This window comes from Novosphingobium olei (genome assembly GCF_012927405.1).
GTDB classification, from domain to species: domain Bacteria; phylum Pseudomonadota; class Alphaproteobacteria; order Sphingomonadales; family Sphingomonadaceae; genus Novosphingobium; species Novosphingobium olei.
The window spans coordinates 387,018-472,665 of the sequence record NZ_JABBGM010000003.1 but is presented as its reverse complement, the minus strand read 5'-3'; the positions used below and the strand labels follow the sequence as shown (position 1 = coordinate 472,665).

Sequence of the window (85,648 nt, the reverse complement as noted above, 5' to 3'; positions counted from 1 at the left end):
CGATCAGCCTCGACACCACCGGGAAGGTGGGCGGGAATTAATCGGAATGGGGGGGCGGGATCAGGTCGGAATCCCGGGCGGGAATTCCTCGGAATGGCGGGCGGTATCATTTCGGAATCCGCAGCGATCTGCGTTCCCTTGACCGGGTGGATCGCGGGACGCTTCGGTTCGGTGCGCACCTTCGTCGTCAGCATGGTCGGCTTCGGCATTCTTTCCTTCTTGTGCGGTATTTCAATCACAATGGGGATGCTGGTTGCATGCCGGATCGGCCAGGGGATCTTCGGCGCGTTCCTGATGCCCTTGTCGCAGACGCTGCTCCTGAAGGTCTTTCCGCCGGAAAAGCGCAACATGGCTTTGGGCATGTGGGCTGTCACACTGTTGATGGGGCCAGCTCTTGGCCCGATGATCGGAGGCTACCTTACCGAGAACTACAGCTGGCATTGGATATTCCTGATCAACGTGCCCGTTGCGATCCTTTGTATTGGCGTGGGTATCGTGTTGCTGAAGCCCGTCGAAACCGATCGGCAGACCCAGCCCATCGATTTCATCGGACTCGCCCTGCTGGTCCTTTGGGTGGGTTGCCTGCAACTCGTGCTGGACCTTGGCCGCAACCATGACTGGTTCGCCGATCCGATGATCGTCGCGCTATCGATCACCTCCTTTGTCTGTCTTCTGCTCTTCGTTATCTGGGAGCTAGGCGAAGATCACCCGATTGTCGATTTGCGGGTGTTCAGACACCGGGGGTTCAGCGTCAGCCTGACAGTGCTGTCGCTCGCATTTGCTGGCTATTTCGCGGGTTTTGTCATTGTCCCCCAGTGGCAACAGGCCTGGCTCGGATTCCCGGCGACTTCAGCGGGATTGTCGTCATCTTTCTCCGCCACCGGCGCACTGTTTACAGCGCCACTGGCGGCCTTCTTGATGAGTCGCCTCGACCCCCGCCTGTTGGTCTCGGGCGGTATCGCCTGGATTGCGGCGACGACGCTCGTCCGAACGACCTGGACGACGGACGCCGATTTCTGGACTCTCAGCATTCTGCAGTTGGTTCAGGGCTTGGGGGTGACCTTCATGATGCTTCCGCTCATGTCGCTCACCCTCAACACCGTCGATGACAATGAAGTGGCGTCGGCTGCCGGCCTTCAGAGCTTTATGCGGACCATCGCAACGGCGGTAGCGACCTCGATAACGCTCTCCTACTGGGCCGACACGCAGCGCCTGGCGCGGAGCGATGCCGTCGGAGCGATGCAACCGGAAGCCGTGCAGGATAGCTTGACCGGACTCGGGTTTCCGCCCGATCAGGTGCGGCAGATTCTCAGCAACATGGTCGATCTCGAAGCGACAACCCTGGCGCTCATCCATACCTTCTGGGCCACCAGCGCCATCCTGCTCTTCGCCGCCGCTCTCATCTGGCTCGCTCCACGCCCGACTAGATCGGGCGGGATGCCGCTGGGGCACTGATCCAGTGCGCGGCTGCAATGTCTTCCGTTCCAGGGTCGTCACCAGAGCCGACAGAAGACTCCCCCTTGGCAGAGCCGAAAGCGCTGCGTTCCAACTACGCCAATCGTGCAAGAGCGCGATGTCGATTGTATCAAGGCAAGCAACCGTCAATTTGGAGACTTTCGCGACCCTGTCCTGCTAACGTAGAGAGTCTGCATGCTTGGCCATTATGCGGCTTCTGATTGCAGTTCGCACACCCAACCGGTTACTGATGGGCCGTAGTCGTAGATTTCCATTGCGTAGTTAGTCGTCGGCTTGTCGGCTGGATTGACAGTAGTAAAGGGGCGCGCCTAAATTGGGTTTCGCGCAACCCCATCTGCACAGCACGCCATCGAAAGGCGTGACGTGAAGCGTTTCATAATTTTTGCAGCCACCGCTGTGCTCGGGCTTCAGTCCCATGCACGTGAAGTGGCCGTCGAGGACTTCTCCCAGCTTAGGCTGAAAGACGGCAATGCAGCTGATCCAAGCCCCTTAGAGCTTCCCCCCGAGCCAGTTGCAGACGTGGCCAGTGTCCCCCATCAGCACCAATGGCACAGATTTGACGTTGTGATTTAAGGAGTGTTGGGGCTTCGTCGTAGTGACGAAGGAACGAATCTATGGACGCCTCCCGCGCAAGGTGGATTTTTGATGTTGCTGCGGCATTGGATGCGTGAATCTATCCGGCCTATCGATTGAAGCGGGTTTGCTCCTGGCCATGATGGGAATCCGCGCGGTTCAGTGCCTTCTAAGATGAGCGGCCTCGAAGGCCATCGTTCCTTACAGGCTGTGAAGCGGCGGTCCGTGCCGTTACACCATCAAGTCTTCACCTCGCATTTGAAGACATTCGTGATCCTGCTCAGCGCTGAGCAGGATCACGCGATCTTGTAGCTCTCTCCGCTGCGCAATATTGCCCATGCCATGCGAGCCGTCTTGTTCGCCATGGCGACGAGCGTTTTGTTGTGCCCAGCTCGGGATAGCAGATCCTGCGCCCAGTTTGATCGCCGGTCCTCGTGCTTGCTGATCCTCAGCAATGCCGATCGAGCCCCGTGTATGAGTTGCCGCCGAAGGTAGTGGTTGGCTCTGCTGCCGATGCCGCCAAGCCTTGGCTTGCCGCCCGTCGTGTATTGTCGCGGAACCAGACCGATCCAGGCAGAGAGGGCTCTGCCCGATTTGAAGTGTCGGCCATCGTCGATCGCGGCCACCAAGGAGGTCGCGACGATCGGTCCAACGCCAGGCAGCGTTGTCAGGCGCTTGCAACGCTCGTCAGTGCGGCAGATCTTGACCAGCATGTCATCGAGAGCCGACACTCTGGCATCAAGGTCGCGATACTCTTCGACGAGTTGCCGAAACAGGAGCTTGGCCAAGTCCGAGAGTTCGGCGGTCTCAATCATCCTGTCGATCTGCAAGCGGAACGGGACGCTCCAGCGGGCATGACGATGCCATACTCGGCCAAAAGCCCGCGCGTATGGTTGATCAAAGCGGTCCGCTGGACGACCAGCCTGTCGCGTGTTCGATGCAGGGCTTGAAGATCCTGCTGCTCGACGCTCTTCAGCGGCACGAACCGCATAGTTGGTCTGGTTGCCGCTTCGAAAATGGCTTCCGCATCAACTGCGTCGTTCTTCGATCCCTTCACGAACGGCTTCACAAACCGCGGATGGATGAGCCGCACGTCGTGCCCCAGCGCCTCGAAGGTGCGCCCCCAGTGGTGCGAGCTGGCGCAAGCTTCCATCGCGACCAGTTGTGGACGTAATCTGCTCACCGCGTCGACGAGCTTGGCCCGTCCAACCTTGCGCGAAACCACTTCTCCATCATCGCTTATCCCATAAATGTGGAAGGACTGCTTACCCAAATCGATCGCCAGCATGTGCATGTGATGAACTCCTCTGCTCCATTCTTGCTGCAATCTTTTTGGCTCGAATGCGGGAGGCGTCCATCCCATAAGATGAAGTCCCAACACTCCTTGAAAAAATCGCCGGTAAAGGCTCCTGCTGAGCGGGTCGTGAAGGACATTCGGCGGCAGACCCGTCGCCATTTCTCGGCCGAAGACAAGATCCGCATCGTGCTCGATGGGCTGCGCGGCGAGGACAGCATTGCTGAGCTGTGCCGCAAGGAAGGCATCGCGCAGAGCTTGTATTACACCTGTGACGTGACCCCCAACTTTCATCCAGTTGCGATTAAAGCCTCGGCATCGTTGTTGCGCGGTTGCGCGGGTGAAGCAAGGGGCTGCGTAGCGTAGCCTCCGGCTATGCGGAGCGCAGCAGCCCCTTGCTTTTTGAGGTCGGCGGCGAAGGCCGCCGGGGTGGCGTATCCGAGTGAGGAGTGCGGTCGGTCGGTGTTGTAATCGTCGGCCCATGCAGTGATCTTCTCGCGGGCATGGGCCAGCGAAGTGAACAGTGTCTCATTGAGCAGCTCGTCGCGCATCCGCCCGTTAAAGCTCTCGACGAACGCGTTCTGGGTCGGCTTGCCCGGCGTCGTGTAATGCCATTCGACCTTGGCATCGCCGCACCATTCGAGCACCGCGTTCGAGGTCAGCTCGGTTCCGTTGTCGCTGACGATCATACCGGGCTTGCCCCGCACCGCGATCAGCTCGGCCAGTTCGCGCACCACCCGCTTGCCCGAGATCGAGGTGTCGGGAACCGCCGCCAGGCACTCGCGCGTCACATCATCGACGACGTTGAGCACCCGGGACCGGCGACCGGTGATCATCTGATCATGCACGAAGTCCAGGCTCCAGCGCTGGTTGGGTAGCGCCGAAACGGGAGCTGGCACCCGTGCACCAACCGCGCGTTTGCGCCCTTTGCGTCGCCGCACGGTCAAGCCTTCCTCGCGGTACAGCCGCTGGGTCTTCTTGCGGTTGATCGTCAGCCCCTCGCGCCGCAGCAGGATGTGCAACCGCCGATACCCGAACCGGCGGCGTTGATGCGCCAGTTCCCGCAGCTTCTCGCGCAAAGCACCATCATCGCGCCGCGACTGGTAGCGAATGACTGTCCGGTCCGCATCGATGACCCTGCACGCCCGCCGCTCGCTGACATCAAGCAGGGCCTGAAGATGCGCGACCGCTTCCCGCTTGGCGGCAGGCGTTACCATTTTTTTGCCAGCAGATCCTTCAGACCCGCGTTGTCCAGCATCGCGTCGGCAAGCAGACGCTTGAGCCGCCCGTTCTCGTCCTCGAGCGCCCGCAGCCGCTTCGCCTCCGACACCTCAAGGCCGCCATACTTGGCCTTCCAGTTGTATAGCGTCGCTTCCGACACGCCATGCTTGCGGGCCAGGTCAGCCGTCTTCGCGCCTGCCTCTGCCTCACGCAGAACCCCGATAATCTGCTCTTCTGTAAATCGTAGTCGCTTCATCTGTCCGTTCCTTCTCTCAAGGGCCGGACTCTAATCAATCTTGGAGGGAAATCAGGGGGTCACGTCACCCTGGGTCCCCGACAGTGACATTTCTATTTAGCGGAGACCGTTCGGTATGATAATATTTCATATGATAAAATGGATTTCGGCTCAATTCGTCCGCAAAACCAATGTTGAGCGATCTAGATGTGTGGGTCTGAGTGTGGGTCCATTGCGCTTTTGAAACATTTTATCAGAGCAATATCAATACTATATGACAGATTCAGGGCGGACACCCTCTCCGCCAAGCCCCCTTTCCGTCAACATCCGCTAAGCTCCAAAACCCCCGGAAATCATGCGTTTTCGCGCGTCATGATGTCTGCTGCGTTCTCTGTTTGTTCAGATGTATCCAGGGCAGAGTTTGGGGAGGACTGTGGGGATTCTGTTTAGGCGGACGCTATGGGAAATCTAACTGCACTCAAAATACGAAGTCTCCAGAAGCCGGGTCGGTACTCTGACGGCGGGGGGCTCATCCTTGACTACAGTGGACCGGGCAAGGGCAGCTGGACCCTGCGAATCCAAGTTGCGGGCAAGCGACGGGACATTGGCCTTGGCTCACTGGAGTTCATGTCGCTGAGCCAAGCGCGCGATGCAGCCGGCGAAATGCGAAAGCAGGCAAAGGCAGGGCTGGATCCGCTCATCGAGCGCAGAAAGGCACAGCGGAAGGTGCCGACATTCGAAGCAGCTGAGTAGCCCCTAGTTTTCTAGACGCCTTCCGCTTTCAAAATCTGCCGCCGTTCGAACTCGGCGGGCGACAGCATCCCGTTCCTGACTTGCTTGCGCACCGGGTTGTAGAACATCTCGACGTAATCGAACACGTCCTGCCGGGCTTCCTTGCGGGTTATGTAGGTGCGGCGGCGGATGCGCTCACGCTTGAGCAACGAGAAGAAGCTCTCGGCCACAGCGTTGTCGTGGCAGTTACCACGTCGGCTCATCGAGTGTTCAAGATTGTGAGCCCGGATGAAGGCAGCCCAGTCCATGCTGGTGAACTGCGAGCCCTGGTCCGAATGGACCAACACCCGCTGCTTCGGCTTGCGCCGCCATACCGCCATGTGCAGCGCCTGCAGCACGACATCGGTGGTCTGTCGGCTCTGCATCGACCAGCCTACCACGCGGCGCGAGTAGAGATCGATCACGACCGCCAGATAGGCAAAGCCTTCCAGGGTGCGGATGTAGGTAATGTCTGTCACCCAGGCCCGATCTGGCGTCGCTACATCGAACTGGCGATCCAGAGTGTTGTCGACCGCCAGGGAAGGTTTGCCGCCATAGCTGCCAGGCCGACGCTTGTAGCCAACCTGGGCCCTGATACCCGCGAGCCTGGTCAACCGCGCAACGCGGTTGGGGCAGCAGGTCTCGCCGTGATCCAGAAGGTCATCGTGCAGCTTGCGGTAGCCATAGACCTTGCCGCTGTCGTTCCAGGCTTTGCGGATCAGATCGGTCTGCCGGGCATCTTCCCGAGCCCGCTGGCTCAGCGGGCTCTTCTGCCATGCATAGAAACCACTGGGCTGGATGCGCAGGCACCGACACATCGCCCGAACCCTGAACTGGTGACGATGCTCGGCAATGAACGCGTATCTCACTTTGCATCCCTGGCGAAATACGCGGTGGCTTTTTTTAGGATGTCGCGCTCCTCGGTCACCCGGGCCAGCTCGCGCTTCAACTGGCGGATCTCGGCATCCTTGCTGGCTTCGCCGGACACCACCTTCGCAAGCTGACGCTTCCAGGCATACAGCGAGTGCTGGCTGACGCCGAGCCGCTGCGAGACCTCGGCTACAGGATATCCGCGTTCGGTGATCTGGGCCACCGCATCACGCTTGAACTCATCACTGAAATTGGGCTTCCCCATCATCGCCTCCTGTCCTCAAAATTAGGATCGAAGGCGTCCAGAAATCTAGGGGCTACTCAAGCCGCCCGGTGCGTGTTTGACGAACACAAGGCAACGTGGAGGAACGGAAAGCATCAGGTCCAGTGGCTCAAAAGCCTAGAAACATATGCCTTCCCCCTCATTGGCAACTTGTCGGTGTCAGACATCGATGGTCCGCTTATTCGCGACGTGCTCCTCAAGATCTGGCTCTCCAAGCCCGAAACAGCCAGGCGAGTTCGCCAGCGGATCGGGGCCGTCCTCGACTGGGCTTACGCCGAGGGGCACCGGTCTTCCGAAGCTCCCATGAGGTCCTTGTCGCGCGGGTTACCCAAGCAACCCCGCAAGGGGCGGCATTTCGCAGCCATGCCTTATGCGGAAGTGCCAAACTTCCTTGCAAAGCTTAGGCGACGCAGCACCGTAAGCAGGCTGGCTCTGGAGTTTCTCATCCTGACTGCATGCCGCTCGGGTGAGGTGAGGGGCGCCGAGTGGTCGGAATTCGATTTCAGCAAGAAGCTCTGGTCGATCCCGGCAGAGCGCATGAAGGCGGGGGCTATGCATCAGGTGCCGCTTTCAGCTGAGGCGTTGGACGTCCTAAAGCGCGTCAAAAGCTACAAGGTCGAAACCTGCGACCTTGTATTTCCTGGTCAGAAGTCCCGGAAGCCAATGTCCGACATGACCCTGTTGGCGATCCTCAGGAAAATGGATCTGGACTTCACGGTGCACGGGTTTTGCTCGGCGTTTCGTGACTGGGCTGCCGAGAATGCGTCATATCCGGGCGAAGTCGCTGAGGCTGCTCTCGCGCACACCGTGTCAAACAAAGTCGAAGCTGCTTATCGGCGGACGAAGTTTCTTGGAAAGCGCCGGGGCCTCATGAGTGAATGGGCGCAGCATTGTCTCGACTGACAAGAGGCGCAAGAGCGTGTCACTTTTGTGGCCCAATCCAATCGGCGCGCAGGCGGTCGAGCCCCGCCACAGTGCCCTCGACTACCACCGACTGTCCCGAGGATGCGTCACGCAAGTCGTCGGTCTCTATGATCCAGATTTGATTTTCAGGGGTGGTCAGCATCAACCCCCGCGAGCCGATGCTCAGGATCCCAGAGACGCGGATACGCATTTCGTTACCTACGACGCGGGGACTGCCATTGCGCCGGCCAAGGGATTTGCACCCGGAGGTAAGATGGCATTGTGCTTCTAAGTCCTTGAGGGGGCTAGCAGCCTGTTGGTCTCAGTGCTGCCGCCAGATGCCTGTTGTTCAGCTTGTCAATCGGCTGGATGCTCATAACCTCACTGGCTGTCCTGACGGTCAGTTGCTGAGCTCGTCCCAAGTGAACAAGCACGCGCCGGATGTATCGCGATGTTTCAGAACTACGCAAAATTGACCCGTGCTTCTAGACTGCACCGGACCTGCATTATACGCGGCCAGACCCAGATCCAGCGCACCGAACTTGTTGATCATTTGCCTCAGATAGGCGCCTGCAGCCCACAGGTTCGTGCGCCCCTCGTAACGGTTGACAACTACGAGGCCGCGCGCGGTTTCGGGCGAGAATGTTGCGGATCACCTCGTCGCTGGCAGCACCGGCATCGAGCGCCTCGCGGATTGCCGTCTCGACCGCGTCCCGGCCATCGGTCAGAACGGCCACCAGCACCCGGACGAAGCGCCGATCAGCCTCATCGCCGCTGCCCAAATTGCGGCGCAGCCGCGCCAGTGCCGGTGGCAGGTCCCAGCCCTGGAAGGTCGCACCGTTGCGCAAGGCGCCGGTCTTGTTGGCCAGCACTGGTAGATAGTGCCAGGGATCGCAGATCGTCCGGTCACGACCGAGGTGTCGGGCATGTTCGGCAACGACCTCGTCACCGAGGCGCACAACGATCCGGTCGGCATAGGCGCGGACCTGGACAGCCCGCCGCGCGGCCTTGGCCATGACCAGGAAGCGGCGGTTGAACACACCTTCCTTGCCGACGAAGACCGCGGATACGGCGGTCTTCATGTTATTTTAGATCCCGCGCAGCGGAATCCCGCCGAAGAAAGCGAAGCCCCGGGCATCGGCAGCGAGCACCATCTCCTGCGTCTCGCGGGGATAGGCCCGGACATACACTGCCCGCGACGCGCACAACCGCATGTGCGCCACCTTCACCCGTATCGGCTTGCCAGCGATCTCCACGTCCTCGTGGCTCCAGTCGAACTGGTAGGCCTCACCGGGCTGGAACAGCAGCGGGATGAAGGCTGGGGCGACGTCACCTGCATCCTTGCCCTGCGCTTCCGCCCAGCGCCGGGCGTAGCTCCGGACTGCATCGTAGGAGCCCTCGAACCGCTCGCACTGCAGCAGATCGTCGATCCGGGTCATGCGCAGCCGGTCGCGCCGGTGCAGGGCCTCGTTCTCCGTCAGAAGCGTATCAAGGCACTCCTGGAATGGACGGTGCGATGGTATTCGAACGCCCCCTCCGGCGCCCGGATCGCCTTGCGCACTACCTTGCGAGACAACTGCAGATCCGCGCAATCGCCTTTATCGCCTTCCCGTTCACGTGCTCGCGCCGGATCCGAACAATTGTCTCCACCACCAACATCCGGATCTCACCACCTGGAAAACCAGGCGGCCCGCTGCACCGTCGTAATGAGGGCGCCCTTTTGCACGCCGGTCCGCACCACAAGCCATTTTTTTATGCGAACTGGCGGCCGCTCGAGGGCCTGAGCATTCTGCCAAGCGTAGATATCGCCTCGGATCGTCTGACGAGCACCACTGCCGCGACGCCGGTCTATTATGAGACAGGCCCCCATGTGCTGGCAAATCTGCGCGTCGACTATGCGCTGACGAGCGGCATCGAGCTGGGTGCTGGTGTGCGCAACCTGTTCCATCACAACTACGCGCTGACGGATGGCTTTCCTGAGCCAGGGTGGAGCCTTGATCAGCGCACGGGCGAAGTTCTGACTCTTGTAAAGCCTGGACGGGTTGAGATTGCGGCGGAGGAAAGGTGCGATGCCGCCGTGAGGGACCCTTGAACGCTCGGCGTCATTCAAATAGTCCAGCCGTAGACAACTCGGCCCTGTACTGAAGTTTCGATCGCGAATGGCTGCGGTGACGTGAGGTCATCGAATTCGGCAAGCTCGAACTCAAAATGCACCTATACTCCGCCTTGTGAATCACCTGAGCTGCCGCTTCTCGAGTTTTCGCGCCAAGGTACGCCGGTGCATGCCAAGGCGCCTTGCAGTCTCTGAAATGTTGAAATCGCATTCTGCCAGGGTAGTGTGGATGTATTCCCACTCCACCGTCTTGATCGAGCTCTTGCGCCCGTCGATTGGCACGTTGGCATCGCCGGTAGCACGACCGAAAGCCTCCTCGATGTCGTCGGTATTGGCGGGCTTGGCGAGATAGTGGGCCGCGCCGAGCTTGATCGCCTCCACTGCGGTGGCAATGCTGGCAAAGCCAGTGAGCACGACGATACGGGTTTGCGGATCACGAGCGTGAATCATCTCGACGCAAGGCAGGCCCGAAACCGTTCCCAGCTTGAGATCAACCACCGCGAACTCAAAATCATGAGAATCGAGCAGCGCAACCAATCGGTCGGGGCTGTCCGCATGTTGGACCGCGTAGCCGCGCCGTTCGAACGAGCGGGACAGCGTACGGGCAAACGCAGGATCGTCCTCGACGATAATGAGGCTGGGGGATGTGCCATCTCCGGTCACACGGCCACACTCCGTCCAAAGGCGAGCGAAGCCACAGGTATCGACATGCGCACCAGCGCACCGCCATCGGCAGGATTGCAGACCTCGACCTTACCGCCGAGCTTGCGCAACACGTTGACCACGAGGAACAGGCCAAGCCCGCCCCCGGCACGGCCCTTCGTGGACGAGTAGGGCCGCCCGAAAGCCTCCAGCATTTCCGGGGCGAAGCCGGGGCCACGATCGCGGACTGAAATGACCGCCTGCCCGGCTTCCACCACAGCAGAGAGCATGACGAAGTGGGGCGAGACTTCGAGCGCATTAGCGATCACATTGCCGATCACCTGGCGGAGCGCCGGGTCCGAGACGATATCGACGTCATCACCTCCGATGCGGTCCTCAAGGAGGACAGTCCCGTCACTTCGCGCGTCCCATTCCTCCGCGATGGTCTGGACGAACTGGCGCAACGTGGTCACCTCGGGTCTCTCGCCGCGCGCCTCGCCGGCGGATTGGAGGATGCCCGTGACGATGGTCTTGCACCGCTGGACTTCGGTCGTCATGTCCTCGACTTCATCCAGAAGCTCAGGGCTCCGGGCAAGCGCCGGATGGCGGCGCCAGTCTCCTAGCAGGACCGAGATCGTGGCAAGCGGGGTGCCGAGTTCATGCGCTGCACCCGAGGCGAGCAAGCCCATGCGCACGATATGATGCTCCTCCGCGGCCTGCTGGCGAAGTGCAGCCAGCGCCGCATCACTCTGCCGCCGATTGCGATCGATGCGGATCACGAAGAACATCAGCAGCGCGGCAATCAGGAGGAAACACACAAGGTTGCCGAACAGAAACAGCGGCATTGGTGTTTCGGAATAGGGCGCGGGCAGGTCGAGGGGGCGATAGTTGAAGGTCAGGCCCGCATAGGCGGCGGCGGAGACGGCCGCGACGATCCAGCTCCAACCGGGTGGCAGAAGGATGGCGCCGATCACGATCTGGAGCAGAAACAGGAAGGCGAAGGGGTTGGTAGTGCCGCCGCTGAACCAGAGCTGCCAGGCGAGCGATCCGACATCGAGCATCAGGGCAGCCAGCAGCTCGAGATGGCTATACCCCTCGCGCTCACGGCCCATGATCCAAGTGGCAAGGTTGACCAGTGCCAGCAGCACCGGCACAGCCACCAACTGCGGCATTGGGAGCCGCACCCCAAGCAGGTCGACCGCACCCCAGATCGTCACCAACTGGCCGACTACCGCCATCCAGCGCAACTGGACAAGCAGTGCCATGTTGCGCCCGCTCGCGGGGGGAAAGAGGAGGGCATTCGGGCTCATCTTGGCTTGCGCCATAGCACGAATGCGCCACTAGCGGACAGGATGGCCAACGCGGCCCAAGTCAGCGCATAGGACAGGTGGTTGTTCGGAAAGCTGACCACAGTGAGGCCAGCAATCGGCGCGTAGGGAGCAGCAGGGCTTTCGCTGAAGGCATCGACGAACAGCCGAGGATCGGCGCGCTGATGCCGGGCGGCGGCAATTGTGGCGATGTCGCGCGAATACCAGCGGTCCTCGGCCGGGCGATTAGCGCGCAGAAAGCCGCCGCCCGGTTCGCTCACGCGCAGCAACCCGATGACGGTGACCGGACCGGTGGGCGTCTGCCGCCGAACGGTGTCGATCCGGGTGCCTAGGGGCATGAATCCGCGATTGACGTAAGCAATACCGCCAGCAGTCTGCAGCGGGGCCAGTACCCAATATCCACTACCGCGCGTGGAGGCGCCGGAGACTAGCACTGTGCCGGATAAGCGATAGCGCCCCGAAACAATGACGCGACGGTATTCGAATGGGGCGGGATCAGAGGCCGCCACCCGTTCAAGTGGGAGCGGCGTGGCTCGCATCCCGGCATCAACGCGGGAGATTAACGCTTCCTTCCAATGCAGGCGCTGCACCTGCCAGACGGCCAGCGCCGCGAATGCCGCTGCCAGCACCAGCAGCACGGCGCACGGGACAACTGGCTTACGCCCAGCGCCCGCCGCCCCGCTGACTGTCACGGCATGTCCGCCATGCTGTGGCTCATCGGCATCATGTTCGTGTTGAGGTGGTGCATGACCCAGAGCGAGCCGGAGAGCACGATCAGCACCAGCACCGCCGTAAACAGCAGCGCCAGAAGGTTCCAGCCACCTTCGGACTTCGCGTTCATATGCAGGAAGAAGATCATGTGGACGACGATCTGAACCGCCGCAAAAATCACCACGATCCCGCCGGTCAGGCCCTTGTCGGCCAGCGGCTGGGTGATGACCAGCCAGAACGGGATGGCGGTGAGCACGACCGAAAGGGCGAAACCGATCGCGTAATCGCGCATCGTGCCATGGGCCGCACCATCATCGGCTCCATGAGTGTCGTGTGCAGCGCTCATCGCAGCATTCCCAGCAGATAGACGAAGGTGAAGACGCCGATCCACACGACGTCAAGAAAGTGCCAGAACAGGCTGAGGCACATCAGCCGCCGCTGGTTGGCCGCGACCAGTCCGCGCTGACCGACCTGCACCACCAGCACGCCGAGCCAGACAAGACCGAAGGTGACGTGCAGCCCGTGCGTGCCGACCAGCGTGAAGAACGATGATAGGAACGCGCTGCGCTGAGGGGTAGCGCCTTCGCGGATCAGGTGCGCAAATTCATAGAGTTCGATCGACAGGAAGGCTGCGCCGAACAGGCCGGTGACGAGCAGCCAGCCCTGCACTGCCTTCACGTTGCCGCCCTGCATCGCCAGCATGGCAAAACCATAAGTGATCGAGGAGAACAGCAGCATCGCAGTGTTGAGTGCGACCAGCGGTAGGTCGAACAGGTCCTTCGGGCCGGGGCCTGCCGCATAGTTGCCGCCGAGCACGCCGAACGCCGCGAACAGCATGGCAAAGATCAGGCAGTCGCTCATCAGGTAGATCCAGAAGCCGAGCAGCGTACTGCCGCCTTCGGGATGATCGTGTTCGTGCAGGTCGTACCAGCTAGCCGTGTCTGCCGATGCTGGGGTGGGATGGGCGCTCATGCCGCTGCTCCTGCCAAGGCGAGTTCGCGGCTGCGCGCGGCCTCGGTCTCGATCACGGTTTCGACAGGGATGTGGAAATCGCGTCGGTAGTTAAAGGTGTGGGCAATCGCGGTGAAGAGCAGCGCCGCAAAGCCGACCGCTGCAAGCCACCAGATATGCCAGATCAGCGCGAAGCCGCAGATTGCACTGAGGCCCGAGAGGATCACGCCCGCGCCGGTGTTGCGCGGCATATGAATCGGGCGAAAGCCAACCGCCGGCCGGGCAACTCCTGCGCGCTTCATCGCGGCCCAGTTGTCGAGATCATGCACCACCGGGGTGAACGCGAAGTTGTACGCAGGCGGCGGCGAACTGGTCGCCCATTCGAGCGTGCGGCCGTTCCAGGGGTCGCCGGTGAGGTCGCGGTTCTGGTCGCGGCGGATGATCGAAACCGCATACTGCACCAGCATGGCCGCAATCCCACAGGCGATCAGGCCCGCGCCGATTGCGGCGATCACGAACCAGATCTGCAGTGAAGGATCATCGAACACGCGCAGCCGCCGGGTCACGCCCATCAGGCCCATCGCATAGAGCGGAGTGAAGGCAAGCCAGAAGCCCACGACCCAGCACCAGAAGCTGACCTTGCCCCAGAACGGCTCCAGCTTGAACCCGAAGGCCTTGGGCCACCAGTAGTTGATGGCCGCAAAGACGCCAAACACCACGCCGCCGATGATCACATTGTGGAAGTGCGCAATCAGGAACAGCGAATTGTGCAGCACGAAGTCCGCAGGCGGCACCGCCAGCAGCACGCCGGTCATCCCGCCGATCACGAAGGTCAGCATGAAGGCCAGGGTCCACATCATCGGCAGGTCGAAGCGGATGCGGGCGCGGTACATCGTGAACAACCAGTTGAACAGTTTGGCCCCGGTCGGAATCGAGATGACCATGGTGGTGATCCCGAAGAAGCTGTTGACGCTGGCCCCCGATCCCATCGTGAAGAAGTGGTGCAGCCAGACAACATAGGACAGGATGGTGATGACGACTGTCGCATAGACCATCGACGAATAGCCGAAGAGCTTCTTGCCGCAGAAGGTCGCGGTCACTTCCGAGAACACGCCGAATACCGGCAGGACCAGGATATAGACCTCGGGGTGGCCCCAGATCCAGATCAGGTTCACGTACATCATCGGCGATCCGCCGAAGTCGTTGGTGAAGAAGTTTGTGCCGACATAGCGGTCGAGAGTCAGCAGCGTCAGCACGGCGGTCAGCACCGGGAAGGAGGCCACGATCAGCACGTTGGTGCACAGCGAGGTCCAGGTAAAAACCGGCATCTTCATCATGGTCATGCCGGGCGCGCGCAGCTTGACGATGGTGGCAATGAGATTGATGCCCGACAACGTCGTGCCCACCCCCGCGATCTGCAGCGCCCAGATGTAGTAATCGACGCCGACCCCGGGGCTGTAGGACAGGCCCGAGAGCGGCGGATAGGCGAGCCAGCCGGTCTGCGCGAACTCGCCAACGAACAGCGAGGCCATGACCAACGCCGCGCCCGCCGTTGTCATCCAGAAGCTGAAGTTGTTGAGGAACGGGAATGACACGTCGCGCGCGCCGATCTGCAGCGGCACGACGTAGTTCATCAGGCCGGTGACGAAGGGCATCGCCACGAAGAAGATCATGATCACCCCGTGCGCGGTGAAGATCTGGTCGTAGTGGTGCGCGTTGAGGTAGCCTTCAGATCCATTGAACGCGATTGCCTGCTGGATGCGCATCATGATCGCATCGGCAAAACCGCGCAGAAACATTACAAGGCCCAGGATCATGTACATGATCCCGATCTTCTTGTGGTCCACGCTGGTGAACCATTCCCGCCAGAGATAGCCCCACAGCTTGAAATAGGTTAGCGCGCCCACCACTGCGGCTCCGCCTAGCGCGACGGCGGCGAAAGTGGCGACGATGATCGGCTCGTGCAGAGGCAGCGCTTCGAGCGTCAGCTTGCCGAGCAGGAAGGACCAGTGCTGGTCTGCGGAAGTCATGCGATGGGCTCCGATTTTCAGGATGCTGCGGGTCCAGCGGCTGCGGCCAGCTTTGCTGTTTCAGGACTTGCAGGAGCTCGCTCGGTGGCCGGCTTCGCACCCGGCCAGATGAGCCCCGCGCCGCGCAGAGTCGCGGTGCTCAGGGGGGCTCCTGTTACCTTGCCAAGCGCGGTCGTCGGACGATTGTCCGCACAGAAGGCCTTGATGAACAGCTGATCCGCCTCAGTCAGCAGCCCCGCGCTTTGGCCGGGCAGCACGGCGTTTACCGCCTCATGCCCGAACTTGTCATAGCTCAGCGCGGCAAGGTTCCAGCGGCCCGCCTGGCCCATCCCACCACGCGCATCGAGCGCCATCATCTGGCTCATGCACATCTTACCCGGCCGCACACAGAGATTGACGACGGCGTCGAAGAGGTCGGGCGCGACAGTGGCGAAGTGGCGCACCGGCTCCTTTTCGGACGGCTTCTCCAGCTGGAGATAGGCAGTTCGATCGAGATCGCCCTTTCCCTTGCGCACGCCCTCCGCCCAGCGCTCGAAGCCAGCCTCGTCCTGCCCACGCATGGAGAAGCGCATGTTCGAGAAGCCCGCGCCGCTGTAGTTGGCGGAAAAACCCTCATAGCTGCCAGGTTTGTTGAGCACGGCGTGCAGCTTGGTTTCCATGCCCGGCATCGCGTAGATCTGCCCGGCGAGCGCGGGCGCATAGAACGAGTTCATCACCGCCGAGGAAGAGATGCGGAAGCGCAAGGGCCTGTCGACGGGAAGGACAAGTTCGTTGACCGTGGCGATCTTCTGCTCGGGATAGATGAACAGCCACTTCCAGTTGAGCGCGACGACCTGGACCTCCAGCGGCTTTGCCTGCGCGGGCACATCGCGGGCATGATCGATCCGGCCGATGGTGCGATAGGGATCGAGCAAATGCGTGCCGACCCATGTGACCGCGCCCAGCGCGATGATGATCAGCAGCGGGGCCGACCAGATCACCAGTTCGAGCTGAGTCGAATGAGACCATTCGGGATCGTAGTCCGGCGCTTCGCTCGATGCGCGATACTTCCAGGCGAAGAACACTGTCAGCGCCATGACCGGCACGATGATCAGCAGCATCAGCCAAGTGGAGATGACCACCAGATCTGCCTGCTGCCGCGCCACATCTCCGGCGGGATCGAGCACAACCCAATTGCAGCCGCCGAGCAGGGGCAGGAGCGGCAGGGAGGCCAGGATTGGCAGGCGTGAACGCAATGGTGAGACGTGGCGCATGCCGCGCGAACTACGCCGGGTGTTGCAGTGCAGCGATAGGACATTTTGTCCAATCCCTTTGATCCAGATCAAGGACGATAGGCCGCAAGCTGTGCCGCACCTGCATTCACCGAAGGATCCAACGCATGTCTGCCGCCGTCATCGACGCACCTGAGGCCGAAGCTACCGGTCACAGCGTTTCCCCCGGCGAGATCGCCATCGGGGTGATTATCGGTCGCACGTCGGAGTTCTTCGACTTCTTCGTCTACGCTATTGCCTCGGTGCTGGTGTTTCCGGGCTTTTTCTTCCCCTTCGTCGATCCGCTGACCGGCACGCTCTATTCGTTTCTCGTCTTTGCACTGGCCTTCGTTGCCCGCCCGGTCGGCTCGTTTGCCTTCATGGCGATTGATCGGGCCTATGGCCGGGGGGCGAAGCTGACCATCGCGTTATTCCTTCTGGGCGGATCGACCGCCGCCATCGCCTTCCTCCCGGGCTATCGCGACATCGGTGCTTTGGCCATCGCCCTCCTCGCGCTCTTCCGTATGGGGCAGGGTTTTGCGCTGGGCGGGACCTGGGACGGTCTTGCCTCGCTGCTCGCCCTCAATGCGCCCGAGAGCCGGCGCGGCTGGTATGCGATGATCCCGCAGCTGGGCGCTCCGCTTGGCCTGATCGTAGCAAGCCTGCTCTTTGCGTTCTTCACGTCGTCCTTGCCCGCCGCCGATTTCCTCGACTGGGGCTGGCGATTCCCGTTCTTCGTCGCCTTCGCGATCAATGTAGTTGCCCTGTTCGCCCGTCTTCGGTTGGTGGTGACGCCCGAGTTCCAACGTCTTTATGAGACCCGCGATCTCCAGCCTGAACGGGTCGGGGTGACGCTCCGACGCGAATGGAAGACAATCGTGATCGGGGCATTCGCGCCGCTGGCCAGCTTTGCCCTGTTCCACATGGTCACCGTGTTCCCGCTTTCCTGGGTATTCCTGTTCACGCAGGAAGCACCGACCCGGTTCCTGCTGATCGAGGCGGGCGCGGCGGCGCTGGGGGTTGCGGCGATCATCGTCTCAGGGCGCCTTGCCGACCGATACGGCCGACGCCAGCTGCTCGGCGCATCGGCCGCGGTGATCGCCATGTTCAGCGGCTTTGCTCCCCAGCTGCTCGCCTTGGGCGAGGTAGGCGAGATCGTGTTCATGCTCTCAGGCTTCCTGCTTCTGGGCTTGGCGTTCGGCCAGTCATCGGGCGCTGTTTCGTCCAACTTTGCGACGCAGAACCGCTACACCGGCTCTGCCATCACCAGCGACCTTGGCTGGTTGTTCGGTGCCGGATTCGCCCCGCTAGTGGCGCTATGGCTCTCGGCTAATTTCGGGCTCCTCGCTTCGGGCGGCTACCTGCTGTCAGGCGCCTTGGCGACGATGGGCGCCCTCTGGTTCAACAATGAATTGGGACGCACAAGTTGATCGAGGTCAGTGATCAAGGCACCGAAATGAAGCATCGCGACGCGACCTGATGACAATTCCGTTCGTCCAATGTAGTGCGCACTCGAAGTGACAACGCTCCGCGATCATCTCCAGCGACACCGCGTCTTGGCCATCCTGGTGGTCATGGCGGCGCTGTGCATGAAGATCATCGTGCCGTCCGGTTACATGATCGGGCAAAGCTCCAAGGTGCTGACCGTCCAGATCTGCGACGAGATCACGGGCAATCATGCCGTGAAGCAACTCGTCATCCCGATGAAGGATGGCGGGAGCGAATCGGGTCACAAGCAGGGCAAGGGCGAGTGCCCCTTCGCATCCCTGTCGATGGCCTCGATGACGGGTGCCGATCCTTGGCTGCTCGCGCTGGCACTGGCCTTCATTCTTGCGCTTGGCTTTGCGCCCGCGCGTCTCCCTCTTCCTAAACGCGTTTCCTATCTGCGGCCGCCTCTGCGCGGACCGCCGGCTTTGGTCTGACAATCTAACCGATTTGTCGGACCGGCCGGCGTGCGCGCCTTCCCTTAGCGTGCGCCGGCTTAGCCGGAGCATTCTTCCATGTACGAATTGCTATGCCGTTCCACGGAACGGCCTTGGGCTTCGAAGCCCGAACGCCTGGATTGCGTCCCCGAGACGACCAATCCCAAGCCTCTTATCCTGCACATGCAGGAGAACCGCTCGCATCTGAGCCAGGACGCTCGCGTCTGTTTCAGCGTCATCGGCCTCCTGTTCATGGTGACCAGTATCGGGCCTGCCCTGCACGGTCACTGGCTGGTGCCTGCTTTTTCCATTCTGGCCATGGCTGCCCTGACGTTCGCGCTTGAACGCCATGGCAAATCGACACCAGCGCAAGAGACGCTCGAACTGGCCGATGGCCAGGTGCGCCATCGCGACAGCAGCGGTCGCCAGATCGAGCTACCCGCGTTCTGGATGCACCTGGCGGCCGAAGGGCGCAGCCCGACCGACCTGCGCCTGTTCCTGCGCAGCCGCGACGGCAGCATCGAGTTCGGGCGCTGCCTTAGCCTCGATGAGCGCCGCGCGGTGGCGCCGCTGGTGGCGGCTGCGCTCGCGCACGCGCGGGGGTGCTGAACCATGGGCATGTTCAAGGTTTCTGACGCGCGGCATCACAGGCTCCAGCGCTTTCGGCGCAACACCTGGAAGGCGATCGCGCTCTGCGCCGCGCTGCGCCTCGCCGACACGGCCTTTGGCGTCGGCTTGGTCGAGCCGCCCCAGACCCTCGCCGCGCAGGCGATTCCCGTCTGCACCCTCGAACAGGATTTCAAGCTATGATGCGCCTTCCTCCCAAAACCCTTGTGCCCGCTCTGGCCTTGAGTGCCTTGGCGAGCGCTGCGTTGGCGCATGGTTATCAGGCCGGGAACCTGGGCATCCAGCACCCTTGGTCGCGGGAGACTGCTCCGGGGCAAGCCGTTGGCGGCGGGTTCATGACCATCACCAACAAGAGCCAGTCCGACGATCGACTGGTCTCGGGCACAAGCCCGGTGGCAGCCGAAGTCCAGCTGCATACCATGACCATGGATGGGGGTGTCATGCGCATGCGCCAGGTGGAAGGCGGCATTGCCGTTCCGGCCCGAGGTACGCTCGAACTCAAGCCCGGCAGCTACCACATCATGTTCATGGGCCTGAAGCGCCAGCTGCGTCAGGGCGAGCGTTTCCCCGTGACGCTCCGCTTCCAGCGCGCTGGCCGCGTGACCGTGCAATTCGCGGTGCAGCCCGTGACGTCGACCGGCCCGATCGAGAACGGCCATGCAGGACACTGAGCAGAAGGAACCTCGCTCGGGTTTCGCCCGCCTGCGCACGGCGCTGTGGCTTGTCCTCGGCGTCGCCACAATGGTCAGTCTCGCCGTGATCTATGACCGCGGCCATCCCGCGGGCGATCCTGCCAATGACTACGCCCACACCTTCGGCGGGCCGTTCACGCTGACTGCGCCGGACGGCTCGTTAGTCACCGAGAAGACGCTGGCGGGCAAGCCCTATGCGATCTTCTTCGGCTTCACCCGCTGTCCCGATGTCTGCCCGACCAGCCTTGCCCGCATGGCGCGGCTGCGCAAACAGCTTGGGGCCGACGGCATGAAGTTCAACATCGTCTTCGTCTCGGTCGATCCGGGCCACGACAAGCCTGCCGACCTTGGCAACTACGTCGCACTGTTCGGCACGCCAATCCTCGGCCTGACCGGGACTGATGCCCAGCTTGAACAGATCAAGAAGGGCTACGGTGTCTACTCGGCCAAGGTTCCGCAGCCGGGCGGCGATTACACCATCGACCATACCGCTGCGATCTACCTGATGACCGCCAGGGGCGAGTTTTCGGGAACCATCGACCACCAGGAATCCGACGCAACCGCGCTGGCCAAGCTCAAGCGACTGATCGCGTGACATCCAAAACCAACAAACAGCATTCCCAGGGGGGAAAATTAATGAAGACGTCTGTGTTTGCCATCGCAGCCGTGCTGCTGTCCGCCAGCCCCGCGCTTGCCGAGGACGCGAGTCCAGACCAGCGCGAAATTGTCGTAACCGGGCGCTATTCGGCAGACGACAGCACCAGCGCAAGCAAGACCGGGCAGCCGATCCTGCTGACGCCACAGTCCATACAAGTGGTGAAACGCGAAGTTCTGCTCGACCAGAACGCGATCACGCTGACCGAGGCAGTGCGCAATGTTGCCGGCGTCTCTTCAGACTTCGGCTTTGGTGGCGCGACCGCGCCACTGCTGGTGCTGCGCGGGTTCTCAACCGTCTCGATGACCACGCAAAGCTCGCTCTACAGCAGTGGCACCTACTATCTCGATGGCACCAAAGTGCGTGGTGTGCCGATCGACATGGCCAATGTCGAGGCGGTCGAGGTCGTCAAGGGACCAGACTCGGTGCTGTTCGGTCGCGCGGAACCGGGCGGCCTCGTCAATATTCGCGCCCGGCCGCTGACGGCCGCACCTGCTCGCGAACTGGCGCAGACGGTGGGCGAATATGGCCTGTCGCGCACGTCGGCACGGATCGGCGGAGCGCTCGATGCGAACCAGCACTGGGTCGCAGCGGTTTCGGGGAGCTATCTCAACACTGGGTCGAACCGCGACTATGTGGTGGAGAAGCTTGCCTCGGTGAACGCTTCGCTCGGCTGGCGGCCGTCGGCGGACACCAACGTGACTTTCAGCGTGGATTACCTCAACCACCGCTATCGCAACGACTATGGCATTCCATCTGACGGCGCGCGGCCAGCAGACATTCCGCTCAACACCGCGTACAACAATGCACCGGTGCTTTCGAAGGCAGAGACGCAGGTTTACCGGCTCGACGTACGTCAGGCCGTTGGCAGCGCCTGGCAGTTGCGCCTGCGCGGTATCCACATGCGCTCGCACACCCGCGAGCTTGATGTTGCGCCCTACCGGCTCGATCTGACGACAGGGGATGACCTGTTCGCATCTTCGCGCCGCCTTGCACTTTACTATTTCAACGTGCGGCCGGACGGGCGTTACCACGTCGATCAGGCCAGTGCCGATCTGATCGGTACAGTGCGGACAGGCGCCCTGGTCCATCATCTTGCGGTCGGGACCGAATACTTCCGCGAAGGCAAGACCGGGCTTTCATATTTCGAGCAGCTTGGCACGGTGAGCCTCACCAGTCCGAACGTGGCGAACACACCGCCGCTCGATATCGCGCAGGCCAGTCCAGTTGACATCGTTGACCGCGACCGCTGGTTTTCGGTCACTGCCGAGGATGCCATCGACTTCGGTGGCGGCTTCCACGCCGTGGCGGCGCTGCGTCACGATTGGACCAGCACGATCTATTCCTCACCTGGCCTTGCTCCCAACAAGGTGAGTTTCACCTCGCCGCGCATCGGCGCGACCTTGGAAGTCGCGCGCGGCCTGGTGGTCTACGGTCAGTTCCAACGCGGGCTCTCCGCCAACAACGGCGTCAATCCCGATGGCACCAAACTCGCCCCTGAAATCGGTCGGCAGTTCGAGGTGGGCGCCAAGGTGCAGACCGCAGACAAGCGGTTCAGCGCAACCCTGGCCGCTTTCGATCTCCTAAAGACCAACCGCGGCGATTTCACCTTCTTCCCGGTGATCCAGACAATTGGCAGGGCGCGCTCGCGCGGGATCGAGCTGGATTTCAGCGGCGAGATCACCCCACAACTGTCGGTAATCGGCTCCTATGCCTTCACCGATACCAAGGTGGATGCAGGATCGCTGCGCCTCGCCAACACCCCGCGCCATGCCGCTAGCCTGTGGGCCCGCTATCAGGCAACCAAAGCAGCCGCGTTTGGCGGCGGGGCATTCTACCAGTCCGCGCGGTTCGGCGATGTGGGTAACACCGTCACGCTACCTGGCTATGTCCGTTTCGATGCGGAAGCGGCCTATCGCTTCGTACTCGCGGGTGCCAACGTGACCGCCCAGGTCAACCTCAAGAATGTCTTCGACAAGCGCTACTACGTCTCGCAGCACCAGTTCTCGCCCGATTGGATCCTGCCTGGCGCACCGCGCACCTTGACGGCTACCGTCCGGGTGGAACTGTGAAGTCTGCATGGCTGGCGAGGCTAGGGGTTGCTGCCGCCCTGTTGATTGCTTCGGCCACCGCGCGCGCGGATCCCATTCATGAGACCGTAGTCCCGCTCTGGCCGGAGGGCGCTGTGTCTTCGCTCGGGGTTCCCGAACTGCGTGAGCAGGTGCCCGAGGCAGGTGGTCTGCTCATCCGCAACGTCAGTTCGCCCACGCTTGAACTGTACCGGCCGGCACCGGGCACTGCGAACGGTACGGCTATTATCGTCGCACCGGGCGGTGGCTTCGTTGGTCTCGCCTATGAGTCCGAGGGGACAGCCGTCGCCGAAGCATTGTCGAAGCACGGGATCACCGCATTCGTGCTCAAGTACCGTACGATCCTGAGTTCCGGGAGCCCGGCCATGCTCCCCGCGATCCACCTTCGCGAGATGGACCTGATCATGGCTCGGGCCAAAAGCGGTGTACCGCTGGAGGTTCCGCGTTTCGCCGGCGAGGCCAACGCGGTGATCGACGGCGCACGCGCGGTCGAGTTGGTGCGCCGGCACGCACGGGGATGGGAAGTGGACCCCCAGCGGATCGGTATGATCGGCTTTTCGGCAGGTGGGTACCTTGCGGCTGATCTCGCGATTGGTGACGTTGCCACGCGCCCGGCGTTTGTCGGCCTGATCTATGGCGGCTTGCGCACCCCCGTCCCGGCTGACGCCTCCCCGGCATTCATCGCGGCCGCCGCAGATGACGAGTTTCAGCCAGAGGACGCCACACTGCTGCATCAGGCCTGGCGCAAGGCTGGAGTACCGGCAGAATTACACATCTACGAGCATGGTGGCCACGGCTTCGGACTGAAGCGGCATGGCACGACGAGCGATCACTGGCTGGAAGAATTCCTCTGGTGGATGCAGTCCCGCGGCCTCCTTCCTTCGGCGAAGGATGGTCAACGATGACGACCAACCGCCGCACCCTTCTCGAGGGCATGACCGGAGCAGCCTTGCTCGCTCCCTGTCTCGCGATCGAAAAGGCTATGGCCGCACAGGCTGCCGGTGGTGCTGCTGCGCCCTCGGCAAACCCGTCTGCTGCCGAACAGACAGCCATGCATGACAAGCACATGGAGGCGATGAACCGGGTGCTCGGGCCGGGCCTGTGGGGGCAGGAGCAGATCGCGATGCTGCTCTACCCCAAGTTTACCGCGCTCGACCTCGTGGGACCGCATTACTTCTTTGCCTGCCTGTTCGGTGCAAAGGTCCACCTCGTCACTACCGAGAAGGATCTCTCGCCGGTGACGTCGGACCTGGGCCTGGCCATCACGCCCACGGTGACGATGGCGGACGCGCCCAAGGATCTCGACTTGCTCTTCGTGCCTGGCGGGACGGAGGGCACACTTTCGGTCATGGCGCGCGCTGACACCATGGCGTGGATCAGGGATCGGGCCTCACGTGCCAAGCACATCACCAGCGTCTGCACCGGCTCGATGGTGCTGGCCAAGGCCGGTTTGCTCAAAGGCAAGCGCGCAACTTCGCACTGGGTCGCCCGCGACATACTGGCTGATTTCGGGGCGATCCCGGTCAATGAGCGTGTGGTCAAGGATGGCAATATCCTGACCGGCGCCGGGGTTTCGGCAGGCCTCGATTTCGCCATCGCCATGGTCGAGCAACTGCGTGGGCGGGCCTATGCCGAAGCCCTGGTCCTGCAGGGCGAATATGCCCCCGATCCCTCGATCAAGGGGGGCACGCTGGCCACAACCTCTGCGCCAGTAGGCGAGATGATGAGCGAGATGTTTGCGCCTGTCGCCAGCATGTTCCGCGCGATGGCCGAGAGCTGATGCCTCCCTGCGAGCATAACTTCAAATTCGATTGGACCAACAATGCATACTTCGAAATTCGCCATCGCGCTGGCCCTGGCTAGCGCAGCTTCGCCTGCACTTGCCGATGAGCCTGCGCCGCCCGGCACCAGCGCCGATACGACCTTCACCGTCGGCGAGATCGTCGTTTCCGCCAACCGCATGGCGGGCTCGACCGGCAATGTCCTGACATCGGTCGATCGCCTCGGCGGTGACGTCGCGCAGCGCGCCAACGTCAACTATGCCTGGGAACTGGTAGGGCGGCTTCCGGGCGTGCTCCTCACCAATTTCAATCAGGGCACGACCAGCGGTAAGTTCTCGTTCCGCGGGTTCAACGGCGAGGGCGAGATCAATGCCGTCAAGCTGTTAATCGATGGCATCCCGTCCAATAGCAACGACGGCAACATGCCCTACATCGACGAGGTCTACCCGCTCGATATCGCCGGGATCGAGGTTGTGCGCGGCACCTCGGATCCGCGCTACGGCCTCCACGCCATCGCCGGAAGCGCCAATATCAAGACGCGGATCGGCGGCACCTATGCCGATGCTCGGCTCGCCGGCGGCAGCTTCGGGACCTACGAGGGCCAGCTGTCGGCAGGCCTGGAAACGGGCAAGTTCAGCCAGAACTATCTCGTCGCCTACCGCCAATCCGAAGGCTATCGGCGTCATGGCGACCTCGACCGCTTCAGTCTTGGGGGCAAATGGTTCTTCAACCCCAATGCGGATGTGCGGATCGGTGCGATCGCTCGCTACTACAAGGGCAATGCGCAGGAGCCCGGCTACCTGACCTTTGCCGATAGTCGCCGCGATCCGCGCATGACAAACGCTTACAATGCCTCGGACGGCGACAGCCGCGAAGTCCAGCAGTACAGTCTGCACTTCGACAATAGCCTCAGCGAGAGGCTCGATTTTACGGCGAAGGCCTACTTCAACCGCCTGCGCGACGATCGCTACGTCAAGTTCTCGGCGGGAGCCTCGCAGCAGCGGCGGGTTACCAGTGAGGATCACTGGGGCGTGATGGGGGCCTTGCACTATCACACCAGCCTTGCGGGCATGCCGTTGATGGCCGAAATCGGCGGCGACACGCAGTGGCAGGACAATATCTCCCTGCGCTACACGGCGGTCAACCGGGTGCCCACGGCACAGACCCGCGACCAGAAGTTCAAGCTCTCGGTGGGCGGCGTCTATGGCCAGTTGATCCTCGAGCCTGCACCCTGGCTGCGGGTCACACCCGCCTGGCGGTGGGACTGGGTTGGCGGCAGCTATCTCAACCGCCTGAGCGGTCAGTTTGCCCCGATCAACGACTACGGAACCATCAGCCAGCCCAAGCTGTCGGTCGCCGTGCTGCCCATCAAGGGCGTGACGCTGTACGGCAACTACGGGAAGAGCTTCCAGATTGGCCTCGGCTCTGGTGCCTATCTCATCCCGCCGCGCACCATCAACCTCGATCCTTCGATCAACGAGGGCTGGGAAATCGGCGTCAAGTACGCGCTTGGTGACCTGTTCGAAGGGCGCATCGCAGCCTGGCAGCAGACTGCGACCGGGGAGATCAAGCGCAAACTCAATGACCCGCTCGGTGACAGCGAGAATGTCGGGGCCACGCGTCGCCGCGGTTTCGATCTTCAGTTGAGTGCCAAGCCGGTTGCAGGCCTCTCGCTGTGGGGGGCGCTGACCTGGCAGAAAGCGACCATCACCACGCCCGATCCGGCAACCCCGCAATATAAGGGCAACGAGATTGACCATGTACCGCATTGGCTCTGGTCGAGCGGGGTCGACTTTACCGGCCTGCCGAAGGTCCGCGTTTCGCTTTGGGCCAATGGCCAGTCGAGCTACTGGCTGACGGCCGCCAACAGCGCTGCCAACGGCGGCAAGTTCGGCAACTATAGCCTGTTAAACGTTGAAGTGGCCTACATGGTGAATGATCGGATCGACGTAGCTCTGACCGGCAAGAACCTCACCGACACCTACTATGAATATGCGTGGTGGGACGGCGCCCAGACGCTGCACAGCCCCGGCGATGGACTTAACCTGATCGGCAGCATCAGGGTAAGATTCTGATCATGCAGCGCGTCCGCCTCATTGTCCGAGCAGCCCATCTCTGGCTCGGGCTCAGCTTCGGCGCGCTGTTCGTCGTCCTCGGGATTTCTGGGGCGTTGCTCGTCTTTTACCAGGAGATCGATGCAGCGCTCCATCCCGAGATCAACGTTACTGCTTCAGGGGTGGTGCCAGGTTGGAATTCTCCTGTCTGGGACACTTCGCTCGCGACCGTCCGTCGGCAATGGCCGGAACGGAATGGCGCCTGGCGCTTCGAGGTGACAGGTAAGCCTGGTCCGATCGCCGCACGCTATCAGCCACCTCATGGAGGACACCACGGCCAGCGCATCATGGTCTGGCTCGCGCCGGACGGCTCGCGGGTGCTGCGCGAGGCGGCGTGGGGCAGCTACGCCATGACTTGGATCTACGACCTTCACATGCAGCTGGCCGCAGGCCCCGCATGGCGGGATGTCGTTGGGTGGGCAGGGCTAATCATTCTTGTCCTGCTGCTGACTGGGCTATGGGCATGGTGGCCAAGAGGAAGTTGGCGCAAGGCACTGCGCTACAAGCGCGGAGCGTCCTTCGTTCGAACACTTCGGGACATCCACAAGCTGGCAGGTCTCGCCAGCCTGCCATTGCTTCTGATGCTGGTTGTAACCGGCGTGATGTTGGCGCTGCCAGATCAGAGCAATGCCGTTTTGACGCAGGTGACTGGGCCGATTGACGAGACCCCGTCACCGCAGTCCGCAGTCCAGACCCGTCCGCCGCTTACGATCAGCGAAGCGCTGGCGATTGCCCACTCGAAAATGCCTGAGGGCAGGTTGGCTTGGGTGGAAGTTCCAGGCCAGTCTGACGGTCCTTTCATGGTGCGCATTCAGCAGCCGAGTGACCCCTCTTACCGGTTCCCGCACAGCTACGTGTTTATCGACCAATTCAGTGGAGCGGTTGTCGGCCTGCAGGACAGCCTGCGGGCCAGTGCGTCGACAACCGTGAACAACTGGCTTCATCCGCTTCACGACGCCTCCGTAGGCGGTCTGAATTTTCGATTGCTGATCGTATGTGTGGGTTTGGTCCCGGCACTCTTGTTCGGAACAGGACTAGCTCGATGGCGGCTCCGAGAGGCCCATGTGGAGCAAAGTTTACTCCCAGATGTGTCCTGACGGCTCCTCTCGTGGCAACTCGACCCTCAATGGGGCAGGGTGGGCCTTACCGCCTCGACCGTTGGCGCTCCATCAAGGGCCAACCAGGCATCGCGCTACTCGATCTGTGCAGAAGGGAATTAGTATGCATCCGTCGATCCCTCGATTGCTGAGAAAAACCGTGCTTTTGGCGCTCCTGGCGATGCCGTCGGCTGCATGGTCAGCCGATGGAAAAGCCGGCGAAAACAGGGACGAAATCGTCGTCTATGGCCGCGCACTTGAACAGGTCGGCGTGGCCACCAGCGGGTCGGAGGGCGTCGTAGGCTACGCGGACTTCGAAAAGCGGCCGATTTCCCGGGTTGGCGAGCTGGCGGAGAATGTTCCGGGGCTCATTGCGACCCAACATTCCGGGTCAGGCAAAGCGAACCAATACTTTCTGCGCGGGTTCAATCTCGATCATGGCACCGATCTGGCTGGCTTTGTCGATGGCGCACCAGTCAACATGCGCAGCCATGGCCATGGGCAGGGCTATCTCGACCTCAATTTCCTGATCCCGGAACTGGTCGAGAGGATCGATTACACCAAGGGTCCCTACCACGCCGCCGATGGCGATTTCGCATCGGCGGGATCGTTGCGCTTCGTGACCAAGAACAGGCTGTCACAGCCCTTTTTCGAAGTCACCGGCGGCTCTTTCGGATATTGGCGCGGCGTGGCGGCAGGCAGCGCCGACACCGGACAGGGGACCGTGCTCGCTGCTATCGACGGAACGCTGTCGAACGGGCCGTGGGTGCTCGATGAAGACTTGCGCAAGGTTAACGCTCTGGTCAAATACTCGACACCTGACTGGTCGCTCGGGCTGGCTGGCTATTCCAGCCGCTGGACATCGACCGATCAGGTGCCTGAACGCGCGATCGCTTCTGGCTTGATCCCTCGCTTCGGTTTCATCGACCCCGATCTCGGAGGTCGGTCGGGCCGGGTGGCGCTGACATTCAATGGCAAGGCAGGCAACACAACCTTCACTGCCTATGCGATCGGCTCGCGGCTGCAGCTGACTTCCAATTTTACCTATTTCCTCGACGATCCGGTGAACGGCGATCAGTTTCGGCAGATCGACCGGCGCGGCGTATTCGGGGGATCGGTCAGCCATGCGTTCGACGCAGCCGGAATCGCGTGGCGGTTTGGCGGCGATACGCGGTGGGACAGGATCGGGCAGCTCGGGCTATACCGCACCAGCGCAGGCACGGTGACCGCAACCGTGCGGCAGGACCAGGTCGATGAATATGGCGGAGGCCTGTTCGGGGAAGCCCGGATCAACGCCACCTCACGGTTGAGGCTGGTGCTCGGCCTGCGCGTAGATGCCATCGGCTACAATGTCCGATCCGGTCTGGCGGTAAACTCGGGCAAGGGATCAGCCACCATTGTCTCGCCCAAGGCCGCGCTGGCATGGAAAGCGGGTGACGGCGTCGAACTCTATGCCAACTATGGGCAAGGCTATCATTCCAACGACGTGCGCGGCGCGACCATCACGGTGGACCCGGCCAGCGGCGATCCGGCAAACCGGGTGCCGGTTTTCGCCCGCTCGCGCGGGGCCGAACTGGGCCTACGGGTCGAACGCGGCCCACTGAATGTTTCACTGGTGGGTTTCTGGCTCGATCTGGCTTCTGAATTGGTCTTCGTGGGTGATGCCGGAAGCACCGAACCCAACGATGCATCGCGCCGGTTCGGAACCGAGTTTGCCCTGTTCTGGCGGCCTCTGCCCGGCGTGACGGTGGATGGCACCGCTGCATACACCCGCGCGCGCTTTCGTGGCGTAGCACCGGGCCAAGCCTTCATCCCCGGTGCCACGCCGTTCGTGCTGGGCGGCGGCATCAGTGCCTCGATGACCCCATCGCTTACCGCCACATTGCGTATCCGTCATTTTGCCAGCGCGCCGCTGATCGAGGACAATTCGCAGAAGTCAGATGCTACGACGTTGATGAACCTTGGCGTCTACCGCGAGGCTGGACGACTCCGCCTTGGGATTGATGTACTCAATCTCTTCAATGCCCGCGATCCCGACATAACTTACTTCTATGCCTCACGGCTGCGCGGTGAACCGGCGGGCGGGATCGATGACCGGCATATCCATCCGGTCGAACCGCGTCAGGTCCGAGTAACGGCGCGCTTCCTGCTCTGATTATGTCGATTGCTCCCCAGGTCACGATCGCTAGGGCCCAAATGTGCAGTTTGGGTCGAGGCGGAAATTGATAAGTGGATCCGCGCCGTATCGCGAATTCCAAATTGATTTCGACGTGCGGACTTTAGCCGACTGGCGCATTCAGCGCTTAGCAGCGGACTTGGCCCTTCGAGAAGACGCTGTGTCCGAACCTTGCTGAAGGGATGGCGCTGAAGCGGGCCTGCCAAACAAATAACCTTGCGCCTCGTTGCAGCCTTCCTCGACCAGCAACGCCAGCTGCATCTTCGTTTCTACACCCTCTGCCAGGACCGGGATCGACAAGGTTCGCCCAAGAGCCAGAACGGCTTTGACGATCGCGCGCGACTGATCATTGGTTTCTGATTGAAGGAGGAAGGACTTGTCGATCTTGATCTTGTCGAACGGAAATGAGTGCAACGTATCAAGTGAGGAATAGCCAGTTCCGAAATCGTCCATGGCAACGCTGACACCAAGGGCCTTGATCCGGCGCAGCGAATGAAGCGCCCTGACCTTCTCGGTGATGATAGCCGTTTCAGTGATCTCAAGTTCCAGGCGGCGGGGTGGCAGGCCGGTATCAAGCAAGATCTGCGTTACAACTTCCGGCAAATCTGGCTTCAACAACTGGACAGGTGAGAGGTTGACGGCAACCTTAAGGTCCGACGGCCAGTGCATGGCTTCAAGACAAGCAGTCCTGAGAACCCATTCACCGATCCGCACGATCTCACCGCTCTCTTCAGCGATGGGAATGAAATCGTCCGGTCCAATGTTGCCGTGAAGGGGGTGAGTCCAGCGCAACAGCGCCTCATAGCCTGTAAGGGTTTGATCGAGGACCGAACGCTGCTCCTGATAAAGCAAGTGCATTTCATTGCGTTCGACAGCAAAACGGAGGTCGCTGGCAATCTGGCGCCGCCACCTCGCCTTCTCGTCCATGCCTGCCTCATAGAAGCAGACCGACTGTCCGAGGGTCACCTTCGCGCGATACATGGCAAGGTCTGCATTGTTTAGCAGTGTGTCGAGATCCTCGGCATCGCCTGGATACAAAGCCACCCCGATGCTCGCTCCGTTCAGGGCAGCGACTGAGTTCGTAACGCAACCGTCAATTGCTGTTTCCAGACGAGAAAGGAAATCAGTCAGCTCTGTTTCACGCGCAAATCTTTTAGCTAAGGCAAATTCATCGCCGCCCAGCCGGGCTGCGATCTCGTTCTCGTCCAGACAGTTCGAGATAGCATTGGCAAAGGACCTCAGGACCTGATCACCTATGGCGTGCCCGTGGGTGTCATTGATTTCCTTGAACCGATCCAGATCGATCGCGACAAGAGCAACTTGCTCGCCCCGGCAAGGAGCAGCGACCAACTCGTGTGAAAGCCAGCGATTAAAGCTGCTGCGATTTGGCATGCCTGTAAGCATGTCATGGTGGGCCAGATGAGCGATGCGCTTTTCAGATCGGCGCCTCTCGCTGATGTCCTCAAAGGTCGTAACCCACCCGCCATCCGGCATGCCCCGGCTGGTGATCGACATGGAAAAAGCCTCACCATATTCGACGACGACAGGTTCACTGCCATTGGCGTCGAGTGATTGCCTCAGCAGCACATGAACGTTGGCGATGCGTTCTTCGGAAACTTTCTCGCCAGCCCTTGATGAAAGGGCAGCATAAGCTACCTCATCGAGAGACGCGCCGGGCGGACAGCTGCTCTCAGGCAAGTTCCAAAGTTCAAGGAAGCGCTGGTTGCGAAGGACAAGCCGAGCGTTGCTGTCGAACAGACAAAGCCCTTGATGCATATTGGACAGTGCCGTGGCGAGCTGGTGCCTGGCCTCTTCCAGCCGATCTTGGTCTTCCTTGAATTGGGTCATGTCGCGAGTGATCTTGGCAAACCCTAAGGACCTGCCTTCAGCGTCAAGAACATGTTCGATAGTCACATGCGCCCAGAAGCGTGAACCATCGCGCCTGACACGCCAGCCTTCACCGATAAACTTGCCATGCTGTCGTGCGCACTCAATCGCCTGTGCGTGAAGACCTAGCGCACGATCCTCGCTCGTATAGAAGATAGCGAGCGGCTGTCCGACCACTTCTTCTTCACTATAGCCCTTGAGCCGCTGTGCGCCGGCGTTCCAATTGGCGATGCAACCGTCTTGCTTGAGCATGTAAATGGCGCAGTCGGAGATTCCTCTTACGAGAATGGAAAACTGCTGCTGGCTATGAAGGATCGCTGCATTGGTCCGCTTAGCGATTAAGCCCCCGAAGAGACAAAGACCCAGCAGGAATAGCGAAACTGCGCCTATCAGCGCTGACATCGTGCTCGGTGAGAGCAAGACCGCCCCATCTTCCATTCTCGCAGGAACCAGTCGGATTGCTGTCATGCCGGTGAAGTGCAGACCGACAATCCCCAAGACCATAAGTCCTGCGGCCATTACCGCGTTCGCAAGCCCTCGCTTCGTCAAAGCAAGACGCAGCACTTGAACCATCGGCAAGATCGCCAACGCGACCGAGACCAAAAGATAGGCAGGATTCCATTCAATCTTGGCCGGAAGAGAAAGGGCCGCCATGCCGGTGTAATGCATGGCGGCGAACCCGCCTCCGGCAACGCAGCCCCCGAATGCCATCGATCCGGCCTTGCCGCCGAAGACGGCCAACCGAAAACCGATCAAAGTGGTTGCAAGCACTATTGCAAGGGAGACGGCGGTCAGACCGGGCTTGTATCCTGCAACCACACCCGGATCGTAGCCGAGCATCGCGATGAAATGCGTCGACCAGATTCCGAAGCCCGTTGCGAGGCCACCGGTGATCAGCCAGCGATGCTTCGTCTCTTCGGAAGCTGCGTTCCCTTGCCGAAGCATCATTACGGCAGTGGAGCATGAGATGATGCAGATCAGTGCCGCAAGGAAGACAAACCGAAGATCGTGCTGATCTCGAATGCAAAAGAAAACCTGAAACAACTTTCGACCTCGCGAAGACCCAGTCTAGCCTTCGCAGGGCAGCCCTAAGATGCTCGGTAAGAGCCAGTAAGGGCACATACGGGTTTGCCCTCATTCGCTGCCCGCTGCGCGGGTGCAGCTCTCCAGTGATCAATCACATCGACTGTTGGTAGAGGCTGACTGGCTGCAGCCCCACTGTCTTGCTGGCACTCTGCTCTCGGAAGACAGAATCGCGAAGTTTTAAGGGACGGCGTGTTGCGCGCGATCAGGGTGAGAACGGTAAGCGTCCGGCCTTGGTCGTGTTGCCAGGTTGATGCCCCATCGCGATGAGCCGCCTTACGCAGTGTCCATTCGCACTGCGTAAGGAGAGTGCGTTGGACAGGCTCGAGATCATCACTGGGGTGGAACGCCGCCGCCGGTATTCGGATGAGGAGCGCGCGGCGGTCCTGGCGATGTGCGATGTGCCCACGCGGAAGGAACGCGTAACCGCCCGCAGCCAATCGGACGATCAAAAATTGAATTTGCAATACCTACGGCGCGTTGTATGGGACAAAAACTGTTCAGCGCTTGTGACGGGGGTCTCGGCGCTGAACAGACACCGACTTAAGATTTTCCTCAATTGTGGAGCCTTGCGTGGCCGAATCCGCTTGGATTCGTTCAATTGCCACGACGGTAAGGCTGTTGTTTATAAGCATGGTGACGCCATGGTTGGCAAACAGCTTCAGGACCCTCTCTAAGCTTGCCTTGCTCGCGCGAATGTCCGTGAAAGCGCCTTCGAGGCGCCTGAGCGTCATGGGGGACAGGCCTGAAAGCTTCGACATGGTGTTGATCGACCAGCCCAAGGCGGCGCGAGCAGCCTTTAGATGTGCGGGTGCCACATCATCAAGATCAGCGTGCTGAAATCCTGATGCATCGGTCGCTCTGCCAGGCAATCTGAACGAAGCACCAAACCACTGGAAAACTGATCCGTCTCGTTTCCGGATTGGGGTGCCGACAGAGAGAAGATTTCGATACTTGCCATCGAGGTAGCGGACGCGGAAGGCGCAACTATAAACGGAGCCGTTCGCTACAGCCTTTCGCCAATCCTCGAGGGCGCGAGTTTGATCCTCTGGGTGGAGAGCCTTCGCCCACCCTTCACCTTCCACTTCGGCCTGTGACTGTCCGGTGAACTTGCGCCACTCGGGATTGTCCAAAACGTAGCCATCGCTCGAGGCAGTCCAACTCGCTTCGCATGCATCAGAAAAGAAGCTCATCAGCCAGTTGGGGTCGATTCCGCCGGTTCTTAGCATCGTGCCGATCTATAACATATGATGTAGGTGCTTGTAAGAGTGGAGCTTGACCCCGGTTCGGCTGCTTCACTGGATTGACTTGATTAAGTGGTATCCAGTAATGAACAAAATCTGATCAGCCGAGTGGGGGCGTTGACCATGTGGGCCGAACTCGGTCTCCAGACTATGCAGGAGGCTCTTGAGGCGTTGATTGCCCATTCGCCGGATTGCATAAAAATCATCGACCATGACGGCTACCTGGTAAAAATGAGCCCCAAGGGCCAAGTTGCAATGGAGGTGAATCACCTTGGCGCAATCATTGGTGCCAAATGGCATGAGCTCTGGCCGATGTCGACACGCCCTTTGGTTCTCAAGGCCTTAGACGAAGCGCGGCTCGGTCGTCATGGGGCATTTCGGGGCTTTTGTCCGACCGCAGCGGGTAATCCCCGATGGTGGCAAGTCGATGTGTCGCCTCTTGGCGTTGTAGAGGGGCGCGCCAGCCATTTTTTGGCCGTGTCACGCGATATTTCTCATCTTTACGTTGATGGTAGTCAGGTTGAGACGCTTAGGGCTATGGTTGCGGATCTGTCGGCCGAGCGTGAGCGACTTCTCGAGGCCAAAGCGGACGAAGAACATTCCGAGAGGCTGCGACTGCTTGGGCGGTTCGTCGGGAGCATCATTCACGATCTCAACAATGTTCTCGCCGCCATGCAAAGTGCATCTTCGCTGCTTCGGCGGCGGATTGATGATGGCGTTAGTGCTGACATCCTCGACCACGTTGATCAGGCTGTAACGTACGGCAGTCAGCTGACTCGCCAATTGCTGGATCTTTCGCGCCGTGACGAAGGAAGCGTTGAAAGTCTGGATCTAGCCGATGTCCTGGAACGCGATGCCGATCTGTTGCGTCACCTCGTCGGCAGAGCGATCACAATCGATTTTTGCCGAGGAGAAGAGGTCCCGCCAGTTCTCGCCTCCTCGTCTCGGATTAGGTCGGTAATCTTCAACCTCATCGCCAATAGCCGCGACGCTATTGGCGGCGAGGGCGCCATACGGATAGAGTTGAACAGGCGCACGGTCGCTGACCCTTCCGAGCGGCTTCAGCCTGGTGAGTATGTTGAGCTTTCATTCGTGGACAACGGATGCGGTATGCCGCCTGAAGTGGTTGCGAGATTGGGTGAGCCATTTTTCACAACCAAAGGCAGAGGCAAAGGCACAGGGCTCGGCCTCGCCTCAGCGTTCGAGCTCGCAGAACTGTGTGACGGCACAGTCGAGATTGAAAGCCAGCTGGGGGTAGGAACTACCATAAGGCTCATTTTAGCGGCTTCGGCTGCGTACACTCAGTATGCTTTATCCGATAACAGGTTGTCGAGCATACAAGGCGGAGACGCCACTATCTTGCTCGTCGAGGATTCCGACATGTTGCGCCAGCACATTGGCGAGAAGCTCAAGAGCGGTGGCTATACGGTTCTCGAAGCGATCAGTGCGAAGTCGGCAATTGCACTCGCAGTGGGAGCCGCATCTATCGACCTGCTGATCAGTGACCTGCAACTTGATCAGGGCAGCGGTGCTGAGGTCGCTCGTGAGCTGCGGAACCGTTACCCGCTGCTGCCAATGATCTTTGTTAGCGGCAGTGTGGGCGAGGCATTGCCCGAAGGTGAAATTTTTCTTCCCAAGCCTGTTGACACGAATCTTTTAAATCTGACCGTTGCCGAGCAGTTGGGGCGGCTGCCTGGCAAAAGGCTAACCAGCGCTCAACGAGCTCGCTCCGATCGGGTGGAAAGAAGGATCAAGGCGAAAGACCTCATCCTTTGCTTTGGGGAATGGCGGTCGCTTTGCAACGACCTTGGCAGGTTGCCGAGCCAAGGGGAGTTCACCTCGCTCAAACCCTATATCGAGAGGAGCGGATATGTCGTGGAAGTGGGTGGGACAACGGCTGTCCCAGTTTTCAAATTTTCTGCTGCCTCCGAGGCGGTAGAAACTAAGCTCGGGCGTCCGTTGCTCGGCACATACATTACAGCCCGAGACGAGGAGAGCCTTGGCTCAGTGACCGATGCTCTCCAACGGTGCCTGAAAGGTATCGCATACCACGACTACCTAGCCCTGAACGCGCGTGGAGTATCCACGACATTCGAGCGGATAATGTTTCCTTTGTCGGACGACGGATGGTTTGTGACCCACATAGTGGGCGTCACCAAGTTCTCGGAAGGTAAAGGCTGAGCCATGTTCGATAGACCCGATGTAGCCGCGATCATGGAGGCACTTTCGTGCGACGAGATTGACCAACTGCCTTTCGGCGCAATCAAGCTCGACAAAGACGATCGCGTTGTTTTTTATTCAAAGCGCGAGGCTATTGCGTCCGGGATGGGAGAGCGCGGCCAGGTTGGACGAGACTTTTTCAAGGACATCGCCCCATGCTTTGCAACTGACGAATTTTTGGGTCTTGTCGCTGAGGCCAGATCCGCTCCAGATTTCAGTATGGAACTCTATAAAATCGGTGATTTTGCTGATTCTGAAGCTGAATTGCATATTCGTTTGTTTTCAACACATGATCAGGCGCTCTGGATGTTGATCGAACGAGAAAGCGACATGGTCGCCGCCAATTGAAGAAAGACCAATAAAATCTGCAGATGACGACATTTTGAAGGATTTTCGGATGGACCGTGCAGATTGGAATGACAAAACGGTAACGTCCGAATTTGCGACTGACGAGAGCCAAACGTCATCTGTTTGGGGATTGCCCGTGCAACTCGCGCTAAGGTGATTGTCGACGCTGCTGACTATTTCGAAATTGTCCAGCAGGCGATGATGAACGCTAAGCAGCGAATCATGTTGATCGGTTGGGATTTTGACACCCGGATATCGCTCGTTCGCAAGCGGAAGGAACGTGGAGGGCCTCCCAATCGATTGGGGGATTTTATTATCTGGCTTGCCGATCGAACTCCAGGGCTTGAGATCAAGTTGTTGAAGTGGAACTTTGGGGCCTTGAAGATGCTGGGTCGAGGCTCGACGCTGATCGATCTAGCGAAATGGGCGATGCATTCGCAGATCGAGATGAAACTCGATAGCGCCCACCCCTTTGGTTGCAGCCATCATCAAAAGATTGTCGTGATCGATGACAAGTTCGCCGTTTGTGGCGGCATCGATATGACGTCAGATCGCTGGGATACCTCTGATCACCTGGATGACGATCTTCGTCGGAAGCGACCCAATGGAAAACCCTATGGGCCGTGGCACGATGTTACGATGCTGGTTGAAAATGAGGCAGCAGCCGCATTGGCGTCTTTGGCCAGATTACGGTGGGAAAGAGCTGGTGGTGCGCCGATCGAACCCTGCACCCCGATAGCGGCATCTCCGTGGCCTTCGTCGGTTCAAGCCGACTATCAGTTTGTCCGGCTGGGTATTTCACGGACGCGAGCGAAACACGATGATTGTCCCGCCATCAGCGAAATTGAGCAGCTGTTCTTAGAGCACATCGCCCGGGCAAAGCGGTTCATTTATGCCGAAAACCAGTATTTTGCCTCGCGCAAGGTCGCCGAAGCAATAGCGAAAAGGATGGCTGAGTCCGATCCTCCGGAAGTTTTCATCGTCACCTCAGAAAGTGCCGATGGTTGGCTAGAGCAGAAGGCGATGGATAGCGCTCGCGCCCGCCTGGTTCGTTCCATCGGAGAGAAAGACATCAATAGCCGTTTCTCCATCAACATCCCATACACTGCTAATGGCACGCCAATTTACGTCCACGCAAAGCTCATGATTATCGATGACGAGGTGCTGAGAGTGGGCTCGGCCAATATGAACAATCGCTCTCTGGGTTTGGACAGCGAATGTGACGTCTCTCTCGATGCTGCAGATCCGGCAATTCCTCGGCAGCCCCCGAAATTGCTCGCCTAAGGCATAAGCTCCTTGCCGAGCATTGTGGTGTCAGTGTCGAGCATATGGCGCAGACACTGAGCGCCGCGATCACGATGCGAGAAGCAGTAAAGCTCTTGACTGGTCCTGGTAGGCGTTTGGAGCGGCTAGAATTACCCGATTTGTCTGACGCAGAGACGGTTCTCGCAGATCAGGCCATACTTGACCTGGAAAATCCTGATGAACTCTATGAGCCTTTCGCCAAGCGCAGCATCTTTTCTCGTAGCCATGTGCTTGAGGAACCAGTTAAGGGGTGATCCGGACACCAGACAGCTGACGCTGCTCGGAACAAAATCATGTCGAACAGGCTATTTGATGGCTGAGGTTAGGCATCTAGGAACTGCCCGCAACGTCTTGCGTATGATGGATGTTAGCGTTGATCCGCTGACGCAGTCGTCATCCCTTCACTTCGTCATCGGCTCATCGGCGGCGGTCACCCGGTCAGCAATGATCGGGTGACCGTTTTTTATTGCGGCAAGTCGGACCCAAAGCTTGACGCCACTCGATCAGCGGGTGAGCCTATCTTTGAAGTTGCCACTGCCTCAAGCGACCGGTTAAGGCAGGCGCCGACAAACAAGGCCATAGCTGAAAAATAGAGCCAGGTGAGCAGAGCTACGATCGCCCCGAGCGACCCGTAAACGGTGCCGAATTTGCCGAGGTGATCGGCATACCAACTGAAACCCGACGACAGGAGAAACCACGCAAAAGCGGTCATCACGCTTCCCGGCGTAATCCATTTCCAATGTGCCTCAGTATGGTCAGGCACCCACCGGAACATGCTTGCGACCACAGCAGCGCTGATTGCGGTAAGCAGACCGACGGAAATGATAGTCATGAGAAACTCGGTGAACGGGGAGGCTGGAAGAAGCCTCGTCCCAATCGATGTGATGAAAGACGCTATGGAGAAGGTCGTTACGAGTGTAACGATGATAGCTGCGGTAAGGAGCAATGCTGTTCCCTGCAGCCTAAGAAACGAACGCGTCTCCTCCCGGTCGTAAGCATTGTTAAGGGCAGTAATGATCGCTGAAGCCGCGCCTCTCGCTGCAAAGATCGCGACAACCAAGCCTACGAGAAGTGCAAGGCCCTGCTTCGCCCCTGCGCTCTCTAGGGCCAGTCTTATCGGCTCTTGCAGGATTGCACCGGTTTCGCGCGGAAACAGTCGCTTGATGTCTTCGAGATGCTGCTCCAACACCTCCGGCTCAGTGAACAAGCCATAGGCAAGAGCAAAGCTGCCAATCAATGGCACGATAGAAGGAAACGCGAAGAAGGCGATGCCGGCGGCTTGGAGACTGAAATCGGTATCGCCCAACCGCTTTCGTAAGTTGGCAAAAACGGGTCGCGTCGAAACTCGTCTCACGGAGAGAGCAATCGTCGAGAGGACAGACGACTTGCGAGATGTAGCGCCGGAAGGATCGTTTTCCATAGCCGGCGCAACGGACACCGCGCCGTTTCGTTTCGTCCGATGTTGAACTCAACGTAAGACCATATGTCCGCGTCGTCATGAGAGGTGGCTCGCCCTACACTGCGTTTCCGAGGGTTGCTCGGATTGGCCGAGCCGATCCTCATCGCAGGAGGACGAGCCGTGGGCCATCATACAGATGTATTCGTCGGAATCGATGTTTGGAGAGCATCTCCAGATATTGCTGCGCGCGCGATGCGCGATGACGTTTTGCCAAGACTGTGCGCGCCCCTTTCGGCGCGTACAAAGCCGGTATTTGCGTTGTCCCTGGGACCTTGCCATTGACGGCAGGCGTGTCTCCCAGCAATCCGGCGAGCTTTCTGTGATCGGAATTGACGACTTCGCCTTCCGACGAGGCCAGACTTACGGAACGATTGTCTGCGATCTGGAACGGCGCAAGCCGGTCACCCTGCTACCGGATCGCGCCCTTGAGACGTCACGCACCTTTCTTGCAGCACACCCATCCGCCAGATCGTTCGGCAGACAGGTCACAGCCGAAAGCTGGTTCGAGATGTGCTGCGCGGCCAGCGCCTCGACGTGTTCCGCACCCGGCCGAGCTTTCTCGACCCCTGGCTGCCTTGGTTGAACGAAAGATGGGATGCTGGTGCTCGCAATGCACCGGCACTCTGGCGGGAAATGCGCAGCGAAGGATTCACGGGGCAAAGCGGTGTCGTATCTCAATGGGCCCAGCGGCGGCGCCTGGCCGAGAAAGCTAACCAAAGTGGGCTCGCCCGCACGCCATCGGCACGAGTCCTTGCCCGCCTGATGACATCTGCTCGAGACGGGCTTGCAAGGTCAGAGGCAATTCTTGTCGCCGTAATCGAAGACCACGTGCCAGATCTGGTCGCAGCTCGCCAGGTGATCGGAAAATTCCAATCCATGATCCGCTCCAAACCAGATGCGCTACCAGGCTGCGCTACTCCCCGACCCGCAGAAATCCAGTGTTTAAGCTAGATTTTCGCCGCCAGTTGAGGTTCTCCAAAATGCACGATTGACACTTAGTCAGGCGTAATCTGGACGTAGTGGAACCTCAACCGATGCACCGCACTTGCGTTGCGTGCGTTGGCCCCTTGGCAGCCAACCGACGGGGAGCCAAATCTGTACCTACGAACGTCCTAGGTGGAAGCGGATGTCAGTCTGAACCGAATTAAATCCGATGTCAGCTTGGCGAGGGTTGTAGGCCGCTGAGGGTCGGCACAAGACTCGCATCGAACGCATCGACAAGCTCGCTTAAAACGCAAGCGAGCAACTGGACATCATTCAATCCAGCAGCTTACTCGGACGGCCGCGCCGGACACTTGGCAGGGCTAGAGGTAGAATTTATTGACTGACCAACGGACGCTTTCCCGATGTGCAACCTTTACCGCATGACCACCAACTTCCAGGCCGTCGCACAACTGTTCGGTTCTACCCTGCAGGTCATCGCGAATGTGCCCGGTGAAATCTATCCTGGCTATCCCGGCCTCGTCGCCGCAGAAGGCCAGCTACGACAGATGACATGGGGCTTTCCGCTCACTCTCACTGGGAAGCAGGGGCAAAAAACTCAAACCCAAAGCAGTGACGAATGCTCGCGAAGACAAGCTTCATACGGCGTTCTGGAAGGACAGTTTCACCCGGCGGCGCTGCCTGATCCCGGTCACAGCATGGGCCGAAGCCGAGGGTGATAAGGGCAAAATGACCCGTACATGGTATGCGCTCCCTGGCGAGGAGACATTCGCGGTCGCAGGCGTCTGGAGACACACCGCTGAATGGGGCAACGCTTACGCTATGGTAATGGTCAACGGTTGCGAGCAAATGGCCGATGTGCACGACCGCATGCCTGTCCTATTGCCCCGCGCGACATGGGAAACATGGCAGCACGGTACACCTGAAGATGCATTCGGACTTTGCCTGACATGGGCCGGACCATTGCTAGTAGTGCAGACTAAGGATCGATGGGCTGGGTCGCGCTGAATACACGGGGCTAACCCGCTGGTTTTAGTGAGTAAATCGACCTCTAAGCTTTAGGGCTTGCGACCGGCAAAAAGCGACCTAAATACGGCTCCGATATCCCGGAAAAGGGGATGGACAGCGCGCCTCCTGCTCGAGACCTGGAGAACGGAGAAAGAGATGCGGGTTGCGGATTTGGGGGCCTTGCGCAAAGAAACGCTCATGGATGACTCGACAAAGCGTGCAGCGACGCACCTCGAATTTGCCCTCTCCCATATGAAGGCTGCGCTCATCTATTGGCAGACGGAGGCCGGTGGGCGCGAGGAGCTCCGGCAGCTGGCTGAGCGGATAGCTATCCTGATCGACGAGAGCGGGCCGGCGCCGGAGCGTTAACCATTTGTTTGCAAAGATGCGCTAGGTAAGTTGTCGGTCAGGGAGGGGCCCCTCCGCCGCCCTTGATCGTTCGAATCCTTAGAGCCGGGCCACCCATGTCCAAGGTCCGGCTCTATTGGAACCTCAGCCAAGAAACGTGCATCCTCGAGCGGCTTCGTTTATCCTGGCCCCATGAGCCTGCACGATCGCCTCAAGGGCTATTACGACCGGATCGCCAACTTTCCCGAGGGGAGTCGGTGCGAGCACGGCACACACCTCAAACCCGACGCCTTCGTGGCATTCCTCGACCTTCGCAGGCTGCTCGAAGTCGAGGTGTTCCCGCTGCTATACAAGATGGAGCAGACCGGCGAACTTCCTGCATCAGAACCGGCAGAACCTACTGAGATTGAGCTAGGCCCGTGCCGTGTCTGTGGTGGTGAGCCTGTGCCTTCATTCTACAATGGCTTCGCCAAGTCCGGCTATGTCGTCCAGTGCGAGACGGACATGGCATCCGGCGACGGCGCCCATGCGACTAGCGTTCACCGCACTGAGTGTGAGGCGGCAGCCGACTGGAATGGTCAAACATAGGAACCGTTGCCCCATCTGAGCGTCTAGCTACTATTCCCTGACTGGTTCTGGGCCCGCCTCTTTAAACGCCGAGGGGCGGGCCTTTGGACCGTACTTATGCGTCGCCGTCTGCCCGTCGCTGGCGCTGGATCACCTATTAATGCGTTATTAGGACGAGCATGAGCGAAGGTTACGCATCCTTGCTTCGCAATCAGCCGGCGAAGCGGACATTCCATCATCTCGCCCCCCAAATCATCCCCCAGTCTGGATTCTCCGATAAATGCCCTCATTGGTGTGCCAACATGAATGATCGCCGATGCAGAGCGACCTGACTGAGCTGGTGCTGCAGGCCTTGCATGCATGGAAAGAAGCACAGCAAGCAACGGAAGATGCGGTCGAGATTATGGAGCGAGCCGATATGGAAGGCTGGCTGCATGAGCCGAGCGCGCGGTGCCATATCCGCGACAGCGAAGAGCGAGCGAACGCGGCCTGGGCAAAAGCGAACGCTCTTCGTGATGCAGTCCTGGCCATTGGCGTGCCGACATCAAGCCCTGCAACAGAATGCGAAACAGGGGAGGGCGAGCGTCAGGGACCGACGTCAAACGATAGGATGTGAGGACTTTCATCAAAGTGTACGCTCGCCAAGATCAACCCTGCGACAAGAGCAGGCATCCCCGCTCGGTCCTACTTCCGCCACTGCCGCTGCTTCACATATTGTTGGCAGAACCATTCCGAAATCGTGAACGCGACTGCGAATCCAGCGGCAGTCGCACCAAGGATGATCAGTGTGGTCATCGCCCCAGAATGACCATAGCCGAGAAAATGTCACTATCTTTAGTTACTTAGGATAGCAGCCAGACGGCGAAAGTGGGGTGTGATCAGTCATTCGAATGATTGTCGGCTGAAAGGCGCTACGCGAGCGCGGATATTGTATATGCCCAGTAACATCACACCCACATTGTGAATTCCGCCAGCAGGTGGGCTTTCGCAGAAGTGGTTCGCAACTCACCTACTCATCGCGCAACCAATATCAGCTTACACAGTTAAACCTCGGGCGCCTCATTAGCCACGCCCAAGGGATATTGCTGATCATGACCAAGACGTCCGCTTCCTCGCAGCCAGATGGAAGCAATCCGGTAGCCTTTTCTGCGGATAATTCGCCCGAAGTAGTGGAAACGACGCACAGAACCGAAGCTGGCAGCTTCGAGGAAGCCGTCGCGGAAGTGGGCGAGGGCTCGATGTTGGGCTATCGTCTGACCCAGCAGGCGATCCTCTCGGATTTTGGCCTTCGAGCCCTTCAGCAGTCATCGCTTGGTGATCTACTCAACGATGCCGCGCAAAGTGCGGCCCAAGGGATGAGGACCAGTCTCGCCAAAATCCTCGAATACCGCCGCGACCAAGCGGATTTGCTGATTCGAGCCGGCGTGGGCTGGCAAAAGGGCGTTGTCGGGAAGGCTTCTATTGGCGCTGACGCAGGTTCACCAGCCGGGTTCGCGTTCCAGAGCGGCTCGCCTGTCATTTCCAACCACCTCGAGAAAGAGGAACGGTTTCGGACCCCTGAAGTGATGGCCAGACACGGCGTAAGGCGCGCGATCAACGTTGTCATCGCGCGTATCGGCGGACCATGGGGTGTGCTCGAGGTCGACAGTTCTAATGCCGGCGAATTCGAAGCGGCAGATCTTGCCTTTCTGCAGGGACTGGCCAATCTGGTCGGTGTCGCTTCCGATCGTATTGCCGCGGAGGAACAGCTGCGCCAGTCGCTGGAACACCAGCGAATGCTGGTAAAGGAGGCGAGCCATCGGGTGAAGAACAGCTTGGCCATGCTGTCGAGTTTGATGAAGATGCAGGCACGCAGCGCTAAGACTGACGAGACCATGACCGCGTTGGGCGATGCCTCGGATCGTATCCTCGCAGTCGCAGCGACACACGATCAAGTCTGGCGTCAGGAGGCTGGGGACAACGTCGATTTGTCGGAGCTTCTCCCTCAACTTTGTCATCAACTCGATGAACAGGCTCCCCACCACTCGATCCATTGCGACATTGATTCTTTCGTAGTGACTGCCTCAGCAGCCACTTCGATCGCGCTTCTCGTGACGGAGGCTGTTACGAATGCGATGAAATATGCCTATCTTGATGGTGGAAGTGGAAAGATCGAGATCAAACTGGAGAGGATTGGCGAAACGGCGACTTTAGTCGTCTCGGACAATGGGGCCGGTCTTCCGGAGGATTTCGATCCCAACAAGGCGCAGATCAGTAGCCTTGGCATACGCCTGATCCGGACACTTTCTGCGTCGGTTGGAAGCGAAGCGCAGTTCTGGGCGGATAAAGGCACCAAGGTAGTCGTCGCGAACATTAAAGGGAGTGTCGAATAGGCTCCCAAAGAGGGCAATCGTCCACTCATCGGCAGAATTTGCCAAGTTTTCCAAACGGTTCAAACAAATGGGGATGGAGTGTATAGTGATTGCCCCTCCGATGACCTGCCTGGTCTCCTTGAAACAAGCCTGGGCTTCGCCAGTAAAGCTGGTGGCGACAGAAGATAGCTGAGCGTCGCCAATTATTTGCACTGTGGCCGGGGTCAAGAGCAGCGTTTAACCGTCAGTTTTTTGCCGCTTCAGCCCTTTTTCCATACACTCCGCTATCTGGCTTGCATACCAGCCCACCGCGCGAGGGCCGATCGGGATTCGCTTGGGAAAGGTGCCAGCCTTGATCATGTTGGCGAGAGTGGATTGAGAAACCCCGATCCGGCTGAGAACTTCAGGACGGCGCAGGATAGCTTCTTCGGACTGCTCGACCGTTCGATCGATCGCAGCTGGCTCAGATTGTAACTTAGCCAGTGATGCGGCGGTCGCTGCATGTGGGACCTGCTGCTTCGGCGAAGCCTTCTTTCGGTTTCAGGATGTCGAGACTGGCAGCACTTCGACAGCTCGCTTTCTCGCGCGGGCGCTGGCTCCGACGGCATCGTAGATCTCGTCCTGCGTCATGAACGATGCGAGGAATTCCTCAACGTCATTACGATTGACGAAGATCCGGTGGGTTGAGGTCGCCAGGACATTGCACCAGTCATCGAGTTTCAGGCAACGACTTGCCATGCGCGGGACTGGGGTGTCGGTTTCCCAATGCAGGGGCCTGAGTAGGACGGGTTTACCGCCTGTGAGCGGACGGGCTGATGTCTCGAGCTTGCCTTCAAGGACCGCTTCCTGGAGGGTGCGGGCACAAATCTGGACAATCACGGAAACCGGGATTCGCCATCGGGCGTTTGTTCTTCCGAATTGGTCTTCGTGGGTGATGCCGGAAGCACCGAACCCAACGATGCATCGCGCCGGTTTGGAGCCGAGTTTGCCCTGTTCTGGCGGCCTCTGCCCGGCGTGACGGTGGATGGCACCGCTGCATATACCCGCGCGCGCTTTCGTGGTGCAGCACCGGGCCAAGCCTTCATCCCCGGTGCCACGCCGTTCGTGCTGGGCGGCGGCATCAGTGCCTCGATGACCCCATCGCTTACCGCCACATTGCGTATCCGTCATTTTGCCAGCGCGCCGCTGATCGAGGACAATTCGCAGAAGTCAGATGCTACGACGTTGATGAACCTTGGCGTCTACCGCGAGGCTGGACGACTCCGCCTTGGGATTGATTTACTCAATCTCTTCAATGCCCGCGATCCCGACATAACTTACTTCTATGCGTCACGGCTGCGCGGTGAACCGGCGGGCGAGATCGATGACCGGTATATCCATCCGGTCGAACCGCGTCAGGTCCGAGTAACGGCGCGCTTCCTGCTCTGATTCTGCCGATTGCCCGAGCTTGAATTCCTTTTAAGCGGACACAGGGGCTGGGCAGTTATCTGATCCTTCAACCGAGATCTAGGGCCGATACTCTTTTGGTGATTCTGCCCACGGAGAGCGACTTGGGCTACGTCGTTTGTAACGTGGCTAGCGTCAAACATGAACCAATGCGCTACTATGCCTATAGCTGCCTAGATCGTCGATCCGATGAGGTAGACTGCCGAGGAATCTGATTAAAACCATAAAGTATATATAGAGTAGGGTGTGCCGGTCAAGCCGGTTTTAAACTGCATTCCCCGACCCCGTAACTCAACGTCAATGCCCATCGGTATATGCAAATGAATTCCGGCGGATTCTACGTCCCAGCGCGGCATTTGAGCAGTGGGGATTTGGGTCTGTTCGCGAGGCTCATGAACCGCCATGTGCTATGTTTGTTCGGAAATGGGGACCAAATAGCCATTTTCGGTTGTAGATGCCCTTTGACCCTGCCAGCAGAGAGAAACTCGCTGCAAACCAGTCGCTTCTAAGGCACTTTGTAACAACCAATTTGGGCGATTGTGCTTGAAAAGCACACCACTTGCGAAGGTAGCCCTAGTTTCCGTTCGGGAACTAAATTCATGCCTAATTGCTGGCGCTGCTTAGCTGGTTTTTAAGTTGTCCATGTCGCCTTTCCGCTATGGAGTGGAATGATGTTTCGCAACCTGGACGTGCGCTGGCGAAGCTGATTTCGGATCGTATTATGTATGACGAAGTCATCGCAACGGCTAGCCCCTTTTGAACGGATGCGGAGCTCTTGTGGTGTCTTTCGCCGCAACAGCGTGGACCTCCACCGCTGGTCGGTGTCGGCAACGCATTGGCGATTGTGACCTTCTCTTTAGAGCGTCGATCAAACCGGATTGCGCACACTTAACACTCCCGCGTAGTTGCAACAGATCGTTCGTTGGTGATGTTCGCTTGAAAGTGAGGTTCGCGCTAGATGGCGCGTCTTCCGCCTGGGCGTAGCCCTCTGCTGTCGGACTTGATTATGACTGAAGCCAATCCCCTCCTCGCCCCGACGGATCTACCGGAATATGCCGCGATCCGGCCCGAGCATGTTGTACCGGCGGTCACGTCCGCCGTGGCGGCCCATGCCAAAGCCATGCGCCAGTGTGTAGCGATGGCGGGCGATCCGGGGCTGCTGGCGGCCAAAGATCTGGCCGATGTGGCGCTGTCGCGGGTATGGGGCGTGGTGGCGCATCTGCTCGCGGTGACCAATTCGCCCGAACTGCGCGCGGCCCATGCCGAGGCGCAGCCGATCATCGATGCGCATTTGAGCGCGGTGGGGCAGGACAAGACGCTCTATCAGGCGATGGCGGCAATCGATCTGGCGGCGCTCGACAGCGCCAGCCGCCGCGCGGTGGCGCTCGCCTTGCAGGAGTTCGAGCTTTCGGGCGTGGCGCTCGATGGGGAGACCGCTGCCCGCTTTACCGACAACATGATGACGCGCAGCCGGCTTTCCACCGCGTTTTCCAACGCCGTGCTCGATGCGACACAGGGCTGGACGCTCGACATTGCCGACGCGGCGCGGCTTGACGGCATTCCTGAAGCCGACCGGCAGGGCATGGCAGAAGCGGCACGGCAGGCCGGATTAGCGGGCTGGCGGATCAGTCTGCACGCGCCAAGCGTGATGGCGGTGCTGACCCACGCACACGATCGTGACCTGCGGCGCGAGGTCTATGCCGCCTACAACACGCGGGCTTCGGATCAGGGACCATTGGCCGGACGGTTCGACAATTCGGAGCGGATGCGCGAGCTGCTCTTGCTACGCGGCCATGCGGCGCTGATGCTGGGGTATGACGACCCCGTCGCCGTCTCGCTGGCAAGCAAGATGGCGCGCGATGGCGACGAGGTGGAGAGCTTCCTCACCGGCCTTGCACAGGCCGCGCGTCCGCGCGCGGAGCAGGACATGGCGAGCCTGCGCGCTTACGCGGCGCAGGAGCTTGGCCTTGCCGACCTGGAGCCGTGGGATATCGGCTTTGTCAGCGAACGGATGCGGCAGGCGCTTCATACGATCGACAGCGGCGAGATTCGCCGCCACTTGCCGCTGGATCGTGTGCTGTCGGCGCTCTTCGCGCTGGTGGGGGAATTGTTCGGCGTGGAGTTTCACGAGGGCCATGCGCCCGTTTGGCACCGGGACGTGCGCCATTTCACGTTGCACCATAAGGGGAGCGAGCAGCCGGTGGCTGCGCTTTATGCCGATTTCTTCGCGCGTGAGGGCAAGCGCGGCGGGGCGTGGATGGATGTCTGCCGCCCGCGCGCAGAGAGCGGCGCGGTGTGGCCGGTCGCCTATCTGGTCTGCAACTTTTCGCCCGCCGCGCCCGGCCAGGTGGCCACGATCACCCATGCCGATATGGTGACCCTGTTCCACGAGATGGGCCATTGCCTGCACCACCTGCTGAGCCCGGTCGATTTGCCGAGTGTGGCGGGCATTTCGGGCGTGGAATGGGATGCGGTGGAATTGCCCAGCCAGTTCCTTGAAAACTTCGCGTGGGAGCCCGCGACGCTCAAGGCGGCTTCCGCGCACGAGGAGACCGGCGAACCGCTCTCTGACGCGCTGATTGCCCGGATGCTGGGCGCGAAGAACTTCCTCTCCGCCATGGCCTTGCTGCGCCAGACCGAGTTCGCACTCTTTGACTTGCGCCTCCACCGCGCAGCGGGCGGCGGCAATGCGCCCGACTCGCAGAGGGTGCTCGATGCAGTACGCACCGAGGTGGCGGTGATCACCTATCCCGAATGGCATCGCTTCGGCCATGCCTTCAACCATATCTTCTCGGGCGGGTATGCGGCGGGCTACTACTCCTACCTCTGGGCCGAGCGGCTCTCTGCCGATGCCTATGGGGCGTTCGAGGAGCCGGGCGCCGACCGCGCAAAGCTCGGCGCAAGGTTCCGCGACGAAGTGCTCGCCAAAGGCGGATCGCGCGCGGCGATCGACAATTTCATCGCTTTTCGTGGGCGTGAGCCGGAAAACGGGCCCTTGCTGGAAAGCTGGGGCATTGCCGCGTAAGAAATCGGTTGCGGCAGGCTGAGCATCCGGCTCCGCTCCGCGTCCTAGAGATATGATGCAGCAGCGAACATCCTCTTTGCCCGGCTCCTGGACGGAAGAACTGGATGCCCGCTATCGCGGTGCGCTTTGTACCTTCTTTCGCCGCCGGATCGGCAATGGAGTCGAAGCTGAAGAACTGGCGCAGGAAGTGATCGTGCGGGTCTGCGATCTGCCTGAAGGGCAGATCGAACGGCCCGATTCCTATGTGTTCACGATTGCGGCCAATCTGCTGCGAGACCGGGCGCGCCGTGATGCGGTCAGGGCTTCGTATCGTGAGGCCATTCTCGCGGACTCCGAGCGTTGGGATGTGGAGCGGCGCGATCCGGAGCGCATTCTGGCGGGGCGGCAGAACCTCGCTAACGTGGCCGGGGCCTTGCGGGCCTTGCCCGAGCGGACCCGGGTGATCTTCGTGCTCTATCGCCTCGAGGGAATGCCGCGCCGCGACATTGCCGATGCGTTCGGCATTTCGGTCAGCGCGGTCGAGAAACACATTGCCAATGCCATGCGGGCTATCATCGCCCTGAAGGAAAACAATCAATGGCACAGCTGAAACCGCAGGAAAGCCGCACGGCTGCCGAAATTGCGGTGGATTTCATGATCCTGCATGTCGAAGGGCGGCTGGACGAGGCTGGCGAGGTCGAACTGATCCGCTGGTTCGAGCAGGATCCGTCGCACCAGCGCCTGTTCCAGAATGCGATGATCTCGTGGTGGGATCTAGAGAACCAGGGCCTTCAGCCGGAAATCGCCGAACTGCGGGCAGAGGCTCTGCAGGCCTATGGCCGGGCCAGCCAGCAACGCTGGAGGCGGTTTCGGCGGCCGCTGCGCCGGGCGTGGCTCGTCGGGGCGGTTGCGCTCGGCCTCGCTGTCGCCGGGCTCGCGGCGGTGCTCCTGCGCCTGGCCGGATGATCGCCGCCGCGAGGCGGCTTCCAACTATTGCAAATTTCTTGCTGAGCATCTGCTGCCGCGCTGCGTCATGCCGTCATCAAGTGGTGTGGCTGACAGCGGCCATGGCCGATCAGGAAGGGCGGTACGATGGGGAAATTGCGTCTTGTTGAGCTTGTGCGGGGGGCCTCGGCGCTGGGAATGATCGCGGGCGGTGCCATTCTGCCGTCGGTCGCGCAGGCGGAGGAAACCGCTGCTCCGGACGCCCAGATCGTTGTGACAGCCAAGCGCGACGAGGCCGAGATCAACCTCAAGGTCGACAAGGCGGCTTCATCGGATCGCACCGGCAAGGGTCTGCGCACGCTGCCCCAGTCGACCACTGTCGTCACCAGCGCGCTGCTCAAGGAACAGCAGGTTCAGTCGGTCACCGAGGCGCTGCGCAATGTCAGCGGCACCACGGCGAGCTTCGGCAATGTGCAGGGCGTACCCAGCATTTCGGTGCGCGGCTTCGGTGCCACCGGACTGAGCAACGGCCTCTCCGGCTCGCTGACCGCGCTGCAACCGGTAGACAATCTTGAGCGCATCGAGGTGCTCAAAGGGCCTTCTGCCATCCTTTCAGGTGCGGACAGCCTTGGCGGCACCGTCAACCTCGTGACCAAGCGGCCAAGCGCCGACCCCATCCTCGACGTGAACGGAGAATACGGCAGCTTCGATACCTGGGCAATTGGTGTGGACGCCTCCAACGCGCTCACGGCGGACAAGAAGCTCAGCGCCCGGATCGTGGGCCGGTGGCTCGATGCGGATCGCAACTATGGTGGCTATGCCGGGCGGAACGAGCACTTTTTTGCGCCGGCCCTGCGGTTCAAGGATGCGAAGTCCGACATCATCCTCGGCGCAAGCATTGCCGAAAACTTCACCCCGCTGACGCCTTACACCTATGTCGTCGATACGCAGATCGTCGATCCCAAGGCACCCGGTTTCGGCCAGATCGCTGCCAATCCAGGCAATCCGCTCGGCCCGCGCGGGCAAGGCATCGGCTCCAGTTCAGAGCGCTATTATTTTAATGCCGAGCACAAGGCCGCTTCGTGGCTGACACTGGTGGCGCGCGGCGAACATGGCAATCGCCGGGTCAATATCCGCCTGCTGCAGCCGCTGTTCACCGATCCATCAGGGGTCTATTATTCGCCGCTCTCGCAGGGCAGCCAGGGCCGCAATGATGCGCTGGATGCCTATGCCCGGTTCAATTTCAAGACCGGCCCGTTTTCCCATGCCCTGACGGCAGGCTACAACTACTCGCGCGATCGTTCGCTGACGCTGACCGGCGCCAGTGCGTTCTACGGCCCGTTCACCGATCGCGCCGCCGGCCTTGCCGGACTACCCCTGCCCGAACAAGCCGGAACGCCCAGCAACATTGCCACCATTGTGCAGAACGGCCTCTATGCACAGGATCTGATCGAGTTTAACCGGTTTCACATCTACGCCGGCTATCGTCGCAACCGCTATCACCTCAATGCGGCGTCGCTGCAGTTTTCCTCGGTCAACGACGAGCGGCAGACCGCCAATACGGTGAGCGCGGGCGCCGTGGTCGATGTGGTCGGCGGCCTTTCGGTCTATGGCAATTTCCTCAGCGGCTATGCGCCCAATTTCGCCCAATACGATGGCTTCATCCCCAAGCCGCAGCGCACGCGCAACATTGAAGGCGGGATCAAGCTCGACCTGTTCGGCCGCAAGCTGGCCATCGTTGCGTCCTACTACCGCAACAAGCAGAACAGCATCGTCAATGGCTCGCTTGCCCCGCCGTTCTATCAGGTGATCGACGGGCTGGTCGCTGAAGGCTTCGAAGCGGACGTCAACGGCCAGATCCTGCCCGGCTGGACCATTGCCGCCACCTTCAGCCAGGCCAGCTACAAGTATACCAATCCCAACCCGTTCGAACGCAGCGATTTTGTCATCGCCCAGCCGAAGACGCGCTACAGCTTCTTCACCGCGTACGAAATCCAGAAGGGGCCGCTCAAGTCGCTTGGCGCGTCGGTCGGGGTCTATGGCTTTTCGCGTAGCATTGCGGGGACCGTGGGCAGCGCGTACCCGATCTTCGATCCGGTCACGTTCGAGATCACCGGAACCTTCAACAACCGTGCGCCGGTCTTCCTCGGCGCGCAGACCTCGGTGGATGCCAATATCCACTACAAGCTCGGCGATCTTAAGCTGAACCTCGGCGTGAAGAACCTGTTCGACCGCAAGCTCTACAATCTGGCGCCATTGGTCGACTATATCCCGCTTGGAGCGCCGCGCACGTTTACGCTCACCGCGACTTACAGCTTCTTCTGATCGCTTGAAGAGGACCAACTTCCTTGAATGCTTCCGCTTCCCCGTTGCCTGAAGGGCCAGCGCCGGTCGCCGCAACCCGCAGGTGGAACCATGCGCTCCGCCTGCTCGGCGGCTTCTGGTCAGGCCGCGAGGCACCGGTGGCCTGGGCGATGCTGGCCGTACTGCTCGGCCTGCAGTTCGGCACGGCCACGCTGGGGCTTTGGATGGCCGAATGGGAAAAGACCTTCTTCGACATGCTGCAGACCCGGCAGGGCGATCTGGCCGCAAGCCTACTCCGCTTTGCGGGGATCGTCGGGGCCTTTGCCGCGGTCGGGTTTGCCACCAGCTATCTTTCCGCCACGCTGGCGCTGCGCTGGCGGGCCTGGCTGAATGCGGACTATACCGCGCGCTGGATGGCCTGGCGCCGATACTACCGGATCGAGCGCAGCGGCACCCTCGACAACCCCGACCAGCGCATTGCCGAAGATCTCGATCTTCTGTCGCGCGGCATTCTGGGGCTGGTCACCGGCTTCACCTTCGCGGTGGTCAGCCTAGTGCAGTTCACCGGTCTGCTCCTGTCCCTCTCCGCGCCGCTAACCATCACCGTGCTGGGCCATGCTCTGGTGCTCCCCGGTGATATGGTGATCTGGGGCTTTGTCTATGCCGTGGGAACGTCGGTGCTGGTGGTGTTTGTTGGCCGGCCCATCGTGGCGCGCACGATGCGCCAGCAACATTTCGAGGCGGACTACCGGTTCGAGCTGATCCATGTTCGCCGCAATGCCGAACAGATCGCATTTAGCCGCGCCGAGCCGGTGGAACTGGGCAATCTGGCGGCACGTTTTAGCGCCCTGCGCCGCAACATGCACGGGCTGATCCTCGCCACCACCAACCTTGGCGTAGTGCAGGGCCTAATCAGCCAGCTCACTCCGATGACGCCGATCCTGCTCATGCTGCCGCGCTATTTCGCCGGGCGGATGACGATCGGCGATGTGATGCAGGGCCGCAATGCCTTCAACCAGATGAGCGTGGCGCTGAGCTGGTTCATGCAATCCTATGGCAGCATCGCCACCCAGATCGCGATCATCCGCCGTCTGCGCGCCTTCGATGCGGCGCTTGCCCTGCCGCCTGCCGATGCGGCGGCGGATTTGGAAATCGGCGAATGCCATGAACCCGCCCTCCATGCCCGCGATCTGGCGGTGCGGCTGCCTTCGGGCCCGCTGCTTGTCACAGTGCCGGACTGGCAGGTGGAGATCGGCGAACGCTGGGTCGTGCGCGGCCCCTCCGGCGCGGGCAAGAGCACGCTGCTGCGCGTCATCGCCGGGCTCTGGCCCGAGGCAAGCGGGCACCTCGCGCACCTGCCGCAGGAACGCATGATGTTTCTGCCGCAGCGGGCCTATTTCCCCATCGGACCCTTGCGCGCCGCGCTGGCCTTTCCGGCCTCCGCCGATGCCTTTGCTGCAGCGGACCTCGCCGCCGCGCTCGCCCGCTTCAACCTTGCCCATCTCGAAGCGCGGCTGGACGAGGTGGCCCCCTGGACCGACGTGCTCTCCCCCGGCGAACAGCAGCGGCTTGCCTTCATCCGGGTGCTTCTGCACCGCCCGGACATGCTCGTGATGGACGAGGCGACCAGCGCGCTCGATGCGGGCAATGCGGCGCTGGCCTATTCCGCCGTGCTGCAAGCGCTGCCGGGCCTAACCCTGATCAGCGTGGTCCACGATGACGCGCTGGAAATCCACCACACCCACCTGCTGCATATTGCGGACGGCATTGCCCGCCGCGCTTCGCTGCGGCCCTGAAACTGTTACCCCACCCGATCACGGGAAGGAGCCCCATGAGCACTCTCATCACTAATGCCACCGACGCCGATTTCGATGCCGTGCTGACGGCGGACGACCGGCCGGTCCTGCTCGATTTCTGGGCCGACTGGTGCGGGCCGTGCAAAGCGCTGGCGCCAACGCTGGCCGATCTCGCCGAAGACTTTGCCGACGAACTGCGCGTGGTGAAAGTCGATATCGTCGCCAATCCGGAAACCGCAACGCGCTTTGGCGTGCAGTCGATTCCGCTGCTCATGGTGATGCAGGGCGGCGAGGAAAAGGCCCGTCTGCTGGGCGCGCAATCGCGCGCGCGGCTGACCGCGTTTGTCGAAGGCCATCTGGCATGAGCGAAGCCTATCTGGCGGCACCGGAACGCAAGGCCGCCGTGCTGGCCCGGCTCGAGGAGGCCTTGGCAGCGGGCCGGGTTCTCTTTGATACCGGCATCTGGAATGCGCCCAAGGGGAGCCCGGCTGCGGTGGTCGCGCAGGATGCGGACTTACGCAGCTTCGAAGCCTTCACCGGCTTCCCTGCGGCCATCGGCGGGCTGGTCGATCTCGTCGCGCTTTACCTGTCCAACGCACCGGAACAGCGCGATACTTTTCTTATGCGGTTCTTCTCGGCAGTCCGCCCCGGTGCGGCGCTCGACCGGGCTGCGGCGCAAATTCTCGTCGCCATGCATGATGACCCGGCGATGACCGCTGCGGCGGGCGATGATGCCGAGGCAGCCGCGCTGCTGGCCCGTTCACGCGCGGCGCACGGCGATGCAGCAGCCGGGCAGGACGTGCCCCGCGCGGTGTGGAGTGCGCTTCGCGGCGACGCGATGCAATTGGCCGAGCAGCGCACAGGCCCGGTGATGGGCGCGCTCGATTTCATCGAACGCACCGCTTGGCCGCTCGCGCGCTCGCGCAGCGTCCTGTCCGAAGGGCTTGGCATCGTGATCGGCCTCGTCGCCAGCCTCGCCGTCCGCCAATCCGGCTGGACGGCGGCCGACCAGCGGAAAGTCGACGATACGCTGCACGCCATCGAAGCCGAAGCCATGGCGCGGGGCGAAGCCCAGCCCAACTATCCGGCGATCCTCAGCGCGCGCGAGCCGGCGCTTGAGGCCCGATTCCGCGAGCAGATCGAATTGCAGAGCCGGTGCTATGCCGCCACCACGCAGGTCTGGGCGGACCGGCTTGTCGCGCTGATGGAGCACTTCTGATGCGCGGCACGCCCGAAAGCCTGATCCCGCGCGCCAGCCTGTTCGGCTACCCGGCGCGCTTTGGCCTGCAGATCAGCCCCTGCGGACGGTGGTTCGGCTGGATCGCACCGATCGATGGCGTCGCAAATATCTGGGTCGCACCTTTTGCCGCCATCGCCGATGCCCGGCCCGTGACGCGCGACACGGGGCGCGGCATCACGGGTTTTTCCTTCGCCCGCGATGGCCGCACCGTGCTCTATGGTCAGGACAGCCATGGCGATGAAAACTGGCACGTTTTCGCCGCCGATATCTCGACCGGAGAATCGCGCGACCTTACGCCCTGGCCCGGTGCGCAATGCAGCATTGCCGGGCTCAGCCGCAAGCGCCCGGGCGAAGTGCTGGTAAGTGCCAATGCCCGTGATCCGCGCTATGCCGATCTCCATCTGATCGATCTCGCGTCGGGCGCGACCACGCTGGTGATCGAAAACCCCGGCTTTGCCCATTTCCTCACTGACGAGCAGTTCGTGCCCCGTTTCGCAGTCGCCATGCAGCCGGACGGCGGCTCGGCAGTGCTGGCGCGCAGCGGCGAGGCGTGGGAACCGCTGATGGTGTTTCCCGAAGAGGATGCGCGCACGTCCGGGCCCTCGGGCCTCGATGCGGCGGGCGAGACGCTGTTTTATTATGACAGCCGAGGCCGCGACACGGCGGCGCTTTATGCGCTCGATCTCGCCAGCAAGACGCCGCGCCTGATCGCCAGCGATGATCGCGCCGATATCAGCGGGACGATTGCCGATCTCGAAACCTGGCATCCGCTGGCCTTTACTGTGACCTATGCGCTGACCGAGCGGCACGTGCTGGACGAGGTGATCCGCCCGACCATCGACCTGCTCGACCGTGCGGGGCTCGGCAACTGGACGATCACCAGCCGCACCGACGATGACCGTTACTGGACCATCGGCGCGAGCAGCGATCTTCTGGCCGGATCGAGCTGGCTGCTCGACCGGCAGGAAATGACGGTGCGCCAGCTCTATGAAGTGCGCCCCGAACTGACCGGCAAGGCGCTCGCCCCGATGGCACCGGTGGTGATCCCCAGCCGTGACGGGCTGAACCTCGTCAGCTACCTGACCTTGCCCGCCGGTGCCGGGTCGCTTGAGCAAGGGGTGGCCGCGCCGCTTCCCGCCGTCCTGCTGGTCCATGGCGGCCCCTGGGACCGCGACGGTTTCGGCTACAACCCCGAAGCACAGTGGCTGGCCAATCGCGGCTATGCCGTGCTGCAGGTCAATTTCCGCAGCTCGACGGGCCTCGGCAAGGCGTTCATGCGCGCCGGGGCCAACGAATGGGGCGCACGGATGGACGATGATCTGGAAGATGCGCTCGAATGGGCCATTGGGCGCGGCTTCATCGATCCGGCGCGGATGGCGATCATGGGGGCGAGCTATGGCGGCTATGCCGTGCTCTCCGCGCTCACTCAGCGGCCCGAGCGGTTCGTGTGCGGCATCGACATTGTCGGCCCGGCCAACCTGCAGACGCTGATCGACGAAATCCCGCCCTACTGGGAAGACGCGCGGCTGCATCTTTATGCCAATATCGGCGACCCCCGCACGGAAGCAGGCCGCGCTCAGCTGATCGCGCGCTCGCCCATCCACCATGCCGCGAAGATCCGCCGCCCGCTGCTGATCGCGCAAGGGGCCAACGATCCGCGCGTGCTCAAGCAGGAAGCCGATCAGATGGCCGCGGCGATGCAGGCCAATGGCATTCCGGGGAACTATCTGCTGTTCCCCGATGAAGGTCATGGCTTTGCCCGCCCGGCCAACGACATCGCCTTCAAGACCGTGGCCGAGGCCTTCCTCGCGCATCATCTGGGCGGAGCAAGCCAGCCGCCCGTGCGCGAGGAAGTGGCCGGGACCACGATGCAAGTGGTCGAGGGCGAAGCCTGGCTGAGGGACCTCCACCGCGCAATTACCGGGTTGGCATGACGAAGATGAAAGGCCGGAACTGGGCAAACTGGGCCATCGGACGGATCGAGGCGGATTTCACCCGCAGTGCCGACACGCACCTCATCCCGGTGCCGGTTCCCGCGCTGCCTGACATCGCGATCTATCTCAAGGACGAGAGCAGCCATCCCACCGGCAGTCTCAAGCATCGCCTCGCCCGCTCGCTGTTCCTCTATGCATTGTGCAACGGCTGGATCAGCGAGGGACAGACCATTGTCGAGGCCTCGTCTGGCTCCACGGCCGTTTCCGAAGCCTATTTCGCGCGAATGCTCGGTCTACCGTTTATCGCGGTTATTCCGGCGGGCACCGCCACCGAAAAGATCACGGCCATTGAATGGCAAGGAGGGCGCTGCCACAAGGTGGCCGATGGCGGACTGGTCTATGGGGAGTCCGCCCGCCTCGCGGCAGAACTCGGCGGGCATTACATGGACCAGTTCACCTATGCCGAGCGCGCCACCGACTGGCGCGGCAACAACAACATCGCAGAGAGCATTTTTGCCCAGATGGCGCGCGAGCCCTCACCCGTGCCATCGTGGATCGTGGCGGGCGCGGGCACGGGCGGAACGTCTGCGACGCTGGGCCGCTATGTTCGCTACAATCGTCATGCCACACGGATCTGCGTTGCCGATCCGGCAGGATCGGTGTTTCACCGTCACTGGGCCGACCGGACGATCGAAAAGGCATGCGACCTGCCTTGCCGGATAGAGGGGATCGGCCGCCCGCGGGTTGAGGCCAGCTTCATTCCTGACGTGATCGACCGGATGGAAGTGGTGGCCGACAGCGTGTCGATTGCGGCTGCGCGGACGCTCTCGGCGCATCTGGGCAAACGCGTGGGCGCATCGACCGGAACCAACATGGTCGCCGTGGCCAGACTTGCCACGGAAATGGCTGCGCAAGGGCATTCGGGCTCGATCGTATCCATCCTTTGCGATGGCGGTGAGCGCTACGCCTCAACCTACTACAACGAGGATTGGCTCGAAGCGCAAGGCTTGGCCGACCCGCAGGCCGAGGCGCAGATCGGGCACTTCTTCGCGACCGGCCGCTTGGCCTATGCCTGCAAATCAGTCACGATGCGGTGTAGTGTGATGCCAGCAAAGCCGCAGGCTAATCGACAGCCGCGATTACAAGCAGGCTAACAGAACCATGACCGCATCGCCAACCTGCTGCGCGGCGTCGAGTAGATGCTCGTCATCGAGATGAGCATAGCGGGCCGTCGATTGGTGGTTGGCATGCCCGAGCAGCCGCCCGATCATCGGCAAGGTTTCCTTGCTCATGGCCGCATGGCTGGCGAAGTGTGGCGCAGGTCGTGGATGCGTAGTTTGCCGAGATTGGCCCGTTGAAGGATCGTCCTCCAAAGATGCTGGATGCAGCCGATCGGCCTGCGGTACTGGTAGTTCCAGAACAACCGAGGAATCTTCGGATGGCGCGGCAGACTGTCGATGACCTCGCGTACCGCCGACCCTAGCCAGACCGTGCGCGGGCCGGTCCTGCTGTCGCGCAGGAGCAGACGGTTGCCCTCCACGTCCTGTCACTGGAGGGTGAGGATTTCGCGGTAGCGACAGCCGGTCAGCAACAGCAGCGTGATGAACGAGCATCCAGAGCGGATCGTGAGATTCTCGCTGGCGCGCAACTCGGCAAGCATATGGTCAAACCGCGCTAGTTCCTCCGTCGATAAGAAACGCTCGCATTGCCTGCGCTTGTTCGGCCTGACCGACCGGCAGGGGTTGGTATGCTCAAGCCGGTATCCCCAGACCTCGGCCTTGTTGAGCATGTTCTTGAGGATCTCGAGCGTGCGGTTCGCCGCGCCGGGGCCACTGCGGTTGTTGCGGTCCGCGAACCACTTGGTCACATTCTCTTCGTTCAATTCGTCAATGAATACGCCTTTGAAGGCACCATCGAGATACTGGCGGCGATAGCCATCGTGGGTTGCCAACGTCGAAGCCTTCCACTGCGGCGACCAGCGGGACCAATATTCTTCCAGAAAATCGTCAAATCTGGGTGCAGAGCGGATGCGCTTGCGGTCAGTCGCTGGATCGCGACCGACCTGCGCGTAGGCGATGACGCGCCCCGCCACCATTTGCGCCTGATGCCGCGTCAACACCGAGGCTGGGCCGATCGTGACCGTCCGCTGCCTCCCTGCCATGCGCGTCTGCACGATGTAGACGTTGCGGCCGCTCGGGTAATGGCGGATGCCAAAGCCGTGCTCGATCCCGAGCCAGGTGGTGGACCGGGCCTTGCCCTTGGGCACCAGCAGGAAATTGACGTTCGCGCCGACTTCGGCGAGCGCCTCCTCGACGATCCGCTTGAGACTGGCGGTGGTCATGGACGCAACCCGATCGCCTGCGCCAGCGATCCGGCGATGCGGCCGGCGGCATTGCCGATCACGTCATCGGACAGGTGAGCATATTTGGCGGTCGTCTCCGGCAGGACATGTCTGAGCAGCCTGCCGATGGTCGCAAGCGGTACGTTGTCCATGATCGCGGTCGAGGCAAAGCTATGCCGTAGGTCGTGAACGCGGACATCCGGTAAGGCGCAGCGCGCACGGGAGGGAAGCCACCAGTTGTCGAAGTTGAGCGGCCTTGTCCTTGCGCGGTTCGGAAACACGAACGTGGTGCCCTCAAGCCGCTCGATCCCTTCCAGCACTTCGAGTGCTTGGCTGTTGAGCCAGATCGTTTTTGCTCCGGTCTTGCTGTCAGGTAGGAGCAAGCGTGGCGGCTGCACCCACTCCCAGCGCAGATTCAGTATTTCCCCGACTCGCGCACCGGTGAACAGGAGTAGCCGCAGGAGCGCAACCTGTGCGGGATAGGCTGCCTGCTGCTCACGTAACACCGCTCCAATCCGGCGATACTCAGCCGGCGTCAGGTATCGCTCTTTCGGTTCGCGCCAGTATCTCGGCATGCCTCGGCAGGGGTTGGAGCCCTTCCGCCGCAAGCGCAGCGCCTAGGCATATTTGACCAGTGCTGCCAGGACCGGCAGGGCGCGATTGAACAACCCCTCCCGCGTACCCGCGCAGTCGTCGCGCCAGCGGTGAATGTCGGCGGGAAGAATGTCCGCCACGCGCATCGCGCCGAACGTTGGTGCGATGACGGTCTTCCAAGCGTTCCAGTTCCGCTTGGTCGTCGATGCTTTCCAAACCCGCGAAAGATCGCCCCAATAGGTTTCGACGAAGTCCGACATGATCGGCGTCGACTTGACCACGGCGCGCTTGGGCAAGCCATCGAGCGCCACCTCGGCAAGCAAGCGCCGGGCCGGTGCTCGGGCAAGCTCTGCCGCGAGTTCGTCGGAACGGCCCAATGTGATCCGGCGATGTTTGCCGCGAAGGCGCAGACGAACGAACCAGTAGGTGTTGCCGGTCGGCCTGCCGCGCAGACTAAAGCCAGCGAGTTCGGTATCCCAGATGCAGTATTCCGTTTCGCGCAGCGGCAGCTTGCGCCGCGCAAAGTTGCCATCGAGAAGTGCCCGGCGCCAGGGATTTCGCCGCATGGGGACCATATGGCCATCGCCCATATCAAAACTGGGGTCGAAAGTCGCGGAATTCCGGTCGTTTGCTGGGACCATATGGCCTTCAGCGGCATGCGCGCTGCCGAGCAGCCCCAGCATCTCGCGCACTGATTTTACGGCATTGTTTCCCATACCTCAGCAGTGTAACTGCGTAGGGTGTGCATACCAGATCCGAAACCAAGGGCCCACTGATGAAGAGTGGTTTTGCGTCCGCACGAAGCCGATTGAGGCCACTAAGGTCCGCAAATCCCACTATACTTACTCACGTCGAGATATGACTTGGTCGCTTCAGCTATATGGTAAGACCTACCAGGACCCACTCTCCGAAATGACCTTTTTCAGCCAGCGATAGGCCGATTGCACATCGTAATCACCGCTGTGAGGGGTCATCCATGGTAGCGCGAAATCAAGTTCCTTCACCGCGCTATCGCCTGCGATGGCTCGCGAAAGCGCGATTTCGACAGGGAAGGCGGTGTCGCGGTCAATCATGCCATGGCGCACATACCAATAGGGCGCGACCCTGGCTTTGGCCTCGGCACCAAGGTAGCTGAACGGATCGATCATGCGAAGCTGCCGGGCCAGGGGTTGGCCACGGTGTGTGATCCAACCCTTCCAGGCGAGGCCCGCATCGTCCGCTCCGGAACCATCGCCCGCCACGTCATTGGCTTCCCAGCCGTAGGGGGTGAAGTTCGACCAGGCCTGATCGGCCGCGCCGAACAGCGTATTTTCGCCGTCGATGCCGGTGTTGCCGCTGTTGTGGCTGCGGTCGAAGGCGGGCACCGGCTTCAGCGGGGTGATGGCAGCGACGAAGGTAAGGAAAGCGCCGAGATCGAAATCGGTGACCTTGCCGCCGCTGACCGTCACCCAGTCGTTGGCCCGCGTGATCTGCATCGAGCCGCCAAACATGCGCGGGATGGCAATGTTGAAGGGTTCGCCTCGCGCGGGCACGGTGCCGCCTTGCGCGATGTGGTGCTCCACTTCCGCGATCACCTGCGCCCCAATGGCATCGCGCATCGTGGCGGCGGTCAGCGCCCGGCCGTCGGCGAGCTTCAGGTGCAGACTGTCCAGATAGGCGGGATAGCCGGCTGCAAGCCGGGCCGACGCGGCCATCTGGGCAGGCATCCATTGGCCGCCTCCGGTGTTGCCCCTCGTGCCGCCCGCCGACCGGACCGGCCCGTAGAGCCATTCATAAGCCAGATCGGCATGGCCAAGATCGGTAATCGGACAATAGGCTATCGCGGCAAAAACGGCATCGGACAGCGTGCTTTTTCCGGTTCGGCTGATCCCGGCAGCGCCGATTCTGGCCAGTTCGGGCAGAAAATCTGGGCTATCGCCCGAAGCGGCGATCACCGCAGTAAGACCCCCGCCACCCGAAGTGCCCGTCACCACGATCCGTTCCGCCGAACCGGGCAGGGCGGCATCGTTGAGTCGCAGCCAGCGGATGGCCGCCTTGGTATCGATCACCGCCGCCGGCGCATGGCCCGGATAGGTCCCATCGGCGGCCACGATGCCGCGTCCGCGTGTGCCTACGTCGACATAGACGTAGCCGGCGGCAAGCGCGGCGCCGACCTTGTCGGTGTTGCTGGTAGACTGATAGCTGCCGCCATCGCGGATGCCCGCCCGAAGCTCGCTGGCGAACCAGCCGCCATTGTTGACGTTGAGGATGATGGCCGCATCAGCCTTCGCCCCTTCAGGCACGAAAACATAGAGCGACTGGTAGGCGAGGGGGTTGGCAAGGACCTGTTTGTCCGCCGCAGCCGGGCTGCCTCCCGGTCCCATGCGGCGGGCGGGCTGATTGGCGGCCATGGCCACCGGTTTGCGGACATAGACAGCTTCATAGCGGCGCAGCGCCAACGGCTTGCCATCGAGCGTGACATGGACGAGCGTAAACGCCTTCGGATCGACCTGCAGGCGCGCGGCAGGTGCGGTCTTGGCCAGAGCCGTGCTGGCCCCGAATAAGGCAAGTGCTGCGGAGCAGGCCACTTTCACTGCCACTTTCGCATAGCGCCGGGAATTCATTGTCTTGCCATTCTTTCTCGCACCGTGGGGCGCTTTATCTGCGTGTGGCGGGATTGCCGCGCTGCCTTGCGCCGCGGTGAAGCTGGCGACGAATCTCGCGGGCCGGTGAAGAATGTCAGGCACTGATGTAAATCCCTACGATACAAGAAAAATTACGCGAAGCTGATGGTGCAATCATAGGCACGATCCACCCACAGGGCTAAGACCCACAATGTCGGCCTTGCCTTTTTGAACGCGCGATGTCGCTTCCAAACGGCAAGGCCCGCCAATTCAAAGCGTGCGCGTGTTTTCGTCCATGATGCGGCGCGCCTCGGCAATGGCCTTGGACGTGCTGGTCTTGCCCGACCGGATGTCGTCGGCAAGCTGCATCAGCCGCGCGCTGATAACGGTTCCGGTTTCAGCCTCCTCCTGAATGCCGATCCCGCCCTTTTGGGCGGCAACCTTGTCCCATTCCGCGCGAATGGCCGCCCAATAGTCTTTGGTCGCCGCCCAATAGTCGTCGGCGGCCTTGACGTTGTAGCCATCGAACCGGGTGTAGGTGTTGAGCACATATTCCTGCACAATTGGCGCCAGCTTGCCCTGCTTCCAACCCATCTTGGTGTTGTCCTGCCAGTGGATCCAGCCGTCGGGGCTGTTCTGGTGGCGGTTGATCGAGAGGTAGCGATCATACACGGGCTTGCGCACCGCATCGCGGCGCGCAAGCGGGCGCCAGGTCCAGTTGGAACGCCAGCGGCGCACGCCGCCTTGGGTCTCGAACTGGCCCCAGCCGCCATAGCGCGGGGAATCGTCGACCTGCCAAACTGTCTGCGACCAGCGGCCGGTGCGCATCTTTTCCGGCACTTCTTCCCACTTCCAGGTGTTGCGATCCGCATATACCAGCACGCGGGCTGGTTCATACTCCCAATCCTGGCGCCAGTGCTTGATCACCATGTCCTTGCCTTCGTGCTCCACCACCAGCAGGTGCTGAAGCACGATCTTGCGCCCGGTGTCCTCGATCACGCGAACGACTTCGTGGCCGCCGGAGGTTTTCTTTTCCAGCGGGGTATAGGCCGGATCCCAGCGGGTGGATTCCTGCATGTCGAAACTCACGCGGTAGTTCCCCGCCATCGCGAGGATATCGGCGCGGTCGGTTTCAAAGCTGGCCGCCGCTTGTTCTGCGGCGATTGGCGGATGGGCCAGAGCAGGGCTGGCAGCGAGGGCAACGGCAAGCAGGCTTGCACCGAATAAAGACTTGATGGGGTTCACAGGTTTGCCTCCCTTTGAGATCAGAAACGATAGCTGAGCGAGACGCTCGCGTTGCGGCCGGGCTGGGTATAGGCATCGGCAATGGTCGTGGTGGAGGCCAGCCCGCGCACGTCGCTCCACCAGGCATATGTCGTGTCGAGCAGGTTGAAGAGGCCGGCCCGCAGCGTCAGCCCCTCCGCGATCCGGGCATTCGCGGTCAGATCAAGGATGGTGAAGGCATCGGGGCGATAGCAGGCCGGGGAGCATAGGCCGGTGGTGCGGTCCAGCGCCTTGCGCGCGCTGTGCGTCACGATCAGCTGCCCGCCAAACCGCCCCCGTGGATCGCGATAGCCCAGGCCCACGACCAGCTTGAGCGGGTCGATCGTGGAGAGCGGGGTGCGGATGCCGCCCGGCTCGATCACGTCCCCTGTCGCGTAGGACAGCGCGAGCGTGGCATGGAGGCCACTGCGCGCGCGACCCTCGAACCGGGCTTCGGCGCCTTTCACGCGGACCCGGTCCAGATTGACATACTGGTAGATGGCCGGATCGGTAGGGGTGAAGCTGCCGCTGACCACTTCCTGGCTGATGAAATCCCGGTAGCGTGATGAAAATGCCGTCAGATCGAGGCTTACCGCTCGGCTGGAATAGCGCAGGCCGCCTTCGAAGCTTTCGCTGCGTTCCGGGCCGAGATCGGGGTTGGGGCGCGAGGTGTAGCCGAAGGCAAGGTTCTGGAAAAACTGGTTGACCTGCCCGGGTTCAGGGGCCTTGAAGCCGGTCGCATAGTTGCCGAACAGGCGGATGGTGTCGGTCAGCTTCCACACGGCGCCGAATTTGGGCGAAAGGCGCGCGCCGCTCTGCGAAGCACCGGTGAAGCTGGGCAGCAAAACGTCCTTGCGCGGATCAAGCGAATACCAGTCGAGGCGCAGCGCCGGATAGAGCGTCAGCGCGCCGAACGTGATCTGGTCACCGGCAAACAGCCCCGCCCGGGTAAAATCGGTGGTCGGAAAGGCGCGGGTGGGAAAGACTTCTCCGGCAGGCGGAACCACGCCGTCGCGCAGTCCGCGCTGGCGCGTGCGGCTGTAATCGCCGCCGAAAACCAGCCGGTGAGAGAGCGCGCCGGTGGCGAAATCAGACCGCGCATCGGCGGAAAAACCGATCACGCGATTCTCGAAAGTGTTGAGCCTCTCGCGGTCTGCCGCCGGGGTGCGGTCCTCGTCGGTAAACTGGCGGTCCTCGCCATCCTGCCAGAAGACCGCGGCGCGCGCGAAATCGATGATGCCGCTGCCTTCCCAGCTCCAGTCGAGGGCGATGCGCTTGCGCTCGCCCGTATCGATACCCTCGAGCAGTTCGACAGTCGCGCTGCGGCCGGTCAGGCCCTCGGTAAACAGATGCGTGCCAAGATATTCGCCCGTAAGGCGCAGCTTGTGGCCGCCTGCCGGGGCGTAGACGATCCGCGCGAGCACGGCATCGGAACGGCCGTCCTGGGGATTGGGCTCGGTGCGCGCAGCGCCAAGGCCGCCGACCGTCCCCTTGTTGTCCAGTTCCTGCCAGTCGCGCCGGGTATAGGCAGCCATCGCCGACCACGCGCCGGACCTGCCTGCGAGAATGGCTGTTTCGGCAAACTCGTTGTCCGCACTCGAATAGGCGCTCCGCACAAGTCCGCCCACGGTCTTGCCGCCTTCGAGGAAATCGGCAGGATCGGCGGTGATGAAGCTGACAGCGCCCGCCAGACCATCGCTGCCATAGAGCGCCGAGGACGGGCCGCGCAGGATTTCAACCGACTTGATCAGCCCGATATCGACATAATCGCCGCGCCCGGCACTTTGCGCGCCGAAACTGAAGCCATCAGGCACCCGCACGCCATCGACCTGCATGAGCACCCGGTTGCCGCCGATGCCGCGAATGGTGAAGCCGTCATTGCCGGCCCGCCCGGTCGCCGAGAGCGCAGCGTTGAAGCGGGCGGGCTGGCGCTGGACGCTGACGCCCGGCTCGAAGCGAACAAGATCCTTGATGTCCGTGGCGAGTTCATCGGCAATCTGCCCATCGGTCCGCAGCGACACCGTAACCGCCAGATCCTCGACCTTCACCGGCGTCCGCGTTGCGGTGACGACAATCTGGTTCATCCGGTTGAGCCAGTAGAAGCCGTCGTTGTCCTGCGCCTGAGCTGGAGCGCCGAGCATGGCAACGGCCAGTGCGAGGGATGCACATGCCGGCCGGGCGTGCTGCCATGCGGCGAATATCTGAGGACGCTGGCCAATCGAACACCCTTTCCTTTCGGGCTGCCGGAACTCTGGATACACCCCCATCTACGATCCTTCCTGCTAATGCGACTGACTCGCAGTAGCGGCTTATTCGCGATGTTAGGGCCTCCCGTCAACCCGTTCGGTGTCGGTAATCGCCTCGGCATCGCCTCTTGAGGTCGGCTTCTGCCGATGGAATAAGAGCGATGGAATCTATCAGGCGCTTGGTTTGGTTCTCTGCTGATTTCGCTGGCGGACCCGGCCATAGCGAGCGGTTTTTCCCCCCAAGCAGGTACAGTGAACCCATCGAGTTACGCGTGACTGAGGTGGTTACAAGCGAGGTTCGCCAGTCGATTTTGTTGCGGGCTCGGGCGATGCCGATGGTGCGAACAATGGCCCCCCATGCAATGTTTCTGGCTGACGAGCTCGTGATCGACCGCTAAGCGAGTCGTTGATCGCTCGGCATTGCCCCTGCCAATGCGCGCGGGATCGTCCGGCGCGGTAGCTTGCCGTTTCGGCGACCTGACAAGTTGCTGCCCATGGCCTAATCAGCGAGCGAGGAGAAATCTCCGCATCGATCTCGCGCCCCTGTAGCGCGACAAACTGGATGAGGATTCGTGTTGCCTCATGGAGGAATGTTCCCGAGTGGTCGATCATTGCCTCACGTAGTATGTACCCTGCAAGACATTGCCGGGCTTGACCACTGCTTGCCTGACGGATTGCCGCGCAGCCCCAAGCCGTAGGCGAGGCAGAGTGGCAATCCGTCAAGCAACGCCTACCAAAGCCCATGTGGCTGCCCTTTCCTTATTGCGCGAGGAATCTACTACGCTGCACACGAGCGCTCGGGCCTGTGCAGTGCGCTAACCTTTAAATCGACGCTGGACGGTCCGCAGGAGACCCTCCGTATAATCTCCCGGCACATTGGTCTGGAGCTTTTCCAGCAGCTCGCATCCAGTGAACCATGGCTCCTCGGTGAACCAAGTCTGCAACTGATCTGTAACCTCGGCCAGTGGATCTGGTAGCCGGCGCCCCCGTTGCTGTGGTAGTCTTACAGTTGTTGCGGGCAGCGCCTCGCCGCCCTGCCATAAGGTTTTTAGGCTCGACAGAAACGCATCCAAACGGGGGCGAGATCTCCTCCACCGGCGCAGCAGACGCAAACGCATCAGCGAGGACCACCAATTTCCGCTGGCCCGTCCGGATATCGCGCAGCAGGCGAACCGGGTCCAGCCCAGCGGCTGTGTCCCGCAACTGTTTACGTGTTTCCTCGCTGATCCGAGGCTCGTTGAGCAGGCGCTGGAACGGCGTGGCCGGGGCATGGCGCTTTTGCAAACGGCAAGCTCCCGTTTCTTGACCGGATGCTGCTCAACCAGACGACAGTTTTGGCCTTGCGCCATATCACCCGCTCCGCCGATTTCGATCTCCAGATTCCATTGCGCCGGCGGCACCAGCGAAATTGGCTCCGTTGCGCCACGATCGCGCACTATTCGCCGCCAGCAGTGCAACAAACCAAGGCTCACACCGTGCGATCGCTGAGCCGTTGGCGCCAGGTCCGGAGCTTTCCGCTGTTATGCACGCCTTCTCCCGCGGGTACCACCTCCGGTTCGTGCGCTGCGTACCCAGCAGCGTCGCATCGTGCAAAATCGCGTCGGCACTGTGCGGCACACTGTCCCCATCTGAATTCGCTCACAGTGCCGCATTGGTCAAATCACCTTGCCGACCGCCCGACGTCCATGTGGGGCGCACGCAACGCTAACGGCGATGCTGGTCTCAATGGCCTTGCGATGGGCTAGCGCCGAGATGAGGCCCTGTTCGATCCGGGCAGGATCGATGGCAGGCCGCTCTCACCACACGCCCAAGACCCACTGCGAGGTTTCCAGGTGCGGCGTCACCAGGACGCAGCTGAGGTAGCCGTCCATTTCCAATACCGGCAGGAGGCCGTGATCACGGGCCAGCGGCAGTTGGATGGAAAGAGGGGCAAGTGATGATGTGGTCACGGTGCTGATGGCGTTTGGGAACTATCGCGAGTCGCCTGCCAGCGCCCTAGTATCTGCTTAGTCACTTTGATCATGAGGCAATACGACACCCATAGCGCCGAAGTCCAAAGCCAGAGGACCATAAATTCAGTTTATGACGCTATTTTGAGTCAGTCCGAATCTATGCTGGCCACTACTAAATATCGAATTGTTATTTCACATCGGTAGTGAGCGGTCCGCTCAGCTTCAATTCCATCCCGTTACCACTAGCGTGCCATTGAGGCACTAGGTTCAGCGACGAAGCGATGGACTGTATGACTCGCGTGCCCAACCCTGTGCCTCTGGCTGCGCGCTCCGCTTCTGCTTGGCCAGCGTTCCCGTTGTCCCGGCAAACCAGCGCCAATTGGCTAGATTGCACTTTTATGTCCACTGCGATCGAGCCAACGCCAAGGCTAAAAGCATGCTTCGCGGAATTGGCGACGAATTCATTCACTACGAGGAGAAGGGAGTTAGCCAGTTCCGGAGCGACGCTGACGTCGCTCGTTGAAATTTTCAACTCAATCCCTTCAGAAAGTAAGGGTTGGAGGCCGGTTTCAATACGGGCGAATAGCGATTTGAGGCTGACCTGATCCTGGCAGCCAAGCTCATGAAGCTCTTCATGAAGAGCCGAAAGGGAGCGAATTCGGCTAATCGCATCCTCGAGTGCGTATCTCACGGCAATGTTGTTTTCTCTGCGGGCTTTCATCGAAAGCAGGGCGCTGATTGAGGCGAGGGAATTCTTGACCCGGTGATCAACCTCTCGTCGTAGCGTTTGCTCTCGTTCGAGCGATATGCGCAGGTCCAGTTCGCGCATAATATGGCGTGACAAGACCCGCAGCACTCCCCGCTGATGTTCTGTCAACTCCCGTGGTTTGTGATCCAACACGCAAAGCGTGCCTAACGGAAGACCGTTGGCTCCTTTGAGAACGGAGCCTGCATAGAAGCGGAACCCAGGATCGCTGGTACAGAGGGGATTATCTGCCATTCGTGCATCAGCAAGCGTGTCGGGGATTTCTATATAATCACCCTGCAGGATGGCGTGACCACAAAGGCTTGTTTCAAGCGGGGTTGATCTGACACCCAAACCGACTTCTGCCTTAAACCATTGTCGACCATGATCGATGAAATTGATGACCGACACAGGAGTTTGGCAAATTTCAGACGCTATCTCAACGAGCTCGTCAAACTCTCGCTCCCTTTGGGTGTCTAAAATCGCGTATCGCCGCAGCTCTCGTAGACGGTCATCTTCCAAGGGGTGAGGTGAAGGTTTCATATGATTTAATTATCGAAGTTTTAGGTGAATTGAAAGTCGATAATTTTCCTGTGGAGGTGTGCTGCCTCCAAGACAAAATAAGTTTCAACTAGGTGCCTGAATAGATATTCATCGCACTTGAAGATTTTCATAAGAAACACTTTATTCTGCATTTTTATTCCAAGTTTAAGATCTTTCAGTACACATTTATGAACCGCTAAATTAGACTCAATTTTATAAATACAGAAATAACAGTCAAATAGTCATATAGCAAAATAATATTACAATATTGCAGATATTGAATTAGTATAAAGATATAAATCATCTTACATACAATTGGGACCGTCTTTTCTGCCATTCGTATCGTATAACGCGTGAGAAGAATTGCTACGCAGTAAATGTTTTCAGTTGGTATGACCGGAGAATCTGCGGAAGCACACTGTCTTTACGGCACAGAAATTCTTGGGAAACTAGGTTCTCGAGAACCTTGACTCCAACCGATGGCTAACCCCGCCATGAAAAATGTAGAGGTCGCCGAGCTCAGCCTTCATAATCGCGTGAAGCAAAGGTGGCAGGTCAGGTCCGCCATCGTGCGCCCAACTCGTTCATGATTTTTTTGAGGCCTTGGATATATGCCTTTCTGGACGGAACTTTCCGCTGCTTCCGTCACGTTTTTTGGGATAGGATTTCAGGCGGGTGGAACCGATCGTGTTGGGGGGCGAGATCCTCTGTCCGCTAAAGCTAAGTGGGCAAAGGCGGCCTCATGGCTGCGTCGGAACGAGCGCACCAGGAGGAACCGCATCGCGACCGCCGGCAGTCTTGAGATCGAGCCTGCGGATCACGTGGGGTGTTACCATGATGTAAAGTTCGGTTTTCTGCTTGCTGATCTTGCTGGCACCCGCCAGAATCGAAAGGATTGGCAGGTCACCCAGGATCGGCAGTTTCGACCGGTTCTTGATCGAGCTCTCCTGCGACAGCCCGCCGATGACGAACGATTCCCCGTCTCGCACCGTGGCAAAGGTTTCAGCCTCTCGCTGGCTGATCGTGGGATAGCCTTGGAGATAGCCGGTCACGCTCGAGACGACGCAATAGATGTGGCTCGAAACGATGCCTTCCTCGGTGACGCGCGGGGCGATCTGCAAGGTCACGCCGACATTGACGTACTGGACCTGCTGTGAAACTCCGTTGACTCCGGAAAGCGTGATCGAGGTAAGGATGGGGATGGCATCGCCGGTGACGATCCGGGCCGACGCGCCGCTTTGCGCGGCAATGCGTGGGCGGGAAAGGATTTTGCCTTCGCCCTTCTGGATCTGGGCATAGAGCGCGGCCTGGACATTGACCGTGCCGTTGAACTGGTAACGGGTTAGTGGAAAGGCACCGCCGGAGGACGAAATGTTCCCGTAGGAGCCGTAGGCGGTCGCCACTTGGCCGTTGGCGTTGGCAAGATCGAGGCCGATGTTGCGGGCGCCGGTTTCGGTCAGCTCCACGATTTGGGTTTCAAGCATGACGGTGTCGATCGGGCGGTCAATCGCCGCGATCTGGGCCTTCAGCCGCTTGATAGTCTCGGTATCGCCCCTCAGCCAGATGGCATTGAGCCGGCGATCAATCGCAATGTTTGCATTGACTGGCTGCCCCAACGATTGGGCTTCACCAGTTTGGGTTTGGGCCCCCGGGTTGTAGCTGTTGCCCATGCCGCTGGCGCTGGTCGATCCGAAACCGGGGGAGCGGGGTACGAAGGTATCGTTGGGCTTAATCGCGCCGCTGTCGGCCAGAAGGCCTGCAACTTCGCTGACATCGGCATATTCGAGCATAACAAGCGCGAAGCCCATCGCTGCGTAATCAACCGAAGACGACCCCATGCCGGCCGCATTGCCCGTGCCGTTGCCCGAAGTGGCGGACGGCGTTGCACGATCGCCGCCACCATGTGGATCGCTGATAGTTACAATGACGCTCGCATCGGAATTGTCAGCCGATGCGATCTGCGCGCCGGGATATTTTGTGTCGAAGCGCAAAAACAGGAAGCCAGGGTTTTCCTCAACCCGAATGGTCTTCAGCGGCCCTTTGAAAAGGACGGGTATCGCGAGCTGCTGGCCCCGTTGCGTGAGAGTGAACGCGATGGCCGGTGTGCCAGAAGCATCGGATGCCGCGACATGGCTATTTATGCGTGGCGCAAGCTGCAGCTTGAGCACGGTCTTGGAGTCCGCATCCTCGACCACTGTTATTGCGGTCAGGTACGACAGGACTTCGCCGGTCTGTGCAAGGGCGGGCCGAACGCAGAAGAATGAGGCCAGTATGATTGCTACAGTCAGTCTGATGACCCGTGCCAGCGCGATTGTTTGACTTGTAACCCCAGCAAACGAGTCCCAAACAGCAAGCATTTGACCAAACCTTCCAAAACAGGATGCGGCGCAGTTCGTCTCCGAAACTCGCAAGGTCCAGATTCTCGTACCTTTTTAGTGAGCAGATACTCAAGAATCGGAAAATGTCCGGGTGCAGCACACCCGGACATCCTCTAACCGCGCCCCTTATGGCAGCGAAGCATATGGTTGGTTGTAGGGATTTACTTCGACGTAGCTACGTCCAGTGACGGTCTGTCCATTGAGCGTGCCCGCAACTTCCGAAGTGCCTTCCCAATAGGTGCGGTGGCCTGGCCAGATCATTTCTTGGTCCTGGACCTGCGGGGTAACGGTAACCGCGCCCTCGGGCAGGATCACTTTCCACTTCGACGGGTAATTGTAACCCGATTTCGGGCTGCGCCAAGTCGAAAGGACGTTGAGGTCCATCTGCGCGCCGGTCAGCGTGCTACTGACGCCGTTCACAACGCGCGTACCGAACTTGTTCACGACGGCACCGGTCGACGGGTCCTGCAGATAATAAAGCATGTATTGCGTGTTATTGTCGAGCTGCATCGCGAACCAATTCCAGCCACCGCCGAAAATCGTTCCGCCACCGTCGATGACAGTACCTTTAACGAACCATTGGCGGTCCTGCCAAGAAATACCGGTGACTTTGATCGGGACGCCATTGTCGTAAATTGTGCCGACGGTGTCGAGCGCGGTCGACGAATAGTAGGCTGATGTTTTGCCAATCGGGCGGTAATCCACGACGCCGTTGCCATTGTGGACGACGAAAGGAATTTTACTGCTTGTGGTCAGATCAATGCCAAAGCGGCCATCGGAAAGCATGCCCTTGATCGCGTACCGTTGCTGAGACCCGCTGATCGACCAGTCCTTGTTGGTGAAGCTAAACCCGCCGGTTTGCGTCGGGATAATGTCAGCCTTGATCCGCTCCTCGACCCGATGGAGTTTGTTATTCACGTCGGTGATGGCGACGTGCCACGAATAAGTGGCGGGGCCGAGCGGCAATGGCCAGAGCTGGAACACGGTGACCTCGTAACCGTACTCTCGCTTGGCGCCGCTCGGATCTGTGCCGTAAAGGTGGCCAACGAAATACCACCATTCAAGCTGGCTATGATGGGCTCCTTCGTCCTTGGGCAGGACTACGGGTGCAGGTTGTTCAAAAAGTTGGGCTTGGGCTGGCGATGCAGCGATCCCGCCAAGCATTGCGACTGCGGACAGCCAGCATGCTGCGCGGCCCAGAAGCCTGCGACCTCTCTTCCAATTCATTCATCCCTCCTGTTTTGAGCATTTTGTCGGTATTTTAGGGCAAAATCCGTAAGCCCCAATCGACACCCCAAGGGTTCATCTCCGCGAACGCCTTCCCAGTTACGGCCCTGCCCCCCAAGGTTCCGGTGACTTTCGCGGGGCCTTCATAATAAAATTTCTGAGTAACCGGGGCGTACAGCTCCGCATCCTGGATCATCGGCACGATATTGATCGAACCTTCCGGGAGGTTGACCTTCCAGCTCGCCGGATAGGTGTAGCCCGTGTGGGGGCTCTTCCAGCTGCCCATGCGTTCGAGGCTGAGCTGGTTCTCCGGGATCGGCGTAAACGTGCCATTCGCTGTCTTCACGCCGATGACCTTGTCGATTGTGCCATTGCCTTTCATGAAGAAGCTGAGGTTGTACTGCGTGTTGTCATCCATCGAGACGCCAAACCACGTCCAGCCGCTGTCAGCCTGACCGGGAGCGCCGGTGGCCCATTCGTGGTCGTACCAAGTGGTACCGGTGACCTTGATCGGCACGCCATGATCCCAAAGCGTGCCTGTCGTGCGGTTGACGTTGTAGGAATAGTAAGGGGACTTCCAGGTGCCGTAGGTCTCGACGCCATTGGCGCCGTTCAGCGTCGGTCCCTGTGTCGCCTGCGAAGTGAGGTCGATCGCATACTGAAGGTCCGCACGCGCGGCCTTGGCGTAATAACCGCCCATGGAGCCGCCCATCTTGAACCCGAGCACGTCGAGATCGAAGCGGTTTTGCGTGCTGGTGAATAGACCCGGCAGGGTGCGTTTTTCAAAGCTGAAGGTGCCGCGATTCAGGTCGGAGATGGCGAAATGCGCATCATAAACCGGGGGAAGACCGGCGACTGGTGCGATCTGGAAGACCACGACCTGATAGGCGTAGGAACGCTTCTTGCCCAAGGGGTCGGTGCCATCGATGAAGCCGGTCATGTACCACCATTCAGCGGGCTGACGATGCGCGGCTTCGTCCTTTGGCAGGGTGATGCCAGTTTCGATCGGCGGAAATTCACCGATCGCCTGAGCCGAAGCCGCTGTCGGTAGGGCGAAGCTGCCTGTGCTCAGAATGGATACTGCAAGGGTGCACGCGGCCGCGCGCAAACGCACTTTCTTCATGGCCAATTTTCTCCCAGTCCGGCCTATTCCGACCGATTTTGCTGCTGCCAAGGGGCGGGTTTGGCGGTCCGAGCATCCGCGATTTGCCAGCTGCCGGAATTGCGACTCGTCCGTTTGCCGTTTCCACCTTGGAGAAAAAATCAAACCAGTCAACGCGGACTATAAAATATTTTAATGCGGCGGTGTCGCGCTGCTGATTGTGGAAGGTGTCTCGCATCGTTCTCAGCTCGCTCGATTGGCGGATCTCCGGAAATACCTAGTTTAGTATGGTTCTGCAGCATGTCGTAAATGGGGGTTGGATCACCGATTGGGGAGGGCGAAGATTGGAGATCCTCAATCGCGACGCCAATGTCGCGCACCTAATAGTCTACATAGACTATAAAGTAATGCGACCATTGTTAAGACGTGGGCCGGATGTCGAGAAGGCGACGTCCGGCCCCTTCGCGCAGAGTTCAGTAATGGAAGCCGATCGTTGCGCCGAAGGTGCGCGGCATCCCGGTCTGGCGGACCAGGGCATCGTTGATGCGCGTGGCGGACGTCCAGTACCATTTGTCGGTCACGTTGCGGCCCCAGATACTGAAACGCCAGTTTCCGGCTTCGACGCCTACACGCAAATCGACCAATTGGTAGGCCGGAACCCTCTCGTTCGCATTGGGCACGAAGCTGGTGTAGGTACCGCTCTGCGTGGTCAGGTTGCCCCCGACGAATGCGTTGAGATTTTCGGCCAGAGCCCAGCGGTACTGGGCATCCACCGAGGTCTGCAGCTTGGGCACCAGCGGAAAGGCGCGGCCGCCGAAATCAGCCGGTGCGCCGACATAATCGAAGTTCAGGAACTGGCCGCGAACCTTGGTGTCGGTGTAGGACAGGACGGGATTGATCGTCAGTCCTGCAACCGGCCGCCAAGATGCGGCCACCTCGAAGCCTGCAACACGCGATCTCGGAACATTGAGCAGCTTGAGCAGGGTACCGAAAGCAATATCTGCATAGCGGCCGATGGTCTGCTTGTTGCGGTAATCGTAGTAGAAACCGGCAGCGGTGATATCGAGCGTCCGGTCGAACAGCGAGCTCTTGAGGCCGACTTCGTAGGCGCGCACCCGTTCCTGCGTCACCGGGTCCATCTCGGCCTGAGTTGAGGCGATGATGGTGGGGAAGCTGCCTGCCTTGTAGCCTTGGCTGACGTTGGCATAGATCAGGGTGTTGGCATCGACCTTCCAGTTAAGGCCGACGCGCCAGCTGACATTGTCTTGCTTGAGCCGGTCCTTGCGGCACCCCATCAAGAAAGTCGGCGCGGCGCCCAGCGAAAGGCAATCGTTCAAACCAGGCATCTGTCCGCTGGGCGTGAAAATGCCGTAAGCGGCGCGCAGCTGCGCCTGCAACAGGGTGAAGAAGAACGCCGTGTTGCCGTTTACACCATCGTAGGCCTGACCGAAGAAATCGCGGGTGGTTTGGGTATAGCGGGCGGCGCCCTGCAGCTTTAACGTGTCGGTCAACGGGTATTCGACGTTGGCGAAGGCCGCCACCGTTTTGATCTTCTGATCAGTCTGTTCGTAGTTGCCGGGTAGGTTGAGGATCGTAAGCGGCGACAGCGACAGCAGGACGTGGCTGAATGACCCGTCGCGATTGAGAATGCGGAACTGATCGAAAACGGTATCGTGTTCGTAGTTGCCGCCGATCAGCCAGTTTCCCTTGCCGCCAAAGCTGCCATCGACGCGTAGCTCCTGATACCAGGTCTTAACGTCGCCCGCCTGGATCGTGGAGTAGTCCTGAAACGCGGTGCCATCGCCTTCCACGGGCTGATTGCGCTTGAAGCGCTGGTATGAGGTCATCGATGTCAGGCTGACATCCTCGTCGAGGTCGTATTTCAGCTTGAGCGAGCTGAAGAGCAACGAGTTTCGGCGATGATAGTCAACGCCCGCGTCCCAATCAGCAGCGCGGTTGTTTTTCGGGGCGACCGGGTAGGCCAGCAGGCCTGGCGGCATCAGCAGCTCGGCACCGGGTGTGAGCACCTGGATCCCGAAGAACTGCGGGGCGGGGGTCTCGCCATGATCGCGCCACGCGCTGACATTCAGGCTGGCGTGGAAGTTGCTGGCGGGATCCCAGTCGAGCAGGACGCGGCCATTCAGCAGATCGCGCTCGCCCAGCTTGGCGTTAGTCGTGTAGCTCTTCTGCCATGCGCCGCCTTGGCTTGCCGAAAAGGCTAAGCGGCCCTTGAGCGTGCTGCTAAGCGGGCCAGACACGAAGCCGTTGATGTCTACAGCGTCAAAGCGGCCGTAGCTGACTTCGCCGCCGGCGCTGAAGTTGTCGGTGGGGCGGGCGGCGATGAAGTTGATCAGGCCACCTGTGGAATTCTGGCCATATAGAGTGCCCTGCGGCCCCTTCAGCACTTCGACGCGCTGAAGGTCGAGCGCCACCCCGGCGGTTTCGGGGCTGAACGGAATCGGCACTTCATCGGAATAGACCGTGACGGTCGGTGCGGCAGAGAGCGTCGTCTCCTGATAACCGATACCGCGCAGCGTGAAGACGTTGGAGCCATACGGCGTAGGGTTGCTGTTGAAGCCAGGAACGATCTTGACCAGGTCCTGCGGCGCGGCAATCCCGGCATTGCTCAGCGCGACATTGCTCAGCGCCTGAATCGACATGCCGACATCGTTGACCCGTTCGCTGCGCTTCTGCGCGGTTACGATGATCTCGCTTGACGGGGCTTCTAGTGCTGTTCCGGGCTGCTCCGGAGATCCCGATTGTGCAGGGGCCGACTGTGCATGGGCAACCGACGTGATGGCTAGTGCGAGAAAGCTGGTGGCGGCCAAGGACGCAGTCCTGGCCAAGGCTGATCTGAACATTTCCCCTCCTCTGGGTCTCTTCCATTTCGATGGTGTGCGAGCGTGTAGCCACGGCGCCAACCGCGTTGGCTCCCCGTTCCCCAAGCCTCGCTACACATTTCTCACAGCGGAGAAAAGTAGTTTATGCTGATCACTTTTTTTGCGCAATCTTGATAGAAGGTCGGGTTAAAGCCGTTTTATGTTGCAAATAATTCCCGAATTTTCAATAAATGTAGGATAAGTAGACTAGTTAGATGGAATTTGCGATGGAACGCGTGAAGGTTGCGTTGGGGGCCTATCTCGACTCGGTGCTAGGTGTGGGAGGGCAAGCGCTTTCGATCGAGCCGATTGCCGGCGGTCAGTCCAATCCGACCTTTTTCCTGACTCGGGGCGATGTGCGCATGGTGCTGCGCAAGCAGCCGGATGCCGCAATGCCGTCTGCGCACGCGATTGATCGGGAATATCGCATCATGAGCGCGCTGGCGCAGAGCGGCATCGCGGTGCCGAAGATGATTCACTATTGCAGTGATCCGGCGGTGATCGGCACGCCCTTCTACCTGATGGACCGCATTGAGGGGCGCGTGTTCAACGATCCTGCGCTGCCGGGTGTCAGCCGCCAAGATCGCGGTGCGATGTACCTGGCGATGGCCGATACACTTGCCTCGCTGCATGCGGTCGATTGGGAGCGGCTTGGACTGGCCGACTTCGGGCGTCCCGGTGATTTTTTCGACCGCCAGGTGCGCCGCTGGACAAAGCAATGGGGGCTTGCCGGTGCAGAGCCATCTTCGGACATCGACTTCTTAATCGACTGGCTGCCGCGCAACGTGCCGCCCGGTGATATCACGACGATAGCTCACGGCGATTTCCGCATCGGCAACCTGATGTTCCACCCGACGGAAGCTACGGTGGTCGGAGTGCTGGATTGGGAGCTGTCCACACTGGGCCATCCTGCCGCTGACGTCGCTTACAGCGCGCTGGGCTGGAAACTGGGGGCCGCCGAGTACATGGGCATGGCGGATCTCGATCCCAAGTCCCTGGGTATCCCGTCCGAGGCCGAATATCTTGCCCGCTATCATGAGCGGGCGACCCACGATTTTGCGGTAGAGCCCTTCCACAGCGCCTTTTCTCTGTTCCGGCTTGCAGTGATCTTTGAAGGCATTGCAGCGCGTGCGCGCCAAGGCACGGCGACTGCAGAAAATGCGTCGGACGTGGGCTGTCTCGCCGGGCGGTTCGCGCGGCTGGCCGTGGAACAGGTCACCTGACCGAAAATTTTTCAAGGATAGATCATGGACTTTGCATATTCACAGCGCGTCGGCGCACTCCGCACCCGCATGCGCGATTTTCTCGACACGTACGTCCTTCCGCACAATCGCGCCTGGGCACATGCGACCGAGGCCGGGCGTTACCCCACAGAGATCATGGAGCCGCTGAAAGACTTGGCGAGGGCTGAGGGTCTGTGGAACCTGTTCCTGCCCGCGTTGCGGGACGACGAGCCGGGCACGCGGCTCTCCAACCTTGAATTCGCGCCGCTGGGCGAGATGATTGGCCGCATGCCGTGGTCAGCAGAGGTGTTCAATTGCAGTGCGCCCGATACCGGCAACATGGAACTGCTGCATCTTTTCGCAACGCCCGAACAGCGCGCACGCTGGCTCGACCCGCTGCTTGCTGGCTCAATACGTTCCTGCTTCGCCATGACAGAGCCGGATGTCGCTTCGGCAGACGCGACCAACCTGCAGACGCGCATTCGCCGCGAAGGTAACGAATACGTGATCAATGGCCGCAAGTGGTTCACCACCGGCGCGCTTCACCCCAATTGCAGGTTCTCGATCGTGATGGGCATCACCAACGATGCCGACGGCGCATCGGCGCACGAGCGCCATTCGATGGTAATCGTGCCGATGGACACGCAGGGACTGACCATCGTCAGGAACGTGCCGGTGCTGAACCATCTCGCGGTCGAAGGGCACTGCGAGATGCTGTACCGCGACGTCAGGGTGCCGGTGACAAACCTGCTGGGTGCCGAAGGCGCTGGTTTTGCGCTGGCGCAGGCGCGGCTAGGTCCGGGCCGCATACACCATTGCATGCGGACCATCGGGCAATGCGAATTGGCGCTCGACCTGATGTGCGAGCGGGCGCTGGAGCGCAGGGCTTTTGGCCGCAACCTTTCGGACTATGCGAATATCCAGGACTGGATCGCGCTGTCGAGAATCGAAATCGATCAGGCCCGCCTGTTCGTGCTGCGCGCTGCAGCTGTGCTCGATCGGGAGGGCAACAAGGCTGCCAAGATCGACGTGTCGGCGATCAAGGTCGTGGCCGCGCAATTGCAGACGCGCGTGATCGACCGCGCGGTGCAGGTTTTCGGGGCGATGGGCCTGACCAATGACACGCCGCTGGCAGGCTTTCTCGGCTGGGCGCGTGCGCTGCGCTTTGTCGATGGCCCTGACGAAGTGCATCTCAGGATGATCGCTCGCAACGAGATTGCGCGGGTACGCAAGGATTTCGGCAGCCGTGCACTCTATTACACGCCGCCCCAAGGCGGCTGAGGCAGCTTCCGCCCACGCCGGCGAACATTTTTGTGTGGCTGTCGAAAATCACGATAGCGCTCACTCTAAAAATAGTCTAAGCAGACTACTTGATGGATTGGAATCCATATGAGCTCCGATCTTGGAGGGGAAGGGCAATTCATGGATCTTCGTGGAAAGGCAGCCTTTATCACCGGTGGAGCCAGCGGTATCGGCCTCGCTTTAGCCAAGCGTTGCGCGGCAGAGGGGATGACAATCCTGCTGGCGGATATCGAGCAGGGCGCCCTGCTATCGGCAGCGCAATTGCTTCGGGGTGAGGGTGTCAAAGTGTTCACATACATCCTTGATGTGGGCAATCTGGACCAGTATCGCGAGGTAGCCAATTCGGTTCTGTCGGAACATGGTGCCCCCCATCTGCTGGTTAACAACGCGGGTGTGGCGTGGAAGGCACCGGCCAGTGGCGCGACGCCCGAGGACTGGCGCTGGATGGTCTCGGTGAACGTGCTTGGCACAGGGTACGGCATTAGCTTGTTCGTGCCCGCCATGATCGATAGCGGGCAGCAGGGTTATGTGATCAATACCGCTTCGATCACCGGTCTGATCACATCGCCAGGCACTTCGGCAGTCTATTCGGCAACCAAGCATGCCGTGCTTGCCGTGTCAGAGACGCTCGCCCACGAACTGCGCCCCCACGGCATTCATGTCAGCGTGTTGTGTCCAGGCAGTGTTGCAACGAACATTACCGAGGCTGACCGCAACCTGCCTGCCGAAGTCGAGCGCAGCGCGATCACTGCCGCAGCAGAGGAGGAGCGCGCCTTTACCCGCTCGTTTGTTAGCAACGGAATTGCGTCGGATGCCGTTGCCGATCAGGCCTTTGCCGCTTTGGCGGAACGGCGCTTTTATGTGATCACGCACCCTGAATACCGCGAAGAGATCGAGACCCGGCATCGGCAGATCGAAGCCGCCATAGCGGGCGAACCAGCTAGCGATGTGGGTCTTCTGCAATTTGCCAAGCAGATGCTGAACCTTCAGCCGCTCACTTAACTTCAGCCGATTTCCAAGGAACAACCGATGACCACTCTTGTCCAGGATGACCTTCCGCGGGGCGTCGAACTGACTTCGCTTTCTCCCGTCTTCAGGGAAAACCCGCAAGCCGTTCTCAACGGCGCGCGCAATCGCTGTCCGGTCTATCCTGATGGTCAGTTGCGCGATTATGTTGTGCTTTCGGCTGAAGTCGGGCGCAAGGTCCTGGCTGACCGCAGCTTGCCGACCGATCCGCGGATGACTGCCGAAACGTCGACCCGGCGGATGCGGGGCGAGGATCTGTCCAAGGCGCCGCCGCTGCTGTTCATGGACGATCCGTTGCACAAGCGGGCGCGCGGTCTTGTCGCCCGCGCATTCAATGCCGAGCGCATCGAGCGGGCGCGTCCGCGTGTCGCTGCGCTGTGCCGCCGCCTACTCGATCCCGTGGCAGGCGGCAGCTTCGACTTCATCGAGGCCATCGCGCGGCCGCTGCCGACGATCACCATCGCCGAGATCCTGGGTGTCGATCCCAGCCACCACGACGATTTCAAGGTTTGGTCGGACCAGATGGTCGCGGCGAGCCTCAATCCTCTTGCGCCAGCCGAAGTCAAGGCGGCCGGAGCGGAAGCGGCTGTTAGCCTGTACCACTTGTTCGCCGCCGAAATCGCAGCACGCCGGGCTGCGGGAATGACGGGCGACGATCTGATCACCGCCTTGATGACGTCCGAGCATGACGGGCAGCGCTTGGAAGACGCGGAAATCATCGAGCATTCCCAGCTGCTGCTGATCGCCGGCAACCAGACCACAACCGACCTTCTCGGCACGATGCTCTGCCAAATTCTGAAAGACGCAGAAAACTGGGCAAGGTTATGTGCCGATCCCGCTCTGATCCCGAGCGCGGTCGATGAAGCGATCCGCTATGAGCCGCCGATCTTTTCGACCGACCGTATCGCTCCCGAAGACATGGAAGTTGGCGGCGTCGCCATTCCGAAGGGCGCGAACATCTCGATCATGCTGACCGCGCTGAACCACGATCCTGCGCTTAACGTCGATCCTGAAAAGTTCGACATCGCGCGCAAGGCCGTAAAGCATTTTTCCTTCGGCGGTGGGCGCCATATCTGCCTTGGCGCGCCGCTGGCCCGACTGGAGGCGCAGGAGTTGCTGAAGGCAATGATCGAGCGGCTGCCCGGCCTGGTCGCCGACGCCGCGCATACGCCCGTGTTCAGCAGCAACCCCGGTTTTCGTGGTCTCGACGAATTCTGGGTCAAGCCGGCCTGATCGTCTTCGATTGCCCCGGAATTTGCCGAATCTTTCCTGATGCACTCCCTCCACGATCGGCCGGTGCAGGCCGTTCGAGGCAAGGATCAGACACATGCCAATGACCAACCTGAACGCCCAGCCCGTTGACCTTGAAACGCTCCGCGCCAAGTACCGAATGGAGCGTGACAAGCGATTGCGCACCGATGGCATCAAGCAGTTCATCGAGGCCGACGGCGAGTTTTCTTACTTTACCGACGATCCCTATGTCGCGTGGATCGAACGTGCGCCCATCGTGCGGCGCTGCGAGGTGGCTATCGTTGGGGCGGGTTTCGGGGGCATTCTAACTTCAGTAAAACTCAAGGACGCAGGCATTGACGATGTTCTGATGATCGACAAGGCGGGCAGCTTTGGTGGCACCTGGTACTGGAACCGCTATCCCGGCCTGGCCTGCGACATGAAGTCCTACGTCTACCTTCCGCTGCTGGAGGAAACTGGGTACCTCCCGCCGCGCAATTATGCATCGGGCGCTGAAATCCTCGCCCATGCCGAACGGATTGTCGATCATTGGGCCCTGCGCGACAAGGCGCTGTTCCAGACCGCGGTGACAGAAGCGCGCTGGCAGGAGGACAGCGGATTGTGGAGCATATCGACAGATCGTGGGGATACGATCGAGGCACGCTATCTCGTGACGGCGAACGGTCCGATGTCGAAGCCCAAGTTGCCGGGGATTCCGGGCATCGCCGGGTTCAAGGGGCACACGTTCCATACCAGCCGCTGGGATTACAGCTACACCGGCGGCTCGCCCGATGGGGGGCTGACAGGCCTCAAGGGCAAGCGCGTGGCGATCATCGGCACTGGCGCGACCGGCATCCAGTGCACTCCTTATCTCGCTGAGCACGCCGAGCATCTCTACGTGGTGCAGCGCACACCCTCAGGCGTCGACGTGCGCGAGGAAGTGGCAACAGATCGGGACTGGGCGGCATCGCTCAAGCCCGGATGGCAGCAGGAACTGATCAACAATTTCAACGCGCTGACATCGGGCGGCATGGCCAGCGAGGATCTGATCCAGGACGGTTGGACTTTCTTGTTCACCCGCATCGCCGCCGCCGCACAGAGCGCCACAGGTGAGGACGCGCTCGAACAGATCATCCTGGCCGGCGAGATCGCGGATGCCGAGAAGATGAACGAAATCCGCGGCCGGATCGATGCTGTTGTGCGTGATCCCGCGACGGCCGAGGCGCTCAAGCCGTGGTATCGGCGGTTCTGCAAGAGACCGGTGTTTCACGACGGCTACCTGGAGACGTTCAACCGCACGAATGTGACGCTCGTCGACACAGACGGGCGCGGTGTCGATGCTATCGGGGAAACGAGCTTCCGCGTGGGAGAGAAAGAATACCCGGTCGACTGTATTGTTTTTGCTTCCGGGTTCGAGGTCGGCACCGACTATATTCGCCGAGCCGGGTACGACATTGTGGGACGGGGTGGGGAATCCCTGCAGGCCAAGTGGGCGCGCCGCTTTACGACGTTCCACGGGATGCAGGTCCACGGCTTTCCGAACCTGTTCCTGCACCAGACCGCGCAGGCTGCGCTTCCGGCCAATTTCTGCCATGGCCTTGCCGAAGGTGCAAAGGCCATTGCGGCGATCGTCGCCCATGCGCGAAAAATCGAAATGCCGCAGATCGAGGTGACGCAGCAGGCCGAGGATGCCTGGGTCGCGCATTGCGGAGACGTGGCCGGGAACCTGATTCCGTTCTTCGAACAGTGCACACCGGGCTACTACAATCTTGAAGGCAAGCTTACACAGGAAGCGGCACAGGGCTTCGGTTATGGCGCGGGCGCGGCGGCGTTCTTTCAGGTGATGGATGACTGGCTGGGGCGGGGTGATTTTGACGGGCTTCGGTTCTTCGCCAGTTGATACGCACCGGCTGCGTGCGGTTTACGCCGCCCGATCTTTTCTGCATCATTGCCCCGTGACTTACGTGGCGGGAAGAGCAGTGTCGAAGGAAAGCATGGTCGATGGAATTGGCGAGCGGACGGGAGCCAAGACCCGGCGCGGGCAAGCCATGCGCGAAATCCTGCTTTCGAGCGCGATCAAGCTTATTGCGCTGCAAGGATATGCCGCCACGAGCACGCAAGCGGTGCTCGATGATGCTGGTGTGAGCCGCGGCTCGCTGCTGCACCAATTCCCAACGAGGGACTTGCTGGTTGCTGCCGCCGGCGAGGAGGCAATGGTGCGAATGATGGGCTCTGTTGAAGCAGGGTTGCTCCGTCACGGGGACCTCCTCAGGGGCTTGATGGACTTTCCCAATATCCTGTGGCGGGTTCAGAACGACCTTCCCGCGCGGGCCTTGACGGAAATCCAGCTAGCCAGCCGCTGGGATCCACTGCTGGAGGAGGGTTTGCGCCGCGCCATGGCAAACGTCAATTCCCTGACCAGCGCCAAGGTGATGACTGTAGCCGAGCAGTACGGTTTGTCCGATCTTAGCGGATTGCTGACCGAGATTTATCTGCTCATCAGCGCGACGCAGGGCTTGGCGATCGGCCGTGATTTAATTGGTGATAAGGTTCTGACGACTGCGTCCCTGGCGCTGCTCAAAGAACGGTTCGTCAGCGCGGTGAAGGCACGCATGCCGGTTTGAGAAGAGTGCTTGAGCCCACGGTTCGCGAACCTGCGGCGTTGTCTACCATGATCATCCACGCAGCCATGGCGCCGATTATGATCGCTGGCGCGTTGGTGTCGCTGGAAACGATCGTCGGCATGATCGCGGCGTCAGCTAAGCGCAGGCCGCTGACTCCATGGACGCGCAGAAGATTGTCGACGACGGCTTCACCGGCACCGCCCATTTTGGAGGTTCCGACAGGATGATTGATCGTGTTGCCGAACGCCCTGATGTTACCGTCCACGGATCGGTCTTTGGTCAGATTCAGGTTTTCGGATGATGCCAGGCGGCGAACAAGCAAGGAATTCAGTCCCGGCATTGCGTCGATCTGATCCACGCGTCGAAGCGCAGCAATCAGCGCCGCGGGATCTTTGGGGTGGTTGAGGTAATTTCGGTAGATTGCGGTCGGCGCCACAAGATCTGAGGATCGCAGGCGAGTTTCACCTCGGGATGCCGGTCGAAGATAAGATACCGACGCAGACCAGCCGGAAAAGTCGCGTTCGGCAGGCGTACCTGAAATTATCGGTTCTCGCTGCGGGGCCAGGTCGCCGCGATCAAGGCGGTCACAACAGATTGATCGGGTGCCTGCAGCCTAAGGCGCCAGCAGCGCCTCGAGGCCGATCATGTACTGCTCTCGTGCGGCACTGTCTGACAGGTTCATGGTCGCGTTCAGGTGGAACGCGCAGAAGCCAATGCAATAGGACAGCAGCGAGAGCGTAAGGACGCTGTTGCTCGGATGGACTTGTCTTTGCCCAATCCTCCACGATCGCACCGCCTCGTAGGCAATCTTGTACGTCGGCGCATGGATGCTTCGCATGCGTTGCGCAGATACGATCTCCCGCGACGCTTGGGGGGAGAGAAACATCAGTTCGAAAAAGACGGGATGGTCCACGGCGAAGTCGAATATCCTCCCCGCACGGTGGCGCAGTGCAGCCAGCGGCTCCGCATCCGGGGGCGGGGCGCCGACGTAGCGTTCGTACTCCTCGAAGCCGTGGGCAACCACAGCTTCCACCAGCGTGGCCTTGTCTGCGTAGTGCCGGTAGATCGCCATGGGCGTCACGCCCGCCTTCTTGGCAACCTCACGCATCGAGACTGCGGGCAATCCTTTCTCGC

At 60.6% G+C, this 85,648-nt stretch carries 73 protein-coding genes and 4 pseudogenes (1 of these 77 running past the window's edge); 44 read left to right on the top strand and 33 right to left on the bottom strand.

Going from position 1 to position 85,648, the window contains the following annotated elements; translation table 11 throughout:
- The first annotated feature begins 93 nt into the window (after positions 1 to 93).
- Positions 94 to 1,455, top strand: a complete 1,362-nt coding sequence (locus tag HHL27_RS10130; RefSeq protein WP_240959612.1) for a DHA2 family efflux MFS transporter permease subunit — start codon at positions 94 to 96, stop codon at positions 1,453 to 1,455.
- 890 nt (positions 1,456 to 2,345) lie between these two features.
- On the opposite strand, the pseudogene HHL27_RS10125 reads toward HHL27_RS10130, so the two are convergent.
- A pseudogene (locus tag HHL27_RS10125) lies at positions 2,346 to 3,343 on the bottom strand (IS110 family RNA-guided transposase).
- Between the two features lie 72 nt (positions 3,344 to 3,415).
- Between HHL27_RS10125 and HHL27_RS10120 the strand changes: the two are divergent.
- A pseudogene (locus tag HHL27_RS10120) lies at positions 3,416 to 3,610 on the top strand (transposase); the annotation flags it as partial.
- A 23-nt stretch (positions 3,611 to 3,633) separates the two neighbouring features.
- On the opposite strand, the gene HHL27_RS10115 reads toward HHL27_RS10120, so the two are convergent.
- A protein-coding gene (locus HHL27_RS10115; protein WP_420874046.1) for an IS3 family transposase occupies positions 3,634 to 4,820 on the bottom strand; the annotation gives its coding sequence in 2 pieces (ribosomal slippage) (positions 3,634 to 4,568 and positions 4,568 to 4,820; 1,188 coding nt in all).
- 438 nt (positions 4,821 to 5,258) lie between these two features.
- On the opposite strand from HHL27_RS10115, the gene HHL27_RS22910 reads away from it, so the two are divergent.
- Positions 5,259 to 5,552 carry an Arm DNA-binding domain-containing protein gene (locus HHL27_RS22910; protein ID WP_169493264.1) on the top strand — a complete coding sequence of 98 codons (294 nt, stop codon included), beginning with the start codon at positions 5,259 to 5,261 and terminating at the stop codon, positions 5,550 to 5,552.
- 11 nt (positions 5,553 to 5,563) lie between these two features.
- Here the strand turns inward: HHL27_RS22910 and HHL27_RS10105 are convergent.
- A protein-coding gene (locus tag HHL27_RS10105) for an IS3 family transposase (protein WP_169493263.1) occupies positions 5,564 to 6,705 on the bottom strand; the annotation gives its coding sequence in 2 pieces (ribosomal slippage) (positions 5,564 to 6,465 and positions 6,465 to 6,705; 1,143 coding nt in all).
- Here HHL27_RS10105 and HHL27_RS22780 point away from each other — a divergent pair.
- Entirely contained in the window at positions 6,595 to 7,626 is a 1,032-nt protein-coding gene (locus HHL27_RS22780) for a tyrosine-type recombinase/integrase (RefSeq protein ID WP_169493262.1), read from the top strand. The two genes, HHL27_RS10105 and HHL27_RS22780, sit on opposite strands and share 111 nt — an antisense overlap.
- Before the next feature lie 19 nt (positions 7,627 to 7,645).
- Here HHL27_RS22780 and HHL27_RS10095 read toward each other — a convergent pair whose 3' ends face one another.
- The 3 genes and pseudogenes from HHL27_RS10095 to HHL27_RS10090 all read right to left on the bottom strand — a co-directional run bounded on the left by HHL27_RS10095 (position 7,646) and on the right by HHL27_RS10090 (position 9,285).
- Positions 7,646 to 7,837 carry a DUF5818 domain-containing protein gene (locus HHL27_RS10095; RefSeq protein WP_169492849.1) on the bottom strand — a complete coding sequence of 64 codons (192 nt, stop codon included), beginning with the start codon at positions 7,835 to 7,837 and terminating at the stop codon, positions 7,646 to 7,648.
- A 189-nt stretch (positions 7,838 to 8,026) separates the two neighbouring features.
- Positions 8,027 to 8,179, bottom strand: coding sequence for a hypothetical protein (locus HHL27_RS22905; protein ID WP_420874045.1), 153 nt, complete (start codon positions 8,177 to 8,179; stop codon positions 8,027 to 8,029).
- Positions 8,133 to 9,285 (bottom strand): annotated as a pseudogene (locus HHL27_RS10090) (Mu transposase domain-containing protein). The gene HHL27_RS22905 and the pseudogene HHL27_RS10090 overlap by 47 nt, the downstream one beginning before the upstream one ends.
- 61 nt (positions 9,286 to 9,346) lie before the next feature.
- Between HHL27_RS10090 and HHL27_RS10085 the strand changes: the two are divergent.
- Positions 9,347 to 9,718, top strand: coding sequence for a TonB-dependent receptor (locus tag HHL27_RS10085; protein ID WP_169493261.1), 372 nt, complete (start codon positions 9,347 to 9,349; stop codon positions 9,716 to 9,718).
- 141 nt (positions 9,719 to 9,859) lie between these two features.
- Here the strand turns inward: HHL27_RS10085 and HHL27_RS10080 are convergent, their stop codons facing one another.
- From HHL27_RS10080 to cyoA, 7 genes are read right to left on the bottom strand one after another with little or no spacing between them, the layout of a single operon-like run.
- A complete protein-coding gene (locus tag HHL27_RS10080; RefSeq protein WP_169493260.1) occupies positions 9,860 to 10,402 on the bottom strand; it encodes a response regulator in 543 nt (180 codons plus the stop codon).
- A complete protein-coding gene (locus HHL27_RS10075; protein ID WP_169493259.1) occupies positions 10,399 to 11,646 on the bottom strand; it encodes an ATP-binding protein in 1,248 nt (415 codons plus the stop codon). The genes HHL27_RS10080 and HHL27_RS10075 overlap by 4 nt, the downstream gene beginning before the upstream one ends.
- Before the next feature lie 41 nt (positions 11,647 to 11,687).
- Positions 11,688 to 12,347, bottom strand: a complete 660-nt coding sequence (locus HHL27_RS10070; protein ID WP_338114865.1) for an SURF1 family protein — start codon at positions 12,345 to 12,347, stop codon at positions 11,688 to 11,690.
- 50 nt (positions 12,348 to 12,397) lie between these two features.
- Positions 12,398 to 12,766, bottom strand: coding sequence for a cytochrome o ubiquinol oxidase subunit IV (gene cyoD / locus HHL27_RS10065; RefSeq protein WP_169493257.1), 369 nt, complete (start codon positions 12,764 to 12,766; stop codon positions 12,398 to 12,400).
- Positions 12,763 to 13,392, bottom strand: coding sequence for a cytochrome o ubiquinol oxidase subunit III (cyoC, locus tag HHL27_RS10060; RefSeq protein WP_169493256.1), 630 nt, complete (start codon positions 13,390 to 13,392; stop codon positions 12,763 to 12,765). The genes cyoD and cyoC overlap by 4 nt, the downstream gene beginning before the upstream one ends.
- Positions 13,389 to 15,401: a cytochrome o ubiquinol oxidase subunit I gene (cyoB, locus tag HHL27_RS10055; protein ID WP_169493255.1), complete on the bottom strand. Its 2,013-nt coding sequence runs from the start codon at positions 15,399 to 15,401 to the stop codon at positions 13,389 to 13,391. Before cyoB ends, cyoC begins: the two co-directional genes overlap by 4 nt.
- Before the next feature lie 17 nt (positions 15,402 to 15,418).
- The gene (gene cyoA, locus HHL27_RS10050; RefSeq protein WP_169493254.1) at positions 15,419 to 16,654 is read right to left on the bottom strand and encodes a ubiquinol oxidase subunit II; all 1,236 of its coding nucleotides are present in this window, start codon (positions 16,652 to 16,654) and stop codon (positions 15,419 to 15,421) included.
- Positions 16,655 to 16,779: 125 nt separating this feature from the next.
- On the opposite strand from cyoA, the gene HHL27_RS10045 reads away from it, so the two are divergent.
- The 13 genes from HHL27_RS10045 to HHL27_RS09985 all read left to right on the top strand — a co-directional run bounded on the left by HHL27_RS10045 (position 16,780) and on the right by HHL27_RS09985 (position 29,892).
- Entirely contained in the window at positions 16,780 to 18,081 is a 1,302-nt protein-coding gene (locus HHL27_RS10045) for an MFS transporter (protein WP_169493253.1), read from the top strand.
- 126 nt (positions 18,082 to 18,207) lie between these two features.
- Positions 18,208 to 18,573 carry a DUF2946 family protein gene (locus tag HHL27_RS10040; protein WP_240959610.1) on the top strand — a complete coding sequence of 122 codons (366 nt, stop codon included), beginning with the start codon at positions 18,208 to 18,210 and terminating at the stop codon, positions 18,571 to 18,573.
- 183 nt (positions 18,574 to 18,756) lie between these two features.
- Positions 18,757 to 19,182 (top strand): DUF2244 domain-containing protein, encoded by a 426-nt coding sequence (locus tag HHL27_RS10035; protein WP_169493251.1) that lies wholly within the window; start codon positions 18,757 to 18,759, stop codon positions 19,180 to 19,182.
- A gap of 3 nt (positions 19,183 to 19,185) precedes the next feature.
- Positions 19,186 to 19,383 (top strand): hypothetical protein, encoded by a 198-nt coding sequence (locus tag HHL27_RS10030; protein ID WP_169493250.1) that lies wholly within the window; start codon positions 19,186 to 19,188, stop codon positions 19,381 to 19,383.
- Positions 19,380 to 19,871: a copper chaperone PCu(A)C gene (locus HHL27_RS10025; protein WP_338114864.1), complete on the top strand. Its 492-nt coding sequence runs from the start codon at positions 19,380 to 19,382 to the stop codon at positions 19,869 to 19,871. The genes HHL27_RS10030 and HHL27_RS10025 overlap by 4 nt, the downstream gene beginning before the upstream one ends.
- Positions 19,858 to 20,487, top strand: a complete 630-nt coding sequence (locus HHL27_RS10020; protein WP_169493249.1) for an SCO family protein — start codon at positions 19,858 to 19,860, stop codon at positions 20,485 to 20,487. Before HHL27_RS10025 ends, HHL27_RS10020 begins: the two co-directional genes overlap by 14 nt.
- Before the next feature lie 41 nt (positions 20,488 to 20,528).
- Positions 20,529 to 22,619, top strand: coding sequence for a TonB-dependent siderophore receptor (locus tag HHL27_RS10015; RefSeq protein ID WP_169493248.1), 2,091 nt, complete (start codon positions 20,529 to 20,531; stop codon positions 22,617 to 22,619).
- 113 nt (positions 22,620 to 22,732) lie between these two features.
- The gene (locus HHL27_RS22775) at positions 22,733 to 23,542 is read left to right on the top strand and encodes an alpha/beta hydrolase fold domain-containing protein (protein WP_206069494.1); all 810 of its coding nucleotides are present in this window, start codon (positions 22,733 to 22,735) and stop codon (positions 23,540 to 23,542) included.
- Complete coding sequence (locus tag HHL27_RS10005) at positions 23,539 to 24,417, top strand: DJ-1/PfpI family protein (RefSeq protein ID WP_169493247.1); 879 nt, start codon at positions 23,539 to 23,541, stop codon at positions 24,415 to 24,417. Before HHL27_RS22775 ends, HHL27_RS10005 begins: the two co-directional genes overlap by 4 nt.
- 42 nt (positions 24,418 to 24,459) lie before the next feature.
- Positions 24,460 to 26,493, top strand: a complete 2,034-nt coding sequence (locus HHL27_RS10000) for a TonB-dependent receptor (RefSeq protein WP_169493246.1) — start codon at positions 24,460 to 24,462, stop codon at positions 26,491 to 26,493.
- Positions 26,494 to 26,495: 2 nt separating this feature from the next.
- Positions 26,496 to 27,629: a PepSY-associated TM helix domain-containing protein gene (locus tag HHL27_RS09995; RefSeq protein ID WP_169493245.1), complete on the top strand. Its 1,134-nt coding sequence runs from the start codon at positions 26,496 to 26,498 to the stop codon at positions 27,627 to 27,629.
- A gap of 160 nt (positions 27,630 to 27,789) precedes the next feature.
- A complete protein-coding gene (locus HHL27_RS09990) occupies positions 27,790 to 29,784 on the top strand; it encodes a TonB-dependent receptor (protein WP_338114863.1) in 1,995 nt (664 codons plus the stop codon).
- A 9-nt stretch (positions 29,785 to 29,793) separates the two neighbouring features.
- Positions 29,794 to 29,892, top strand: a complete 99-nt coding sequence (locus tag HHL27_RS09985; RefSeq protein WP_169493243.1) for an AlpA family phage regulatory protein — start codon at positions 29,794 to 29,796, stop codon at positions 29,890 to 29,892.
- A gap of 33 nt (positions 29,893 to 29,925) precedes the next feature.
- On the opposite strand, the gene HHL27_RS09980 is transcribed toward HHL27_RS09985, so the two are convergent.
- Together HHL27_RS09980 and HHL27_RS09975 are read right to left on the bottom strand one after the other, a co-directional pair.
- On the bottom strand, positions 29,926 to 32,736 hold the full coding sequence (locus tag HHL27_RS09980) for a bifunctional diguanylate cyclase/phosphodiesterase (RefSeq protein WP_169493242.1): 2,811 nt from the start codon (positions 32,734 to 32,736) through the stop codon (positions 29,926 to 29,928).
- A 539-nt stretch (positions 32,737 to 33,275) separates the two neighbouring features.
- Entirely contained in the window at positions 33,276 to 34,004 is a 729-nt protein-coding gene (locus tag HHL27_RS09975) for a PAS domain-containing protein (RefSeq protein WP_169493241.1), read from the bottom strand.
- A gap of 138 nt (positions 34,005 to 34,142) precedes the next feature.
- On the opposite strand from HHL27_RS09975, the gene HHL27_RS09970 reads away from it, so the two are divergent.
- The 3 genes from HHL27_RS09970 (at position 34,143) to HHL27_RS22770 (ending at position 37,871) form a co-directional block, all read left to right on the top strand.
- Entirely contained in the window at positions 34,143 to 36,200 is a 2,058-nt protein-coding gene (locus HHL27_RS09970; protein WP_169493240.1) for a hybrid sensor histidine kinase/response regulator, read from the top strand.
- A 3-nt stretch (positions 36,201 to 36,203) separates the two neighbouring features.
- Entirely contained in the window at positions 36,204 to 36,587 is a 384-nt protein-coding gene (locus tag HHL27_RS09965; protein WP_169493239.1) for a hypothetical protein, read from the top strand.
- Positions 36,588 to 36,740: 153 nt separating this feature from the next.
- A complete protein-coding gene (locus tag HHL27_RS22770) occupies positions 36,741 to 37,871 on the top strand; it encodes a phospholipase D-like domain-containing protein (protein ID WP_338114862.1) in 1,131 nt (376 codons plus the stop codon).
- A 484-nt stretch (positions 37,872 to 38,355) separates the two neighbouring features.
- On the opposite strand, the gene HHL27_RS09955 is transcribed toward HHL27_RS22770, so the two are convergent.
- Positions 38,356 to 39,198, bottom strand: a complete 843-nt coding sequence (locus tag HHL27_RS09955; RefSeq protein WP_169493238.1) for a YihY/virulence factor BrkB family protein — start codon at positions 39,196 to 39,198, stop codon at positions 38,356 to 38,358.
- Positions 39,199 to 39,670: 472 nt separating this feature from the next.
- Between HHL27_RS09955 and HHL27_RS22900 the strand changes: the two are divergent.
- The 7 genes and pseudogenes from HHL27_RS22900 to HHL27_RS09925 all read left to right on the top strand — a co-directional run.
- A pseudogene (locus HHL27_RS22900) lies at positions 39,671 to 39,785 on the top strand (transposase); the annotation flags it as partial.
- A gap of 930 nt (positions 39,786 to 40,715) precedes the next feature.
- Positions 40,716 to 41,012 carry a hypothetical protein gene (locus tag HHL27_RS22895; RefSeq protein WP_420874049.1) on the top strand — a complete coding sequence of 99 codons (297 nt, stop codon included), beginning with the start codon at positions 40,716 to 40,718 and terminating at the stop codon, positions 41,010 to 41,012.
- On the top strand, positions 40,906 to 41,301 hold the full coding sequence (locus HHL27_RS09945) for an SOS response-associated peptidase family protein (RefSeq protein ID WP_420874044.1): 396 nt from the start codon (positions 40,906 to 40,908) through the stop codon (positions 41,299 to 41,301). The genes HHL27_RS22895 and HHL27_RS09945 overlap by 107 nt, the downstream gene beginning before the upstream one ends.
- Positions 41,302 to 41,457: 156 nt before the next feature.
- Entirely contained in the window at positions 41,458 to 41,670 is a 213-nt protein-coding gene (locus HHL27_RS09940; RefSeq protein WP_169493236.1) for a hypothetical protein, read from the top strand.
- Between the two features lie 171 nt (positions 41,671 to 41,841).
- On the top strand, positions 41,842 to 42,237 hold the full coding sequence (locus tag HHL27_RS09935) for a hypothetical protein (protein WP_169493235.1): 396 nt from the start codon (positions 41,842 to 41,844) through the stop codon (positions 42,235 to 42,237).
- A 295-nt stretch (positions 42,238 to 42,532) separates the two neighbouring features.
- Entirely contained in the window at positions 42,533 to 42,832 is a 300-nt protein-coding gene (locus HHL27_RS09930; RefSeq protein ID WP_169493234.1) for a hypothetical protein, read from the top strand.
- A gap of 475 nt (positions 42,833 to 43,307) precedes the next feature.
- On the top strand, positions 43,308 to 44,588 hold the full coding sequence (locus HHL27_RS09925; protein WP_169493233.1) for a sensor histidine kinase: 1,281 nt from the start codon (positions 43,308 to 43,310) through the stop codon (positions 44,586 to 44,588).
- Positions 44,589 to 44,804: 216 nt separating this feature from the next.
- On the opposite strand, the gene HHL27_RS22890 is transcribed toward HHL27_RS09925, so the two are convergent.
- The gene (locus tag HHL27_RS22890) at positions 44,805 to 44,984 is read right to left on the bottom strand and encodes a helix-turn-helix transcriptional regulator (RefSeq protein WP_420874048.1); all 180 of its coding nucleotides are present in this window, start codon (positions 44,982 to 44,984) and stop codon (positions 44,805 to 44,807) included.
- A gap of 123 nt (positions 44,985 to 45,107) precedes the next feature.
- Positions 45,108 to 45,446, bottom strand: a complete 339-nt coding sequence (locus tag HHL27_RS09915; protein WP_169493232.1) for a hypothetical protein — start codon at positions 45,444 to 45,446, stop codon at positions 45,108 to 45,110.
- A gap of 48 nt (positions 45,447 to 45,494) precedes the next feature.
- Here HHL27_RS09915 and HHL27_RS09910 point away from each other — a divergent pair, with 48 nt between their 5' ends.
- The 10 genes from HHL27_RS09910 to HHL27_RS09865 all read left to right on the top strand — a co-directional run bounded on the left by HHL27_RS09910 (position 45,495) and on the right by HHL27_RS09865 (position 58,390).
- On the top strand, positions 45,495 to 45,995 hold the full coding sequence (locus HHL27_RS09910; protein WP_338114861.1) for a TonB-dependent receptor: 501 nt from the start codon (positions 45,495 to 45,497) through the stop codon (positions 45,993 to 45,995).
- Positions 45,996 to 47,019: 1,024 nt separating this feature from the next.
- Positions 47,020 to 49,038 (top strand): M3 family metallopeptidase, encoded by a 2,019-nt coding sequence (locus HHL27_RS09905; protein ID WP_169493231.1) that lies wholly within the window; start codon positions 47,020 to 47,022, stop codon positions 49,036 to 49,038.
- 55 nt (positions 49,039 to 49,093) lie between these two features.
- Positions 49,094 to 49,627 (top strand): RNA polymerase sigma factor, encoded by a 534-nt coding sequence (locus HHL27_RS09900; RefSeq protein WP_169493230.1) that lies wholly within the window; start codon positions 49,094 to 49,096, stop codon positions 49,625 to 49,627.
- On the top strand, positions 49,615 to 49,983 hold the full coding sequence (locus HHL27_RS09895) for a hypothetical protein (protein WP_169493229.1): 369 nt from the start codon (positions 49,615 to 49,617) through the stop codon (positions 49,981 to 49,983). The genes HHL27_RS09900 and HHL27_RS09895 overlap by 13 nt, the downstream gene beginning before the upstream one ends.
- Before the next feature lie 126 nt (positions 49,984 to 50,109).
- A complete protein-coding gene (locus tag HHL27_RS09890; RefSeq protein WP_169493228.1) occupies positions 50,110 to 52,287 on the top strand; it encodes a TonB-dependent siderophore receptor in 2,178 nt (725 codons plus the stop codon).
- A gap of 23 nt (positions 52,288 to 52,310) precedes the next feature.
- Entirely contained in the window at positions 52,311 to 54,062 is a 1,752-nt protein-coding gene (locus HHL27_RS09885; protein ID WP_169493227.1) for an ABC transporter ATP-binding protein/permease, read from the top strand.
- Positions 54,063 to 54,097: 35 nt separating this feature from the next.
- The gene (gene trxA / locus HHL27_RS09880; RefSeq protein WP_169493226.1) at positions 54,098 to 54,427 is read left to right on the top strand and encodes a thioredoxin; all 330 of its coding nucleotides are present in this window, start codon (positions 54,098 to 54,100) and stop codon (positions 54,425 to 54,427) included.
- Complete coding sequence (locus tag HHL27_RS09875) at positions 54,424 to 55,281, top strand: hypothetical protein (protein ID WP_169493225.1); 858 nt, start codon at positions 54,424 to 54,426, stop codon at positions 55,279 to 55,281. The genes trxA and HHL27_RS09875 overlap by 4 nt, the downstream gene beginning before the upstream one ends.
- The gene (locus HHL27_RS09870; RefSeq protein WP_169493224.1) at positions 55,281 to 57,236 is read left to right on the top strand and encodes a S9 family peptidase; all 1,956 of its coding nucleotides are present in this window, start codon (positions 55,281 to 55,283) and stop codon (positions 57,234 to 57,236) included. The genes HHL27_RS09875 and HHL27_RS09870 overlap by 1 nt, the downstream gene beginning before the upstream one ends.
- Positions 57,233 to 58,390, top strand: a complete 1,158-nt coding sequence (locus HHL27_RS09865) for a PLP-dependent cysteine synthase family protein (RefSeq protein ID WP_169493223.1) — start codon at positions 57,233 to 57,235, stop codon at positions 58,388 to 58,390. The genes HHL27_RS09870 and HHL27_RS09865 overlap by 4 nt, the downstream gene beginning before the upstream one ends.
- Here the strand turns inward: HHL27_RS09865 and HHL27_RS09860 are convergent.
- The 13 genes from HHL27_RS09860 to HHL27_RS09805 form a co-directional block, all read right to left on the bottom strand.
- The gene (locus tag HHL27_RS09860; RefSeq protein ID WP_169493222.1) at positions 58,376 to 58,528 is read right to left on the bottom strand and encodes a hypothetical protein; all 153 of its coding nucleotides are present in this window, start codon (positions 58,526 to 58,528) and stop codon (positions 58,376 to 58,378) included. The two genes, HHL27_RS09865 and HHL27_RS09860, sit on opposite strands and share 15 nt — an antisense overlap.
- Positions 58,525 to 58,776 (bottom strand): site-specific integrase, encoded by a 252-nt coding sequence (locus HHL27_RS09855; RefSeq protein WP_169493221.1) that lies wholly within the window; start codon positions 58,774 to 58,776, stop codon positions 58,525 to 58,527. Before HHL27_RS09855 ends, HHL27_RS09860 begins: the two co-directional genes overlap by 4 nt.
- A 6-nt stretch (positions 58,777 to 58,782) precedes the next feature.
- Entirely contained in the window at positions 58,783 to 59,577 is a 795-nt protein-coding gene (locus HHL27_RS09850; RefSeq protein ID WP_169493220.1) for an integrase arm-type DNA-binding domain-containing protein, read from the bottom strand.
- Positions 59,574 to 60,152 (bottom strand): tyrosine-type recombinase/integrase, encoded by a 579-nt coding sequence (locus tag HHL27_RS22410; protein ID WP_240959650.1) that lies wholly within the window; start codon positions 60,150 to 60,152, stop codon positions 59,574 to 59,576. The genes HHL27_RS09850 and HHL27_RS22410 overlap by 4 nt, the downstream gene beginning before the upstream one ends.
- 42 nt (positions 60,153 to 60,194) lie before the next feature.
- A complete protein-coding gene (locus HHL27_RS22405) occupies positions 60,195 to 60,737 on the bottom strand; it encodes an integrase arm-type DNA-binding domain-containing protein (protein WP_240959603.1) in 543 nt (180 codons plus the stop codon).
- 324 nt (positions 60,738 to 61,061) lie between these two features.
- On the bottom strand, positions 61,062 to 62,774 hold the full coding sequence (locus HHL27_RS09840; protein WP_169493219.1) for a subtype B tannase: 1,713 nt from the start codon (positions 62,772 to 62,774) through the stop codon (positions 61,062 to 61,064).
- 270 nt (positions 62,775 to 63,044) lie between these two features.
- Positions 63,045 to 64,019, bottom strand: coding sequence for a DUF6607 family protein (locus tag HHL27_RS09835; RefSeq protein ID WP_169493218.1), 975 nt, complete (start codon positions 64,017 to 64,019; stop codon positions 63,045 to 63,047).
- 20 nt (positions 64,020 to 64,039) lie between these two features.
- On the bottom strand, positions 64,040 to 66,178 hold the full coding sequence (locus tag HHL27_RS09830) for a TonB-dependent hemoglobin/transferrin/lactoferrin family receptor (protein WP_169493217.1): 2,139 nt from the start codon (positions 66,176 to 66,178) through the stop codon (positions 64,040 to 64,042).
- A 2,244-nt stretch (positions 66,179 to 68,422) separates the two neighbouring features.
- Positions 68,423 to 69,523 (bottom strand): sensor histidine kinase, encoded by a 1,101-nt coding sequence (locus tag HHL27_RS09825; RefSeq protein WP_169493216.1) that lies wholly within the window; start codon positions 69,521 to 69,523, stop codon positions 68,423 to 68,425.
- Between the two features lie 740 nt (positions 69,524 to 70,263).
- A complete protein-coding gene (locus HHL27_RS09820; RefSeq protein WP_169493215.1) occupies positions 70,264 to 71,934 on the bottom strand; it encodes a type II secretion system protein GspD in 1,671 nt (556 codons plus the stop codon).
- Positions 71,935 to 72,027: 93 nt separating this feature from the next.
- The gene (locus HHL27_RS09815; RefSeq protein WP_169493214.1) at positions 72,028 to 73,128 is read right to left on the bottom strand and encodes a lipocalin-like domain-containing protein; all 1,101 of its coding nucleotides are present in this window, start codon (positions 73,126 to 73,128) and stop codon (positions 72,028 to 72,030) included.
- A 34-nt stretch (positions 73,129 to 73,162) separates the two neighbouring features.
- Positions 73,163 to 74,251, bottom strand: coding sequence for a carotenoid 1,2-hydratase (locus HHL27_RS09810; RefSeq protein WP_206069493.1), 1,089 nt, complete (start codon positions 74,249 to 74,251; stop codon positions 73,163 to 73,165).
- Between the two features lie 452 nt (positions 74,252 to 74,703).
- A complete protein-coding gene (locus HHL27_RS09805; protein WP_169493213.1) occupies positions 74,704 to 77,058 on the bottom strand; it encodes a TonB-dependent receptor in 2,355 nt (784 codons plus the stop codon).
- Positions 77,059 to 77,324: 266 nt separating this feature from the next.
- Here HHL27_RS09805 and HHL27_RS09800 point away from each other — a divergent pair, with 266 nt between their 5' ends.
- From HHL27_RS09800 to HHL27_RS09775, 6 genes are all read left to right on the top strand, one after another.
- On the top strand, positions 77,325 to 78,332 hold the full coding sequence (locus HHL27_RS09800) for a phosphotransferase family protein (protein ID WP_169493212.1): 1,008 nt from the start codon (positions 77,325 to 77,327) through the stop codon (positions 78,330 to 78,332).
- A gap of 24 nt (positions 78,333 to 78,356) precedes the next feature.
- Positions 78,357 to 79,613 (top strand): acyl-CoA dehydrogenase family protein, encoded by a 1,257-nt coding sequence (locus HHL27_RS09795; protein WP_169493211.1) that lies wholly within the window; start codon positions 78,357 to 78,359, stop codon positions 79,611 to 79,613.
- 108 nt (positions 79,614 to 79,721) lie between these two features.
- Positions 79,722 to 80,636: an SDR family NAD(P)-dependent oxidoreductase gene (locus HHL27_RS09790; protein ID WP_169493210.1), complete on the top strand. Its 915-nt coding sequence runs from the start codon at positions 79,722 to 79,724 to the stop codon at positions 80,634 to 80,636.
- A gap of 27 nt (positions 80,637 to 80,663) precedes the next feature.
- Positions 80,664 to 81,893, top strand: coding sequence for a cytochrome P450 (locus tag HHL27_RS09785; RefSeq protein WP_169493209.1), 1,230 nt, complete (start codon positions 80,664 to 80,666; stop codon positions 81,891 to 81,893).
- A 94-nt stretch (positions 81,894 to 81,987) separates the two neighbouring features.
- A complete protein-coding gene (locus HHL27_RS09780) occupies positions 81,988 to 83,790 on the top strand; it encodes a flavin-containing monooxygenase (protein WP_169493208.1) in 1,803 nt (600 codons plus the stop codon).
- The gene (locus HHL27_RS09775) at positions 83,738 to 84,514 is read left to right on the top strand and encodes a TetR/AcrR family transcriptional regulator (RefSeq protein WP_206069492.1); all 777 of its coding nucleotides are present in this window, start codon (positions 83,738 to 83,740) and stop codon (positions 84,512 to 84,514) included. The genes HHL27_RS09780 and HHL27_RS09775 overlap by 53 nt, the downstream gene beginning before the upstream one ends.
- Here HHL27_RS09775 and HHL27_RS09770 read toward each other — a convergent pair.
- Together HHL27_RS09770 and HHL27_RS09765 are read right to left on the bottom strand one after the other, a co-directional pair.
- Entirely contained in the window at positions 84,483 to 85,055 is a 573-nt protein-coding gene (locus tag HHL27_RS09770) for a GMC oxidoreductase (protein WP_338114871.1), read from the bottom strand. The two genes, HHL27_RS09775 and HHL27_RS09770, sit on opposite strands and share 32 nt — an antisense overlap.
- Positions 85,056 to 85,127: 72 nt before the next feature.
- Positions 85,128 to 85,648, bottom strand: the 3' portion of a protein-coding gene (locus HHL27_RS09765) for a TetR/AcrR family transcriptional regulator (RefSeq protein WP_169493206.1). Its footprint extends 61 nt past the window's final position; only the last 521 of its 582 coding nucleotides appear in the window; the start codon falls outside the window, past its right edge; it ends in the stop codon at positions 85,128 to 85,130.

What these genes read in the sequence shown, in the direction of transcription:
- HHL27_RS09935 (WP_169493235.1), top strand. Translation starts at nt 41,842, where the DNA reads ATGAGCCTGCACGATCGCCTCAAGGGCTATTACGACCGGATCGCCAAC.
- HHL27_RS09900 (WP_169493230.1), top strand. Translation starts at nt 49,094, where the DNA reads ATGCAGCAGCGAACATCCTCTTTGCCCGGCTCCTGGACGGAAGAACTG.
- trxA (WP_169493226.1), top strand. Translation starts at nt 54,098, where the DNA reads ATGAGCACTCTCATCACTAATGCCACCGACGCCGATTTCGATGCCGTG.
- HHL27_RS22895 (WP_420874049.1), top strand. Translation starts at nt 40,716, where the DNA reads ATGACCACCAACTTCCAGGCCGTCGCACAACTGTTCGGTTCTACCCTG.
- HHL27_RS10000 (WP_169493246.1), top strand. Translation starts at nt 24,460, where the DNA reads ATGCATACTTCGAAATTCGCCATCGCGCTGGCCCTGGCTAGCGCAGCT.
- HHL27_RS09975 (WP_169493241.1), bottom strand. Translation starts at nt 34,004, where the DNA reads ATGCTAAGAACCGGCGGAATCGACCCCAACTGGCTGATGAGCTTCTTT.
- HHL27_RS09815 (WP_169493214.1), bottom strand. Translation starts at nt 73,128, where the DNA reads ATGAATTGGAAGAGAGGTCGCAGGCTTCTGGGCCGCGCAGCATGCTGG.
- HHL27_RS09775 (WP_206069492.1), top strand. Translation starts at nt 83,738, where the DNA reads ATGACTGGCTGGGGCGGGGTGATTTTGACGGGCTTCGGTTCTTCGCCA.
- HHL27_RS09925 (WP_169493233.1), top strand. Translation starts at nt 43,308, where the DNA reads ATGACCAAGACGTCCGCTTCCTCGCAGCCAGATGGAAGCAATCCGGTA.
- HHL27_RS09810 (WP_206069493.1), bottom strand. Translation starts at nt 74,251, where the DNA reads ATGAAGAAAGTGCGTTTGCGCGCGGCCGCGTGCACCCTTGCAGTATCC.
- HHL27_RS10025 (WP_338114864.1), top strand. Translation starts at nt 19,380, where the DNA reads ATGATGCGCCTTCCTCCCAAAACCCTTGTGCCCGCTCTGGCCTTGAGT.
- HHL27_RS09870 (WP_169493224.1), top strand. Translation starts at nt 55,281, where the DNA reads ATGCGCGGCACGCCCGAAAGCCTGATCCCGCGCGCCAGCCTGTTCGGC.
- HHL27_RS09865 (WP_169493223.1), top strand. Translation starts at nt 57,233, where the DNA reads ATGACGAAGATGAAAGGCCGGAACTGGGCAAACTGGGCCATCGGACGG.
- HHL27_RS10130 (WP_240959612.1), top strand. Translation starts at nt 94, where the DNA reads ATGGCGGGCGGTATCATTTCGGAATCCGCAGCGATCTGCGTTCCCTTG.
- HHL27_RS09940 (WP_169493236.1), top strand. Translation starts at nt 41,458, where the DNA reads ATGCGGGTTGCGGATTTGGGGGCCTTGCGCAAAGAAACGCTCATGGAT.
- cyoB (WP_169493255.1), bottom strand. Translation starts at nt 15,401, where the DNA reads ATGACTTCCGCAGACCAGCACTGGTCCTTCCTGCTCGGCAAGCTGACG.
- HHL27_RS22410 (WP_240959650.1), bottom strand. Translation starts at nt 60,152, where the DNA reads ATGCCGAGATACTGGCGCGAACCGAAAGAGCGATACCTGACGCCGGCT.
- cyoC (WP_169493256.1), bottom strand. Translation starts at nt 13,392, where the DNA reads ATGAGCGCCCATCCCACCCCAGCATCGGCAGACACGGCTAGCTGGTAC.
- HHL27_RS09965 (WP_169493239.1), top strand. Translation starts at nt 36,204, where the DNA reads ATGTTCGATAGACCCGATGTAGCCGCGATCATGGAGGCACTTTCGTGC.
- HHL27_RS10045 (WP_169493253.1), top strand. Translation starts at nt 16,780, where the DNA reads ATGTCTGCCGCCGTCATCGACGCACCTGAGGCCGAAGCTACCGGTCAC.
- HHL27_RS10020 (WP_169493249.1), top strand. Translation starts at nt 19,858, where the DNA reads ATGCAGGACACTGAGCAGAAGGAACCTCGCTCGGGTTTCGCCCGCCTG.
- HHL27_RS22405 (WP_240959603.1), bottom strand. Translation starts at nt 60,737, where the DNA reads ATGCGGCGAAATCCCTGGCGCCGGGCACTTCTCGATGGCAACTTTGCG.
- HHL27_RS09930 (WP_169493234.1), top strand. Translation starts at nt 42,533, where the DNA reads ATGCAGAGCGACCTGACTGAGCTGGTGCTGCAGGCCTTGCATGCATGG.
- HHL27_RS09850 (WP_169493220.1), bottom strand. Translation starts at nt 59,577, where the DNA reads ATGACCACCGCCAGTCTCAAGCGGATCGTCGAGGAGGCGCTCGCCGAA.
- HHL27_RS22905 (WP_420874045.1), bottom strand. Translation starts at nt 8,179, where the DNA reads ATGATCAACAAGTTCGGTGCGCTGGATCTGGGTCTGGCCGCGTATAAT.
- HHL27_RS09825 (WP_169493216.1), bottom strand. Translation starts at nt 69,523, where the DNA reads ATGAAACCTTCACCTCACCCCTTGGAAGATGACCGTCTACGAGAGCTG.
- HHL27_RS09830 (WP_169493217.1), bottom strand. Translation starts at nt 66,178, where the DNA reads ATGCTCGGCGCTCCAGCTCAGGCGCAGGACAACGACGGCTTCTACTGG.
- HHL27_RS09905 (WP_169493231.1), top strand. Translation starts at nt 47,020, where the DNA reads ATGACTGAAGCCAATCCCCTCCTCGCCCCGACGGATCTACCGGAATAT.
- HHL27_RS09785 (WP_169493209.1), top strand. Translation starts at nt 80,664, where the DNA reads ATGACCACTCTTGTCCAGGATGACCTTCCGCGGGGCGTCGAACTGACT.
- HHL27_RS09895 (WP_169493229.1), top strand. Translation starts at nt 49,615, where the DNA reads ATGGCACAGCTGAAACCGCAGGAAAGCCGCACGGCTGCCGAAATTGCG.
- HHL27_RS09890 (WP_169493228.1), top strand. Translation starts at nt 50,110, where the DNA reads ATGGGGAAATTGCGTCTTGTTGAGCTTGTGCGGGGGGCCTCGGCGCTG.
- cyoA (WP_169493254.1), bottom strand. Translation starts at nt 16,654, where the DNA reads ATGCGCCACGTCTCACCATTGCGTTCACGCCTGCCAATCCTGGCCTCC.
- HHL27_RS09800 (WP_169493212.1), top strand. Translation starts at nt 77,325, where the DNA reads ATGGAATTTGCGATGGAACGCGTGAAGGTTGCGTTGGGGGCCTATCTC.
- HHL27_RS09795 (WP_169493211.1), top strand. Translation starts at nt 78,357, where the DNA reads ATGGACTTTGCATATTCACAGCGCGTCGGCGCACTCCGCACCCGCATG.
- HHL27_RS09970 (WP_169493240.1), top strand. Translation starts at nt 34,143, where the DNA reads ATGTGGGCCGAACTCGGTCTCCAGACTATGCAGGAGGCTCTTGAGGCG.
- HHL27_RS10075 (WP_169493259.1), bottom strand. Translation starts at nt 11,646, where the DNA reads ATGGCACTGCTTGTCCAGTTGCGCTGGATGGCGGTAGTCGGCCAGTTG.
- HHL27_RS09860 (WP_169493222.1), bottom strand. Translation starts at nt 58,528, where the DNA reads ATGAGCAAGGAAACCTTGCCGATGATCGGGCGGCTGCTCGGGCATGCC.
- cyoD (WP_169493257.1), bottom strand. Translation starts at nt 12,766, where the DNA reads ATGAGCGCTGCACACGACACTCATGGAGCCGATGATGGTGCGGCCCAT.
- HHL27_RS10030 (WP_169493250.1), top strand. Translation starts at nt 19,186, where the DNA reads ATGGGCATGTTCAAGGTTTCTGACGCGCGGCATCACAGGCTCCAGCGC.
- HHL27_RS09840 (WP_169493219.1), bottom strand. Translation starts at nt 62,774, where the DNA reads ATGAATTCCCGGCGCTATGCGAAAGTGGCAGTGAAAGTGGCCTGCTCC.
- HHL27_RS10035 (WP_169493251.1), top strand. Translation starts at nt 18,757, where the DNA reads ATGCAGGAGAACCGCTCGCATCTGAGCCAGGACGCTCGCGTCTGTTTC.
- HHL27_RS10005 (WP_169493247.1), top strand. Translation starts at nt 23,539, where the DNA reads ATGACGACCAACCGCCGCACCCTTCTCGAGGGCATGACCGGAGCAGCC.
- HHL27_RS10095 (WP_169492849.1), bottom strand. Translation starts at nt 7,837, where the DNA reads ATGCGTATCCGCGTCTCTGGGATCCTGAGCATCGGCTCGCGGGGGTTG.
- HHL27_RS10015 (WP_169493248.1), top strand. Translation starts at nt 20,529, where the DNA reads ATGAAGACGTCTGTGTTTGCCATCGCAGCCGTGCTGCTGTCCGCCAGC.
- HHL27_RS22910 (WP_169493264.1), top strand. Translation starts at nt 5,259, where the DNA reads ATGGGAAATCTAACTGCACTCAAAATACGAAGTCTCCAGAAGCCGGGT.
- HHL27_RS09875 (WP_169493225.1), top strand. Translation starts at nt 54,424, where the DNA reads ATGAGCGAAGCCTATCTGGCGGCACCGGAACGCAAGGCCGCCGTGCTG.
- HHL27_RS09790 (WP_169493210.1), top strand. Translation starts at nt 79,722, where the DNA reads ATGAGCTCCGATCTTGGAGGGGAAGGGCAATTCATGGATCTTCGTGGA.
- HHL27_RS09780 (WP_169493208.1), top strand. Translation starts at nt 81,988, where the DNA reads ATGCCAATGACCAACCTGAACGCCCAGCCCGTTGACCTTGAAACGCTC.
- HHL27_RS09995 (WP_169493245.1), top strand. Translation starts at nt 26,496, where the DNA reads ATGCAGCGCGTCCGCCTCATTGTCCGAGCAGCCCATCTCTGGCTCGGG.